Source organism: Actinoplanes sp. NPDC049265, from assembly GCF_043197135.1.
Taxonomy (GTDB): Bacteria; Actinomycetota; Actinomycetes; order Mycobacteriales; family Micromonosporaceae; genus Actinoplanes.
Window position 1 is genome coordinate 114,919 of the sequence record NZ_JBICSP010000012.1, and the last position, 94,538, is coordinate 209,456.

Below are 94,538 nucleotides of genomic sequence, written 5' to 3' on the forward strand. Positions count from 1 at the left end.
CCTGGCCGCGCTGCACGAGGCGTTGCTGGGCGAGCCGATGGCGGCGGCGAAGGTGCGCTTCTCGATCCTCGGGTTCGCCGAGGACGTGCAGGAGCGGCTCAGTCTGGCCGACCTCCGGCGGGAGGGGCAGCTGCCCACCCTCCATCCGCGGGGCTACACGAACTACGGCAAGGCGTTCGCCGCGTTGCGTCAGCGCATCCCCGAGAACGTGGGGGCGCTCAAGGCCGAGGGCTTCCAGGTCCACCGGCCGGCCGTCTTCTTCCTCAGCGACGGCCAGCCCAGTACCGGCGGCTGGGAGCAGGAGTATGCCCAGTTGATCAACCGGGGGGTCGTCGCGGCCGCACCGAACATCATCGCCTGCGGTATCGGCGAGGTCGAGCCGTCCACGATCCTGCACGTGGCCACCGAACAGAACTATGCCTTCGTCGCGATGGAGGGCGTCGACCTCGGTTCGGCCATCGCCGAGTTCTGCACCGCGCTGACCAAGAGCATCGTGGAGTCCGGGCGCTCGCTCGGGTCGGCCCAGCCCGAGCTGGTCGTGCAACAGCCGGAAGGCTTCCGCATGGCGATCGATGTGGTCTGACGTGAGCCTGCCGCGTCATCTGTATCGACTGTTGTTCTGGCCGCTGACCCTGCTGGAGCGCCGCCCACCGGCGTCGGCCGCGGCCCAGCGGCGGCACCAGCCGCAACAACCCGGCCCCCGGGCGCGGGAGACGACCGTCACGGCGAATCCCCCCGTACCGGCGCAGCCGGGCGGAGAACGGCGGAACGGCTCTCCGCCCGAACTCTCCCAGTGGAACAGCCCGGTCGTCGGCGACCCGATCCACCGGTTCGAGCCCCGCCCACCGGCGTCCGTCTCCTACCGCCCGGACATGGTGGTCGACGGCTGGGAGACCGACGACCTCATCGTGCGGGCGGCGTCGATCCGCGGCTACGTCCACCGCTACCGGGGAACGCCGCGCCAGGACGACATGGCGGTCAGCCTGCACCGGGCGAGCGGTGCGGTCGTGTTCGCCGTCGCCGACGGTGTCTCCTCGGCCCGGCACTCGCACATCGGCGCCAGCGCCGCCTGCCGCGCCTCGGTCAACGCGATAGTCGCGCGACTCGACGAGGGCACCGACCGCATCGACTGGCAGGGCCTGGTCGAGCAGGCCGCCTGGCAGGTCATCGCTCAGGCGCGAGCCGTGCTGGGCGACGACACCGACACCGAGACGGCGGAACGGGAGTTCGCCACCACGCTGGTGGCCGGTCTGGTGCGACCGACCGCCGACGGGCCCGAGGCCTCGATGATCCACGTCGGCGACAGCAGTGCCTGGATTCTGCGCGGGGACCGGTACCAGTGTCTGCTGGAGTCCAAGTACGCGCCGGGCGCCGACATCGTCAGCTCGGCCACGACCGCCCTGCCGCGAATGCCACGGGTGACGCCCCGGGCCGGCCTGCTCTCGGCCGGCGAGGTGCTGCTGCTCGGCACGGATGGATTCGGTGATCCCCTCGGCGACGGTGCGGGCGAGGTCGGCCGGCACTTCGCCGACGCGTTACGCCGGCCCGGCGACCCGCTGCGGTTCGCCCGCGACCTCGACTTCTCCCGGGAGAACTTCGACGACGACCGTACGCTGATCGCGCTCTGGCCGCGCTCGCCGCAACCGCCGCGGCGGCCATGACCGGCTCACCGACGATCGACAAGACGCTGTTGCGCGATCTGAGCCTGGTCGGTCACGGCGGCCAGGGCAAGGTCTGGGCCACCGGCTCGATCCGGATCAACGGCGACTGGCCCGGCGTCTACAAGGAGTACACCGACGCGGCCCGGTCCCGGCTGGACACCGCGGTGCTCCGCCGGCTGATCGAACTGGTGCCGGCCCTGCCTCCGGACACCGGCCGCTGGCTGTGCGAGCAGTCCGCCTGGCCGGCGGCGCTGGTCGAGGAGCAGGGCGCGGTACGCGGTTTCCTGATGCGCCGGATCCCGGACACGTTCGAGGTGTCCCTGCCGCGGCGTGACGGCACCGTCAATCGCCGGCCGGCCGGCTTCCAGTTCCTGTTGAACCCGGACGACTACCTGGCCCGGATGGCCGTGCCGATCGACGACCGCAAACGCCTGCTGCTCCTCACCGACCTGGCGCGGACGCTGGCCGAGTTCCACCGGCTCGGTGTGGTCGTGGGTGACCTGTCTCCCAACAACCTCCTGTTCGACCTGGACTCGGAGCCGCCGCGGTGCTTCTTCATCGACTGCGACGCGATGCGGGTGCACGGCGCCTCGGTGCTGCCCCAGGTGGAGACCAACGACTGGGAGGTGCCGGCCGGGGAGGAACTCGCCACCGAGGCGTCGGACGCGTACAAGCTGGGCCTGATGGCGATCCGGTTGTTCGCCCGGGACCAGTCCTGCCGCGACCCGACCGCTCTCGGTGTGGTGTCCGGTAAGGCGGCTGCCCTGGCCGTACGCAGCCAGTCGCGGGATCCGTCCGACCGGCCGGCGCCGGCCGACTGGTTGCCGGTGCTGCTCGCCGCGACTGCGGACACGGTGACTCGGCCGGATCCGGTCGTCCCGCCCCGGTTCCCGGCCGCGGTGATGATCACGGTCGGTCTGATCGTGGCCCTGGTGTGCCTCATCGCCGCTTTCGCCTGACGTGACACCCCGCGTGTGCGATTCCCGCCCGGCCGGCCGTCCTAGCATGAGGCATGGTCCCCGAACGGCCGTTCTGGTTCGCGCTGACCGAGCCTCAGCGCGCCGAGTTGCGCCGGGCCGGAACGCTGCGCGTCTACCCGCACGAGGCGGTGATCGTTCGCGAGCAGGATCGCTCCGACTTCGTCCTGGTGGTGCTCGGCGGTTGCGTCAAGGTCGCCACCCGCGGCCCCCAGGGTCACGAGGTGATCCTGGGCCTGCGTGACGCCGGTGACCTGATCGGCGAGCTGGCCGGCATCGACGGCGGCCCACGCTCGGCCACGCTGTCCGCCCTGACCGAGGTGAAGACCCTGTTCCTGCCGGCGCCCGCGTTCCGGTCGGTGCTGCGGTCGCATCCGGAGGTGGCCGCGCTGGTGCAGCGGACGGTGTCGGGCCGGCTGCGGGAAGCAGACCGCTACCGTACAGCGGCCGGGGTGCAGAGCAGCCCGCAACGTCTGGCCGGTCTGCTGCTCCTGCTCGGTGACCGCTATGGCATGGCCGACGGCTCCGGTGGCCTGGTCATCGAGTTGCCCCTGTCCCAGCAGGACCTGGCCGGCCTGATGCTGGCCTCCCAGCGCACCGTCGGCCGGCTGCTGGAGCAACTGCGCGACCAGGGCGTCGTCGCCACGGCCAGGCGCAGTGTCCGGCTGCTCGACCCGGCGGCCCTGCGCCGGATCGCCGGGTCCTGAGCTCAGACCCGCACGTAGCTGAGCTGTTCGTGGCCGTACTGGGCGGCGATCGGGTTCCACAGCGCGACGAACCGCTTCTTGGCCGCGGTGGCCTGTTTCGACTGGGCGTCGCCACGCGCGCGGTCGACGCCACGCCGCGCGGACGAGCCGCAGTCGGCGCGGGCCATGTTCCGGGCCCAGCCGGCATAGGCCTGGTCCGCCGCCCGGGACCAGTCCAGCGCGGCGGTGAGCTCGGTCTTGAGCTCGGCGCCCCGAGCCAGCTCCCCGGTCGGCAGGGCGCCGGCCCGGTCCCGCAGCGCGGTCCGGCTGGAGGCGGCGTCGTCGAGCGTGGTCGCCGCCTGGGTCAGCCGCCGGCAGTCCATGATGTCCTCGATCGCCGCTATCACCTTCTTCCGGTCGTTACCGGAGTCGGCGAGCAGGTCGGCCATCGATCGGGCCTGTTCGGCCGGGGTGGGGCGGTCGGGCCGCCAGTTCTCGGTGGCGGTGCGCAGCCAGTCGCCGGCCTGCGGGAGGCCGTACGCGAGGACGGCCACCACGACCGCCAGTTTCGCGATGGTGCCGGCCCGGAACCGCCGGCCCGCGCCCACCGGGACGAACGCCGCGGGCGGGCCGGGCGGTTGGACCGGGACGAAGGCGGGCCGCTGAACCCGGGCGGTCCCGGTCGCCTGATTCCAGGGCGGCACTGTTGCCGACCCGGTCGGCTGGTTCCACGGCGGCACTGTTGCCGACCCGGTCGCCCGGTTCCACGACGGAACTGTCACCGACCCGGTCGGCTGGTTCCACGGCGGCACGTTCGGCGACCCGGTCGGCCGGTTCCACGGCGGCACGTTCGCCGCTCGGCCGGGTCTGCTCTGCGCCGGGACCGGGGCGGGAGTCGTTCCGCCCCGCATGGCCATGGCCAGCGTCCGCTTCCACTCGGCCGGATCCGGGCGGCGGCTCGCGTCGCCGCTCAGTCCCCGCTCGGCCAGCCGCCGCAGCGCGGGCGTTACCCGGTCCAGCACGGCCGGGTCGGTCGCGTTCTGCTCGCCGGCGAACATCCGGATGACGAGCAGGGCCAGCTTGTACTCGTCGGTGGTGGTCGTCGCCCGCTGCTCGCCGCCGGGCACCGCCCAGTCGGGCGTCTCCACCTGGTCCAGCACCGAGGCTCCGCGCACGCGCATCGCGTCGCAGTCGATGAAGTAGCAGCGTGGCCGGGCCGCAAAGCTGAAGCACAGGTTCTTCGGAGACAGGTCACCGACCGCGATGTCGTTGCGGTGCAGGAATTCCAGCGTCTCGGCGACGTCGTAGAGGAACTCTAGACGGAACGCGTCGCTGGTCGTGAGCCCGGTCCGGCGGGCGAAGTCGTCACCGTTGAGCAGCAACTGGGTCAGGGCGAGCTTCGTCCTGGTCCCCGTGGGCATGGTCATCGGCACGTAGAACCGCTGGGGCGCCCGCGGCATCAGGAAGCCGGAGACCTTGCCATTCCTGGTCACCACGGTGCCGGGCCAGGCCGTGCGTTCGGTCAGCGACCGCGCGTCGGCCGGCGTCAGGCCGCCCGGGAGCCGCGCCATCGCCGTCAGCGCACCGTCGTCCACTGTGGTCAGCACCGGGGCGCTGTATTCCTTGTAGACCCGCGATCCGTCCACCGACGTCGCGTACACCGTGCCTTGACCGCCCTTGTCGAGGAGGGTCAGGTGACCGAGCGCGCTGACGTCAACGCGGACGGCACCCCCAGGTGCGAACATCTCACTCCGCTCGTCCCGCCCGTTGCCTCGCTCAGGGATATCAACGGCGCGCGACGGGCTGTATGTCATCTGACCCGTTCAACGCCGTGCACCACCGAACCGACATGCTCCGTTCGACCGGAGCTCGCGGCGGACGAAGGAGAGCTAGTGACCGGCCACCACGACTTCGGTACCCATCCGGCGGATCGACTCCACGCCCGCCTCGTCGGCGCTGCTGTCGGTGACCAGCGTGGCCACGTCGGTGACGGCGCAGATGCCGGCCAGGCAGATCCGGCCGATCTTGGAGCCGTCGGCGACCACGATGACCTTGTCGGCGCGGCGGATCATCTGAGCGTTGGTGTTGGCCTCGATCTCGTCGTGGGTGGTCAGGCCGCCGCGGGCGCTGATGCCGTCGACGCCGACCACCGCGACCGCCATGTTCAGGCCGGCCAGGGCCTGGTCGGCGATCGGGCCGACCAGCTCGTAGCTCTGCGTGCGGGACACTCCGCCGGTCATGATCAGCTTGAGACGCGGGCGCAGGGCGAGCTCGGCGGCGATGTTGAGCGCGTTGGTGACCACGGTCAGGTCGACCCGCTCGGCCAGCAGGCGGGCCAGCAGGTGGGTGGTGGTGCCGCCGGTCAGGCCCAGGGTCAGCGGGCCCTTGGGCAGGATCTTGGCCACCGTACGGGCGACCAGTGCCTTCTCCTCGCGGTGCTGCCCGACCCGGTAGCGGACCGGCAGCTCGTACGCCACATCGACGGCGACCGCGCCGCCGTGCGTACGCGAAAGAAGCCGTTGATCCTCGAGAACCTGCAGGTCACGGCGGATGGTGGCGGGCGAGACGCGGAACTCGTCGGCCAGGTGCCCGGCGTCCACCGACCCATGGCTGGCCACCCGCTCCAGGATCGCGGAGACTCGGTCGGCACGGCGCAGGGTGCTCGGCGGCATGGTCCCTCCCAGGTTTGATCAAACGCGCAGTCACATTAGTTCGTTTCCAAGCGATAAACCAGATCTGCTTGCGCGTTCGCAACGAACGTCACGAGAATCCGCCCATGACCGTGATCACTTTCCTCGGCGCGGGCAGCGTGGTGTTCACCCGTGAGCTGCTCGCCGACATCCTTTCCTTCGACGAACTGCGCGGTGTCACACTGGCGCTGCACGATATCGACCCGGAGCGGCTGGAGACCGCCGAAGCGATCGCCCGGCGGACATCCGAGCAGCTCGGCGCCACTCCGAAGATCACCACGAGCCTGGACCGGCGCACCTCGCTGGACGGCGCCGACTTCGTGATCAACGCGATCCAGGTCGGCATGCACGCGGCCACGGTGCGCGACTTCGAGATCCCGGCCAAGTACGGGTTGCGCCAGACGATCGCCGACACGCTCGGCATCGGCGGCATCTTCCGCGCGCTGCGGACCTTCCCCGTGCTCGAAGGGATCGCGCGCGACATCCAGGAGATCTGCCCGGACGCGTGGCTGCTCAACTACACCAACCCGATGGCCATGAACATCGGCTACCTGGCCGCCACCGCTCCGGCGCTGAAGGCGGTCGGGCTGTGCCATTCGGTCTTCTGGACGGTGCACGACCTGGCCAACCTGCTCGGCGTACCGCTGGACGAGATCGACTACACCGGCGCCGGCGTGAACCACCAGGCCTGGCTGCTGCGCTTCGAGCACAAGGGCGAATCGCTCTACCCCAAGCTCGACGAGCTGCTGGAACGCGACCCCTCGCTGCGGCGGCGGGTACGCATGGACATGTATCGGCGGCTGGGCTACTTCCCGACCGAGACCAGCGAGCACTCGTCGGAGTATCTGCCCTGGTACCTGCACCTCGACGACGAGATCGAGCGGTTGCGCATCCCGGTCGGCGACTACCTGCGGATCAGCGCCGGCAACGTGGAGGAGTACCACGCGGTCCGGAAGGCGCTGCGGGCCGGCGAGCCGCTGGACGTGAGCCGGGACGCCACCGAGTACGCCCCGCAGGTCATCCACAGCATGGTCACCGGTCAGCTGCGCCGCATCCACGGCAACGTGGCCAACCACGACCTGATCAGCAACCTGCCCAACGGGTACGCGGTCGAGGTGCCGTGCGTGGTCGACCACCTGGGCGTGCGCCCGGAGCGGGTCGGCGCCCTGCCCCCGCAGTGCGCGGCCGTCAACCGCAGTTTCGTCTCGGTCGGCGAGCTGACCGTGGCCGCCGCCGTCGACGGAGATCCGCGCAAGATCCGTCAGGCGGCGATGGTCGACCCGAACACCGCGGCCACCCTGAGCGTCGACGCGATCTGGGACTTGTGCAACGAGATGGTCACGGCGCATCGTGAACTTCTGGCACCTGAGCTGCGGGTGACACTGTAACGCGCAACACAGGATGCTCGTTTGTTGACGAGATCTTGTTAAGCGATCGCAAACGAGCATAATTCCCGAACATGACTCACACGTCCTCGGAGATTGCCAGCCAGCCCGATGTCTGGGAACAGGCGCTCGGGCTGGCCGGGGAGGCCACCGCGGCCCTGGCCGCGCCCGGCGAACGGATGCTGATCATGGGGTGCGGCACCTCCTGGTTCGTCGCACAGGCCATGGCCGAGCTACGGGAGAGCGCCGGACTCGGCGAGACCGACGCGATCTGCGCGTCCGAGTACGTCCCCCGCCGCCGCTACGACCGGATCGTGGCGGTCACCCGGTCCGGCACCTCGACCGAGGTGCTCGACGCGCTCCGCCAGGCCCCCGCGGACGCGCACAAGGTCGCCATCACCGCCGTCGCCGGAATGCCGGTCGACGGGCTCACCGACACCCGCCTGCTGCTCGACTTCGCCGACGAGACCAGCGTCGTGCAGACCCGGTTCCCGACCACCGTGCTCGCCCTGGCCCGGGCCGCGTTCGGCGAAGACCTCAGCGGGCTGGTCGCCGACGGGCGGGAAGCCCTCGCCGCCGCCCTCCCGGTCGACCCGCAGAACATCGAGCACCTGGTCTTCCTGGGCACCGGCTGGACCGTCGGGCTGGCCCACGAGGCCGCGCTCAAGGTCCGCGAGGCCGCCCAGGCCTACTCCGAGTCCTACCCGGCCGGCGACTTCCGGCACGGACCGGTGGCGGTGGCCGGGCACAACAGCATCGTCTGGTCGTTCGGCGACGTGCCGGCCGGCCTCGACGACGTCGCGCGTGGCGCCGGCGCCACGGCGTACCGCGATCGCCTCGACCCCCTCGCCCAGCTCGTCCTCGCCCAGCGTTTCGCGCTGGCCCTCGCCGCGCACCGCGGCCTCGATCCTGACCGCCCCCGTTTGCTCACCCGGTCGGTCGTCCTGTCGGACGCAGCGGCCTGATGAATTGAGGTAAATGCCGATGACGCCAGCCCTCCGGCGCGGCCGCCTGGTCTTGGGCGGACTGAGCGCGACACTCCTTCTCCTCTCCGCCTGCATGGGCGGCACGACCGACGACGGCAAGGACGACGCGGCGGGGTACGACCCCAACGCGAAAGTCGAGCTGACCTGGTGGACCGGACAGACCACCGAGGCGCAGAAGGTGGCGGAGGGACTGGCCGCCGAATACACGAAGCTGCACCCGAACGTGACCGTCAAGGCGGCACCGGGCGCGCCCACCACCGACGACCTGCTGACCAAGTTGTCGGCCGGCTTCGCCGGAGGGAGCTACCCCGACATCTCGTACGCCTTCGGCAGCTGGGCCGGTGACCTCGGCGCCAGCGGCAAGACGCAGGACCTCACGTCGTACGTCAACGACCCGGCGTTCAACTGGAACGACTTCTCCCCGGCGGCCCGCGAGGTGGCCACGGCCAAGGGCAAGGTCATCGGCCTGCCGGCGCTGGTCGACAACCTGGCCGTCATCTACAACAAGAAGATCTTCGACGACGCCGGCGTGCCCTACCCCAAGGACGACTGGACCTGGGCCGACTTCCGGGAGACGGCCAAGAAACTGACCAACCCGGCCAAGAACCAGTACGGCACCGCGTACTCGGTCTCCGGCAGCGAGGACACCACCTGGCACCTGTGGCCGCTGCTGTGGCAGAACGGCGGCGAGATCCTCGACGGCACCAAGCCCACCTTCAACTCCGACGCCGGTGTGAAGGCCCTGGAGACGCTGCGCCAGATCGCCGTCGACGACAAGTCGATGTACCTGGACCAGACCGACGAGAAGTACGGCCCGCTGTTCAACGGTGGCCGCGTCGGCATGATGATCTCCGGTCCGTGGTCGCTGCTCGAACTCAAGGACGCCAAGTTCGACTACGACGTGGCCCAACTGCCCGGAACCAACGGCGACCACACCACCGTCTCCGGACCCGACCTGTGGGTGCTCTTCGACCATCAGGACGCCAACCGGGCCGGCGCCGCCCGCGACTTCGCCAAATGGCTGACCAGCGCCGAAACCGACGCCAAGTGGAACCTCGCCGTGGGTAACCTGCCCCTGCGGACCAGCGAGAAGGACACCCCGGCCTTCAAGAAGTACACCGCCGACTGGAAGGGCGGGCAGAAGTTCTTCGACAACCTGCAGAACGCCAAGAAGGCCCGGCCCACCGCCGCCGGCTACGAGGTCCTGTCCCGCAACGTCGGCGACGCGATCGCCAAGGTGCTGCAGGGTCAAGCCCAGCCCAAGGAGGCCCTGGACGAGGCGGCGAAGAAGTCCGCCGACGCCGTGGAGGAATGAGATGGCGCTGACCTTCGCCGCAACGCCGCGTTCGGCGGCACCGGCCGGTCACCGGCGGCCCAACGCGGGCCGCCGGGCGCTGTCCCGCCACCTCACCGGCTGGGCGTTCGCCGGGCCGGCCACACTGATCGTCGTCGGGCTGTCGCTGTTCCCCGCGATCTGGGCGTTCTTCATCTCCCGGGCCAAGTGGAACGGCATCGCCCCCGCCACCATGGTCGGCTGGCAGAACTACCAGCGCCTGGCCGGTGACCCCGACATGGCCGCCGCGGCGCGGCACACGCTGCTGCTGACCGCGCTGTTCGTACCCGCCTCGATCATCATCGGCATCCTGGTCGCGGTCGCGCTGAACCAGAAGATCCGGCTGATCGGCTTCTACCGCACCTGCATCTTCGTGCCGTACGTGGCCTCGGCCGCGGCCACCGGCATCCTGGCCGGCTTCGTCTTCAACCCGCAGTTCGGCGCGGCCAACGAGCTGCTGCGGCGGGTAGGCATCCCCGCACAGCAGTTCCTGGAGAGCCCCAACCAGGCGATGTACATCATCTGCATCATCGCGCTGTGGGGCGAGATCGGCTTCACCGCGGTCATCTACCTGGCCGCCCTGCAGGACATCCCCAAGGAACTGGTCGAGGCGGCGCGCACCGACGGCGCCTCGCCGTGGCGGATCTTCGTCCACGTCACGCTGCCCGAGCTGCGGCCGGTCACGGTGTTCACCGCGATCTGGCAGACGATCACCGCGCTGCAGCTGTTCGACCTGATCTACACGACCACCCGCGGCGGCCCGCTCAACAGCACCCAAACGGTTGTCTACTACATCTACGAGCTGGCCTTCCAGACCCAGCGCCTGGGCTACGGCGCCGCCGCCGCATACCTGCTGTTCGCGGTCACGCTGCTGCTCTCCCTGCTGGTCATCTGGTACGGCCGCCGCCGCGGTCAGGAGGCGTTCTGATGCTTCGCCGGCTCCCCTTCAGCCCCTGGCATCTGCTGCTGATGCCGATGGCGCTGATCTTCGTGCTTCCGCTCGTACAAATGGTATTGACGTCCTTCATGTCCACAGCCGAGATCAACCAGTTCCCGCCGAAGCTGCTGCCCACCACCGGCCTGCACCTGGAGGGCTACAAGGGCCTGCTGACCGAGACGCCGGTGCTGCGCTGGCTGGCCAACACCATCCTGGTCTCGGCCATCGCGGTCGGCTCCCACCTGATCCTGTGCTCGCTGGCCGGCTACGGCTTCGCCCGCCTCAAGTTCGCCGGCCGCGGCCTGGCCTTCATGCTGATCCTGGCCACCGTCATGATCCCCATCCAGCTCCTGATGATCCCGACCTACCTGATGTTCGCCCGCGCCGGCATCGTCGACACCCTGGCCGCGGCGTTCGTACCCTGGCTGGCCTCGGCATTCGGCATCTTCCTGATGCGGCAGTTCTTCCTCGGCCTGCCGGTCGAACTGGAGGAGGCGGCCCGCCTCGACGGCGCATCCACCCTGCGCACCTTCATCAGCGTGGTGCTGCCACTGGCCCGCCCCGCGCTGGCCACCCTGGCCGTGTTCACATTGCTGTCCAGCTGGAACGACCTGCTGTGGCCCCTGGTCGCGATCAGCGACGACAGCAAGTTCACCATGCAGGTCGGTCTGGCCAGCTTCCAGGGCACCCGCCGCACCGAATGGGCCCAACTCATGGCCGGCAACGTGATCGCCACGATGCCCCTGATCATCGCCTTCCTGGTGGCCCAGAAGAAGTTCATCGCCACCATGACCTTCACCGGCCTCAAGGGATGATGCGCTCTCAGTTCGCGCGGTCTTGGCTTGTCGGCCTTCCGATCACGTTCACATGCCGGTCGCCGCTGTCCGCTGCCAGACCACACTCAAACGCCGGTCGTAGCTGACTGCTGCCAAAGCGCATTCACCGGTCGTGCTGACCGCTTCCGGATCACCGCCCCGGGCTACCAGGGCCGGTAACGCGCGTTACGGACCTCACGGGTCAGGGGGTGGAGAGGGCGCGGGCGATGGAAGGGCGGGAGGCCAGCCAGGTGGCGGCGCCGATCAGGAAGACGATCAGCTCGGTGGCGGTGAGGGCCCAGATGATGCCGGGGAGGCCGAACCAGAGGTTGCCGGCGATCACGATCGGGATGAACAGGATGCCCTGCGACATCGACATGACGGTGGCGGGGAGGGCTCGGCCGGCGGCCTGGAAGAAGGAGGTGATCAGGCCGGTGAAGCCGTTGGCGATCATGGCGGTGAGCTGAGCGGCGAGGACTGTCACGCCCAGTTTGAGCACGGCGTGGTCGGTGGAGAAGATCGAGAGGATCTGGGTACGGAAGGCGAACACGGTGATCGAGAAGGTCAGGGCGATGGCGCCGACCGTGAGGGCAGAGCCGCGCAGTGCGGCGTACAGGCGGGCGCGGTCGCCTTTGCCGTACGCGTACGACAGCAGCGGCAGCACCCCAAGCGTGACGCCCATGACCAGGAACTCGGGGACCTGGGCGATGCGTACGGCGACGCCCATGGCGGCGAGCGGACCGTCGCCGTACCGGGCGGCGAGGTTGTTGAGGACCAGCGCGGTGACGATCAGGAAGGCGGATTGCAGCAGTTCGCCGACGCCGACGCCGAGGACCGGCTTGACCACGGCCGGCGACAGGGTGAACCAGCGCGGCGCGAGGTCGATGGTGGTGCTGGTGCGCTGCAGCCACCACGCGAAGTAGGCGACCGTGGCGGCGTTGGCGAGGCCGGTGGACAGCGCGGCGCCGGCCACACCCCAGTGCAGCACCAGGATGAACAGCACGTCGAGGACGACGCTGACCACGGTGGAGAGGATCAGCCCGATCATCGCCTGGCGGGCGGCGCCCTCGGCCCGGACGAGCTGTTCGAGGCAGAACGCGGCCGCCATGACGGGTACGAAGGCCAGCATGACGGCGACGTACTGGCTGGTGGCGGTGACCGCGGCGGCGTTGGCACCGAGCACGGTGACCAGGGGGTGGAGCAGGGCCAGGCCGAGGCCGCCGAGGACCGCGCCGGCGATCACCGCGCCCCACACGGAGAAGGACGAGACGCGCCGGATCTCGCGGGCCTGGGCGGGGTCGTTCTCGGAGGCGCCGAGCAGCCGGCCGATGAGCGAGCTGCCGCCGACGCCGAAGACGCCGCCGACGCCCATCACGATGCCGAGCAGCGGGGTGCCGAAGGTGACGGCGGCCAGCAGCGCGGTGTTGTGCTGGGAGCCGATGAATCCGGCGTTGACGACGTTGTAGACGGCGGTGACGATCATCGCGGCGGCCATGGGTACGCAGAGGTGTACCAGGGCGCGGGCGATGGGGGCGGCCGAGAGGTACCAGCGGTTGGGGTCGGCGGATGCGGGGGCGTCGAGGGTGGTGGCGCTCATGTGAGCCTCCTTCGGGCAGGTTGGAGTGCGCGGCGGCAGGGCCGACGCGTTACGGGGTGGGGTGTGGGAAGCGGCGGGAAGCTAGTCGCGCGTGGGTTGCGGCAGCTCCGCGGTGATCTTGGTGAGCAGGCCGTGCAGGGTGGACCGCTCGGTTTCGGTCAGGGGGGCCAGGATGCTCTCGTCGGCCTCGGCCATCGCGGTGTCGAAGCCGGCGACGAGGTCGGCGCCGGCGGGTGTGGTGTAGACGCGTTTGCTGCGCTCGTCGCCGGGCTCGGTGCGGCGCTCGACCAGGCCGCGGCGCTCCAGCCCCTGCAGCAGGCTGGAGACGCTGGCCGCGCTGGTGCGGGTGAGCCGGGCGATGTCGCGCTGGATCGCCCCGGGGTTCTGGGCCAGGTAGCCGAGCGCGAAGCTCTGCTCGAAGCTGAGCTCGCGTGCTCGTACCCAGTCCTCGGCGGCCTTGCGCTGGGCCCAGCCGATCCAGCGGAGCAGTTCGAGCGTGGTGGTGAGCTTCGGGGCGTCCATAGTTAGAACGCTAAAGGTTAGAGCTCTAACTGTCAACCCTCGAACTATCCCCGGGTCAGCGCCAGCACGTCCTCGCGCGTGGCCTGTGCGGCCGTACCCCCGGAAGCGCGGGTGCTCAGCGAACCGGCCGCCACCGCCCAGCGCAGCGCCTCCTCGATGTCGGCACCCCGCAACCGCGCGGCCAGGAAGCCGGCGTTGAAGCTGTCCCCGGCCCCAGTGGTGTCGACCACCTCGACGGCGTGGCCGGGCGTGGTGGCGCTGCTGCCGGTCCACCAGGCGCGGGCACCGTGCTCGCCGTCCTTCATCACCACGGTGGTGTGGCGCAGGCTGGCCGCGGCCTCGTCCAGGCCGGTCCGGCCGGTCACGGCCCGCAGTTCGTTGGCGTTGGGCAGGAAGACGTCGGTGTGCTCGAGGATGGCGTGGATCGAATCCCACTTCTCGGCCGGGTCCCAGTTGGTGTCCAGCGACGTGGTCACGCCGAGGGCCCGGGCCCGGGCGAAGACGGCGGCCAGCCCCGAGGCCAGCCGCGGCTGGAGGTAGAGGCTGGCCACGTGCAGGTGCCGGACGCCGGCCAGATGCTCGTCGGTGATGTCGTCGGGGCGCAGCGACGGGATCGTGCCGGGCAGGGTGAGGATGGCCTTGTCGCCCGGCTCGGACAGGATGACGCTGAGGCCGGTGGGGATCTCGTCGGCCCGCTCGACCTCGCGCAGCTCGACGCCACGGGCGGCGATGGCCTGCCGGGTGACCTCGCCGAAGACGTCGTGGCCGATGGCCGTCAGCAGCCCCGTACGCACACCGAGCCGGGCCAGCCCCGCCGCCGTGATCGCCGCCGACCCGCCGAGCACCAGGTCGGCCGCGGTCAGCAGCTGCTCGGCCTGACCGAACCGGGGGCGCACGTCGCCGCGCAGGATCAGGTCCGGGTTGGCGTCGCCGACGACGAGAACGTCCACACTCGCTCCTACTTTTGTCAAAACGCTCATTCTGAGTTGCACGATTGCCGCATTGCAGCGCCCGCCAGCACGATACGCGCACAAACGGCTGTTGACAGCTGCGCGTTCGATCAGTTGACTCGGTCGCACGATGATCGTCACGGTGACGTTGAACCCGGCGCTCGACCTCACGTACACGGTCGGCGCTCTGACCCCGCACACCACCCATCAGGTGACCGCGGTGGCCGCCCGCCCCGGCGGCAAGGGCCTGAACGTGGCCACCGCCCTGCACGCCCTGGGCGAACCGGTGCTGGCCACCGGCATCCTCGGCGGCACGGTCGGCGCCCAGCTCACCGACCTGCTCCAGGCGTCCGGGCTGCCGGCGTCGTTCCTGGCCGCGCCGATCGAGTCCCGGCGCACGGTGGCGGTCGTGGACGGCCGGGACGCGACCGGCTTCTGGGAGCCGGGCCCACACCTCCCGGCGCCGTCGTGGCCGGCCTTCCTGGACCACTTCCGCACGCTGCTCCCCCAGGCGTCGGTGGTCGCGCTGTGCGGCTCGCTTCCGCCGGGCGCACCCCTCGACGGGTACGCGACCCTGACGCTGATCGCCGCCGAGCACGACGTCCCGGTCATCCTCGACACCAGCGGCCCCGCCCTGCGCGAGGGCCTCTCCGCCCGCCCCCACCTGGTCAAACCCAACGCCGCCGAGGCCACCGAGCTCACCCCGGACCGGTCCGCGGGGTGGCGCGAACGGGCCGATCGCGTCCGTTCGCTCGGCGCCCGGGCCGTCGTGCTGTCCCGTGGCCCCGAGGGACTGCTGGCCGTGACCGGCGACGACAGCTGGGAGGCCGCCCCGCCCGAGGTGGTCGCCGGCAACCCGACCGGCGCCGGTGACGCCTGCGTGGCCGCGCTGGCCCGCGGCGTACGCGACGGCACCCCCTGGCCCGAAACGCTCGCCGACGCCGTCGCCCTGTCCGCGGCCACCGTGGCCGCGCCGACGGCGGGCTCGTTCGACCGCGACACCTATCACCGCCTGCGCGCAGCCGCCGTAGTCACGCCCCACCCGAAGGAGTCCTGATGTTCACCCCGACCGGAGACCTGATCGACCGGGCGCGCGCGACCGGCGGTGCGGCGGGCGCCTTCAACGTGATCATGATCGAGCACGCCGAGGCCATCGTGACCGGGGCCGAGCAGGCCGGCCTCCCGGTAATCCTGCAGATCAGCCAGAACGCGGTGAAGTTCCACCACGGCCGGCTGGCCCCGATCGCCGCCGCCGCGCTCAGCATCGCCGAGGCCGCCGCCGTGCCGGTGGCCCTGCACCTGGACCACGTCGAGGACGACGAGTTGCTGGACCAGGCCGCGGACAACGGCTTCGGGTCGGTGATGTACGACGCGTCCAAGCGCCCGTTCGACGAGAACGTCGCCGCCACCCGGGCCGCGGTGCAACGCTGCCACACCCAGGGGCTGTGGGTGGAGAGCGAGCTGGGCGAGGTCGGCGGCAAGGACGGCGCGCACGCACCGGGGGTACGCACCGATCCGGCCGAGGCGGCGGCGTACGTGGCCGCGACCGGCATCGACGCCCTGGCCGTGGCGGTCGGCTCGTCGCACGCGATGACCACCCGGACCGCGGCCCTGGACCACGAGTTGATCGCCCGGCTGCGCGAGGCCGTCCCGGTGCCGCTGGTGCTGCACGGCTCCTCGGGCGTACCGGACGACGAACTCGCCCGGGCCGTCCACGGCGGCATGGTGAAGATCAACATTGGTACGGCCCTGAACACCGCGTTCACCGGCGCCGTCCGGGCCACCCTGGACGACAAGCCCGAGCTGGTCGATCCGCGCAAGTACATCGCACCGGCCCGGGACGCGATGGCCGCCACCGTGAGCGCGGCCCTGCGCCTGCTGGCCGGCTGACATCACAGAGCACGACCCCACGCCCACAGGCCGGCTGACATCACAGAGCACGACCCCACGCCCACAGGCCGGCTGACATCACAGAGCACGACCCCACGCCCACAGGCCGGCGGCTGACCCAAAGGCTGACATCGAAGGGCGTGCGCGGCGGCTGTACCTTTTCTGATCATGGAAGAGGGTTTCGGATGGGTCGAGGATCCGGCGGTAGCGCCGCACCGGGTGTTGCGTGTCGGGTCCGGCAAGCTCCCCGAGTTCGAGGACGCCGCCCTGGTCGACGTCGACGGCCGGCCGGCGCTGGTGGTGACCCGCCTGGGCGCCGGCAACGCCGAGATCGTCGGGGCGCTCGACCTGGCCACCGGCGAACACCGGCCGGACCACTCGGGCCTGCACTACAGCTCACCACGGACGATGCGGCTGGGCGCCGGCCGACTGCTGGCCACCGGCGGCCCCGGTGACGTCGTCACCGTCCGGGACGCGGCGACCGGTGTGCCGATCCGTACGATCACCGGCCCGGACACCGGCACCTTCGCCTTCGGGACGGTCGACCGGCGGGACGTGCTGTACCTGTACGGCGACGGCCTGACCGTGCTCGACCTGGTCACCGGCGAGACGATCGTCCGGCACAGCGAGCTCGGCGGGGACTACTACTTTCGCGGCTTCCTGGCCGAGCACCGCGACCGGATGCTCATCACCGGCCAGGGCAGCGACGGGACGGTCATCTTCCACGACGCGCTGACCCGCGAACCGGTCGGCGCGCCGTTCCGGACACCCGATGGGCGGCAACCCGACCGGATCACCGCTGTCACGTACGAAGGCCGGCTCATCGTCGCCACCCGCGGGCACAACTGGAGTTCCGACCCGATCGTGCTGTGGGACGCCGAGACGGCCACCGAGGTGCTGACCCCGCCGCCCGCCGACGACGTCGAGTGGTTCAGCCTGGCGCTCGTCGACGGCCGCCCGCTGCTGCTCCTGGGCCGCAAGGCGGCAACGGGCCGCCCGCTCACGTTCTGGGACCCGGTGGCCGGGCGGGAGGTGCTGGCCGGCTTCTTCGAGGGATACGACCAGAGCGTCGAGCACGTGTCGCTCGGGTCGATCGGCGACGGCTTCTTCGCCGTGGTCGCCGGCGACTACCGGGAGGACGGACGGGTCGAGCTGTGGACCGCGACGGCGGACGGCCGGCGGCGTACCGAACTGGCCGCCCGACCGACCCGGGACATCACGCTGGGTACGGTCGATGGGCGCCCCACCGTTGTCCTCGGTGACGAGCACGGCGTTCTCCGGCTGTTCGACGTGGCCACCGCGGGCGAGTTCGACAGCCCGTTCTACGGCGGGCCGATCCGCGACAAGTACGTCACCGGCGGCGTGATCGCCGGCCGGGGCGTCGCCGTGCTGGCCGGCTCGCCCAGCCGGGTCTGGGACCTGGCGGCCGGGCTCCCGGTCGCCCGGCTCGACCGGTTCACGCAGTTCGACCAGGGGTTCGCGGTCGGCGAGCTCGGTCAGCGTCCGGTGATCGTGGTCGTCCAACGGGAGGCCGTGACCATCTGGGACCTGGACGCCGCGGCGGCCGTCGGCGAGATTCCCGGCTCGTTCGAACCGGAGGCCGGCGTCGTCCTGACCGAGATCGCCGGCCGGGCCGCCGTGGTCGCCGTCGCGGGGCTCCCGCCTGTACGAAACAGTTTCGTACAGGCGGGCGCGAACGGGACTGAACACAACAGTTTCGTACAGTCAGGCACGACCGAGGCTCGGGCCGAGACTGAACGAAACAGTTTCGTACACCCAGGCGCGAACGAGACGCCGACCGAAACTGAACGAAACAGTTTCGTACACCCAGGCGCGAACGGAGTACGGGCCTGGGACGCCGCCACCGGTGCTCCGCTCGGCTCGCCGTACCCGCTCGACAGCCGAGGCGAAGCGCTCGTGGCCGGCCGCCTGAACGACCGCACGGTGGTCTACGCCGGGTGCGGCGACGGCACGGTCCGGGTGGTCGACCCGCTCACCGGCCAGGATGCCCTGCCCCCGCTGACCGGCCACAACGAGGCGGTTCGCGTGCTCGCGCTCCGGGACGGCGTGCTGGCCTCGGGCGGCGACGACAACACGGTCCGGGTGTGGGACGCGACGACCGGCTCGGCCGTCGGCGAACCCTTCAACGGCCACGGGTACGAAATTACCTCGGTGCACCTGGCCGAATGGCAGGGTGAGCCGGTCGTGGTCTCCACCGCGCGGGTGGGTGCACCGCGCATGTGGATGCTGTCGGCCGAACCGGTCGACGCCGGGCACACCGGCAGCGTCGACGACCTGGCCGGTGGCCACTGGGGTGGCGTGCCCGCGTTCGCGTCGGCGTCCGCGGACCGGACCGTGCGCCTCTGGGACGCGGCGACCGGCCGGCCGATCGGCGCCCCGCTGGCGGGGCACGAGGCCGAGGTCGTCGCGGTCGCCTTCGCCGGTGACGGCCTGATCACCGGTGACCGCGGTGGCGTGGTGCTGCGCTGGCGGCCGCACCCGGACGGGCCGCGGGCCGAGCCGCTGGGCCGGCTGGCGAGCGGCGTACGCGCGATCGCATCGGCCGAGGTCGACGGGCGTACGGTGGTCGGCGCGGCGGCCGAGGACGGCACGTTTGACATCTGGGACGCGGGCACCGGCGAGCCGTACGCCACAGTGCACGCCAACGGTATCCGCGACGCCGACCTGGGCACCGCCGGCGGCCGGCTGCTGGCGGTGACCGTCGGCCCCAACGAGTGGCCGGAGGGCATCGTCACGGTCTGGGACGTGCGCTCCGGCGAGCCGGTGTACGAGCCGGTTCCGGTGCCCGAGGAGTCCGACGGCTTCGTCACGTTCGGTGTCACCGACGGCCGGCTGGTCGTCGTCCAGGGCATCGACGGCCTGGAGGACGAGGACGAGGGCTACCACCCCGAGGACGCGTCCAATGTGTATGTCTACGACGCCACCACGCGAACCGTGCTGGCCCGGATGGACAACCACTGGCACTTCAACCAGGCGGCCACGGTCGCCGGGCCCTCCGCCGCCCTGATCGCCACCGACGGCGGTGTCATCGTGATGGATCCGCGCACCGGGGAGCAGACGGCCACCTACACCGGCCACGCCGCCGATGTCACCTGCGTGGCCGCCGTCGAGGTGGCCGGCCGAACCGTGGTGGCCTCCGGTGACCTGGGCAACGGCGTGCACATCTGGGACCTGGAGACCCGCGAGCGCCGCGGCTGAACCACCCGGGACAACCCGGCGGTGGGCGCACCGGGCGTGACCGGCGACGGCGGCCGGGCCCGGGCGCTCGGGACTGTGCTGTGGGCGTACCCGTCGGAGGTTTTTGTCAGGCGGCCACGTCGAGCAGGTCGCCGTTGTTCAGGACGTTGCGCAGCGCGGACAGGTCGACGCCCTTGCTCTGGAGGAGTTTGACCAGGTCGGTGGCGCTGCTGGCCTGGCTGGTGACCTCGTCCGAGTCCATGTCGAGCAGGTCGCTGATCTGGTTCAGCTTGGTCTCGTCGGTGATGCCGGTGTTGGCGCCGCGCGGGCCCTGTCCCCCGCCGGGGCCGTGTCCGCCGCCGGGCGGGGGCGGGGGCATGCCCTTGGCCGAGGCGATCTCCTCGGCCGCTCCGGCCTTGTCGGCGGGCAGGCCCGCCTTGATCGCGGCGATCAGGTCGTCGTGCGAGACACCCTGCGCGGTGGCGATGTCGTCCAGGCTCTTGCCGTCGCGTAGCTGGGACTTCAGGTCGTCGCCACTCAGGTTGAGCTTCTCGGCCACCGCGGCCATCGGGTCCTGTCCGCCGTTGTTCCGCGGCGGCGGGGGCATGCGGAAGGTGCTGGTGTTGATCGCGCTGATCGACGTCATGGTGGTTCCTCTCCCTCGGCGGGCCGGTCGTCGGCCCGTACGGGAGTCAGGTCGGCATCTTCGGGGCCGGGGTGCGCCTTTGACAGCACCTTCATAGGAACCCACAGCCGCCCCTCAGGGCCTGAGGAAGCTGAGCAGGACGGGGCCGATGAGGTCGGGGCGTTGGAGGCCGGGCAGGTGGTCGGCGATCACATGGTCGCCGGCGCCGGCCAGGTGGGGCGTGAGCGGTGCCTCGCCACGAGCAGGGCCACGAGCGCGAGCACCTCGGCGTACCGGAAGACGGGCCGGCCCAGCCGCACGCCGGAGGCGTGCAGGAAGGTCAGGAAACCGGCGGCGCCCAGCAGCCAGCGGCTCACAGGGCCGTGTCGTCGAGGTCGAGCAGCAGCGTGTCGCCGGACTCGAGCAGGTCGAGCCATGGGCCGACGCGCGGCAGCTCGTGGTCGAAGAAGTAGCGTGCGGCGAGCCGCTTGCCCTCGTAGAACGCGCCGGTCTGGTCGGCGACGGCGTTGAGCTGGGACAGCCACATCCAGGCGATGACGATGTGGCCGGCCGCGTCCAGGTAGGTCGACGCGTTGGTCAGGGCGTGGCCGGGATCGCCGGATTTCCAGAGCGACGACGTGACCGCGGCGAGGCGATCAGCGGCGGCCCGCAGGCGTGCGCCGTAGGGCGGGGCGGCGGAGGAACAGGTGTCGGAGATCGCCGCGAGCAGGGACGCGAAGCCGTTGCCGCGCAGGACCTTGCGGCCGAGGAGATCGAGGGCCTGGATTCCGTCCGTACCCTCGTGGATGGGGTTGAGACGGTTGTCGCGGTAGAACTGCTCGACCGGGTACTCGCGGCTGTAGCCGTAGCCGCCGTGCACCTGGATGGCGAGGTCGTTGGCGCGCAGGCACCACTGCGACGGCCACGCCTTGGCGATCGGTGTGAGGACGTCGAGCAGGTCGGTGCGGCCGGTGTCGACCAGCTTGGCGGTGTAGAGGATCAGCGCCAGGCCGCCCTCGACGTAGCTCTTCGACGCCAGCAGCATCCGCCGCACGTCGGGGTGGCGCACGATGGGCACGGGCGGTGCGGAGGGGTCCTTCCCGGCGGGTGGCCGGCCTTGGTGCCGTTCCCGCGCGTACGCCAGAGCGTGCAGATAGCCCGTGTAACCGAGGGCCACGGCGCCCGCCCCGACGCCGAGGCGCGCCTCGTTCATCATGTGGAACATCTGCGCCAGGCCCTGACCCTCCTCCCCGACGAGGTGGCCGGTCGCGTCGTCGAAGGCGAGCACCGCGTTGGTCGTACCCCGGAAGCCCATCTTGTGGTTGAGTCCGGCCGGCGTGACGTTGTTGCGCTCGCCCGAGGGGAGGTGCTTGGGCACGACGAACAGCGACAGGCCCTTGACGCCGGCCGGTGCCCCGGCCACCCGGGCCAGGACCAGGTGCACGATCGACTCGGTGAGCTCATGGTCGCCGCCCGAGATCCACATCTTCGACCCGGTGACCGCGTAGGTGCCGTCGTCCCGCCGGGCCGCGCGGGTGGTGACCTCGCCGAGCGACGACCCGGCCTGCGGCTCGGACAGGCACATGGTGCCGGTGTAGCGGCCCTCCAGCATCGGGCGTACGAAGGTGTCGATCTGCGCCGGCGAGCCGTACTCGAGTAGCAGCGCGGCGTTGCCCATGGTCAGCATCGAGTAGGCCGAGGTGGCGATGTTGGCCGCCTGGAACCACGCGAAACACGCCCGCCCCACCACCTGCGGCAGATCCATGCCGCCGACCGAGGCGGGGAACGTGGCCGCCAGCAGGCCGGCGTCGGCGAACGAGCGCATCGCCTTGGCCACCTCGGGGATGACCGTGACCGTGGTGCCGTCGAACGTCGGTTCCTCGAGGTCGTTACGCCGGTTGTGCGGGGCGAACTCGCGGGTCGCGATCTGCTCGGACAGGTCGAGCAGGGCGTCGAAGGTTTCCCGGCTGTGCTCGGCGAACCGCGGGTCGGCGGTCAGCGACTCGACGCCGAGCCATTCGTACAGCAGGAACTCGAGGTCGCGGCGGTTCAGGATGCTCGGCACGTTCTCACCGTAGGCGACTCTTCTGAACCTTGCCCATGGGGTTGCGGGGTAGCTCGCCGACCAGCCGGACCACCCGCGGCCGCTTGTGCGCGGCGAGCCGCCCGGCCACGAAATCGATCAGGGTGCGGGCCTCGACCGGGGATTCGGCGACCACGAACGCGGTGATCTGCTCGCCCAGGTCGTCGTGCGGCGTACCGATCACCGCCGCCTCGCGCACCGCCGGGTGGGCCAGCAGCGCGTCCTCGACCTCGCCGGCGCCGACCCGGTAGCCGCCGGTCTTGATCAGGTCGGTGGAGGCTCGCCCGACGATCCGGTGCCAGCCGTCCGGGCCGATGGTGGCCACGTCGCCGGTCGGGTACCAGCCGCCGGTCAGGTCGGGCGGCACCACGGCGCCGTCGCGCAGGTAGCCGTCGAGCAGCGTCGCCCCGCGGATCTGCAGGTGCCCGATCGTGTTGCCGTCGGCCGGCGCCGGCGCGCCGTGCTCGTCGACCAGCCGCGACTCGACACCGGCGATGGGCGTGCCGACGTGCCCCGCCCGGCGTTCCCCGTCGGCCCGCGCACTGATCGTGATCAGCGTTTCGGTCATCCCGTAGCGTTCCACCGGCGCCTGCCCGGTCAGCTCTTCCAAACCCTCGTACACGGGTACGGGCAGCGCGGCGCTCCCGGAGACGAGCAGGCGGGCGTGGCGGAGCGCCCGGGCCTCGGCGGGCGCGGCGACGATCCGCGACCACACCGTCGGCACGCCGAAGTAGAGGGTGCCGCCCGCCTCGGCGTACCCCCGCGGCGTCGGTTTTCCGGTGTGGACCAGCCGCGATCCGGTGCGCAGGGCGCCGAGCACGCCGAGGACCAAACCGTGCACGTGGTAGAGCGGCAGCCCGTGGACCAGCGTGTCGTCCTCGGTCCATTGCCAGGCCGCGGCCAGCCCGTCCAGGTCGGCGGCGATGGCCGCGCGGGAGACGACCACGCCTTTCGGCGGCCCGGTGGTCCCACTGGTGTAGAGCACGAGGGCGGGCCGGTTCGGGTCGGGCTCGGGCGGCAGGTCACCCCGGGGTGGTGCGTCCGGGACGAGGGTGGCCCCGCTGTCGGTGAGCAGGTGCGCGCGTTCGACGTGGCCGGCGTCGGGCGGGATGGGTACGACGGGTACGCCGGCCAGCAGAGCCCCGGTGATCGCGACGATCGTAGCGGCGGTGGGTGTCGCGTCCACGGCCACGACGTCCCGCCCGGCGATGGCGGCGGCCACGCCCGAGGCCCGCTCCAGCAGCTCATGCCGGGAGAGGGTCGCGTCCGGCGCGACGACCGCGGCCGCCCGGTCGGGCCCGTACAGCGAACTCAGCAGCATCAGAGGGCTTCGGTGATCGGCGTGGGCCCGTTGTTGAAGGCGATGGTCCGTCCTCCGATGATCAGCACTTTCGCCATACCGTCGAACCTAGCCCGAGCAGCAAATCGGGCATCCGCGCCGCGGATGCCCGATTCACCGAATAATGCGAGAAATACCTCAGCGTTCGCCGGTCTCGGCCTCTTCGTCCTCGTCCTCGACCAGTTCCTCGGCGTGCTCGTGGGCGTGCTCCTGCGCCGGGCGCTGGGCCGGCACGAAGCCGTTCGGCGCGGCCGGCTGCTCCTCGACGGCCGCGTGCACCGGCTGCGGCTCCTCGACCGCGGCGTGCGCCGGTGGCGGCGGGGTCAGCGCCTCGAGCTCGCCGTTGACCTGCGGCTGGTCCACCCAGAGGGAGCGGAGCTGGCCCTGCATGAAGTGGGTCAGCCGGGAGCGGTACTCACGGTCGAACGCCTCGAGCGCCTCGATCTGCTGCTGCAGCGACTCGCGGCGGGTGCCGAGGCTGCCCACCACGTCGTCGAAGCGCAGCTGGGCGGCCGCCTTGAGTTCCTCGGCCGCGGCGTGGGCCTCGGACCCGATGGCCGCCGCCTGCTCGCGGGCCTGGGTGAGGATCTTCTCGACGTTCTGCTGTGCTTCCTCGGTGCGGGAGCGGGCGTCGCGAGCCATCTGCTCGGAGGCCTGGCGGGCCTCGAACAGCACCTTGTCGGCCTCGCGGCGCACGTTGTGGGCGTGCACCTGGGCGTCGCGGGCGATCTGCTCGGCCGCCGCCTGGGCGTCCGTGCGGATCTTGTCGGCCTGGTGGTGGGCAGTGGCGACGTGCTCCTCGGCGGTCCGCTGGGCCATGGTGAGCACCTGCAGGGCCTGGTCCGGGAAGCGAGGGTTGGGCGCGACCATGGCGTGCTCCGACGTCTCGGTCTCGGCTGGTGTTCCGAGCATGACTTTGACTCGATCCTTCATCCGGTTGTCGCTCATCGGAGACCTCCGTGCGTGGCGGCTCATGAGCCGTCGAAAGGTGTCATCGAGACCTCCGTCCCGAACCGGTCCGGGCCGGCCCCATCGGCCGCGACCGCGGAAAGATATCAAGTGCGGCAAGCCGCTCGCGAGGGGCCGAACGACCAGGGCATTTCTCCGAGAGGGGGGAAATCGCCCTGCCGGTTCCGTCCGACTCGCCCACGTGGGTCGTCCAGCAGGCCTTCTGCGCATACACCGACAGTTGTTAACGGATTACACATAAGTAAAAGATCAACGGAGAGCGTTGACCCGCACGCACTAAGGCATGATCCTTGCCAATGCGCCACGGGGAGCGCATTCATTCCCGCTGACCGGACGGCGCGACCGCGTACGCCCCCTGAACCACACCGAACCGGAACACCCCGCCGACCCGGCGGACTCGTTGTCCGATGCGCTTGATCCACTGTGGACATGTCTGCATTGATGGTGCAGAGTGTCTCCCGCCATGTGCGGACAGTGACCCGTCGCTGACGGACACCGCGTCCGATCAGACTCGGTAACCGCGTCGCTACCGTGCGATGCCGCGGGAAGCCGCCGCACCGTCGTCCGTCACCCCACAGAGAAGAGGATCTCGTGTCCGCACGAGGACGTCCGGCCACCAGCTCGCCCACCGCTCGTTCCGGCGGGACGATTCGCCGCCGGATCGTCCGCACCCTGGCGCTACCGGTGGCGGCGGTGCTGGGTCTGCTCGGCGTCATCACGGTGATCGAGGTCGACGGCTACCGCAGCGCCGACTCCACGGCCAAGGCCGTCACGCTGGTCCTCTCGGTGCAGGACCTGGTGCAGGAACTGCAGACCGAGCGTGGCCTGACCGCCGGTCTGCTCGGCGGCAACGTCAGCTTCAAGGCCGAGCTGGCGCCGGCCCGGCAGCGGGTGGACGACCGCCGGGCCGCGGTCGAGAAGCTGCTCAGCGACGGCGACGACGTCGAGGAACGCGTCAGCAGCGCGGTGCGCAAGCTGGACGGCCTGGCCGGCGTACGCGCCGGCACCGACACCGGCGCCGCCGGCCGCAACCCCACCTTCGTGTTCTACACCGACCGCATCGCCGACCTGACCAACGTCGACTTCGGCCTGGACGCGTCGACCGACACCGAGCTGCGCCGTGGCGTCGCCGCCCTGACCGCGTTGAGCGACGCCAAGGAGGCCACCGCCCAGGAGCGGGCCTTCCTCAACGGCGTCTTCTCCGCCACCGGCTTCGGCAAGGGCGAGTTCCTGCAGTTCGTCACCATGCGCGCGAACAAGGACGCGGCGCTGGCCAGTTTCGACCGGTACGCCACCGCGACGCAGCTCGCCGCCCGGCAGTACGTGTTCGGCACCGGCGCGGCGCAGACCGCGGCCAGCTTCGAGCAGATCGCCCTGGCCTCCGGGGCCAAGTCCTACCTGCTGGTCAACCCGCAGGCATGGTGGTCGGCCCTGACCACCGTGCTCGACGACATGCTCCGCCTCGAACAGCACGTCGGCTCGGTCATCCGGGCCCGGGCGGCCGAACTGCAGGACCGGGCCACCCAGCGGATGCTGGTGCTGGGCGCGGTCGCGCTGGCCCTGTTCGCCGGCTCGGTCTACCTGGCCGTGGTCGCGTCCCGCTCGATCGCCAAGCCGCTCGCCACCCTGGCCGACGAGGCCAACCGGCTGGCCGGCGAGACGCTGCCGGCCTCGGTGCAGCGCGCCACCGCCGGTGATCCGGGGGCGTCACCACCCGAACTGGTCGTACCGGACGGATCCTCCGACGAGGTCCGGTCGGTCGCCTCGGCGCTCGACCGGGTCCAGGCGACCGCGTTCGCGCTGGCCACCGAACAGGCCTCGCTGCGGCACTCGACCACCGAGTCGCTGGCCAACCTGGGCCGCCGCAACCAGAACCTGCTCCGCCGCCAGCTCGGCTTCATCACCCGCCTCGAGCGGGAGGAGTCCGACCCGGCCGGCCTGGCCAACCTGTTCGAGCTCGACCACCTGGCCACCCGCATGCGCCGGAACGCCGAGAGCCTGCTGGTCCTGGTCGGCGCGGCCAGCCTGCGCCAGTGGTCGGAGCCGCTGCCGATCGCCGACGTCATCCGGGCCGCGGTCTCCGAGGTCGAGGAGTACCGCCGGGTCACGCTGCGCCGGGTCGACGACACGATGATCGCCGGCGCGGTGGTCAGCGGTGTCGCGCACATGCTGGCCGAGCTGGTCGAGAACGGCCTGACCTTCTCACCGCCGGACGCCGACGTGGAGATCCAGGGCCGGCGGATCGGCGACAGCTACCTGATCGCGGTCACCGACCAGGGCATCGGCATGAGCCCGGCCGACATGGAGCTGGCCAACCAGCGCCTGCACGGCGAGGGCGACTTCATCAGTGCCCCGGCCCGGTTCCTGGGCCACTACGTGGTCGGCCGGCTGGGCATCGACATGGGCATCGACGTGCAGCTCTACCCGTCGCCGGTGACCGGTGTGACGGCCCGCATCACCCTGCCGGCGCACCTGCTGGCCGAGGGCGCGCCCGCGGTCACCCAGACCCCGGCGCCGCTGCAGGCCGAGGTGACGACGCCCGCACCGGCGCCGGCCCCGCCCGCCCCGGCGCCACCGCCGGTCACCCAGCAGCAGCGACCGGACCTGGCCGACACCCAGGTCCTGACCCTGCCGGCCGCACCCGAGCCGACCACCGCGACCACACCCGACGGACGGCTGCGGCCGACCGGCGTCGAGTACGTCACCGCCACCGGCACCCCCACGGTGCCGGCGCAGCGGGCGGCCTCGCCGTACGAGTCGGCCAAGGCCTCGTCGTCGCTCGGCCTCGACCTGTACACCTTCACGCCCGCGCCGGAGTCGGCCGAGCGCACGCCCAACGGACTCAAGAAGCGCACCCCACGTGCCAAGAAGTCCGGGAGCACCACCTCACCCACCGCCCCGGCGCCGGCGTCGGCCACGCGCACCGCCGAACGTCCGACCCCGGTTGTCGACTCGCCCGCCGACATCCGGTCCCGGTTGACCGCGTTCCGCAGTGGCGTGGAACGCGGCGCCGGCCCCACTCCCCCTGAAGAAGGTTCCGATGAGCGTTGACACGACTGCGGACCGGCACCAGTTCAACTGGTTGCTGGGCAACTTCGTGCACCAGACCGACGGCGTCCGCGACGCCGTGGCCGTGTCGTCCGACGGACTGCTGATCGCCGCCTCGGACGGACTGGCCCGGGCCGAGGCCGACCACCTCGCCGCGATCGTCTCCAGCCTGGCCAGCGTCTCCCGCAGTGCCTCGCGACGGTACGACTTCGACGGCCTGAAGCTGATCATGATCGAGATGCGCCGGGGCTTCCTGCTGGTGTCGGTCATCTCCGGGGGCAGCTGCCTCGGGGTGGTGGCCGGCGGCGAGAGCGACATCGGCCTGGTCGGGTACGAGATCTCCCGGCTCGCCGAGCGCTTCGGTGACCTGCTCACCCCGGCTCTGATCTCGGAGTCCCGGCAGTACCTGCCGCGATGACGGGCCCCTGGGACCGGCCCTCCGCGGGCCGGCACGAGCGCCCCGACGCCGACGGCGAGGACCAGTTCGTCCGCCCGTTCATGCTGACCGGCGGGCGGACCCGCCCGCTGCAGGACGGCCTGCGGATCGAGACCCTGCTGCACGCGGCGCCCTCGGCGCTGTCGGCGCCACTGCGCTTCGAGTCGAAGCGGATCGTCGAGCTCTGCCAGGCGCCGATGTCGATCGCCGACCTCGCCGTCGCACTGCGCGTACCCCTCGGGGTAGTCCGGGTGATCGTCGCGGACCTCATCACCGAGGGTTACCTGCGCGTCGAGGACCAGCTCGGTGAGCTTCCCATCAGCGTGATCGAAAGGATCAGGGATCGTGTTCGGGCGCTCTAGTGAGCCCACGACGGCGCCGCCCCCGGTGTCCGTCAAGATCGTCATCAGCGGCGGCTTCGGCGTCGGCAAGACCACCTTCGTCGGCGCCATCAGCGAGATCGAGCCGCTGGTCACCGAGGCCGAAATGACCGAGCGTTCGATCGGCGTGGACGACACCTCGCAGGTCAAGGGCAAGAACACCACCACCGTGGCCCTCGACTTCGGCCGCATCACGCTCGACGACGCGCTGCTGCTCTACCTGTTCGGTACGCCCGGCCAGGACCGGTTCGCCTTCCTCTGGGACGACCTGGTGGACGGGGCCCTGGGCGCGATCGTGCTGCTGGACACCCGCCGGATCGAGGACTGCTTCGCGGCCATCGACTATTTCGAGGAGCATGAGATCCCGTTCCTGATCGGCATCAACAACTTCGACCACGCCGAGCGGTTCCACATCGAGGAGGTGCGGGACGCGCTGGGCGTCGACGAGAGCGTGCCGATCGTCGAGTGCGACGCCCGCTACCGCGAGTCGGTCAAGAGCGTGCTGGTCGCGCTGACCGAAGAGGTCCTGGCCAAGCGGCTCCAGCGGCAGCAGGCGGTGACCGCGTGAAGGCCCTGACGAAGGCGGCCGCGCTGATATCCGTACTCGCGGTCGCGGCCTGCGGCAGCACGACCAGCGCGATCACTCCCCCGCCGGGCGTCACCCGCAGCGGCTGCGGCACGGTCAACGTCGCGATCAACCCCTGGGTGGGGTACGAGGCGAACGCCGCCGTGGTCGACTATCTGATGAAGACCGAGCTGGGCTGCAAGGTCGTCGAGAAGGACCTGGCCGAGGCCGACTCGTGGGAGGGCCTGGCCAGCGGGCAGATCGACGTGATTCTGGAAAACTGGGGCCACGACGACCTGAAGAAGAAGTACATCGACGACCGCAAGGTGGCCGTCGAGCAGGGCCTGACCGGCAACAAGGGCGTGCTCGGCTGGTACGTGCCGCCGTGGCTGGTCAAGGAACACCCGGACATCGTCGACTACAAGAACCTCAACAAGTACGCCGAGCAGTTCAAGACGACCAAGACCGGCGACAAGGGCGAGTTCCTGGCCGGCGACCCGTCCTTCGTCACCAACGACGAGGCGCTGGTCAAGAACCTCAAGCTCAACTATCAGGTGGTCTACTCGGGCAGCGAGGACGCGCTGATCGCGGCGTTTCGCAAGGCCGAGAAGAACAAGGAGCCGATGATCGGCTACTTCTACTCGCCGCAGTGGCTGCTGGCCGAGCTCAAGCTGGTGAAGATCAACCTGCCGGTCTACAAGCCCGGCTGCGACACCGACCCGAAGACGGTCAAGTGCGACTACCAGCCGTACGACCTGGACAAGATCGCCCGCAAGGCGTTCGTGGACAGTGGCTCGCCGGCCGCCGACCTGGTGAAGAACTTCCAGTGGACCGACGACGACCAGAACCAGGTCGCCCGGAACATCACCGCCGGCAAGATGTCACGTGACGCGGCGGCCAAGAAGTGGCTCGACGACAACCGCGAGACCTGGCAGAAGTGGCTGCCGGCCAAGTAGCAGCGGTGGGCCAGGGCCTACGCCCTGGCCCGCTCCGCTAGGAGATCGCTTCCTCGACCCAGTCCTTGATGTTGTCCACCCGGGCGGTGGACTCCTTCTCGGTGTGCGGGCAGGACGGCCCATTGCTGACCACGGAGACCAGCTTGGGCGCGCGCCAGCGCTGCTCGATGAAGAACGGGCCGCCCGAGTCGAACGGGCAGGGCGTGGTGTTGTCGGCCGGCGCGACACCGTGCACGCCGATGATGGTGTCCTCGACGGTGAGGACGGCGAGCTGACCGGTACGCAGCTTGGTCTCCTGCACCGGGCTGGCGCTCTGGGTCGAGCCGTAACCGGTGAGCCGGAGCAAGTCACCGACCTCCGGCGGGTTGTCGGAGATGGCGAGCGGCTTGATCCCGCGGACCGGGGAGGCCAGCTTCGCCACCGAGACGTCCGCCGTCGGCGACTGCCGGACCGCGACGACGTCCAGTTTGTAGCCCTTGCCGTCGCCGTTGACGTCGGCCTTGCCGATGGTGGCCACTGTCGAGTCGGCCACCGGGCGCTCCACCCGGACGCCGTTCGCGTCCCGGAAGCAGTGCCCGGCGGTGATGATCCACTGCCGGGAGATCAGGGCGCCGGAGCAGCCGCTGTTGCGCTTGGTGCCGTCCGGCTTCGGGATGCCGGTCATGACCAGCTGCACCGAGAACCGGTACTGTCCCTCCTTCACCAGCTCGCCGTTGGCGATGGCGTTGGCCGTGCCGGTCCCGGCGATGGCGAATACGGCCGCCGCACCGGTGGCTACCACCCCGCTCAGCACCGCCGTTACTGTGCGTCGTCGCACGATGTCGTCCTCCCGTTGAAGATCGAGCGATTGCGCCTCACCATAGACAGGGGTCGCTAGCCGGACCACCCGGGCAGGTCACGCGGTGTGATTCGGGGCCTATCGGGTAGACATGGAGGGTGTCCGTACACCCGCAGCCACCCGGACGCCGGGGGACGGTCGAGCGCCCGTACAGCGCGCTCAATCTACGTCTCGCCCTGGCCGTCTTCGGCCTGGTCACGTCCACGGTCTTCGCGGTCCTGGCCGGCCGCGCCGGCTGGTCCGTGGCCGGCTGGATCCTGGCCGTCATGGCCCTGATCGCCGCGATCGACATCGTGGTCGTCCAGCGCCGCCGCCGGGCCCGCAGAAAAATCCAGGGCGACGGCCACTCCCTCTTCGAGTGACCAGGTGGCAGCGGACGGCCGCCGGCGCACGGAGCGCCGGCGGCCGCCGGGAACTGCCTAGCTATTCGGTTGTCAGGCCTCGAGCCGCCGGTCCATGGCGGCCCGGGTGGAGCAGGCGACCACGGGGTCGAGCTGGAAGTCCGTCGTCTCGACGAAGCCGGCGTTGACCTTCACCGTGAAGACCTCCGGGATGTACCCGTCCTTCGCCACGATGACCTGGTAGGTGCCGCGCTGCAGCCACCAGCCGTACTTGCCCTGGCCGTCCGCCACCAGCGTGTGCGCGGCGGGGCCGTTGAGGCGGATGGTCGCCTTGAGCGGGACCGTGCCGGAGCACGCCGCGCCGGTGACCGTGCCGACGACCTTGCCCCAGGAGGCGGGCGGGGAGACGTTCATCTCCACGTCGATCGACGGGACCGCGTACGGGCTGTCGGTGCGGAAGCCCAGCTGGCCGGTGTAGGCACCAGGCTGGAGCACGCCCGCCTCGGGCGTGGCGGTGAGCGTCACCTTGATCTTGCGGCTCGCGCCGGGGGCCAGCGTGAAGCCCTCGTCCGCGTCGGTCGAGAGCCAGCTGATGTCGCCGCCGCCCTCACAGTCGGCCAGCCCGTCCAGGAACGCCGCGTCGGCCGTTCCGTTGAAGCCACCGGACGAGCCACCCAGGCGGTACGCGCCACACGAAGCGGCGGCCCGGTACTTGGGGGCGGCCATGGCGGGCAGGTTGGTCCACGCCCCGGCCGCCGGGTCGTACGCGAGGGTGGCGTTGGTCAGCGCCGCGCCACTGTTGACCGCGCCGCCGGCGTACACCAGCACCCCACCGGCGGCCGTGGCGGCCGCGCCGAAGTTGTTCTGCGGCAGGTTCGGGCCCGCGGTCCAGCTGTCGCCGGCCGGGTCGTAGACCTGGGTGTCCGCGAAGAACGTGCCACTGTCGGCGTCCGCGCCACCGGCGCAGACGATCTGGCCGCCGACGCCGCCGCAGCCGGTCCAGGAGACCGGGTGCGGGTAGGCCTTGACCTCGCTGAAGGCGCCCGCGGCGGGGTCGAACACCACGGTCTCGACGGACGGTCCGCACTGGCCGTCGACGCAGCCGCCGACCAGGTAGACCTTGTCGTTCACGACCGCGGTGCCGGCGGCAGCGCGAGCCTTCGGGTTGGTCGCGTCCAGGGTGGACCAGCTGCCGGCCGCGATGTCGAACACGTCGACGGTCGGCTCGGGAGCACCGGTGTCACCCCAGCCGCCGAAGACGTACAGCTTGCCGCTGTATTCCGCGACGGACGGCTTGGCCCGGCCGTGCGGCATGGCGGCGAGCGACGCCCAGGTGGACTCGGCCGGGTCGTAGACGTAGATCTTCGTCTCGTTGCCGGTGTCGGTGCCACCACCGATCGAGTAGACCTTGCCACCGGCGGTGACGGCGGCGTTGTCCATGATCGGGGCGGGGACGTTCGGGATCGCGGTCCACGCGTCCGCGGCGGCCGTTCCGGCCTTTGCGGTCGCGTAGGTGCGGCCCTTGTTGGCCACGCTCAGACCCTTGACGGGTACGTTGACCACGGCGGCCGACTCCGCCGACTTCAGCACCTCGAAGCCCTTGGAGCGCTCGTTGGGCGTGACCGTGGCCGGGGCGTTACCGGTGTTCTTGACCGTGACGGTGGTCGACTTGGCCGAGCCGTACACCTGGTGCGACTCGATGTTCGTCGGGGTTACCGTCAGCTTGCCCGCGCCGAGCGCGAAGTCGGCCCGGACCGCACCGTTGGCGGCCACGTTCACCGTCTTCTTGGCCGGCGTGTACGGCGACTTGGTCGCGGTGAAGCCGTGCGACCCGGTGGCCGTGGAGAACAGCCAGTAGAAGCCGTCGGCCAGGTTGGCGTCGTCCGGGGTGACGGCCGAGACGGCCTTCTCCGCGGGGACGTCGTCGCTGGTGACGGTGACGCCGTTGAGCGCCGCGCCGGTGTTGGAGTCGGTGGTGTTGCCGACGACCAGGCCACCCGGGATCGGGGTGCAGGCGCGGTTGACCACGTTGACGTTGTCGATCTCCCACCACCAGGCCCAGGTGCCGAGGTAGCGGAAGCGGACCAGGGCGTCGGCCTTGGCGGCGACCGGGGCCAGCGAGATCTCCTCGACCCGCGGGCCACGGCGGCTTTCCGTGCTGTGGAAGACGTTGGTCCAGGACGCGCCGTTGTCGGCGGACACGTCGATGTCGATCGGGTTACTGCTGCCGACCGACTGGAAGTCGCTGTTGAACCGCAGGTACGGCGCCGGGATGCCGGACAGGTCGAGCGGCTTGGTGATCAGGTCGGTGTCCTGGGTGTTGCCCTGACCGAGGTTGTCGCTGTCGATGATGGCGAAGCCGCCGCTGCCACCGGTCAGGTTGCCGCGCTTGCCGTCGTCGGTGAACGTCCAGCCACCGCTGTCGGTGCGGTTGACGACCTGCCAGCCGTCGGGAGCGCTGGCGCCGGAGAAGTCCTCGGTGACCGCGGGCGCGCCGTAGGCGGCCTGGTAGCCGGCCGCGGTGCAGTCCGGGGCGACCTTGGCGACCAGGTTGCCGGTGACCGGCGTGGTGCCGACGACGACCTCGGCCGTGGCCGGGGTGTAGCCGGGGTAGACCGGCGTGGCCTTCACCGTGTAGGTGGTGTTGGCCGGCAGGTCGACCGAGTACGAGCCGGTGGCCGGGTCGGTGTAGATCGGGGTACCGGGCCGGCCGGCGACCTCGATCTTGGCGTACAGCGGCCAGCCGTGGCCGGAGCCGTCGGTGACCTTGCCGGTGACCTTGACCATCTGGGCCGGCGTCAGGGCGAAGTTGAGCGCCAGGAGCTGGCCCTCCTCGACCGTGACGGTGGTGGTCTCGGCGACGTAGCCGTACTTGCTGGCGGTGACGTCGTGGGTGCCGGCCTCGAGGGTCAGCGAGTACTTGCCCTGGGCGTCGGTGGTGACCGTACGGCCTTCCGAGGTCACCGTGACTCCGGCGATCGGGCGGCCGGTGGCCTTGTCGGTGACGACGCCGTTGGCCTTGGCGACCGGGCCGCGCGGGGCGTCGGTGACCGCCTTGTAGACGTCCAGCTTGCCCTCACCGAAGACGTTGTTGTCGTCGTCGGTGCCGCCGCACTGGCTGTTGGGGGTGTCCACGGCGCTGTCGTCGAGCAGGGCGCGCGTGGCGTCGATGTTCCGCTCCAGGCCGGGCGCGGCCGACCAGAGCAGCGCGACCGAGCCGGCCACGTGCGGGGAGGCCATCGAGGTGCCGTCGTACGAGTCGTAGCCTCCACCGGGCACGCTGGAGCGCACGTTCACGCCCGGCGCGGCGATGTCCGGCTTGGTCGACTGGTCGATCGACGAGGTGCCGCGGCTGGAGAAGTCGGCGATGGTGCCGCTCGAGTCGTAGGCGCCGGCGGCGTACGCGTCGGGGTAGTCACCGGGGTTCGCGGCGGTGTTGCAGGCCGAGCCCGAGTTGCCGTTGGAGAACGCCGGGAAGATGCCCGCCGCGACCCAGGCCTGGACCGCGTCCTGGTACCAGGTGTCGCCGCGGCCGCCGCCCCACGAGTTGTTGACGACGTCGGGGCGCAGGTCCGGGCGGGGGTTCTGACCGTTGAGGTCGGTGGGGGCCAGGATCCACTGCGCGGCCGCCAGCAGCGAGGTGTCCGAGCAGGAGTTCGTCTCGCAGCCCTTGGCCGCGATGAACTTGGCGCCCGGGGCGACACCGATCTGGTTGCTGCCGCCGTCGCTGCCGACCATGGTGCCCATGGTGTGCGTGCCGTGCGAGTTGTTGTCGCAGGGCGCGTCGCCGGAGCAGATGTTGGCCGGGTCGAACCAGTTGTAGTTGTGGTCGTACGACCCGTCGGCCTGCAGGCCGCGGTACTTGTTCTTGAGCGCCGGGTGGGTGTAGTCCACGCCGGTGTCGACGTTGGCGACGACCATGCCCGAGCCGTCGACGCCGTACTCGCTCCACACCTGGGGCGCCTTGATGCTGTTCAGGCCCCACTCGGTGGCCTGGGTGCCCTTGTCGGCGTGGCGCTTGGCCACCGGCTCGATGACCTTGAAGGTGGAGACCGGCTCGATCTTGGCGACGTCGGCCCGGGTGGCGAGCGCGTCGAGCAGCTCGCGGTCGCCGGTGACGTGCAGCGCGTTGCTGATCCAGTACGACTTGAACTTGGCCTTGTGCGCCTGGAGCAGCGCGACCACGCCGCTCTGGGACTCCTTGGCCGTGCTGGTCAGCCGGTCGAAGACGGTGGCGCCCTGGACCTTCTTGTCGGCGATCTTCGCCGCCGACCCGATGTCGGCCCGCTCGCGCAGGTAGACCCAGAAGCTGGCGCTGCCCTTGGCGGCGACGGTGGACAGCACCTCGGCGCTGACCGACGGCTTCGGCGTGGCCGCGGCCGCGGCCGCCGGTGTACTGAGGCCCGCCGCGGTCAGGGCCAGGGCCAGTAGCGCCCCACCCACCGCGGAGGACCGTACGCGTCTCAAGCGCGTACCTGACATGTGTTCCTCCCCCACTCAGCCGGGTCGCGGTGGTGTCCACGCCCCGGCGGCGACGGCGTCCAGGGGTAGTCCTGGCACCGACAGGCACCCCCCGTAACCCGGTGGAAACAATGCGTGGCCAGGGAGTGTCGAGAGCAATGTTGTGCCGATACAACGACAGCGATCAATGGCGCTCCTGCGTCAAGTCGCTGATGCGCCACCGGGCAACCGGTTTGAACTGCGGCGCACCGCGCGCGTCCACCGCGACGAGGGCATATGGACGTACATTCCATTTGTACGCATTCATCCCGACCAGTCCAGCCGGGGGCCGACGTGAGAATCAAGCACCCCACCGCCGTCGCGGTCGTGACCGCGGCCTTGCTCACCGCATTCCTGCCCCAACCGGCCGGGGCCGCGGGCGGAAGCCTGGTCGCCGCCTGGCCGATGAACGAACCGGCCGGCGCCCGGACCATGACCGACAGCACCGGGCACGGCCACCGCGGAACGGTCGGCCACGAGGTGCTCACCGGGACGCGGATCAGCGGCGCCACCGGCTACCGCTTCAGCCGCCTCGAGCCGGACACCCCGCCACCCCACCCCGGGCACATCGTCTCGGTGCCGGACAGCTCGGCCCTGGACCCCGGCACCCGGGACTACGCGGTCACACTGCGGTTCCGGACGACCGGAAAGTTCGGCAACGTCGTGCAAAAGGGGCAGGCCACCGTCGCCGGCGGCAACTACAAGATCCAGATCCCGAACGGCATCGTGCAGTGCTATTACCGCGGGTCGGCCGGGGCGATCCTGATCTCGTCGCCACGCAAGCTCAACGACGGCGGCTGGCACACGGCGCGCTGCGAGCGTACCCAGAAGGGGGTCTATCTCTCGATCGACGGCAAGCTCGCCGCCTCCCGCGGCGGCTGGACCGGCAAGATCGCGAACTCCTGGCCGGTGACCCTCGGCGGCAAGATCGACTGCGACCAGATCGATGTGGGCTGCGACTACTACAACGGGGACCTCGACTGGGTGGAGATCAGCGCGGGCTAGATTGGCGACGATGTCCGCCGCACCCCTGAACCCGCCCCGCCGCTTCGCCGCACTCCGCAACCGGGACGCCCGCCCCTACCTCTTCGGGGCGGCGCTCGCGATGATGGCCGACAACATCGAACACGTCATCACCTACTGGGTGCTCTGGGAGAGGTTCCACTCACCGGCGCTGTCCGGATTCCAGGTGATCAGCCACTGGGTGCCGTTCCTGCTGTTCTCGGTGTATTTCGGCGGGCTCGCCGACCGGTTCGACTGCCGCCGGGTCATCCAGGCCGCGCAGACGCTGTTCATGCTGGTCTCGGCCGGCTGGGGCGTGCTGTTCGTGACCGGCACGCTGCAGGTCTGGTCGGCCTGCCTGCTGCTGGTGCTGCACGGCCTGGCCGGCGCCCTGTGGGGTCCGGCCGAGCAGCTCATGCTGCACGACTTCGTCGGCGACGAGGACCTTCCCTCGGCGGTACGCCTGAACGCCACGTTCCGCAGCCTGGGCGTGCTCTTCGGCCCCGCGGTCGGCTCGGCGCTGCTCCTCGGGCTCGGCCCGACCTGGGGCATCTTCGCCAACATCGCGTTCTACCTCCCGCTGACGGTGTTCCTGTTCCGCACCCGCTTCACCGGCCACACCCGGGACGACGCGCCCCGCCGCCGGATGGGCATCCTCGGCGCGATCCGCACCCTGCGCGACGTCAGCGGCAACCCGACCCTGGTCAGCATGATCATCCTGGGCGGCCTGGGCAGCTTCTTCGTCGGCGCCTCCCTGCAGTCCGCGATGCCGATCTTCGCGCAGGATCTGGGCGCCGGCAGCGCGGGCACGGCCTACGGCGTCCTGCTCTTCGCCAACGGCGCCGGCGGCGTGATCGGCGGCATCCTCCTCGAGGCCACCGGCAAGATCCGCGCCACGGTCGGCGCGGCGGTGGTCAGCACCATGGTGTACGGGCTGAGCACGCTGTTCTTCGCCGTCTCCCCCTCGTACCCCCTCGCCGTCGGTCTGCTCGTGGTCGGCGGCGTCGCCAACCTGGCCTCGATGTCGATCGGCCAGACCGTGGTCCAGCTCCTGGCCCCGCCGGGCGAGCGCGGCCGGGTGATCGGGGTCTACAACATGTCGGCCAACGGGCTGCGGTTCGGCAGCGGCCTGACCGTCGGCCTGCTGGGCGCGGCGATCGGCATCCACTGGTCGCTGACCCTGAGCGCGGCCGCCCTCTGCGTCGGCACCGCACTGGCCGGGTGGGCGGCCTTCACGGGCCGCGAGGGGCCGACCACCCCCACCGCTCAGGGGCCCGTCAGCTGAAGTCCCCGCCCGCGGCCGACGCTGACACGTCGCGCACGCTGGGGGCCGTCCGTACACAACAGAACAGACCAGTCGATCAGGTTCCGGGCTGCGCCAGCCACGGCTCGGGGTCCGGCACCCGCCGCCGCCACCAGCCGTCCGGGCCGCCGTGCTCGGTTTCCCGCGTCAGCCGCCGGAACGCCTCGTCCACCCGCTCCAGCGCGACGGCCAGCTGCGCGGCGACGTCCTCGGGCAGACGGGCCGGCAGAGCGGCCAGCTCATCGCGACCGCTGAGATCGTCCCGGTAGTAGTACTCCTGCGGATACCACCCGTCCGGCGGCCACCCCCGCGCCATCCGGACGGTGAGCGATTCCCACCCGCCGAGCAGATTTTGCGCCTGCCAGATCGGATCACGCGTGTCGACGGTCGCGAGCATCGAGGCCGCCAGCCAGTCCCGGAACCCCTCAGTCACCGGCGTCACCATCCGATGCCACTTGATCACCTCGGGCTGCGCGTCGACCCGGACGCCGGGCAGCTGCGGGACCGGCCGTTCGACCGCATCAATGAGCAACTCCCCTTCGGCGTCGCCGTCGTACACCCGCGCCCGGGTCGGCGGGCCGTACGAATCGGCCAGATAGTGAGCGCTCGGGTTGTGCTCCGAAGCCGGGTAGAGGATCGGCCGCCCCACCGATCCGGCCACCGATCCAGCCAGCTGCGCGATGTCCGGCAGGGTGCTGACGGAGTCGCGAACATAGATGTCGAGCTGCATCGATACGTCGCCGGAGAGCCGCTGAAAGGTGCACAACACCGCCGCGTCCCAATTCCGATCGTCGTCCGTGAGCATTTCGGCGACATCCACCTCCGCATCCGGCACCGAAAAGGCCGCAGAGAGCGCCGCCCGCACCTGTGCCAGATCGACGTCGCCGACCACCAGCAGGTAGAACGTAGTCATTCGCCGTAGGTCCCGTCGTAGATCGCCTTGGCCTTGACGATGGCATCCGGATTATTCAGGAAGCGTGGGTCGTGCTCGAACTCCCGCACCGCGGCGACATCCCCTTGTCTCTTGCCGATCATCTGGAGGGCGGTGTATTCAGTCCCGTTCAGGACAACCAGGCCCGGTCCGGAGACCGGAAAGACAGTTCCGTTCTCGTGGATGCCGTAGGACCGCCCGTTCACCACGTAGGTGTTGCTGTCCCCGTCGAATTTCGCGTTACCGGCAGCGAGCTGCCGCACGTCTTCGCGGACAGCCGATTCGTTACCCCGCAGGATGATCGTGGTCGGGTTCTTGACCTCGCCGGTGCGAGATCCCGAGACCGTGTGGCGGCTGTTCGGTAACCGGATGTCCCGGCCGCGGGCCGGCCCGGGGAGGTCGTCCGGCGCGCGCCACGGAGGCGGGCCCTTCTCCCCTCCGGCGGACGAGCCCTTCTGCCCGCCGGACGGCTCGGGCGACGAGGAGCCCGAAGGGCCTCCTTCGCGGCGCATGAGCTCGTTGATCCGGTCGCCGAGGCGGCGCATGAAGTCGGCCAGTTTGCGGAGGGTGGCGATCAGGCCGCGCAACCAATTGGCGATCTTCGCGCCCCAGGACGCGCACAGGGTGGCGACCTGTTCGGCCACCAGGGGGGCGGCCGTGCCGAGGGTTCCGAGGAGTTCGGCGGCGTAGACGATCAGGCGGGACACCACGGTCGCCACCGCGTCGCGGACCAGCTCGCGGACCGTGGCTATGACCAGGCCGGCGCTCTCGGTGATCAGCGCCATGCCGTCCGAGGCCACGGCCAGGGTCTCCAGGGAGCGGACCTGTCCGGAAGCGTAGGCCCGGTAGGTGTCGCTCGCGGTGCCCGACCACTCCGAGACGTCCCAGGCCACCGACCGGGCCAGGTCGTCGGCCTCGGACTGGAGGCGGGTGGCGGCGTTGCGCCAGGTCTGGGCGTGGGCGGCGATCTCGGCGGGGTCGCCGGCCAGCCAGTCGAGGGCCTCGGACAGGGGCCTGACGTGTTCGATCAGCCACGCTACGCCGTACTGCAGGAGGGCGCCGACCGGGTCGGACACGACGGCCAGGGCGTCCAGGCCGGCGCTGACACCGCCGATCGTGCCGTCGATCCAGGAGCCGCCGCGGACGCCGGAGACGATCGCGTTGATGTCCTCGGCGATCCACACGCCGGCCCAGGGGGACGGGCCGTCGGGCGAGGCGGCGGCCACGAGGGGGTTACCGGCCGCGGTCACGAAACCCATCTTTCACCGTCGATGGCTGAGGGGGGAACGGCGAGGGCGGTTGTCGCGTTCTGATACGACTTTGTGAGCCAGGAAACATTTTGAACCATTTTGAACTACGCCGTACGCCGCGCGTTTGAAACAGCTGGAGACGCGCGGTTGCCGATGGGGGGCCACGACGCCGCCGCTCCAGCGGAGAACAGCGATTCGTGATGACGTCATCGCCTTTCCGCGGCCGCGCCGGGACTTTGGGGACCCGGCGCGGCCTCTCCATATTCGGCCCGGAGCACGAGGGGCGGGGCGCAGATGCGGCCAACAGCGGCGATTCCGGTGGCGGACCCGATGGACGTCGGCGAGGAGCAGCTGTGGCGGGCCACCGTCCGCGCGCTCTTGCTGATGCCCACGGCGGTGGAGCGCGACCTGCGGTTCGCGTCGGGCCTGACCCTTTCCATGTACGCCGCCCTGCTGGTCCTGGCCGACGCACCGGGCGAGCGGATGCGCATGGCCCATCTGGCCGAGGCGGCGGGCATCGCGCGCAGCCGGCTGAGCCGGGTGGTGGACCGCCTCGAGGAGACCGGCTCGGTGTCGCGCGAGTCGTACGAGGGTGACCTGCGCGTCTCCGAGGTGGTGCTGACCGAACGCGGGCGGCGGCGGGTGACCACCGTCCAGACCCGACTGGCCGGCACCGTCCGTAACCGCCTGCTCGCTCCAGTGGCGGACGCCGAGCTCAACCCGGCCACCTTCGCCGGTCTGATGCTGCGTCTCGCGGAGGCGTCCGAACCAACCCGCTGATACATCCGGCCAAAGTCGGCTACCTGACATCCGGGAAGCTGGATCTATCCGCCTAATATGCAGCCGTGCAGGCGGTGCGGTTCTCCCTCCTCGGCCCGGTCCGGGCCTGGCGCGGTGACGTCGAGCTGGAGCTGGGCGCGGCCCGTCAGCCCCGGCTCATCCTCGCGCTGCTGCTGGTCCGGGCCGCGTCCGGAGCCGGCGCCAGCCTGACCGAGCTGGTCGACCTGCTGTGGCCGGCCGACCCGCCGGCCAGCGCCCCGAACGTCGTGCACCGCCACGTCGGCGCCCTGCGCCGTGTCCTCGAGCCCGGCCTGCCCAACCGCGCGACCGGCTCTTACCTGCTGCGCGACGGCGCCGAGTACCGCATCCGGCTGGCCGGGGGGCTCGACCTGCTGCGGTTCAGGGAGCTGACCGCGAAGGCCCGGGCGGCCGACGACGACGAGGCGGTCGACCTGTTCATGCAGGCGGTGCGGCTGTGGCAGGACCGGTGCGGGGGCGAGCTGCGCACCGGCGGCCCGGTCCACCCGGATTTCCTGGCCGTCGACGCGGAGGGTTTCGCCGCGGTCCGCGACGCCGTCGACGCCGCGTTGCGCTGCGACCGGGGCCGGGCCGTCGAGCCGGCCGTACGCTGGTGCGCCGGCCTGGAGCCGCTCGACGAGGCGATGCAGGCCCGCATGGTGCTGATGCTCGCCGCCACCGGGCGGACGACCGAGGCGCTGGCCTGCTTCACCGAGGTACGCCGGAGGCTGGGCGACGAGCTGGGCATCGAACCCGGATCGGAACTGCGCGAGGCGTACGCCGGGCTGCTCCGCCAGGAGGTGACCACGGCGCCGTCGTCGGGGGCGCCGATCCCGTCGCAGCTGCCGCCCGACCATCCGCATTTCGTCGGCCGCCGCGACTACATCGAGCGGGCCATGCGGCTGCTCGCCGACGACCGTCGCGCCGGGCGGCCGAGCCGGGCCCTGGTGATCGACGGGATGCCCGGCGTCGGCAAGACCACGCTGGCCGTACACCTGGCCCATCATCTCGCCCCCTGCTACCCGGACGGCCGCCTCTACGCCGACCTGCGCGGGTTCGCCGCCGACCAGAACGTGATGTCGCCCGGCGAGGCGCTGCGCGGCTTCCTGTGGTCGCTGGGGGTGGCGCCGGGCGCGATCCCGGCCGAGCTGCACGCACAGGCCGGTCTGCTGCGGACCATCCTGGCCGGTCGCAAGGTGTTGATCCTGCTGGACAACTGCCGGGACTGGGAGCAGATCCGGCACCTGCTGCCGGGCGTGGGCGAGAGCCTGGTCATCACCACCAGCCGGCGCTCGATCGACGGGCTGCTGACCACGACCGGGGCCTACCCGCTGCCGCTGGAGCCGCTGCCCGCGGGCGAGGCGCGCGAGCTGCTGGCGCAGCGGCTGGGCGAGGACCGGACGGCGGCCGAACCGGGCGCCATCGAGCAGATCATCGAGCGGTGCGGCCGGTTGCCGCTGGCCCTGGCCCTGGTCGCCACCCGCACGGCGATCAACCCGGAGCTGACCCTGGGTGACATCGCCGCGGCCCTGGACGGCGGGTCGGGCCCGCTGGACGGCTTCGGTGACACGATCATCGACCTCAACGCGATCTTCTCCTGGTCGTACCGCGCGCTCTCGGACCGGGCCGCCGCCCTGTTCCGGCTGCTGCCGCTGCACCCGGATGTCGAGTTCGGGACGGCCGCCACCGCCGCGCTGGCCGGGGTGGCTCCGCACGCCGCCACCACGCTGCTGGCCGAACTGCGGTCGCATCTGCTGGTCCAGTCGGTCGGCGACCGCTGGCGGATTCACGATCTGCTCCGCGCGTACGCCGCCGAACTGGCCGAGGAACACGACAGCCCGGCCGCGCGCCGGACGGCCCACCACCGCCTCCTCGCGTATTTCCACCACACCGCGTACGCGGGTCATCTCGCCCTGCACCCGCAGGTGCCCGCTCCCCCACCGCAGGACCCGCCGGCCGGGGTGACCCCCGGGGTGTTCGCCGACCAGCACGAGGCGATGAGCTGGTTCCTCGCCGAGCAGCACAACGTGCTGGCCACGGTCGAGGCCGCGCAGACCGCCGGCGCGCCCCAGCCGGCCTGGGAGACGGCCCTCACTCTGCAGACGTTCCTGCAGTACACCGGCCAGATCGACGCGTGGGCGGCGGCGGTCGAGGCCGGGCTGGCGGCGGCCGCCGACGATCCGCTCGGGCAGGCGCTGATGCGGCGCAGCCTGGCCGGGGTCTGCTACTTCCGCTCCGACTTCGGCGCCGGTCTGGCCTATCTGGAGCTGGCGCGGGCCGGTTTCGAACGGCTGGGCCGCCGCGAGGAGCAGGCCCACGTCGAGAACAACATGGCGGAGATCCGCTTCGACCAGGAACGCTACGCCGACGCGATCTGGCACGGGCGGCGGGCGCTGGACCTGTTCCGGCTGGCCGGCCACCGGCGCGGGCAGGGCGGCGCGCTGATGGTGATCGCCAAGGCGACGCTGTCGGCCGGGTCGCCGACCGCGGCGCTGGCCATGTTCGGCGAGGCCGGGCGGCTCTACGAGCAGGCCGACGACCTGCACGGCGTCGGCACCGCGCTGGCGTGGAGCGGTGAGGCGTACGGCCGCCTGCACGACGACGACCGCCGGCTGGCCAGCCTCTACCAGGGCGTGGCGGCGTTCCGGCTGGCCGAGTCGCCGATGAACGCCGCCGAGACACTGACCCTGATCGGCGACACGCTGCTGGCCGACGGTCAGCCCGAGAACGCCCGCCGCACCTGGCGGGAGGCGCTGGGCGACATCGACCGCGCCGACCCCGCCCTCGCCCGCCGCATCCTCCAGCGCCTCAGCGCGGGCTGACCCGAGTTCCCGCGTCGCGTCCTGGTCAGCGCCTCAGCGCGGGCTGACCCTGGCCGCGTTCCCGCGTCGCGTCCTGGTCAACGCCTCAGTGCGGGCTGATCTTTACCGCGCTCTCGTCCCACCAGGCCGACGCGCGGAGCGTCGCCAGCAGCCGTTCCTGCTGCTCGGGTCGCTGCCGGTCGATGAACAGCACGCCGTCGAGGTGGTCGTTCTCGTGCTGGACGCACCGCGACACCAACCCCTCGCCGACGATCTGCACCGGGTCGCCGTGCGAACTGAAGCCCTTGGCGATCACGTTCTTGCGCCGCCGCGTGTCGAGGTAGACGCCGGGGATCGACAGGCACCCCTCGGGCCCGTCCTGTTCCTCGTCGTCCGGGAAGTCGAGCACCGGGTTGACCAGGTGGTGGATCTCGCCGTCGGTGATCTTCGGGCTGATCGCGAAGACCCGCAGGCTGACACCGAGCTGCGGCGCCGACAGCCCCGCACCGCCGGAGTTCTCCAGCGTCTCGGTCAGATCGTCGATGAGGGTACGCAGCTCCGCGTCGAAGTCGGTCACCGGCTCGGCCTTGGCTCGCAACACCTCGTCGCCGACGAGCCGGATGGGAATCACGCTCATGAAGCTCACCCTAAGACCTGTCCGGTTGGAGCCGCCCGGCGTCCTGGGGCACATCGAAGACGCCGGGCGGGCCGTCCACCACCCGTGACTTCGGACAGCCGGGCGGCGGGCGCCGCGCCCACCAGCACGAGGCTGGGCCGTATTGGGACGCGGCATTGACTTACAACGTCGGAAACGACTGATCGTTCAGTGCCGTGAGCCGTTTGTCGGGGGTGGCGAACGCGGTGTCATACCGCCGGCGTGTCAAGCATTCCGGTCACTTCCCGACCGATGGCCGTTGAGAGAGGTCAGGGCCGCGTGGACGTGCCCCCGGGCGTCGGACAGGGCCTGGCGGGCACGTTCCGCCGTGGTCCCCGCGATCAGAGTCACCACGGCCACCTTGGCGTCGCCGGCGGCGTCGGTCAGGGCCTGGCGGCAGGAGGGCTCGTCGGCGCCGGTGGCCTCGGCCAGGATGCGGAGCTGGCGGTCGCGCAGCTTGGCGTTGGCGGCCAGCATGTCGGTCATCAGGTTGGAGTACGTGCGGCCGAGGCGGACCATCGTCGCCGTGGAGAAGGCGTTGAGGATGAGCTTCTGGGCGGTGCCGGCCTTCATTCTGGTCGAGCCGGTCAGGACCTCGGGGCCGGTGTCGGGGGCGACGTGCACGTCGGCCAGGGGGGCCAGGGGGGACGCCGGGTTGGCCGAGATGAGCACCGTGGCGGCGCCGGCCGTGCGGGCCGCGATCAGGGCGCCTCGGACGTAGGGCGTACGCCCGCTGGCCGTGACCCCGACGACCAGGTCGCCGGCGACCACGGCCGAGATCACCGCCGCGCCCGCGCTCTCGTCGTCCTCGGCCGCCTCGGACGGGCGGGTCAGGGCGGGCACACCACCGGCGATGTGCGCGACGACCCGGTCGGGGGTGACGCCGAAGGTGGGGATGAGCTCGGCCGCGTCCAGCACCGCGATCCGTCCGGACGTCCCGGCGCCGACGTAGTGGACGCGGTGCTCGGTCGAGAGCGCGCCCACGGCCAGGTCCACGGCGATCGCCAGCTGCGGCAGGACCGCGGCGACGGCCAGCGGCACGGTCCGGTCCTCGGCGTTGATCAGCGCCAGGAGCTCGGCCGTGGGCATCCGGTCGAGGTCCATGCTGTGGGCGTTGCGCAGCTCGGTCCGGGACAGGGAAACAGAAGTCATGGGCGCCTCACGTGCCGGCCACGGACCGCGGCGTACGTGACGTCCAGCGCCGCCCGGGTCTCCCGGAAGGTGCGCTGTGCGACGCCGACGAAGACGCAGTCGATGACGGTGAGTTGCGCGAGCCGGCTGGCCATCGCGCCGGAGCGGAACGTCGTCTCCCGGGCCGCCGTGGTCAGGACCAGGTCCGCGACGCGGGTGATCGGCGACTTCGGGAAGTTGGTGAGGGCGACAGTGCGGGCGCCGTGCCGACCGGCGAGCGTGAACGCCTCGATCGTGTCGACGGTGGTGCCGGTGTGCGAGATGCCGAACGCGACGTCCCGGTCGTCGAGCAGGGCGGCGCTGGTCAGGGCCATATGCATGTCGCTCCAGGCGTACGCGATCCGCCCGATCCGATGCAGTTTCTGCTGGAAGTCGGCGGCCACGAAGGCGCTCGCGCCGACCCCGTAGATGTCGACCCGCCGCGCGCCGGCGACCACGTCGACGACCTGTTCGAGCACGGCGATGTCGATCTGGGTGGCGGTCTCCTCGACGGCCCGGGCGTCGGCGAAGGCGATCTTCTTGACCACCTGCCCGAGGTCGTCGGTCTCGCTGATGTCGCCGCCGATCGGCTCGGTCGCGTCGGCCCGGTCGGCTCGCCCGGCCTCGGCGGCCAGCGTGAGCCGCAACTCGGGGTAACCGCTGAAGCCCATGGCCCGGCAGAACCGGATCACCGTGGTCTCCGACGAGCGGGCCCGCGCAGCGAGGTCGCTGATGGTGAGCCGGGCCGCGGTGGCCGCCTCATCGATGATCACCTGCGCGACCCGCCGCTCGGCCGGCGACAGGGACGGCAGGAGCCCGCGCGCCCGCACCGCGGTGGGTGAGCGGTCGGTCATGTGCGGTGACGCCCTTCGGTCGGTAGGTTCTGAAGTCTATGGACCTCGTGCTGGGTGTCGACGTGGGCGCCACCTCCACCCGCAGCGTGCTGGCGACGACCGACGGGCAGGTGATCGCGCGGGGCCGCGCCGGTGGCGCGAACATCAACAGCAGCGGCGCGAGCCTGGTCGAGACGCTTCAGGCCGTTCTGGAGCCGGCCGCGGGAAAACCGGTCCGGCTGGGCGTTCTCGGCGCGGCCGGCGCGGGTGGCGCCGGGCGACGAGTTTTTGGTACGGGCGCAGTGGAAGCGTGGCGCACGATGGGCCTTCCGGGCGTACCGGTGACGGTCACCGACCTGGAGGTCGCGTTCGCGGCGGGCACCTGGGAGCAGCACGGCACCCTGCTGCTGGCCGGCACCGGCGCGCTGGCCGCCCGCTTCGACGACGGTGTGCTGGTCCAGCGCTGCGACGGCTACGGCTGGCTGCTCGGCGACGAGGGGTCCGCCGTCTGGATCGCCCTGCGGGCCCTGCGCGCCGCCCTGGCCGCCCTGGACGGCCGCGGCCCCGCGACGTCGCTGGTCGAGGCGGCCGGCGTGACCTTCGGCATTCCCCGGGTCAGCGGCACCGAGGACCACGCGCAGGCGATCGTGGCCGACGCCTTCCGCCGCCCGCCGGCCGAGCTGGGCCGGTTGGCGCCGTCGGTGAGCGCCGCGGCCCTCGACGGTGACGCCGTGGCCGTGCAGATCTGTGCCGACGCCGCGTCCAGCCTCCTGCACACCTTCGACTCGGTCGGTCCGGCCGCGCAGGCCGGCTCGGTCGAAGCAGCCGCGCGACCCAGCTCGGCCGGACCAGTCACGCAACCCGGACCAGCCGTGCGGGGCGGCTCGGCCGGACCAACCATGCAGGGCGGCATCGTGCTGGCCGGGTCGGTTCTGCTCGCTCCGGGTCCGGTCGCCGAGGCTGTCCGTCAGGGGCTGCGCCGGCGCACACCGGTCGAGCCGTCGGAGGCCCGTGACGGGGCGGCCGGAGCGGCGGCGATGGCGATCGCACGTCTCACCGGCGCGCTTGTCCCCGAGGCGATCCACGCCCGCCTGACCCGCCAAGATCAGCTCTGAGCCTCGCGCGCGCCGCCCCCTCCCCCACCCCGGCTCTGGGTGGGTCGGAAAGTAGCGGTGGGGTACGACGTTTTTCGGCGAGTGTCCACAGCCCTGGTCCGCGGTCACGAGCCCAGCCGCGAATAGAGCAGATAGCGCCGCCGCCGGGCGTCGAAGGCCCGCAACTCCGGTCCCCACGCGCCGACCACCTCATCCGGCGACGCGCCGGCGTCGATCATCGTGCGCAGCCGGGCCGACCCGGTGAGCAGGTCGATCCAGAAGGGACGGGCGCCTCCATCGTTACGCCACGCGAACGCCGGGAAACGACGGGCGGCCACCAGCATCGTCACGGCCGTACGTATCGGGTCGAAGACGCTCTGGTCGGTGACCTTCACCTCGATGCCCGCGCAGATCTGGCCGGCGAACTTGTTGAAGGTGGGCGTGAAGTAGGCCTCGCGGAACTCGACGCCGGGCAGGCCGTAGGAGGAAGCGAGGTCGCACCAGTGGTAGTCGAAGCCGGGGCCGCCGATCAGCTCGAACGGCCGGGTCGTCCCGCGCCCCTCGGAGAGGGTCGCCACGCCCTCGAACATCCCGGTGCCGGGGTAGACGATCGCGGTGTCGGGGGTCGGCATGTTGGGGCTGGGCAGCACCCAGGGCAGGTCGGTGTCGCCGGCCCGGAGCCGGCCGGTCCAGCCGAGGCAGCCGATCACGTCGAGGCGGACCGGGCGCCCGGCCTCGGCCGGCAGCAGCTCGCCGTTGTAGTAGCGGGCCAGTTCGCCGACGGTCATGCCGTGCTGCTGGACGATCTCCTTGCGCCCGACACCGCTGGTGTAGGCGGGGGTCATCATCGGCCCGTACGCGCGGCCGCCGATCGGGTTGGGCCGGTCGAGGACCACGTAGCGCAGGCCGAGACGGGCGGCCGCGCACATCGAGTCGTAGAGGGTCCAGATGTAGGTGTAGAAGCGGGCGCCGACGTCCTGGATGTCGAAGACGACGGTGCGGACCCCGGCGGCGGTGAACATCTCGGCCCACCGGGCCTGGGTGGCGCCGTACGCGTCGTAGACGGTCAGGCCGGTGCGGGCATCGGTGCCCGTACCCTCGCTGCCGCCCGCCTGGGCCGAACCGCGGAAGCCGTGCTCCGGGCCGAACACGCCCCCGATCAGCACGCCGTCGGCGTGCATGCGGTCGACGAGATGCCGGTATCCGCGGTCGACCCCGGTGGGGTTGGAGATCACGCCGATGCGTTCGCCGCGTACGGCGTCCCACCCGGATGCGGCGAGGCGGTCCATGCCGGTGCGCACCGGGATCCGTGGGATGAGCCCGGGCTTGGCGTGGCCGCCAGGAACAGCGGCCGCGGCCGGCGAGGCACCCGCCGCCACTCCACCGGCCACCCCCGCGCCGGCGGCTGCGAGAAGGCGACGCCGGCCGATGTGGACACTCCACCGCATGGCCGCGACCGTACCCCGGAGCGTCGTTTTCTGGCAATAACCTTCGCCCCACTTGAAGAATCCGAAGGAAAGCACCATTCTATCGACGCATGGAAGGGTGTGGATGATGAGGCGTGCAACCCTGACCGTCTGCCTGATCGCCGCCATGGTTAGCGCGGCGTCCCCCGCTTCGGCGGCCGAGCCCACCGGTCCGCCGTCGGTCACGCCCGCCGACATCGACTTCCGCAACGACGTGCTGCGAACCGGCCGGCCCGGTCAGGTCGGCCTGGTCGCCGATCGGGTGGCGGCGCTGCCGGAGATCGCCCGGTCCTACCTCACGCCCACGCTCGACCATCCGACCTGGCCCGCGTACGCCGGCGCGTCGGTGCTGGCCGCGCACAACGGCGTGGTGGTGTCCCGGTTCGCGGTCGGCGACGCGGTCCGCTACTCGGCGGTCGGCCCGGCCCCGGCCCGGGACGGCGTGGAGCTGCCGCCGGAACAACGCATACCCGCGCGTACCGACACGATCTGGGATCTTGCCTCGATCTCCAAACTCTTCACCACCGTGACGCTGCTGCAGCAGGTCGAGGCCGGTCGCGTGGACCTCGCCGCGCCCGTGGCGACCTACGTGCCCGAGTTCGGCAAGCCGGCGATCACCGTCAAGCATCTGCTCACCCACACCTCCGGACTGCCGGCGTTCCTGCCGTTCTACAGCTCGTACCCCACCCCGGAGACCCGCCTGCGGGCCGCGATCACCACCCCGGTGACCGCCGGATCCACCCCGGGCGGGCAGTACGTCTACTCCGACATCGGCCTGATCGTGCTGGGCGTGCTGGTCGAGCGGATCACCGGCACAGGCCTGGCCCAGGCCGTGAACGACGCGGTGATCGGGCCGCTCGGGCTGACGGACACCGGCTACAACCCGGACGCCGGCAAGAAGCCGCGGATCGCCGCCACCGAGTACGAGCCGTACGTCGGCCGGGGCATGGTCTGGGGCGAGGTGCACGACGAGAACGCCTGGAGCCTGGGCGGGGTCGCCGGGCACGCGGGCCTGTTCTCCACCGTGGACGACATGGCGATCTTCTGTCAGATGCTGCTCAACGGCGGCACCTACGCCGGCCGGCGGATCCTGGCCGAGAGCACCGTGCGGGCGGCGCTGGTCAACTACAACGCCGGCCTCGAGCAGGCGTACCCGGAAAGCGACCGCGGGCTGGGCTTCGAGCTCGACAAGCACTGGTACATGGGCGGCCTTTCGAGTCCGGTGACGTTCGGGCACACCGGGTTCACCGGCACGACGATCACGATCGACCCGCTCGCCCACTCGTTCCTCATCGTGTTCAGCAACCGGGTGCACCCGGACCGGAACTGGGGCAGCAACAACGTGGCCCGGCGGGCGCTGGCCGGCGCGTTCGCCGACGCGCACCCGGTCCGCCCGCCGTCCGGTGGCCGCGCCTGGCGGGCCCTCAACGGTGACCAGACCACGACCACGCTGACCGCTTCCCTCCGCGAGAAAAGCAGAAGCGGAGCCGTGCTCAGCGCCCAGCTCTGGTATGACACCGAGCCCCGCAACGACGTCGTCCGCGTCGAGACGTCGGCCGACGGGGTCACCTGGACTCTGCTGCCGCTGCACCTGAGGGCGCCCGGCGCCGGCAACTTCGACAGCACCGGCACGCTCACCGGCTTCGGCGGCCGGGTCTGGTGGCAGACCATCGCCACCCTGCCGGCCGGCGTCCAGCACGTGCGATTCAGCTACACCACCGATGTCAACTCGCAGGGCCGCGGCGTCTACGTCGACCGTGTGCTCGTCGACGACCACGGCGCGACGCTGTTCCGGGGCGACGGCTTCCGCGCCGACGGATGGGCCCTCACGAATTCCTAGGAGCGACGATATGTCAGGGACGATGAGCCGTCGCGGGCTGCTCGCCGGCGGCGCGGCCGCCGGGGTGGCCGGGGCGCTGGGCGGCTGCGCGATGGGCGGTGGCGACGACGGCGGCAGCGCCACGGCCGAGACCAGCGCGCGGAACCCACTCGGGGTCAAGGCCGACGCACCGCTCGAGGTGGTCATCTTCAACGGCGGCTTCGGCGAGGAGTACGCCAAGGCGCACGAGGCGATGTACAAACAGCGCTACCCCGACGCCCCGATCAAGCACTCGGCCACCCAGCAGATCTCGCAGACGTTGCAGCCGCGGTTCGTCAACGGCGACCCGCCCGACGTCGTCAACAACTCCGGCGGCAATCAGATCGACTTCAACGGCCTGGTCTCGCAGGGCGCCCTGGCCGACCTCGGTGACCTGCTGGAGGCGCCGAGCCTGGACGACCCGGCCAAGAAGGTCAAGGACACGCTGCGGCCCGGGATCGTCGAGCTGGGCTCGTACGACGGAAAGTTCCTGTCCTTGAACTACGCGTACTCGGCCTACGCGATCTGGCAGTCGGACAAGCTGTTCGAGGCCCGCGGCTGGGAGTACCCGAAGACCTGGGACCAGATGATCGCCCTGTGCCGCACGATCAAGGCGGCCGGCATCGCGCCGTGGACCTACACCGGCGTGCACGCGCGCTACATGAGCTGGCCGATCCTGTCCGCCGCGGCCAAGATGGGCGGCGTCGACGTGCTCAAGGCGATCGACAACCTGGAACCGAACGCGTGGAAGCACGACGCGGTCAAAGCCGCCGCGGACGCGTACTCGCAGCTCGCCATCGACGGCTTCCTGCAGGCCGGCGCCGAGGGCATGGACCACATCCAGGCCCAGACCGAGTGGTGCAACGGCAAGGCCGCCTTCATCTCGTGCGGTTCGTGGCTGGAGAACGAGCAAAAGAAGGTCACGCCGCCCGGCTTCCGGATGTCCGCCCACCCCACGCCCCGCCTCACCTCGGCCGACAAACTGCCGTTCGAGGCGTTCCGGGGTACGGGCAGCGAGCCGTTCGTCGTACCGGCCAAGGCCAAGAACCAGCGCGGCGGCCTGGAATACCTGCGGGTCATGCTGTCGAAGAAGGGCGCCGCGGACTTCACCGGCAAGGTCAGCAGCCTGACCGTGGTGACCGGGTCGAACGACGGCATCGCCCTCGGCCCGGGCCTCACCTCGGTCACCAAGATGATCGACACGGCCGGCCCGGCCAACACGTTCAACTGGCTCTACAACTCGTTCTACCGCAAGCTCGAACGGGAACTGGTCAACGCCGCCTGCGCCGACCTGTTCGCCAAGCGGATCACCGCCGCCGAATGGGTCGGCCGGTGCCAGCAGGCGGCCGACTCGATCGCGAAGGACTCGTCGATCAAGAAGTACAAGCGGGCCTGACGTTGCGTGGCCGCCGGCTGTTCATAGCCACGTTCCTCGTCCCGCCGCTGCTGCTCTACGGCGTCTTCGTGGTGTCGCCGTACGCGCAGGCGTTCCAGATCTCGGCCACGAACTGGCGCGGCCTGTCCCCCGACTTCGAGTTCGTCGGCCTGGCCAACTTCCGACGCCTGGCCGTCGACGACGTGTTCTGGAACGCGTTGGGGCACAACGCGATCCTGCTCGTACTGCTGCCCGTGGCGACGATCCTGCTCGGCCTGTTCCTCGCCTCGATGATCAGCGTGGGCGGGCGGGCCGACCGGGCCGGCGTGCACGGCGTACGCGGAGCCGGGTTCTATCGCGTCGTCTACTTCTTCCCGCAGGTGCTGTCGGTGGCCATCGTCGGCGTGCTCTGGAAGGAGATGTTCGCCCCGAACAGCGGCCTGATCAACGGCCTGCTCCGCGCGGCCCGGCTCGGCGGCCTGGCCCAGCCGTGGCTGGGCGATCCGCGGTTCTCGTTCTGGTCCCTGGCCGTCGTGCTGCTGTGGAGCAACGTCGGTTTCTACGTGGTGTTGTTCAGCGCGGCCATGCAGTCGATACCACGGGACATCTACGAGGCGGCGCTGCTCGACGGGGCCGGGCGGGCGGCCACCCTGTTCCGGGTCACGGTTCCGCTGGTCTGGGACAGCATCCAGGTGGCCTGGGTCTACCTGGCCATCCTGGCCATCGACGCGTTCGCGGTGGCACAGATCGTGACGAATGGCGGTCCCGGCTATTCGTCCGACGTGGTCGGATTGCGGCTCTACAAGACAGCGTTCAACGAGTCGCAATTCGGCTACGCCTCGGCCATGGGCGTGGCGATGTTCTTCCTCACGTTGTCGGTCGCCGCGGTGTTCCTGCGCGTCACCCGCCGCGAACGGGTGGAACTGTGACGGAGGCGGTGCCGGCGCCCGCGCGTACCCGAAATCTCTCGCTCTTCTCACACGCGTTCCTGATCGGCTGGGCCCTGCTCACCACCCTGCCCCTGCTGTGGGCCGTGGTCAGTTCGCTGAAGAGCGACAACGAGATCCTGACCGACCCGTGGGGCCTGCCGTCGCGGCCGCGCTGGAACAATTTCGCCCGGGCGTGGAACGACGCGCACATCGGCCAATACTTCCTGAACAGCGCCATCGTCGTGACCGGCGCCCTGATCCTGACCATGCTGCTCGGCGCGATGGCCGCCTACGTGCTGGCCCGCTACCGTTTCCGCGGCTCCCGCGTGGTCTATTACGCCTTCATCGGCGGCATGATGTTCCCGGTCTTCCTGGCCCTGGTGCCGCTGTTCTTCGTGGTCCGCAACCTCGGCATCCTGGGCACGCTGCCCGGCCTGATCCTGGTCTACGCGGCCTATTCCCTGCCGTTCACGGTCTTCTTCCTGACCGCGTTCTTCCGCACGCTGCCGACCACCGTCGCCGAGGCCGCCATGGTCGACGGCTGCGGCCACTTCCGCCTGTTCTTCCAGGTCATGCTCCCGATGGCCCGCCCCGGTCTGGTCAGCGTGGCCATCTTCGACTTCCTGTTCCAGTGGAACCAGTACGTGCTGCCGATCGTCCTCATGCAGGGCGAGGGCGCGGAGAAGCGCTGGGTGCTGGCGCAGGGGCTGACGGCGCTGGCCGTCGACGAGGGCTATCAAGGCGATTACGGGGCGCTGTTCGCCGGGATGACGATCGCGATGTTGCCGGTGCTGATCGGGTACGTGATCTTCCACCGGCAGGTGCAGAGTGGACTCGCGGCCGGCCAGATGCGGTAGTTTCGGGGCGCGCCGGATTTCAGTGCGGCGCGCACCCGGTTCGCGGGCCGGGTCAGGCCGGCTTTTCGATCTCGGCGCGGAGGGCGGAGAGCTTGCCGGCCAGGGCCTCGGGGTTGCCGGGGCTGTCGACCAGCACGCCGTCCGAGTCGGGGTCGGACCAGACGCAGACCGCGGCGGGGCGGCCGTTCCACTTGCCGTCGCCGCACTGGGCCGAGCCGCCGATCGGGCCCGGCTCGACGGCGATCAGGGCGCCGGTGTCGAAGCGGTTGCCGACCTCGGCGCCGAACAGGGCCGCCCGCTCCTCCTGCGCCACCGTCGCGCCGGAGAGCGCCCACACGTACATGATGTTGCGGTCGTCGAGCCCGAACACACCCTCGGCGCGCGCCGTGGACGGGAACAGGTCGGGCGTCGCCGACGGCTTGTTCTTGGCGGTGGTCTTGAGCTTCTCGGTCCCGCCCAGGGTGGCCGGCGTGGCGACCTTCATCGTGGACGCGGCCGTCCCCGGACCCGGGTTGCTGGCCGCGGTGCCGCCGCTGCCCGTGGGTGCCGTCGAGGCGGGGGCCGTCGTCGGCACACCGGTGGGTGCCGCCGCCGAGCTGCTGCCGCCGCCACCGATCAGTCCCGCCGCGTACGCGCCACCGGCCAGAGCCACGGCCACGATCAGCAGGATGACGAGAATCCACAGGAACACGCGACCCCCACCCGAGCGCCGCGGCGGCTCGGCCGGATCCGGCCTGGACAGTGGCCTGGGCCCCAGTCCGAACGAGTCCGACATGAAGTCCCCCTCTTCCTAGCTGTATCTCTCAGTGATCACGCAGGCGAGCGGTGGCTGGTTCAGTACTCACCGGTAAGTAGGCTTATCCAAGCGCATCCGGACCGATTTTGCACCATCGCCATTTGTCGGCTTGTCGATGCGTCGAAAATCGTTTCAGCGCCACTACACCCGAACGTCTAAGCAGCTCAGCACGCATATATGCCGTCCCGCAAGGTATCCACGACCCCCTTGCCCCGGTGACCCAAAGCAACGCGCACAAACGCACAGGGTCGCCAAAGTGACATGGCTAACTGTCACGCCCGACGTGATCTGCACAACCAGTTCCAGATAACCCTGCGTAACCAGTCACGTTGTTACGAGCAATTCACAACCTTGAAAACAAGACCCTTCCCACGCCCCGCAACGTCAAACCCACCCCCCGTAGGCAAAACCACCCAACGCACCCACCCCGTCACTCCCACCCACCGCCCTTCCCCCAGTGGTAGCCCCGCGCGCCACCCGCACCCCAAAACACCGCCCGGTCCTACCTCTGCGCCCACGCACGCACCGGGACCGGCGGCAGCGGCCGCGACGACGCGCCCGGCCGCCTGGCAACCCGCCCGACCACCCAGATGCCCGGCAGTCCGCCACCCGACAGCCGGCCAAGCCCGCCGTCAGCGGGCCTGGGCGCGCGGCCGGCACGCTGATGTGAAGGAAGCGCGCCGGGAACGGGGCGATTCTCAGGCAGGTCGGGTTCGCCGCGGGAGCAGGACGATTGTCAGGCGGGCCGGGTGCGCCACAGGAGCAGGACGAAGTAGGGCGCCCCGATCAGGGCGGTCACCAGCCCGGCGGCCAGCTGCGTCGGCGCCAGCACGGTCCGTCCCAGCGTGTCCGCCACCGACACCAGGACCGCCCCCAGCACCACCGCCACCGGCACCGACCGCGCATGCCGCGACCCGACCAGCGCCCGCGCGGCATGCGGCGCCACCAGCCCGACGAACCCCAGCGCCCCGACCGCGCCGGCCGCGCCGGCCGTGAGGACCGCCGCCAGTGACAGGAACCCGAGCCGGGCCCGGTTCAGCGGCACGCCGAGGATCCGCGGCACGTCCTCGTCGAGCGCCACCAGGTCCAGCGTCCGCGAACCGGCCAGTGTCAACGGCAGCGCCACGGCCAGGACGAGCAGGACGGGGACGTTCGAGGCGAGGGTCCGGCCGTACGTGGATCCGGAAAGCCAGGTCAGCGCCAGGTTGGTGTTCCAGGGCGAAGCCACCAGCACGGTCAGCGTGGTGATCGCGGTGGCGCCGGCGCTGACTCCGATGCCGACCAGCACGATCCGGTCGGAGGCCGGCCCGCGCCCGGCGGCCAGCCGGTAGACCAGGGCGAACGTGCCGAGTGCGGCGAGCGTGGCCACGCCCATGACCGGCCACACACCGACTCCGGGCAGCAGCAGCACCATGGCGACGGCACCGACCGATGCGCCGGGGGTGATGCCGAGCAGGCCGGGCTCGGCCAGCGGGTTGCGGCACACGGCCTGCACGATGGACCCGGCCAGGGCGAGCGCGGCGCCGCCGAGCAATGCCGCCAGGACGCGCGGCCACCGCTGGTCGAGCACGAACGTCACGGCGCGGCCGGATGTCCCGGACAGCCAGTTGGCGACGTCGCCGAGCAGCACCAGCCGGTCGCCGAGCAGCAGCGCGGCCACGAACGCGGCCACCACCAGGACTCCCAGGACGGCACCGGCGAACGCGACCTGTCCCCGCGTACGCACAGTGCCGTGCGCCTGAGCCGGAGTGCCACCGTCGCGCAACCGCCGCGCCAGCCAGACCAGCAGCACCGCACCGGCCAGCGTGGTCAGGACGCCGGTGGGCACCGAGATGGCCCGTTCGGGCGGGAGGATGAGCCGCAGGATGACGTCGGCCGCGACCACGATGACGGCGCCGACGAGGGCGGCGAACGGTACGAGGGCCAGGTGCCGTCCCAGTCCGGGGATTCGTCCGGCGATCAGCCGCGCGATCACCGGCCCGCTGAGCCCGACGAAGCCGATCGGCCCGGCCACTGTCACAGCGGTCGCCGCCAGCAGCACGGCCAGGACGACGGCGATCACCCGGGTACGCCGGACGTCGACGCCCAGCACCCGGGCCGAGTCGTCGCCGAGCCCGAGCACGTCGAGCCGAGGGGTCAGCAGCAGCACGGCCAGCACCGCCGCCACGATCAGCGGCGCGCCCAGGGTGACCTGCCGGGTTCCGGACTGGACGGTGGTGCCGCTGCCCCAGCCGAACAGGCCGGGCGTGTTGGCCTGGAAGAGCATGAGCAGCACGTAGGTGAGCGACTGCAACGCCAGCGCGACGGCCGAGCCGGCCAGCACCAGGCGGGTCGGCCCGGCCGCGCCGCCGCGGGCGACGGCCAGCACGAGTCCGGCGGCGAGCAGCCCGCCGGCCAAGGCGACCAGGCCGCTGACGAAGAACGGCAGCGAGATCCCGAAGGCGGCCACCGCGACGACGGCGGCCCAGGCCCCGGCGTTGACGGCGAGGGTGTCGGGCGCGGCGAGCGGGTTGCGGGCCACCGACTGCAGGACGGCGCCGGCCACGCCGACTCCGACGCCGACCAGGACGGCGGCGGCCAGGCGGGGCAGCCGGCTTTCGATCAGCACGGCGGCGGCCTGGTCGGCCGGGCCGCCGGGCAGTATGGCGTGCAGCAGCCGGCCCAGCCCGAGGCTGGCGGTGCCCTGGGTGAGGTGCACCGCGGCCAGGGCCAGCAGCAGCACGACGGCGCCGATGAAAACCCCGATCATGGGGTACGCCCGGAGTCCACCGCCCCGCGCCGGCCGCTGGTCCGGCGGCGCCTCGATCGTGCCGGTCACGGGTCTACTCGGTGAGCGCGGCGACGAGCGCGTCGACGTAGGCACCGGCCGAGGCGGGGCCGCCGAACATCCAGATGCCGTCGGGGATGCGCTTCACCTTCTGCGTCTTGACGAACTCCAGCCCGGTCCAGATCTTGTTGGACCGCAGGGCCTTGACGTACGCCTCGCCGTCGTCGGCCTTGTTGGCCACGTACACGAAGGTGTTGTCCTTGTTCGTGATCTTGGTCAGGCCTTCGACGTCGGTCTGGGCCAGGCCGTAGTCCTTGTCGCCGCCGGCGGTCCACTGGTTGTTCAGTCCGAGCCGGGCGCCGATGCCGCCGAAGAACGAATTCGGCGTGTACATCCGCAGCGACACGTTGCCGGCGTCGACCCAGCCGTCCGACATGGTGAACGGCGCGCCCGTCCGGCCGGCCTTGGCCAGGGCGTCCTTGCCCGCGGCGACCTTGGCGTCGAAGTCGCTGATCAGCGTGGCCGCCCGCGCCTCGGTGCCGGTGGCCCGGGCCAGGGTGGTGACGGTCTTCTTCATGTAGCCGATCGGGTCCTGGCCGTCCGAGCCGCGCAGCGCGATCACCGGCGCCTGCTTCGCGATCTGGGCCAGCACGTTCGCGGGCACGTCGGTGGTGCTGACGACCAGGTCGGGCTGGAGCGCGACGATGGCGTCGAGGCTGGGTTCGCCGCGCAGGCCGACGTCGGGTGTCTTGGGGTCGATCGGCATGACCGTGTCGTAGGCGTTGTAGCCCTTGACGTCGGCCTGGCCGGCCGGTTTGACGCCCAGCGCGATCAGGTTCTCGGTCAGGCCCCATTCGAGGGAGACCACGGTGGCGGCGGGCTTGTCGAGGTGTACGGGGCCACGCTCGTCGGTGAGATCCACCGGACCGGAGGACGTCGCGGCGGACGGGACGGACGCGTCGGTCGGATCCTCGGTGGTGCCGCAGGCGGCGGCGAGGATCATCGCGGTGAGCGCGGCCGCCGTCGCGGCGAAGGCTCGGCGGGTACGGACCATCGGGGGTTTCCCTTCGGGGTTCAGGTGGTTACCGGCCGCTGGGTGTGGCGACCTATCGGCTGGGTGCGTACGCGCCCGTCGTCGTCGACGTGCACCTCGATGCGCAGGCCGTAGACCTCGGTGAGGAGGGCGGCGGTGAGTACGTCGGCCGGGCGCCCGGCGGCGCGGACCCGGCCGTCGTGGAGCAGGACGACCTGGTCGGCGACCGCGGCGGCCTGGTCGAGGTCGTGCAGCACCACGCCGATCGCCACCCCGTGGTCGTCGGCCAGTTCGCGGACGGTGTCCAGGATCTCGACCTGGTAGCGCAGGTCGAGGAAGGTGGTGGGCTCGTCGAGCAGCACGACACCGGTGTCCTGGGCCAGGCAGGTGGCCAGCCAGACGCGTTGCAGTTCGCCGCCGGACAGTTCGTCGACGGCCCGCTCGGCCATCGGGTGCACGCCGGTCAGCCGCATCGCCCGGTCGACGACCTGGTGGCCGTCGGGGTCGCCGGAGCCGAAGCGGCCGCGGTGGGGGTGCCGCCCGTACCCGACGACGTCGCGGACCCGCACCCCGCCGGGGGTCGGCCGGGACTGGGTGAGCAGGGTGACCCGCCGGGCGAAGTCCTTGGGGCGCAACGCGAGCGCGTCGGTGTCGGGGAGCCGGACGCTGCCGGACCGCGGCTGGTGCAGGCGGGCCAGCGCGCGCAGCAGGGTCGACTTGCCGGAGCCGTTGGGGCCGACGAGCGCCACGACCTGACCGGCGCTCAGCTCGATGCCGGCACCGTGCACGACGGTGCGGCCGTCATAGGCGAGCGTGAGGTCGCTGCCGGTGAGCGCGTTGCCCTTCATAAGGGCAGCCTAACCTAAGAGTCGATGAACCCCATGATCGGTTCCGGCGGGGGTCTGAGGCCACGATGCGTGGGTACGGCGAACCGTTCGCACCGTGGCCCCCGGACGGTCAGCGCACCGAGCGGAGCGCCGTCCGCAGCGCCACCTCGTCCAGCCCGAAGCCGAGCGTGACCGTGCGCCGGGTCGAGACCGCCGCGTACGCGCGCAGCACCGCGCCCGTCCGGTTCCACTCACCGGCCGCCACCGACCAGCCTCCGAGGTTCGTCTCGAAGTCGTCGGCGGCGGTCGTCGTGCCGCCCACGATCACCTTGGTGTCGTCGACGAAGGCCCCACGGCCGCCGGCGCCGCCGTCGCTCACGTAGGTCACCGACAGCTCGACCCGCTTCCCGGCGTACGCGGAAAGGTCGGCGCTGACGGTCCGCCATCCGTTGCTGCTCCCGGTCACCGAGTGCCAGGCGCCGCTGCTGCCGGTGGCGGTGCAGGTCGGCCCGTCCGGCGTCAGGTAGTGCGTGAGGAACGGGTGGACGCCGGTCAGGACGGCGCACTCCTCGGGCACGGTGGTGCCGGAGCCGGTGAACGGCAGCGTCGTCCAGTCGTCGCCGCCGGCGGTGCGGGCCTCGATCACCAGCGCGTCGTAGCCGGGCTCGATGTCGTAGGACACCGCCATGCTGAGCCGCGGGTCCTGCGCGGCGGTGGCGGCACTCAGGTCGACGGTCCGGGTCATCCGGGCGTACGCGTTGTCGCGATGCGCGAGGGCCGCCTGACCCGCCCCGGCGAACGGCGCGAACGGGCCGCGGACCCCTTGATAGACACCCGCCGGGCGGGCGCCGGTGCGGTCCCCGGCCGTGGTGGCGAACATGGTGACCGGGCCGGCCGGGTCGCGGAAGGTGACCGAGGCGCCGTCGAGCACCCCGCCGCCGGTGAACCCGGTCGCCCCGGCCGTGGTGACCGGACTGTCCACGCCGAGCCAGTACTGCGCGAAATCGTCGGCGTTGACCCCGGTGCTGGACACCGGCTCGTGGGCCGCGGCCGCCGGACCCGCCTTGACCAGCTTGCCGCCCTCGTTGAGATAGTCGCGGACGGCCAGCGTGGTGGCCGGGGCGGCGGCCTGACCGGCGACCTCCCAGACGACCGCGTCGAAGTGACTCAGCACGCCGAGGTCGTCGGGCGAGCCCTGAACGGCCACGTCCCACACGGTGGCCTTACCGCCGAGCGCGTCGACGTAGTGCCGGGCCCGGGTCGCGGGCGCGCCCTCGTCGGCCAGCACCAGCACGTCGCCCGTGCGCGGGGCGGCCACCCGGTAGGTGAAGTGCCCGCTGCCGGCTCCGCCACCGGTGAACCACACCTCGACCGCGGCGCCCGGCCGGGCGCCGGTGATCTGGCCGCGGTAGTCGTCGTACCAGAGGTTGTCGGTCCCGCCGTAGACCTGGCCGCCGGCCCACGGCCGCACGGGCGCGGTGCGCTCCTTGCCGCCGTCGATCCGCCAGTGCAGCTTCTTCGCGGTGAGGCTCTTGCGGGCGGTCACCGCGACGGTCTGCGGTCCGGTGCCCGCGTACGAGGTCGTGAACGGGTGCGCGGTGAGCGGGGCGGTGGCGATGCCGACCGAGGACGCCGGGTTCGCCGGGTCGGCCGCCGAGTCCGCCACCGACATCAGGAACGGCAGGTTCTTGGCGAACTCGGCCTGGATCAGCTTCTCGCTGTCCGGGAAGTGGAAGACGCTCGGGCAGTCGGCGACGGTCCACTCGTCGGCCGGATCCGACTGGGCCGCCGTCTGGCAGGTGCTGAGTTCGGTGGCGATCATGGGTACGCCGTTATTGTTGACCGAGTTGCCGAGCGAGTCGCCGTTCGACGTGTAGATGTCGGAGAGGACCTGCGGCCGGAAGCCCGGCACGGCCGAGGTGGCGGGCGTGCCGACCAGGCTGCGGTAGACGCCGTCGTCCGGTGACGGTGTGGCGGTCTGCCAGCCGACGCCGTACATCAGCAACTGCGCGGCGGAGTGCATGTTCACCGCGAACTCGGGCCGGACCCGGCGCTCGAAGGCGTTGAACGCGACGTTCTCCGGCTCGGACGCCGGGCTCGGGCCGCGGTAGATCTCGGTGCCGGGATCGGGCGAGGAACCCTCGTCGTCGTAGCCCCACTGCCAGTCGAAGTTTCGGTTCGTGTCGACGCCATCGCCGACGGCGATCTGACCGTCGCCGTTGTTGTCGCGCATGTTCTTACGCCACAGCCGCGCGCCCGGCCCGTCGCTGAACGTGTAGTCGTAGCCGTCCGGGTTGGCCACCGGCATGAACCACATCTCGGTGCCGTTCACCAGCCCGGTGATCCGCGGATCGGTGCCGTAGCCGTCGACCACGTGGTGCATCAGCCGCCGGGTGACCTCCGGGGTGATCCACTCGCGAGCGTGCTGGGCACCGAAGAAGAAGCTGCCCGGCCGGCTCCCGTCCGGCGTGCGGGCCGCGTTCCTGGTCACCTTGAGCACCAGGATGTCCTGGCCCCGGACGGTCTTGCCGATGGACCGCACCGAGGCGATGCCCGGGTGCGCGGCGGCCACCGCCCGCATCTCCTGGGCGATCCCGCCGCTGCCGCTGTACGGCCGGAACACGCCGTCACCGGCCGGGGCCGCCCTGGCCGCCCGGCGCTCGGTGAGTCGGATGCCCTGCTCGCGCAGCCGACCGGCCTGGGCGCCGGTGAGCACCACCTCGACCCCGGCCGCCCGGCCGCCCTCGGGCCGGTCGATCTCCGTGGTGTCGGCGCCGGCCCGGGCCAGGTCGTCGACCTGCGCCGCGGTGACCTGGGCGTGCCAGACCCGCAGCCGGTCACCGTCGGGCGCGGCCGAGGCGCCGGAGCCCGGAACGGCGACCACCCCGGCGAACGGGATGAGCGCGGCCGCCGCGGCCGCGATCACACGTCTCATGAGTGTCTCCTTTGGAGGAAGGTGATACCTGCACCTTCACCCAACGCGCGGCGTTCAGCGAAACTCATCGATTGCCCGTCCGCACCGCCTTTCCTACCCACGGGCGGTCCGGCCAGACCTGGCGGCCCCGCTGCACGGGGCCGCCGGTTCGCCGTCAGACGCAGCGCTGGAGACGGTTGTCCCAGGCCGAGCCGGCCGGGCAGTCGTTCGGCCCGTCGGCCTGGACCGAGGTGTGGGCCGGGGTGGTGAACGCCCCCAGGATGACGGCGGCGGCCACGACGAGGTTGGCGATGAGGTTACGGCGACGTGCGCGCATGACCTTTCCTTTCAGGAAGGTTGCATGAGTGGGTTGGGCGGCGCGCGCGTGATGCCGGGAATGGCCGTTCCCGACGCGCGCGCCAGCGCGCGCTGACCTCGAGACGAGTTCCGGAGCCACGTCTTGATGTCACAATGACAATAAGGTGCCACAGGGGTTTATGTCAAGGCGACACAATCACCGTTTGGGGCAGTCCTCGGGCGGCACCGCGGCGCACAGCTCGCCGATTCGCTCGCGGGCCAGCACGGCCGCCGTCGCGTCGGCCAGGTCCTCGCACGCGTCGGCCAGCAGCGTCTGCGCCTGGATCTCGAGGCCCGCCGCCCCGCAGGCCTGGAACCGGGCGACCGCCCGCAGCAGCGCCGCCAGCCGGCCCTCGGGCTCGCCGTGCCGCCGCTCGAGCTCGGCCACGGACAGCGCGATCCGGCCCTCCAGCACCACGTCGCCGGTCGCGTGCGCCACCGAGGCGGCCCGGGCCAGCAACTCCCGGGCCCGGCCGGCGTCCCCCTCGGCCAGGGCCAGATCACCGAACCCGTGCTGGGCGTACGCGTGCCCCTGCTCCTGATCGGACGGGAACACCGCGAGCACCTCGCCGAAGGCGGTCCGGGCGTCATCCCGCCGGTCCATCGCCAGCGCCGCCCGGCCGGCCCAGTACCGGGTCTGCGCCACCAGCCGGGGCCGGCCGAGCTCGCGGGCCGTGGCCTCGGCCTGGTCGAACATGTCCAGCGCGGCCTGGTGGTCGCCGCCGTCCAGATGCGTCTGCCCGATGAAGCGCAACGTCTGCAGCACGCCGGCGGTGTCGCCGACCGCGCGGTAGAGCTCCAGGGCATCGGAGAACGTCCGCAGAGGACGGGTCAGCTCGCCGCGCCGACGCAAGGCGTTGCCCAGCGTGCGCAGCGCGATCGCCCGGCCCTGCCGCTCGCCGGCCTCGCTCAGCAGGCGGACCGCCTCCTCGAGCTCGGCCACCCCGGAGACGCCCGGACTGCCGCTGGCCACCAGGGGCGGCTGGCCGAGCATGGCCAGCAGGAAGCCCTCGGCCCGTCGGTCGCCGGCCGCGCGTACCGCGGTCAGGGCCACCTGGTGGGTGACCCGCCAGTCCTCGAAAGCGTCGCCGATCGTGTAGAACTCGTGCGACGAGACGGCCAGATCCCAGCACAGGTCGGCCTGGCCGAGGCGTGCGGCCCGCTCCACCGCGGCCCGGACGTTGCCGCGCTCGCGGGCGAACCAAGCGGCCGGGTCCCGGTCGATCTCGCGGGACACCGCCTCGGGCACCGCCACCGCGGGCAGGTCGCTGTGCACGACCTCGAAGTCGCCGCCGCAGAGCCGCACGTGGGCCCGCCGAACCATGGTCAGCAACATCCGCAGCACACGCAGCTCGGCGGCGGCCCGGTCGGCCTCGGGCAGTTCGTCCTCGGCCCGGCGGCGGGCGTATTCCCGGGTCAGATCGTGGAACCGGTAGTGCTGCCCATCGCCGATCGGCTCGATCATGCTCACGGCGGCCAGCTGGGACAATGCCTCGCGCGCGGTCTCGGACGGCGAGCCGGAAGTGGCGGCCTCAACCGGGCCGGACTCGCCGAAACGGCCCGCTGATGCATGGAGGTGCTCAGAGCGGCTCTGAGCACCTCCATGCATCACCGCCGCGCTGGGCCGGTCGAGCAGGCCCGGCCGGTCGAGCAGGCCCGGCCGGTCGAGCAGGCCCGGCCGGTCGAGCAGGGCCGTCGCGGTCCACTCGGCGAAGGTCGGGCCGGTCAGCGGGCCGAGTAGCAGGAAGAGCCGGCGGACCCGGTCGGACAGCGGGGCCAGGCCCGCGCCCAGGGTCCGGGACAGTGACGTCTCCCCGTACACGAAAGCGGCCGGACCGTGCTCGGCCAGCCGGCGCCGCAGATCGGCCGTGGGCCGGTGGAAGTCCTCGACCCGCAGCGCCGCCGCGATCCGCAGGGCCAGCGGCAGGCCGCCACACATCCGCACGACCTCCTCGACGTCCTGGTCCTGCCCGGCCAGGTCGACCTGGCCGGCGGCCGCGATGGTGCGGAACAGCTCACCGGCCACGGCCGGCTCGAACGGCTCGAGCGGGGCGACGTGGTGCACGCCGCCGGCGACCGAGGGCAGGCGCCGCCGGGCGGTGATCAGCACGACGCAGCCGTCCCCGCCGGGCACGAGATCGCCCACCTGCGCGGCGTCGGCGGCGTCGTCGAGCACGATCAGCACCCGGCGGCCGGACAGCAGCGTCCGGAACAGCGCCGCGCGTTCGTCCCGGGACTCCGGCACCGCGGTCACGCCCAGCGCACGCAAGAACCGGGCCAGTACCTCGCCCGGGTCGGCGGGCCGGTCGCTGGTGCCACGCAGCTCGGCCCAGAGCTGCCCGTCCGGGAACCGGGCGACGGCGTCGTGGGCGGCCCGCAGCGCCAGGGCGGTCTTGCCGATGCCACCCGGACCGGAGATCACCAGCATCGGCCGGGCCGGGCGTCCGAGCTGCCAGGTCACCTCGGCCAGCAGGTCGGTACGCCCGACGAAGTCAGCGGGTGCGGCGGGCAGCTGGCGCGGCACCGGGTCGGGCCGCACGTCCGGCTCGGGCGTCACGCCGAGCTGCGCGGCGACGTCGTCGGGCCGGTCGTTGACCATCGCGTAGTACAGGGCGCGCAGGGTCGCGTCGGGCCGCCCGCCGGTCTCCCGCTCGACCGCCTCGGCGTGCCGGGCGTAGGCGTCGACCGCGTCCTGCCGGTGCCCAGCCCGGTAGAGCGCGAACATCAGCTGCCGGCACAGCCCGCCGTGGGCCGGGTCCTCGGCCACGAACCGCTGCACCTCGTCGACGATCGAGGCCGACCGGCCACGCCGGTTCTCCAGCTCGAACAGCCGGACCGCGTTGCGCTTACGGCGGCTCTGCAGGTTGTCGATGATCTCCTGGAACGGCTCGGGCGGGACGTTGGCCAGCGGGACCGGGCCACGCCACTGGGCCAGGGCCCGGCGCAGATGCTGCACCTCGTCGCCGGTGCGGCGGGCGCCACGGTCGGCGTCGGCCTGCTCGATCAGACGGTGGAAGACCTGCGCGTCCAGGGTGTCGGGTCGTCCCGGTGGGAGCTGGAACAGGTAGCCGTACCGGGGCAGGGTCTTGATCGCGTCGGGGTGGCCGGCCTGGTCGAGCAGCAGCCGCAGCGCCGAGATGGCCTTGTGCAGCTGGGCGACCTTGGTCCCGGGCACACCCCAACCGGCCCGGATCAGGTCGGCCGTCGGCACCCGGCTGCCCGCCCGGACCAGGAGCATGGCCAGCACGCCCCGGTAGTGCCCGCCGGGCAGCGTCACCACCTCGCCCCGGGCGTCGCGGACCTCGACCTCACCGAGCAGCCTGTAGATCATTCGTGCCCCCCTGCCGCCACAGAAACCGCACGATTCGACCGTATGAGATAACCGGGCGGTGACGCCACCATGGCGGTCCGTATTCGACACGTTCGGAAGCCGGGCGGAAGCCCACCGGTAGCTCGCCATGACCGAATCGCTGAAGGTAGCCGACGACAAGCTCCTCGCGAGGTGACAGGTGGACAGCGAGATGGACAGTGAGCGGCGGCCCCTGCGGTCGATCGGTACGAGTGCGTCGGAGATCCATGCCCGGACCGGTCAGCTGCTGGCCGGGCTGGCCGGGGCGCGCGGGGCGCGGCTCATCACCGCGGTGCCGGTGGGCGCGGGTGAGACACCGATCCCGTACGCGTTCTGCGCCGGCCGGTCGATCGTCCTGCTCGACTCGGTGGCGTGGCCGGCCGGCACCTATGCGATCACCCCGGACGGCCGGGTGCTGTGCGACGGCACCTACATCGGACAGTCGATCCGGCAGCTGGTCGGCGCGGTTCACCGGTTGCGCGGGGCGATCTCCGGTGAGCGCCGGGTCGAGGCGGTCGTGGTGGTCCACCCGTGCACGCCGACCGCACCGACCCTGCCCGTGACCGGCCCGCCCGGGCTGAGCTGGGTGACTCCGGCCGACCTGGGGGCACATCTGGGTGCGCGAACGAACCCGGCCAGATTATTGTCAGTCTGACACTAATATGCTTACCCTGAGCATGTCCCCCGTCACTCCGTGCTCATGAGGTGGCCATGATGTCGCACGTACGGCAGCTCGATCTGATCCTGACCATCGGCGTGGCCGTGGTCATCGGCGTCCTCGGCGCCCTCGACGTGGTGGGTCCGGCGGTCACCGGCGGCGCCACCCTGACGACGCTGGGCCTGCTCGCGCTCAACTCGCTGCACGGCCGGTCGGCGGTGCTGTCGCTGACCCGCTCGGTTCGTGAGCTGGGCGACCACGTGGGCGACCGGGCCGGCGCCGACCGGCTGCTGGCCCCGTCGACCTCGGGGCTGGACGTCGACCTGGACGAGGCCCACGACGTCCGGATCGTCGGGGTCACGCTGGCCCGGACCGTCCGCAACCACTACGCGTTACTCCAGGAGCGGCTGGCCGCCGGGGCGAGCGTACGCATCGCCCTGATCGCGCCCAGGCCCGCGACCGTCGCCGAGGCCGCGCGGCGCAGCACCATCCCCGACCACCCGGAGATCTTCGAGCACCGGCTGCGCACCACCCTGGACCTGCTGGAGACGCTCGCGACCGAGACGGCGTCGACACCCGGTCGGCTGGAGGTGCGGCTCCTCGACTTCGTACCGGCCTTCGGGCTGATCGGGATCGACGCCGACGCCACCGGCGGGCGGCTGCGGGTGGAGATCTACTCGCACCGGTGCGGAACGCCCGAGCCGACCCTGCCCCTGCACGCCGGCCGCGACGTGCACTGGTTCCGGCACTTCACCGGCGAGTTCGAGCGGGTCTGGGCGGCCGGCCGCCGGCACGACCGGACCGCCCAGCCGGCCCGCTGATCACCTGCGGCGGTCACTCCCGGCGCTGCCACTCGTGGAAAGTCGCCTGGGCGAGATCCAGCTCCACCGTGACCTGCCGGACCCCGTCGGTGGTGAGCAGGAAGGCCAGCAGGCGGTACTTCGAGTAGCGCCACGGGCCGTTCCGGGCGCGGGCCCGGCTGCTGCCGGCGCGGCCGGCCTCCACCGAGGCGTACGCGCAGACGTCACCCCACCGCAGGTGGTAGGCCCGCAGCGCCAGGTCGACCAGGATCCGCCGATCGCAGTCGAGCCACTGGGCCATCTCCATGTCGGTCGGCCGGTCGTCCAGCCGGTGCCCCCACCGCTGCCACTCGAACCAGTAGGCGTTCAGGCGCACCCGCCGGTCCTCGGTGTCCACCGCGACCCGCCGGTTCTCGGCCCCGATCCGCACACCGGCCTCGGCCGCCAGCCAGCCGGCGACCACCACCGCGAACGCCGCGCCGAGGGTCAGCCGCAGGTCCTGCCGTGCCGCCGCCTGCGCCGCCCACAGCAGGCTCGCCGCCGCCAGGCCGGTGCCGCCCACGCAGACGCCCTTGACCGCCGGCGCGACGGCCCACCGCCGGCACTCGTCGGCCCGGGTTCCGGCCCGCCACTGGCGCCGCAGCTCGCGCACCTGGAAGCGGATCAGCCAGCGCACCTCGTCGGCGCTTACCCGGGCCTCCCGGTAGACCTCGGCCAGCTCGTCGCGCAGCCGGCACATCGGCCGGTAGGCCTCCCGCAGCCAGGCCGCCCGCTCGGCCGGGTCGGGCACGGCCAGGCGGACGTAGCGGCGGTACATCCGGTCCACCCGCCCGGCGAAGCCCCCGGCCGGCGGTCCCGCGTGGGAGGGCCGCGGCGCCCGCCGCCGGGACCGGAACCGCCACTCGGCCCCGTTGACCAGCGCCGCACCGGCCGCGCCGAGGCCGACCGCCACCGCGATCACCGCCGAGGGGTCGTCGCGCTGCAGCCCGAGCCAGCCGAGCACGCACGCCGCGCCGGCCGCGATCACCGTGGTCAGCGCGGCCAGGGCCAGGTGGGCGCGGCTGACCCGGGCCGGGCGCACCGGGCGGGCGCGCGGCGGCGCCGGGTCGGGTTCGAAGAACTTCCACACCCGTTCGGTACGCCGCCCGGCCGTCCGAGCGGCCCGCGCGTCCTCGACCTCCTGGGCCCACAGCTCGTCCTTGAGCGGCCCCTGCACGACCCGTTCCAGGTGCCGGGCGATGCTGGTACGCATGCCCGGGTCGAGCGCGTCCAGCTCGGCCAGCGTGGCCGAGACGGCGGCGGCGTCCGGGGCGTGCGCGGCGGTGGCGTCGACCAGCCGCTCGATCACCGCGATGCCGCGCGACCACCACCGGTCCGGTTTCAGGCCATGGATCAGCTCCCGCGTCGCGGTCAGCTTCAGCCGCTCCTCGGCCGAGAGTTCCCACAGGGTACGCCCGCTGAGGAAGGCCAGCAGCCAGTGGAACCACACGTACGGCTCGGTGCCGATGTGGGCGACGATCTCGGCGAACAGCCGCCGCGCCGTGGTGGCCTGGCCCGACTCGAGGTAGCGCAGGGCGATGGCCAGTTTCTCCCGCGGCGAGGCGTCCGCCGGCACCCGGTAGTAGTCGTGCACGCCACCGTGGACCGTGCCGGTCACCGCACCGGGCCGGCCACCCGGCGTCTCCACCGGTACCTCCCGCGTGGTGGTCACCGCCGCCCTCGTTCCTCGCGGCCCGGGCCGGTGGTGCGACCGGGCCGCGCGTTGTGGTGGAGGACGAACCCGGCGACCGCGCCGTGCGTGCCGCCCTTGGCCCGGTTCCGGATGTCGGGCTTCCGCCGCTCCGCCTCCTCCCCGGCCGGCGATTCCCCCTCGGCCCGCCGACCTTGCTCTGTGATCAGCTCCCCGGCCCGCGCCGCCCGGTCGGTGAGCAGCTCGCCGGCCAGGGCGACGGCGAAGGCGGCGGCGTTGCGGGCGGCGCGCGGCGGCCAGCCCGCACCGTCGGTGCCGCCCCCGGCGCTGTCGGCGCGCTCGCCGATGCCGCGGATCACGCCCACCGGCACCGTGCTCAGGTGCCCGGCCCGGGCCGCGCCGCCGGGCTCGAGTTCGACCGCCAGCGCGTCGTCGTAGTGCGGCCGGAGCCAGCGCAGCGGCACCGCGACCGGGAGGTCCGGCCGGACCTGGCCGGACGCCACCGGCCCGAAGTGGACCAGCGGCGCGCTGCCGTCGGCGACGTCCCGGCGGGCCAGGCGGCGGGCGGTCTGCACCAGGTCGTCGTCGGTCGTGCGGACCCTCGGGCCGTCGGCCGGGACGGCGGCGCGTTCGTACGTGTACACGTGCGTGGCCACCACGATGTCGCCGAGCCGTACGCTCGACCGCAACGCCCGGGCGACGCCGACGAACAGCACCGCCGCCGGGTCGAACACCCGGACCGCCCGCTCGGCCAAAGCGGCCGTCCCGTGCGTACCGTGACCGGTGACCCCCACCACCACCTCGCCGTCACCGGCCGCACCGACCTCGAACCGGGTGCCCGCCGCCGGCGGTGGCTCGCGGATTCCGGACAGCCGATCGCGAACGGCCTTGTACTCCAGCTCCAGCGCGGTGAGTATGACGATCGGTGGACTTACGTTCATGGTCAGCAACCCGCCCCCTGGTCGACCCGGATAATCCCGCCCATCGTCGATGGCCGGTCTACCGGAGTCCTACCGCGGCGCATCCGGCCGTGGACAAGTTTGTGTCAAACGGACGATAAGGACTACGCTCGCCTCATGCCCGGCCGGGAACACGCTTCGCTGCGACTCGCCGTCGACCTCGCGATCCTCACCGTGCGTGAGAACTCGCTGCAGGTTCTGACGATCACCCGCGCCAACGAGCCGTTCCGGGGACGGCCCGCGCTGCCCGGCGGGTTCGTGCGCACCGACGAGGACATCAAGACCGCGGCCGAGCGGGAACTCCGCGAGGAGACCGGCCTCGACAACGTGAGCGCCCATCTGGAACAGCTCTCGGTGTACGGGGAGCCGGCCCGCGATCCGCGCGGGCGCGTGGTCAGCGTGCCGTACCTCGCGATCATGCCCGACCTGCCGGCGCCCCGGGCCGGGTCGGACGCCAGTGCCGCCGCCTGGACGCCGGTCGACAAGGCCCGCGGCACGCTGGCCTTCGACCACGACGAGATCCTCGACGAGGCGGTCGAGCGGGCCCGGGGCCTGCTCGAGTTCACCACCCTGGCCACCGCCTTCTGCGACCCGATCTTCACCATCGGCGATCTGCGCGCGGTCTACGAGGCGGTCTGGGGCGAGGCGCTCGACCCGCGCAACTTCAACCGCAAGGTGGTCAACACCGACGGCTTCGTCGAGGACACCGGCGACAAGCGGGTGCCGCCGGTCGGCCGCCCCGCCACCCTCTACCGTTCGGGTGGCCAGACCGCGCTGAACCCCCCGATCCTGCGCGGCCGGTAGGTATCCGGTAGGCGCGACGACCATCCTCGGTTCGATGACCGCCGGGAGGGTCGACCTGCTCGTCGTCACCGCGTCGCCGGAGGAGCACGACGCCGTGCGCGACGCGGCGACCGGCGTCCGGTGGCGTCCGGAAAGCGTCGACGGCCTCTCCTGCCTGATCGGCGGAGAGGTGGCGCTGGCCCGGCCGGACCAGCCGATCGGTCCTTTCGCCGCCCGGCTCGATCCGCGCTGCGTGGCCATGGCCGGGGTCTGCGCCGGCGACCCGGACCAGACCGTTCCCGGCGACGTGGTGATCGCCGACCGGGTTCACGAGTACGACGAGGGCAAGCAGCGGGCCACCTACCTCGACGGCGACCACGAGCAACACCTCCAGGACGACCGGTGGGCGCAGGCGGCCCGGCGGTTCACCCCCGAGGCATTGCCGTCCTGGGCCGCGGCCGGCGCCCAGGAGGCACGGGACTGGCTGCTGGAACGGCTGGCGCGGGGCGACGATCCGCTCGCCCAGGTGGCCCGCGGGCGCTACTTCCCGCCCGGGACCTGGCGCGGCCGCCTCGACCAGCTGGTGCGCGAGGGCCTGGTCCGGCCCGGCCACCGCGGTCACGAGCTGACCGCGGCGGGCGAGGCGTACGACCGGGAGCGCCGCGCCGCGGACACCGGCCCGCCGCGGCGGCTGCCGTTCGCCGTCCACGTCGGACCGGTCGCCGGCGGCCGCACGGCGCCGGCCGGCCCGGCCATCTGGGAACGCCCGCGCCGCACCGGGGTGAACGGCATCGCCGCCCTGGCGACCGGGGCCGCCGCCGTCGCCGCGGCCGCCCGCGAGCACGGGATACCGCACTGGTTCGTCGTCGCGGGCGTGCTGGACCCGGCCGAACCGGAGCGTTACCGGACGTTCGCGGCCCGGGCGGCGGCCGAGGTGCTGTGGGCGCTGCTGCCCCAACTCGACTCGGCATAAAACTTTACGACCGGTCGGTCGCATTGTAGGTTCGTACCCGTGACTGAAGATCGCCGGCTGCTCCGCGGCGAGCGCACCCGCGCCGCCGTGCTCGACCACACCCTGCGCCTCGCCTCGGTCGAGGGTCTCGACGGCCTGTCCCTGGCCCGGCTGGCCGAGACGCTCGGCATCAGCAAGTCCGGCCTGTTCGCGCACTGGCGCTCCAAAGAGGAGATCCAGCTCGCGGTCATCGACCACGCCCGGCAGGAGTGGATCGCCGAGGTGAGCGCACCCGGGCTGAGGGCACCACGCGGGGTACGCCGCCTGTGGGCCGTACACGAGCGACGGATGGCCTATTACGAGTCCGGCCGGCAGCCCGGCGCCTACTTCTTCGCCAGCGCCTACTTCGAGTACAACGCCCGTGAGAGTGCCGTCGGCCGGCGGCTGATCAGCGAGCTGGACGACTGGATGGCCCTGCTGACCCGGCTGGCCCGCGAGGCGGTCGAGGCCGGCGAGCTCCGCCCCGGCACCGACCCGGCCGGCCTGGCCTACCTGACCGATTCGCTCGGTGTGTACGCCGCCATGCAGGCACCCGTGGTCGGTGCCGCGGCGACCTGCGGGGCGGCCCGCCAGTCGCTGCTCACCCACCTGCGAGCACTCGCCACCGACCCGACGATCCTCCCGGAGCCGACATGACCACCACCATCGCGTACGGTTTCGCCGCACCCGCCCTCGTCCACTTCGACCAGCTGGACCCCATGGGCATGCTGCACAACAGCCAGTACGCCATCCTGGTCGAGCGGGCCCTGGCGGCCTGGTGGGCCGAGCGGGGCGTCTCGTTCGAGAACGGCCGGCCGACCACCCCCGACGCCTTCACCGCGGTCCGCGACTTCGCCATCACCTATCGCCGCCCGGTCCGCGGCACCGGCGAGATCCTGGTCCACTTCTGGGTCGAACGGCTCGGCGAGACCAGCATCGACTACCGGTTCCGGGTGACCTCGGCGGACGGCGAAACCCTGCACGCCGACGGCCGCCGCCTCTCCGTCCACCTGCACCCGATCACCCTGCGGCCGGTGCCGTGGACCGACCAGGGCCGCGAGGTCGCCGCCGCCCTGGTCAAGCCGGAGCCGGCCCACCCCGACCGCCTGACTCATCCCGCTTGGTGATCTTCAGGCCAGGGCGCATCTGTGGATCACCCAAGTGCGAGGCGAGGTTCAGAGTGTGGCTGGCGTCGCCGCGGCGCGCCCTCATCCCGTCGGGCCCTCGGGTCCGGGGTCCCGGCGGGCACATCCGCGCGCTCGATCACAAGTGCTTTGTCGCGCACGCGATTTCCGTTCCGGACTTTCGGCCGGTGGCCGCTCGCCCGGATCGACGATGATTTGTGCCCGGCCGCGGGGCTAGCGTCGATTGATGGTCCTGCTTGGGATCTCGCCGCCTTTCCCGGCGAAGGGATTTTCCATGCCTACGCGCCGAATCGCCGCATCGGGAATGTTGTCCATATTGTTGGTCTCGGGTGTTTCGACGACCAATGTGGCCGCCGCCGATCCCATCCCGACAGACGCCGAAAGTCATTTCACCACCCCGGCCGAAGGTCATGGGGAGGGGCACGAGCACGCGGCCGAGGACCTGGCCGGTACGCCGATGAGCACCATCGAGAAGCGGACCGCGGAGAACGCCGCGCGGATCCGGCGGGCCACCGGCGTCAGTCCCGGCGAGGCGAGCACATTGCCGAAGATCGCCCCCGAACCCGGGCGGTCCGGTGCGTGGAGCGCGGTCATCGGCACGCCCGTGGTGCCGGTTTTCCAAGCCGTACTGCCGAACGGCAAGGTGTTGATCTGGGATTCGGTCGGCGACAACGCGGCCGAATCGTACCCGGTGCACGATTTCACCCGCGCCATGATCTGGAACCCGGCCGACGACACCTATCGCCGGGTCGATCTGCGGGGATCCAACATCTTCTGTTCCGGGTTCGCGCATCTGGCCGACGGCAACATCCTGGTCGCCGGCGGAAACGCGAACGCTCAGCTCGACGGGACGGTCCGGACGTACGTCTTCGACTGGCGGGCCGAGACGTGGACCCGCGGCCGGGACATGGCCTCGCCGCGCTGGTATCCGTCGGTCGCCGAAACCGCCGACGGCGAGCACGTCATCATCGGCGGCGGCCCGGTCACGGCCGAGGTACGCCAGAACGACGGCGCCATCCGCGAACTCGACGGGTTCACCCGGTACGGCGCCCGGCGCTACCCGTTCCTGGCCTCCCGCCCGGACGCGCAACTCGGCTTCCTCGGGCCGACGACCACGGCGTACACGATCAGCACCGCGGGCAGCGGCACGATCACCGCCACCGCCACGCGCGACGCCGTCAACCGTGAGTACGGCAGTTTCGCCACGTACGACATCGGCCGGTCGATAGTGGTCGGCGGCGGCAAGCTGACCGAAGGCGGCCGGGCCGACGTGCCCACGCGTACCTCGGTGATCGTGAACAGCGGCGCCGGCCTGCTGCCCACCACGACCGCCACCGGCCGGCTGTCGGTGCCGCGGCGGCAGCTCAACGCGACGGTGCTGGCCGACGGCTCGGTGCTGGCCACCGGGGGCCTGACCAGCGTGGCGACCAGCACCCTGGTGGACCTCGCGCACCCGGTGACGGCGGCCGAACGCTGGGATCCGGCCACCGGCGCCTGGACCGTGCTGGCCAGCGCGCGGCGGATCCGGCAGTACCACTCGGCGGCGGTGCTGCTGCCGGACGGGCGGGTGCTCACCGGGGGCGGCGGGGTCTGCGATGTGTGCGTGCGGGCCGGCTATCTGGAGAAGAACGTCGAGTACTTCAGCCCGCCGTACCTCTTCCGCCGGGACGGCAGCGGCCGGCCGGCGCCGCGACCGGTCATCTCGGACGGCCCGGACCAGGTGGGCGTCGGCGGCACCTTCACGATCGCGTCGGCGCAGGCGGCCGGCGTCCGGAAGGTGGCGCTGGTCGGGCTGGGCGACGCCACCCACGGCGTCGACCAGGGCCAGCGCTACGTCCCGCTGCGGTTCACCGCGGACGGCACCACGCTGAGCGTCTCCGGTCCGCCCACCGGCGGTGTGGCCCCGCCCGGCTACTACATGCTGTTCATCGTGGACGCGGCCGGAGTGCCGTCGGTGGCCCGGATGGTGCGGGTGGCCAAGGGGCCGAGCCCGTTGCTGAGCCCGGTCCGCAACAGCACCGGGCGGTGCGTCGACGTGCCGGGCGCCACCACCGCGATCAGGATCTATCTGCAGGCGTACAACTGCAACGACACGGGTGCGCAGGCGCTGACCCGGCAGCCCGATGACCGGTCGGTGCGGGTGCTCGGCAACTGTCTGGACGTACCGGCGGGCCAGTTCGTCGCCGGCCGGGCCGTGTGGACCTACCGGTGCAACGGGTCGGCGGCGCAACGGTGGCGGTTCGACCCGGACGGCACGATCCGGCCGGTCGAGCGACCGAACCTGTGCCTGGGCGTCCTGACCACGGCGAACGCGGCGCCGGTGCTGATCCGCGCCTGTTCCGGCAGCCCGCTGCAGCGGTGGATGTATGGGACGCCACGTTGAATCGGATGAAAGCCCGATCGAACGCCTGGTAAACCGGATGGGTGAAGTTCGCCGAGGTCAACGGTGTCGGCACTCAGCCCGGCCGCGGCGGAAAGGCCGCGATTGAGCGACGAGAAGGCCGCCTCAGGACGCTCCGGGGATGTAGTCCTCCAACCGGGCCGGGGTCAGGCCCGCGTCCTTGATCGACTTCAGCACGGCCAGGAAGTCGTCGACGAACGCCGGCCGGAAGTGCATGAGGATGATGTCGCCCGGCTGCACCTTGTGTACGCCCTGGTAGTACACCTTGCCCTTGTTGGTGGCCTCCTTCCAGAAGAAGGCCGCCTTCATGCCGCAGTCGTGCACGGCGCGCAGGGTCGTGGCGTCCTTGGCCCCGAACGGCGGCCGGAACAGTTGCGGGCGCCGCCCGTACCACTGGCCGAGCTTGTCCGCCGAACCGCAGATCTCGCGCTTCTGCGTGGCGTAGGACTTGCCGCGCAGTTGCTGGTGGGTGATCGTGTGCGCCTCGATCGTCGCGCCCGCCTGGACCAGCGGCTTGAAGTAGTTCACATCGGACTTGATCGCGTTGGTCTGCAGGAACAGGCTGACCGGCACGTTGGCCGCGGTGAAGAGCGCGTACGCCTTGGGGTTCTTCTCCCAGCCGTCGTCGATGGTGATGAAGGCGACCTTCTGGGTGGTCGGGATCGCGCTGAGCCAGGCGGCGGAGTCGCCCTTGGCCAGGGTGATGGGTTGGGCGGGGGGTGCCGCGTCGAACTTGGGCACCCGGGCCAGTTCGGCGGCCGTCAACGCCACGGTGCCCGGCGGCAACGGGCCGGTCGGCGGGGTGGACGGCTGGTTCGAGGCCGGGCCGGACGGGGCCGAGCTGGGCATCACCATGCGGTTCGGCCGCACGTTCGCGGGGGTACTGCCGCAGCCCGCGACGAGAGCGACCACTGCCGCGGCCGCCGTCCAGGGCGCGAACCGACGCCGCACTCCATCGAAGATCACATGGGTGAGGATGTCTCTTCCGTGCAACCACGTACGGCGATCGAACGGCGACCACCCGTTCGCAACGCGAGCGCGGCGAGCCCGCCCACCGGCACCACGAGCCAGCAGGACAGCACCCGATAGATCAGGACGGCGGCGGCCGCACCGGCCGCGTCCATGCCGGCGGCGGTGAGCCCGGCGATCAGCGCGGCCTCGACCACGCCGATCCCGCCCGGTGTCAGCGGGACCTGCCGGACGATCTGCACGCTGAGGTAGATACCGGCCAGCGCCGCCGGGTTCACCCCCCGGCCGAGGGCGTAGACGGCGGCGACCAGGCACAACAGGTCGCCGAGCCATTTGACGGTGCCGTACGCGAGGGCGACGACCCAATCCCGCACGCTGATCCGGGCACCGGCCCGCCACGCCTCCCGGGCCGAGGCCACCGCCGAACGCATCAGGCGCGCCACCCGGCCGTCGCCGGCCCGATCCCCCGGCCCCCGCCCGCGCAGGTATCGGCGCCCGGCCACCAGCACGACGACGGTCAGCACGGCCAGGCCGGCCACGGTCAGCAGCGGCCGCCCGCGCACCAGGGTGGTCGACAGGGCCAGGCTGCCGCCGGCGTAGAGAAGGGCGAGGCCGCCGATCGAGGCCAGCCCGGACACCACCACCGAGGCGAGGGCCTGCTCGCGTGTCGCGCCGACCCGCTGGTACGCCCGCACGGTGTACGCCGTGGCCACCACCCCACCGGCCGGCACGGCAATCGCCACCGCCGTGCTGGCCAGCACGATCCCGAAGACGTGGTGGGTCGCGAGTCGCACCCCGAGGCCGCTCAGCAACTGCCGCTGCTGCAGCGCGAAGGCCCCGATCGACGCGGCCTGGAATGCCGCCGCGAGCGCCACCCAGCCGAGGTCGGCCCGCAGCAGCGCGTCCCACACGTCGCCGGGCGAGGGCAGCCGGCCGCGCAGGCCCACCACCGCCAGGACGACCACGACGGCCACGATCAGAAGCGAACGCGTCACCTTCCGATACGAGGTCGCCTGGTCGTTGGTCACGCGGACACGTTACGCGTACCCCGGCCTCATCGTTTGCGCCGGAAGTTCTCCAGGATGCCGGCCAGCAACGTCATCTCGTCGCCCAGGGCCTGCTCACCCTTGGCGGTGATGGACGCCCAGGTGCGGGGCCGGCGCCCTTCGTACCCCTTGGTGATCTCGACCAGTCCCTGCGCGGCCAGGACGTCGAGGTGCCGCCCGAGGTTGCCGTCGGTCAGCCCCAGCGTCCGTTTCAGGTAGGGGAAGTCCGCCCGCCCGGCCTCGTCGAGCACGGTCAGCAGCGCGAGGCGGGTCTTCTGGTGGACGGTGTCGTCGAGGTCCAGGGCGGGGTTGCGCTCGACCTCGGTCACCGGGCGCGACGGGTGGTGATGACGGCGCCGGCCAGCAGACCGGCCGCGGCGAGCAGGTCGAGCGCGTACGCGGCCCCGGCCGCCGCCACGCCGCCGGCCGTCGAGGTGACCAGGGCGAGCACCAGCTGGACGGCACCGGCCAGGGCGAGCGCCTTGGCCACCGTACGCAGAGTCTGGTTGTGCTGCCGGGCCGCCACCGCCCACAGGATCATGGCCGGCCAGAGCAGCGGCCCGAACACCCCGAGGAGGAACGCCGGGAGGAACAGGATGGCCAGCAGCGGGAGGCTGACCAGGTATCCCAGGGCGATCGGCCGGTACGACCGCCGCCCGCCGCCGACGCCGTCCCGGTCGGCGACGCGGTTGGCGTAGGCCCACAGCCCGAACAACGCGACCGCCCCGGCCACCGGCCAGTAGGCGAAGAGCACGGTGTGCCGGGCGGCCGGGCCGGGCGCGGCGATCCACGCGACGGCGTGCAGGACGGCCAGCCCGCCGAGCATCAAGAGCGGTGCGGTCACGGTACGCCGGTCCGCCCGCACCCGGGCCCGCAGTTGATCCAGGCCGGTCGCTGCTACCTGCTCACTCATCGCCACTCCTCGCCTCGACAGATCACTCTGTCATGCAGAGTACTCGCCCCTGTCGAGTCTCTGCTCCGGCGCGACGGGGACGGTGAGCGCGACCGTCGCCTCCCACAGGCGGGTGGCCGTGGCCGCGTTCCCGGCCGCCCGACTGGGACGACGGACGGCCGGGGGCGGCCGGTGAAGCTAGGAAGCCATCCGGTCCGATGTAGGCGTTGCCGGGAACGTCCTGGGCCCGCTGAACGACAGGGCGCGGCTATGCCCCCGAGCAGGCCGCAGTCAGCTTGGCCACGGCCGCCTCGAGCTTCTTCCGGCTCGGCTTGGCCTTGGCCGACTCGTTGTACTTGTCGCTCAGCTCCTGCATCTCCCGCTGAACCTCGTCGGCGGCGGCGCTCACCGCGTCACTCGCCCCGATGGAATGGGCCAGCACCGCGGTCGATCCGGCGGTCCACTGGGCGCTGACCGCGATGTGCCCGGCCGGCGGCCCGATCTTCTCGGCCTTGGCCACCTTGGCCTCGTTGTCCTTGAGGTCCGTCTTGATCGCGGCACAGGCCTCCCGGGTGGCCGCGTCGTCGGCGCTGCTGCTGGGTGCGGCGGCGCTGGTGGTCGCCGGGGCCGGTGCGGGCGGCGGGCTGCCGGCGGCCTCCGGGCCGGACTGCGTGTCGCAGGCCGACATCGCGATCATCACCGCGACGGCGGTGACGCTTCGTACGAGCATGGTCCGGTGCATGTGAATCTCCCCGTGGTCGGTGTGTCCGGCGGCACGCTACCAGCGCCTCGCGCGGATGAACCGGGCGCGGCGGGCCACGTTGGTCGATCGGTGGACGACGGCACGGAGGGACCCGACGTGAGCCAGGACGCGATCGCCCGGATGTGGGCCGACCAGGTGCTGCCCAGCCTGTCCGAGCTGGTCGCGATCCCGGCGGTGTCCGCGCTCTACGACTCCGACGGGACCGGCGGCGGGCAGCTGACGACCGCGGTCGAGCACGTCCGGCGGTGGGCGCTCGGGCTCGGACTCCCCGGCCTGCGGGCCGAGGTCAGCACGGCCCCGGGCCGGGCGCCGGTGCTGTTGATCGACGTGCCGGCCACTCCCGCTGCGGCTGCGGCCGGCACCGCCCTGCTCTATGGCCATCTGGACAAACAGCCCGCGCTCGGCGCCTGGTCGGAGGGGCTCGGGCCGTGGACGCCGGTGCTGCGCGGCGACCGGCTCTACGGGCGCGGCGCGGTCGACGACGGCTATTCCGGCTATGCGGCGCTGACCGCGGTGGCCGCCCTGGCGGCGGAGGGCCGGGCCCACGGCCGGGTCGTGGTCCTGCTGGAGACCGGCGAGGAGTCGGGCAGCACCGATCTGCCGTTCTACCTCGACCGGCTGGGTGCCCGGCTGGGCGACGTGTCGCTGGTCGTCGGCCTCGACTCGGTCGGCGTCGACGCGCGCCGGCTGTGGCTGACCACGAGTCTGCGCGGCGGGCTGCTGTGCACCGTACGGGTCAGCGCCCGCGCCGGCGTCAAGCACTCGGGCATCGCCGGGGGGATCCTGCCCGACCCCGTCCGGATCCTGCGCGCCCTGCTCGACCGGGTCGAGGACAGCCGCACCGGTGAGGTCACGCTGCCCTCGGTCAAGATCGAGATTCCGCGGGTACGCCGTGAGCAGGCGGCGGACCTGGCCGCCGCGTACCCGTTGGCGGCCCGCCTCGGCCTGGCCGACGGCGAACCCGTGGTCCTCGACGACGACGCCGAGCTGATCCTGAACAACACCTGGCGGGCGGCCCTGACCGTGACCGGCGTGACCGGTCTGCCCCCGGCCGAAGCCGCGCCGGCGCTCCAGCAGGGCACCGTCGAGGCACGGCTGGCGTTCCGCCTCCCGCCGACCGCGTCGTCCGCGGACGCCGCCGCCGAGATCACCCGGGCCCTGACCACCGACGTGCCGCACGGCGTCGACGTCGAGGTGACCGACGTGATGCGCCTCGACGGCTGGAACGCGCCCGAGCCCGCACCGTGGATCCTGGAATCGCTGACCGAGACCAGCCACCGGGTGTTCGGCGCCCCGCCCGGGCACGTCGGCGTGGGCGGCGGCATCCCGTTCATCGACATGCTGGCCCGGCGCTTCCCCGCCGCCCAGTTCGTGGTGACCGGCGCCGCGTTCGAGAGCTCCAACATGCACGCCCCGGACGAGTGGCTCGACCTGCCGTACGCCCGCAAGATCACCGAAGCGGTGGCCGACCTGCTCGCCGCGCATGCCTCCCGTCCCGCTCCACAGCGGTAGGTCCGGACGGTATCCGCAGAAACCGCGGCAGCTCGACGGGGTGTGGAAGCTGACGGTCGAGGACCAGTCGTGGGGCTTCCCCGAGGGCGACTACCTGGACAGCTGGAAGCTGACCTCGTAGCCGGCTCAGCCCGCGGTGATGATGAGCTTGCCGCCCCGCGGGGTGCGGTGGCGTTCGAGTTCGGTCAGCGCCGCGATCGCGTCGGGCAGGGCCACGGTCCGGGCGATCGGTACCCGCAGCCGGCCTCGCGCGGCCATGCCGGCCACCTCGCCGAGGTCGTCCGGACTGGGCCGGCCCATCATCACCGAGTAGGGCCCGGGCAGGGCGCTACGCGCGAACTTCGACGCCGAGGGGACGATGTCGAGGATGCGGCCGCCGGGCCTCAGCAGGGTCCGGGCGGTCGCGGCGGACAGCGTGCCGGCAGTGTCGAAGACCAGGTCGAATCGTCCCGCGAGCCGGGCCGGGTCGAAGTCGAACCCGACGACCGGGTCGATGCCGAGTTCGCGGGCCTCGTCCTCGGTGGTGGACCGGCAGCTGCCGCCGACCGAGGCGCCGGAGGCCAGGGCGAGCTGGGCGGCGGCGCGGCCCACGCCACCGAGGCAGCCGTTGATGAAGACGGCCTGCCCGGATCGCAGTTTGCCCCTGTCCCGCAGGGCCTGGACCGCGGTGACCCCGACGACCGGGAGCGCGGCGGCCTGCTCGAAGGACAACTCGGCCGGCTTGATCGCCACAGATTTCTCCGGGGCCAGGACGAGCTCGGCGAACGCGCCCGGCGTCCGGAGGTTCGTGCCGCCCAGCACCGCGTCGCCGGCCCGGAATCGGGTGACGCCCGCGCCGACGGCCACCACGACGCCGGCGAAGTCGTTGCCGACGCCACGCGGGAAGGTGCGGCCGGTCATCAGGCGCATCTCGCCGTTGCGCATCTTCCAGTCCATGGCGTTGGCGGCGGCGGCGCGCATGCGTACCAGGATCTCGCCCCGGCCCGGGTCCGGCGGCTCGAACTCCTCCAGGCGCAGGACTTCGGGACCGCCGTACCGATGGTATTGAACGCGTTTCACTGATTCTCCAGGTCTCGATGCGGCTGAGTATCTTGGCGCTATGCCTCGGTGGGAGCACGGCAGTGCGGAGCGGCTGAAACAGGCCGCCATGGAACTGTTCGCGGAGCAGGGTTTCGAGCCGACCACCGCGGTCCAGATCGCCGAGCGCGCCCGCGTCACCACCCGCACCTTCTTCCGGTATTTCCCGGACAAGGAAGAGGTTCTCTTCGCCGACGCGGATGCGCTCTACCAGGCGCTCGTCGAGGACCTGCGCCGGACCGGCGACGTCGCGGAGCCGCTTCGAGCGGTGACCCGGGCCCTGGCCGGCTTCGACTGGGAGAGCCTCGGTTCGCGGGAAACCCATCTCCAGCGGGACGCGATGATCGCGGCGAACCCGCAGCTGCTGGAGCGGGAACTGGTCAAGCAGCAGCGGGCGGCCGACGGGTTCAGCGACGCGCTCCGCGAGCACGGCGTCGATCCCGGTACGGCCGACCTCGCGGCCGCGGTGGGGATTCAGGTGTTCCGTACGGCCTACCGCCAGTGGCTGGACGGCGACGACACCGACCTGGCCGGTACGACCGGCACCGCGATGTCGTTGCTCACCAGGATCGTGCCGCGCCCTTGATCAACCCAGCAGACGCGCGCGGTGAGCCAGCTCGTCCTCGTCCGGAGGCGCGGTCGGGTAGACATCGGCGTCGAAGAACTGGGCGAACGGCAGGGTGGCCATCGTCTCGGCCGCCTGCTTCTCGTCGTCGGCGATGATCTCGACGAAGGTCGCTCCCCTGGCCGGGGAGATGTAGTGAACGCCGATCTTCCGTTCCGAGCGCAGCACCTCCAGCTGCTTGTGCTCGGCGTCGCGCAGGGCGTTGAACTCCGCGAGGTCCGCGTCGGGGCGGAGCGTCCCGACCACCATGAATGTCGACATGGCCTGTCCTTTCCACGTTGATGTCTCGTCGCGACATCAATGCTACTGATGTCGCGACGTGACGTCAACGTCGCCGGGCTACCCCTTCACGACCGATCGGGATGCCGCGCGCCGGCGATGACCACCGCCAGGCAGTCGCGGAACAGGTCATCCACGGTGCAGCCGGGGCGGAAGTACTCGGCGACCGCGCTGACCACGGTCGGGTGCCGGCCGGCGAAGTCGTCCAGGTCGAAGTCCTTCAGTGCCTCGGCGTCCGGGCGCGGGGCCTGCTCCTCGAGGACGTGGCCGACGGTGAAGCGCTCGACGGTCAGGACGATGACGCGGGCCCGGCGCAACGAGACGCCGCGCGCCACCAGGGTGCTCATGGCCAGTTCGGAGATCGCGGCCATGGTGGCGGAGAGCTGAGCGGCGGAGATGACCCGCGCGCCGTCCGGGTGCGCGAGCAGCGCCCGGCGCAACCGCCCGGCCAGGCCGCTCAGCCACTCGGGCCAGGGCTGATCCGGCTCGGGCGGGGACAGGTCGCCGAACTCCTGGTCGAGTATCGCGTCGGCGAGGGCGGTGACCAGCGCCGCCTTGTTGGGCAGATGCCAGTACAGGGTCGGCGACCGCACACCCAGCCGCGCGGCGAGCTTGCGGGTCGTCACGCCGTCGAGCCCCTCGGCGTCGAGCAGGGCCACGGCCTCGGCCACGATCCGCTGTCGGTCCAGCGCCAATGTCGATACCTCCGGTCCGTACTCTATCAGTGCTAGAGTGCCTCTATCAGTGATAGAGAGAGAAGGGCATCGACATGCGCGACCTGCTGCACCGGGCCACCCATCGCATTCCCGGGGTTCCCCCGCACGCGGGCCGGCCGGGCGGCCACCAGCGCCCGGCCGGCCGGCCCGCCGGCCACCGGTGGAACCACTCCCCCGACCGCCCTCCCCGATTCCTGCCGGGCTGGCAGCGCCGGATCGCCGCGTTCTTCGGCCAGGAGGTGTGAGAGGGCTATAAGCGCGCTTATGCCTGCTTCGGTCAACCTACGAAAAGGCATAAGCGCACTTATGCCCTCTGATGAATCAGGTCGAGGAAGTCGAGATTGCCCATAGCGGATGCATACTGACGCGATGGAGCGGGCGGACGTCGCGAAGGAGCTGGGGCACTTTTTGCGTACTCGTCGCGAACGCCTTGGTCCGGAAATCGAGTCTGGTGTTCGGCGTACCCGGGGCCTTCGTCGCGAAGAGGTTGCGGAGAAGGCCGCGGTGAGTCGCGAGTACTACGCCAAGCTGGAGCAGGGACGCGCGCTTAATCCGTCGTCGGAAGTGCTCGAGGCAGTTGCTGCGGCGCTCCTCCTGTCGGGCGACGAGGTCATGTACGTGCAGGACCTCGTGGCGCGGTTGAGGGGAGGCGGCGTCTCGGAGGGCGCGGACGGTGCCCCCGACAGGGTAGGCGCGCGTTTGGTCGAGGCGATCAGGGACCGGCCCGCGTTCGTCGTCGACCAACGACTGGACATCACCTCGTGGAACGATATGACGTGCGAGCTTCTGGTCGACCTGGAGTCGCTGCCTCCGCACCACCGCAACCTCTCGTGGTTGCTGTTCACTAACCCGGAGGTCAGATCACGATGCGTGGAGTGGGACGAGGCCGCACGGCAGAACGTCGCCCTCCTCAGAGGTGGAGCCGGCCGTCACCCGGACGATCGTCGGATCGCGCACCTGGTCGATGAGCTGTCGGTGCGAAGCAGCTCGTTTGCCCGCCTCTGGGCCTCCCACGACGTGCTGGGCCGGAACTACGGCTCCCGGATCTTCGAGCATCCTCGCGCGGGCCGGTTCGAGGTTCACTATGACGCGCTTCAACTCCCGGGTTCCTACGATCGTCATCTCACGGTCTACTCGGCGCACGACTCCGTCGGTGAGCGGGCGCTGAGTTTGATGAGGTCCATCTGTGACGCCAGGCGACAGGACGAGACCGGGCCGAGCCGCACCCACCGTTGAGCCTCGACCGACCCCACGCCGTTGCCCCGGCAGGGTGTGACTCACCGCCGGATGTCGCCGATGGCCGTGGGTGGCTCTCGCAGGGTGTGGTTGGCATCACCTCGGGGGTTTAGCGTCCGTTTGACGAGCTCAACAGCAGTTGAGTGACTCACTTGGCGGATCCGGTGGATGCCCCGACCTTAGGAGCAGGGTCAATGACTTCTCAGTCGATCAACGCACCACGTGGTTCGTGGTCGTCGCCGTACTCCGAGACGAGAGATACGTCCGAACGGGGTCTGCGGAGGATGAAACGGCAAATTCGCTCGTCACATCAATGATGGGACAGAGCCTCGTTTCGGAGTGTTCGGACGACGGCACGCTCGCGCGGATCGCGGCCGGCGTCTGGGCGTGGACCCAGGGGGACGGCTCGTGGTGGATCAACAATGCGGGTCTTGTCGCGGGAGACGAGGGGGACATCCTCATCGACACTTGTGCGACCGAGATGCGTACTCGTCGGTTCCTTGATCGGGTGAGGGCCGTGCGGCCCGACTCGTCGATTCGGTTCGCCGTGAACACCCATCTCCACGGTGACCACACGTATGGCAACAGTGTGCTGCCCGGGAGCACGAGCATCGTCGGGCACTCGCGGATGAGGGTCGGCCTGGCGGAGGACACCATCATCGCCGGCTGCCCGCCGTTCTGGAGCCCGGTCCCCGACTGGGGCGGCGTGAGTAAGCGGCTTCCCTCGGTCACGTACGACGATCGGTTGGTGCTTCACAGCGGGTCGACGGAGGTGCAGGTCGTGCATCCCGGGTATGCGGCGCACACCCCGGGTGACTCGGTTGTTTTCGTGCCCGCGGTCAACACTCTGTTCACGGGAGACCTGTTGTTCCACGGGGTCACGCCCCTGGTCTTCATGGGCTCAGTTGAGGGTGCTCTTCGCTCCTTGGAGTGGATCGAGGCATTTGACGCGGACGTGGTGGTCCCCGGCCACGGTGCGGTGCTGCATCGGGAGGACGTCGACGCGGTTCTGGAGGCGCATCGCAGGTACTACCGCCTGATTCAGGCTGCGGCCCGTGAAGGAGTCGCAGCCGGAATCTCACCGCTGGAGGCGGCCAGGCGGACCGAGCTCGGCGAGTTCGCGGCGTTCCCTGACGCCGAGAGAGTCGTGCTCAACCTGCACCGCGCCTACGTCGAGATCACGGATTGGACCTTCGATCTGCTTGCGGCATTCGAGGACGCGGTGCTCTACAACGGTGCGCCGCTATCCACCTCTGTTTGATCGACCCATTCGACAGGACACGGCATGCGATTCATGACCTTCTCCGACGGCGGCACCGAGCGGCTTGGTGTCGCCTCTGACGACAAGTTGTATGCCCTCCCGAAGGGTTCGACGTTGCTGGGCCTGCTCCGGGAAGGCCGAGCTGCGCTGCGCCAAGCGGGTGAGGACGCGTTGAGGAAGCGGGGCGAGGCGCTCATTCCCGAGGATCTGGTAGTCCTGGCGCCCATCCCGACGCCACCGACCGTTCGCGACTACATGACCTTCGAGCAGCACGTCGAGGGCGCCATCCGACTGGCCGGTCCTGAGGCCGCAGTGCCGGAGCAGTGGTACGCCGCGCCGATCTTCTACTTCACCAACCCGTACGCGACCCTGGGCCCGTACGACGATGTGCGGCTTCCTCCCGGCGAAACCCTGTTCGACTTCGAGCTCGAGATTGCCGCCGTGGTCGGTGGATCAGGAGGGGACCTCAGCGTCTCTGGCGCCGAGGAGCTCATCGCCGGCTACATGATCCTCAACGACTGGTCGGGTCGCTCCGTGCAGTTCAAGGAGATGACGGTGCGACTGGGGCCGTCGAAGGGCAAGGACTCGGCGACCTCGATGGGTCCCTGGTTCGTCACGCCGGACGAGCTGGAACCCTTCCGGCAGGAAAACTCGTTCGATCTCCGCATGCGTGCCTACGTTAACGACGAGCTTATCGGCGCCGATACATGGTCGAACATGGCGTTCAGCTACGGCCAGATGATCGCCTATGCCTCGCGCGGCACTGAGGTTCGCCCGGGCGACGTCTTCGGGTCCGGCACCGCGGGAAACGGCTGCCTGGCCGAGGCCTGGGGCAACAAGGGGTTCGACGCGCACCCGCCTCTTACCCCCGGCGACGTCGTCACCCTGGAGGTCGAAGAGTTGGGCGTACAACGGTCGAAGATCGTCGACCGGCACGAGCCGGCCCCTGACTTGGAGGTCTATCGGTCGGGAGGATCACCATGGAGTTTCCGCTGACGGTCAGGGACTTCCTCGACCGTGCCGCGACGGTCTATCCGGAGCGCGTGGCGGTGGTCGACGAACCCGACCAGCCCGCGGCATCGCTGGGCACGTTGACGTACAGGGACGTCGACCGGCTCGCCCGTTCCCAGGCCGCCGCGCTCGACGAGATGGGAGTGCCAGCCGGAGCCCGGGTGGCCGTGCTCTCCCAGAACTCGGCGCGGCTGCTTGTCTCCTTCTTCGGCGTTTCCGGCTGGGGTCGTGTGCTGGTGCCGGTGAACTTCCGTCTCGCACGCCCCGAGGTCGACTACGTCCTGGGGCAGTCGGGTGCCGAGGTCGTTTTCGTGGACCCGGAACTCGCGCATCTGGTGGCTCCGGGCCCGCGGGTCCGCACTGTCGTGTTCGGTGACACCGATGACCTCCTGTGGAGCCGTGCGGCCGAGCCACGGCCCTGGCGAGGAGACGAGTCCGCACCGGCAACGATCAACTACACGTCGGGCACCACGTCGAAGCCGAAGGGGGTCGTCCTCACCCACCGCAACTTGTGGCTGAACGCGACCACGTTCGGTTGGCACATCGGACTGGACGACAACGACGTGTACCTGCACACGCTGCCGATGTTCCACGCCAACGGCTGGGGAATGCCGTACGCGGCCAGTGCCGTGGGGGTGAAGCAGGTCGTCCTGCGGAAGGTTGACGGCGCCGAGACCCTCCGACGGATCGACTCGCACGGAGTGACGCTGCTGTGTGGTGCGCCTGCGGTGCTCTCGGCCGTGCTCGATGCCGCGCAGGACTGGGACGGCGTCGTGCCGGGGCACGGTCGGGTGCGAGCCGTCGTCGCCGGAGCGCCACCGCCGACCCGGACGATCGAGCGCATCAGGGACGAGTTGGGCTGGGAGTTCATCCAGATCTACGGGCTCACCGAGACGTCCCCGCTGCTGACCGTGAACCGCATGCGGACGGAATGGCGCGACAAGCCCCGGAAGCAGCAGGCAAGGCTGCTGAGCCGCCAGGGCGTTCCGTCCCTGGGCGTGCGACTGACCACTGACGCGTCGGGGGAGGTGCTCGCGCAGGCCAATCAGTGCATGGCCGGCTACTGGGACATGGATGAGCAGACAGCGGCAGTGCAGGACGGCGGGTGGTTCCACACCGGCGACGGCGGCGTGCTCGAGGACGGCTACCTGACGATCGTCGATCGCAAGAAGGACGTCATCATCTCGGGAGGCGAGAACGTCTCCTCCATTGAGGTCGAGGACGTGCTCTCGTCTCACCCCCGCGTGCGCGAAGTGGCCGTCATCGGCATTCCCGACCAGCGATGGGGAGAACTGGTCACGGCCCTCGTGGTTGCCGACGGGGCCGTCGACGAGGCCGAACTGCTGCGGCACTGCCGTGAGCAACTCGCAGGCTACAAGTGCCCCAAGCGGATCGAGTTCAGAGATCACCTCGAACGAACGCCGACGGGGAAACTCCAGAAGTTCAAGCTGCGGGCGCCCTACTGGGAAGGTCACGGGAGCCAAGTGAACTAGCCAGTCATCGGCCCCCACTCACGGCGAACACCGGTCCCGGGGGGCCATCTGCAGGGAAGAACCACCTTCACCACTATCGAAAGGACGCTATGCGACACCTGGGCAGGACTCTAGTGAAGGGCGGGGCGATCCTCAGCATGGATCGGGCAATCGGCGCACTGCGTCGAGGCGACATTCTCATCGAAGGCCCGCGCATCGTGGACGTCCAGGACGTCATCGACGCGGACGACTGTGACGTGGTCGACGCCTCGGGGATGGTCGTCATGCCTGGGTTGATCGACAGCCACCGTCACCTCTGGTACGCAGGAATCCGCGGTGCCAACATGGATTCGACGCTGGTGGACATCGGTGCCGCTCACTGGGGCCGGCTGGGGCCGGCCTTCACTCCAGAGGACGTCTACGCGTTCACCCGCGCGGGCATCGCGGAGTGCCTCGACAACGGCATCACCACGGTCTTCGACTGGTGCCACGTCATCAATTCGCCAGCCCACGCCGAAGCTGCGGTGAGGGCTCACCAGGACATGAGGATGCGAGCCATCTTCGGCTACGGCGGCTCGATGCTGACCAAGGAACAGGAGATGGCGGGCGAAGGCGTCGCCGGTCAATGGGACCACGCGACCGAACTCGCGCGACGCGGGTTTGGCCAGGACGCCGGCCGGCTGACTCTCGCTCTCGCGCTGCCGGGCCTGGACTACGCGTCGCTGGAGGACACGGTCCGCGACGTGAAGACAGCACGCGAACTCGGTCTCTCCATGAGCTTCCACGTCGGCGGCCCGGAGGGAGCACCGCCGAAGGAATCCATCCGAGGCCTGGCGGAAGCGGGCCTCCTCGGCTCCGACATGAGCTTCGTCCACTGCTGCGACACCACCGTCGAGGAGATCGAGCTCGCGGTGGCCGCGGGAGCGCACCTGATGACCTGCCCGGCCGGCGACGCGGCCCTCGGCATCGGATCGACTCCGACTCCGAGAATGCGCAGACATGGTGTGCGTCCGGTCTTCAGCACCGACTCGGTGCTGGCGACGTCGGGTGACCTGTTCGAGGGAGCGCGAATCGGTCTGCTGCTCGACCGCTACGAGGACGCACTGAAGACGTTCGCGGGGGGAGAGCCGGTCGGGAGCCATGAGTCGCAGGAAGGCCGGATGACAGCTCGCCAAGCACTCGAGGCGATCACGAGCGCGGCCGCGGCGTGCTGCTGGCTCGACGACGAGGTGGGCACCCTCGCTCCCGGTAAGCAGGCTGACATCATCCTGCTTCGCGCGACGGACCTGAACCTCTGGCCGCTGTCCAATCTGGAGTCGGCGCTGCTGGCCGGCGCGCGCGGCAGCAACGTCGACACCGTGTTCGTCGCGGGCGAGGTCGTGAAGCGTGACGGGACGCTCGTCGGCGTCGACGTCGACGCCGTCCGGGACGATCTGATCGTCGCGCGCGACCGGCTATATGCGGCGGCCGGGTTCGACGACATCGATCCAAAGTTGAAGGAGAACGCGTGATGACAGGACAACCACGGATCCTGGACGGCATGTTCGTCGAGCTCGACGTGCCCATCACGATGGACGATGGCACGGTCTTGCGGGCCGACGTGTTCCGGCCGGTCGCAGACGGGCAGTACCCGGTTCTCTTGAGCTATGGGCCGTACGCGAAGGACCTGCACTTCGAGGATGGCTATCCTGACGCGTGGCGCATGATGTGCGAGCAGCACCCCGATGTTCCGGCCGGATCCACCAACAGGTACCAGGCGTGGGAGGTCGCCGACCCTGAGAAGTGGGTGTCTCAGGACTACGTTTGCGTCCGGGTCGACTCGCGAGGCGCGGGACAGTCCCCAGGCGTCGTCGAGTCGTTCTCTCCCCGCGAGGTCAGGGACGCCTACGACTGCGTCGAGTGGGCCGGTGTACAGCCATGGTCGTCCGGCAAGGTCGCGATGAGTGGCATCTCCTACTACGCGATCATGCAGTGGCGGGTCGCTGCGCTGCAGCCTCCGCATCTTGCGGCGATCGTCGTGTGGGAGGGCATGCACGACCTGTACCGCGAGGGCGTGTACCACGGTGGAATACGCAGCACCTTCATCAGTGGTTGGTACCCGAATCAGGTGTCGACCGTCCAGCATGGCTTGGGCGACCGCGCCCCCAGAGGCCGTCTGAAGAGACGGTCCGTGGCGGGTGACGAAACCCTCACGGAGCAAGCGCTGGCCGCGAACAGGACTGACTTCGACCAGGAGGTCGTCCGGCATTCCCACGACGACGAGTTCTTCGCCGACCGTCGAGCCGACCTGAGCAAGGTGACTGTTCCTCTTCTCTCGGGTGCCAACTGGGGAGGTCACGGCCTCCACCTGCGCGGCAACCTGGAGGCATACCTCGGGGCAGCATCCGAGAACAAGTGGCTCGAGCTGCACGGCCTGGAGCACTGGGTGCACTATTACACGGACTACGGACGAAAGCTCCAGCTTCAGTTCCTTGACCACTTCCTCAAGGGGAAGAACAACGGTTGGGACGAGCGCCCTCCAGTCCTCATGAATGTTCGCCACCCGGGCGAGACCTTCGCATTCCGCGAGGAACACGAGTGGCCACTTGCTCGCACGGAGTGGACCGAGCTGTATCTCGACGCCTCGGACCTGACACTTCGACCGGACCCACCCACCACCGACGCGCACGTCACTTACCAGGCCATGAAAGAGGGGGTGTCCTTCACGACCGTGCTGTCCGAAGCGACCGAGATCACCGGTCCGGCCAGTGCCTCCCTACGGATCTCGTCCGAGACGGAGGACGCGGACCTCTTCCTCGTCCTCCAGGTGTTCGATCCTCTGGGCGAGGAAGTCGCGTTCACCGGCGCTGTCCAGACTCACGCGCCCGTCGCACATGGCTGGCTTCGAGCATCGCATCGCAGCCTCGACGCGGAGCGCTCATTGCCTTGGCGTCCTTTCCATCCTCACGACAAGTCCGAGCCGCTGATCCCAGGGCAGCGGTACGACGTGGAAGTCGAGATCTGGCCGACGTCGATCGTGATCCCGCCAGGATTCACCCTGGCCCTGACCGTGCAGGGGCACGACTACGAGCCGCCCGGACATGTCCCCGACACGAGAACGCAGTGGGCCTCCATGCGCGGTGTCGGTCCTTTCAAGCACAACGATCCGAACGACCGTCCCGAGGAGGTCTTCGGCGGCACCGTGACCCTGCACACCGGCGGCGAGAACGCACCGCGCGTCCTCCTGCCCGTCATCCCCGAGAGCAAGGCGTCCTGACACAGGTAGACCAATGTGCCCGGACGAGACACGACGACCATCGTCGGACGATGCGTGCACGCTCACATTCGGGTTGATCATTACCGAGGCGCCGCCGACGGGAGCAACGACGACCTGCAGCACGCCCGCGGACTGCCGCCCGCGTGCGGCGACCACGACTGACAGAGAGAAGATCATGACCGCCGCCGCCACCGAGCGCCTGCTGCGCGAGATCGCCCGAAAGGTGCTGTGGCTGTCGACCTCAATCGTCGACTCCGCCAACCACGGCCGCCCGAACTCCGGCGGCGTCAAGGTCGGCGGGCACCAGGCCTCGAGCGCGTCGATGGTCGACATCATGGTGTCGCTGTGGTTCTCCGAGCTGACCCGTCACGACCGGGTGTCGGTCAAGCCGCACGCGTCGCCGGTCCTGCACGCGATCAACTACCTGATCGGCGACCTCGACGCGAAGTACCTCACGACATTGCGCGCCAAGGACGGCCTGCAGTCCTACCCGAGCCGGCTCAAGGACCCCGACACGGTCGACTTCTCGACCGGCTCGGTCGGCATCGGCGCGACCGCGGCGCTGTGGGCGGCGATGGCGCACCGCTACCTCGCGTCGCATTTCGACACGACACCCCGGGCCGGCCGGTTCGTCAGCCTGCTAGGCGACGCCGAACTCGACGAGGGCGCGATCTGGGAGGCCGTCGCCGACCCTTCGGTGGCTCGCATGGGCGAGCTGCTGTGGATCGTCGACCTCAACCGTCAGTCGCTCGACCGCATCGTTCCGGACGTGCAGGGCCACCGGCTGATGGGCATGTTCGAGGCCGCCGGATGGCAGGTCATGACCCTCAAGTGGGGGCGCACCATCACGGCGCTGTTCGAACAGCCCGGCGGCGACGAACTGTGCGAGCGGCTCGAGGCCATGCCCAACGAGGAGTACCAGCGCATGTTGCGGGTCGACCCGGTCGAGGTGGCCGACCGCATCGTCGGCAGTGGTGGCTCGGACCGGCTCCGCGACCTCGTGACCTCGATCCCCGCCGCCGGGCTCGCGGCCGCCATCCGCGACCTCGGCGGCCACGACATCGGGCTGCTCCTCGACACGTACACCAAGGTCGACCCGACGCGGCCGAGCATCGTGTTCGCCTACACCGTCAAGGGGCGAGGCCTGCCGACCGAGGGCCACCCCAACAACCACTCGGCGCTGCTGTCGGACGTGCAGATGGGTACTCTCGCGGAGGCCGTCGGCGCCGACCGGGCCGACCCCTGGCGCGCATTCGATCCCGGGTCCGCCGCGTACGCACTGTGCGCCGAACGGGGCGCCACCCTCCGGCGCGACCCGGTACCCGAGATCCGTCCCGACGCGATGCCGGCTTCGCTGTCGCGCAGGCACCGCGCGCCCATCTCGACGCAGGCCTCCTTGGGTCGTTTCCTGGCCGGCCTGCCGCGTGAGGCACCCGACGCGGCCCGGCGCGTGGTGACCTGCAGCCCCGACGTCGCGTCGTCGACCAATCTCGGCGGCTGGATCAACAAGACCGGCGTCTGGTCCGCGCACGAGCGCCCCGACTGGTTCGCCGACGACACCGAGCGCGTCCTCAAATGGTCGGAGGGCACCCACGGCCAGCACGTCGAGCTCGGCATCGCCGAGATCAACCTGGTGGGCCTGCTCAGCGAGCTCGGTGCGACCTGGTCACGCTGGGGTGAGCGGCTGGTTCCGATCGCGACGCTCTACGACCCGTTCATCTCGCGGGCCCTCGAGCCGTGGTCGTACGGCATCTATGCCGGCGGCCAGTCGATCATCGTCGGCACGCCGTCTGGTGTGACCCTCGCCCCTGAGGGCGGAGCGCACCAGTCGATCACGACGCCGTCGATCGGGCTCGAGCAACCCGGCTGCGTCGCGTGGGAGCCTGCGTTCGCCCAGGACCTCGAGTGGTGCTTGCTCGATGCGATGAATCACGTCGGCGTCCCCGGCGGCACGTCGGCCTACTTCCGTCTGTCGACGCGGCCCGTCGATCAGGCTCTCGCAGCGCTGCCCGAGGACGAGCTGCTGCTCGAGCGACGGCGCCGGCACTCGATCGCGGGCGGCTACCGGATCACGACGCATGCGCTCGAGGACGAGCAGGTCACTCTCGTCGGCGTCGGCGCCGTAATGCCTGAGGTGCTCGCGGCCGCCGAGACGCTCGCGGCTCATGGGGTCACCGCCGGTGTCGTGTGCCTGACGAGTCCCGACCTGGTGTTCCGCTCGGCGCAGGGCCGCGGCTCCGACATCGCCGCGACCTTGTTTCCCGGCGAGCATCCCGCCCCCCTCGTCACTGTCATGGACGGTCACCCACACACGATGGCGTTCCTGGCCGGCCTGCGCGGCGACCGCAGTCGCAACCTCGGCGTCAGCGAGTTCGGCCAGTCGTCGGACCTGCACGACGCCTACCGCATCCACGGCATCGACACCGCGTCGATCGTCGACACCGCGATGACATTGGCCTGCCGGTGACCACCCGTTAGCGTCATCGAGTCCCCGTTGGTTACAGCGGGAGCGACCCAGACCTTGACGTGCCTGCGAATCCTGACTGTCGAGCCCCTTTTACGGGTTCCGGCAGCGTGCTGGTGAGCCCGCACGATCGTCGAGTCGGCTGCGCGTCCCGGTCGATAACGTCCTCGGCCGCCGCCAGCGCGATGACCTCGCGGCGGATCCTCGCCCAGGTACCGTCCTCAGCCCACTTCCGGAACCGGTCATGGGCGGTCTGGAAAGGCCCGTACACCGGGCCGGCACGTCCGCCCAGGGGGCGGGGGGGGGGGGGGGGGGCCCGGCCGCCCGGGCCGGGCGGGGGGGGGGGGGGGGGGGGGGGGGGGGGGGGGGGGGGGGGGGGCGGGGGCCCGGCGGGGGGGCGCCCCCCCGGCGGGCCGCGCGCCCCCCCCCCCCCCCCGCGCGCCCGCGCCCCCCCCGCCCC

General features: G+C 71.2%; 79 protein-coding genes and 1 pseudogene (1 of these 80 running past the window's edge). 44 read left to right on the forward strand and 36 right to left on the reverse strand.

Features of this window, described 5'->3' with window-relative positions:
- The 4 genes in view from ACGFIO_RS26895 to ACGFIO_RS26910 are tightly spaced (at most 53 nt apart) and all read left to right on the forward strand, a layout consistent with a single transcriptional unit that may run on beyond the window.
- Nucleotides 1–583, forward strand: the 3' portion of a protein-coding gene (locus ACGFIO_RS26895; RefSeq protein ID WP_392829710.1) for a hypothetical protein. Its footprint begins 92 nt before the window's first position; the window shows 583 of its 675 coding nt (coding positions 93–675); its start codon lies off the left edge, out of view; it ends in the stop codon at nucleotides 581–583.
- 1 nt (nucleotide 584) lies between these two features.
- Nucleotides 585–1,661: a protein phosphatase 2C domain-containing protein gene (locus ACGFIO_RS26900; protein WP_392829712.1), complete on the forward strand. Its 1,077-nt coding sequence runs from the start codon at nucleotides 585–587 to the stop codon at nucleotides 1,659–1,661.
- Nucleotides 1,658–2,620: a lipopolysaccharide kinase InaA family protein gene (locus ACGFIO_RS26905; RefSeq protein ID WP_392829713.1), complete on the forward strand. Its 963-nt coding sequence runs from the start codon at nucleotides 1,658–1,660 to the stop codon at nucleotides 2,618–2,620. The genes ACGFIO_RS26900 and ACGFIO_RS26905 overlap by 4 nt, the downstream gene beginning before the upstream one ends.
- 53 nt (nucleotides 2,621–2,673) lie before the next feature.
- The gene (locus ACGFIO_RS26910) at nucleotides 2,674–3,345 is read left to right on the forward strand and encodes a Crp/Fnr family transcriptional regulator (protein ID WP_392829715.1); all 672 of its coding nucleotides are present in this window, start codon (nucleotides 2,674–2,676) and stop codon (nucleotides 3,343–3,345) included.
- A 2-nt stretch (nucleotides 3,346–3,347) separates the two neighbouring features.
- Here ACGFIO_RS26910 and ACGFIO_RS26915 read toward each other — a convergent pair whose 3' ends face one another.
- Together ACGFIO_RS26915 and ACGFIO_RS26920 are read right to left on the reverse strand one after the other, a co-directional pair.
- Nucleotides 3,348–5,069 (reverse strand): hypothetical protein, encoded by a 1,722-nt coding sequence (locus ACGFIO_RS26915; RefSeq protein ID WP_392829717.1) that lies wholly within the window; start codon nucleotides 5,067–5,069, stop codon nucleotides 3,348–3,350.
- Between the two features lie 144 nt (nucleotides 5,070–5,213).
- The gene (locus ACGFIO_RS26920; RefSeq protein ID WP_392829719.1) at nucleotides 5,214–5,996 is read right to left on the reverse strand and encodes a DeoR/GlpR family DNA-binding transcription regulator; all 783 of its coding nucleotides are present in this window, start codon (nucleotides 5,994–5,996) and stop codon (nucleotides 5,214–5,216) included.
- Nucleotides 5,997–6,100: 104 nt separating this feature from the next.
- Here ACGFIO_RS26920 and ACGFIO_RS26925 point away from each other — a divergent pair, with 104 nt between their 5' ends.
- The 5 genes from ACGFIO_RS26925 (at nucleotide 6,101) to ACGFIO_RS26945 (ending at nucleotide 11,470) form a co-directional block, all read left to right on the forward strand.
- Complete coding sequence (locus ACGFIO_RS26925) at nucleotides 6,101–7,402, forward strand: alpha-glucosidase/alpha-galactosidase (protein ID WP_392829720.1); 1,302 nt, start codon at nucleotides 6,101–6,103, stop codon at nucleotides 7,400–7,402.
- 71 nt (nucleotides 7,403–7,473) lie between these two features.
- Complete coding sequence (locus tag ACGFIO_RS26930) at nucleotides 7,474–8,364, forward strand: SIS domain-containing protein (RefSeq protein ID WP_392829721.1); 891 nt, start codon at nucleotides 7,474–7,476, stop codon at nucleotides 8,362–8,364.
- A 19-nt stretch (nucleotides 8,365–8,383) separates the two neighbouring features.
- Nucleotides 8,384–9,700, forward strand: coding sequence for an ABC transporter substrate-binding protein (locus ACGFIO_RS26935; protein WP_392829722.1), 1,317 nt, complete (start codon nucleotides 8,384–8,386; stop codon nucleotides 9,698–9,700).
- Nucleotide 9,701: 1 nt separating this feature from the next.
- Nucleotides 9,702–10,646, forward strand: a complete 945-nt coding sequence (locus ACGFIO_RS26940; RefSeq protein WP_392829724.1) for a carbohydrate ABC transporter permease — start codon at nucleotides 9,702–9,704, stop codon at nucleotides 10,644–10,646.
- Nucleotides 10,646–11,470, forward strand: a complete 825-nt coding sequence (locus ACGFIO_RS26945; protein WP_392829726.1) for a carbohydrate ABC transporter permease — start codon at nucleotides 10,646–10,648, stop codon at nucleotides 11,468–11,470. Before ACGFIO_RS26940 ends, ACGFIO_RS26945 begins: the two co-directional genes overlap by 1 nt.
- A gap of 202 nt (nucleotides 11,471–11,672) precedes the next feature.
- On the opposite strand, the gene ACGFIO_RS26950 is transcribed toward ACGFIO_RS26945, so the two are convergent.
- From ACGFIO_RS26950 to ACGFIO_RS26960, 3 genes are all read right to left on the reverse strand, one after another.
- Nucleotides 11,673–13,067, reverse strand: a complete 1,395-nt coding sequence (locus ACGFIO_RS26950; protein WP_392829728.1) for an MATE family efflux transporter — start codon at nucleotides 13,065–13,067, stop codon at nucleotides 11,673–11,675.
- 81 nt (nucleotides 13,068–13,148) lie between these two features.
- Nucleotides 13,149–13,589, reverse strand: a complete 441-nt coding sequence (locus ACGFIO_RS26955; protein ID WP_392829729.1) for a MarR family winged helix-turn-helix transcriptional regulator — start codon at nucleotides 13,587–13,589, stop codon at nucleotides 13,149–13,151.
- A gap of 44 nt (nucleotides 13,590–13,633) precedes the next feature.
- Entirely contained in the window at nucleotides 13,634–14,539 is a 906-nt protein-coding gene (locus ACGFIO_RS26960) for a carbohydrate kinase family protein (protein ID WP_392829731.1), read from the reverse strand.
- 142 nt (nucleotides 14,540–14,681) lie between these two features.
- On the opposite strand from ACGFIO_RS26960, the gene ACGFIO_RS26965 reads away from it, so the two are divergent.
- From ACGFIO_RS26965 to ACGFIO_RS26975, 3 genes are all read left to right on the forward strand, one after another.
- Nucleotides 14,682–15,596, forward strand: coding sequence for a 1-phosphofructokinase family hexose kinase (locus ACGFIO_RS26965; RefSeq protein ID WP_392829732.1), 915 nt, complete (start codon nucleotides 14,682–14,684; stop codon nucleotides 15,594–15,596).
- Nucleotides 15,596–16,429 (forward strand): ketose-bisphosphate aldolase, encoded by an 834-nt coding sequence (locus ACGFIO_RS26970; protein WP_392829734.1) that lies wholly within the window; start codon nucleotides 15,596–15,598, stop codon nucleotides 16,427–16,429. The genes ACGFIO_RS26965 and ACGFIO_RS26970 overlap by 1 nt, the downstream gene beginning before the upstream one ends.
- Before the next feature lie 168 nt (nucleotides 16,430–16,597).
- Nucleotides 16,598–19,648, forward strand: a complete 3,051-nt coding sequence (locus tag ACGFIO_RS26975; RefSeq protein WP_392829735.1) for a WD40 repeat domain-containing protein — start codon at nucleotides 16,598–16,600, stop codon at nucleotides 19,646–19,648.
- A 106-nt stretch (nucleotides 19,649–19,754) separates the two neighbouring features.
- Here ACGFIO_RS26975 and ACGFIO_RS26980 read toward each other — a convergent pair whose 3' ends face one another.
- The 5 genes from ACGFIO_RS26980 to ACGFIO_RS27000 all read right to left on the reverse strand — a co-directional run bounded on the left by ACGFIO_RS26980 (nucleotide 19,755) and on the right by ACGFIO_RS27000 (nucleotide 24,622).
- Nucleotides 19,755–20,273, reverse strand: coding sequence for a hypothetical protein (locus ACGFIO_RS26980; RefSeq protein WP_392829737.1), 519 nt, complete (start codon nucleotides 20,271–20,273; stop codon nucleotides 19,755–19,757).
- Nucleotides 20,274–20,461: 188 nt separating this feature from the next.
- Nucleotides 20,462–20,629 carry a hypothetical protein gene (locus tag ACGFIO_RS26985; protein ID WP_392829738.1) on the reverse strand — a complete coding sequence of 56 codons (168 nt, stop codon included), beginning with the start codon at nucleotides 20,627–20,629 and terminating at the stop codon, nucleotides 20,462–20,464.
- Nucleotides 20,626–22,317, reverse strand: a complete 1,692-nt coding sequence (locus ACGFIO_RS26990) for an acyl-CoA dehydrogenase (RefSeq protein ID WP_392829740.1) — start codon at nucleotides 22,315–22,317, stop codon at nucleotides 20,626–20,628. Before ACGFIO_RS26990 ends, ACGFIO_RS26985 begins: the two co-directional genes overlap by 4 nt.
- 4 nt (nucleotides 22,318–22,321) lie before the next feature.
- Nucleotides 22,322–23,656 (reverse strand): acyl-CoA synthetase, encoded by a 1,335-nt coding sequence (locus tag ACGFIO_RS26995; RefSeq protein WP_392829742.1) that lies wholly within the window; start codon nucleotides 23,654–23,656, stop codon nucleotides 22,322–22,324.
- 156 nt (nucleotides 23,657–23,812) lie between these two features.
- Nucleotides 23,813–24,622, reverse strand: a complete 810-nt coding sequence (locus ACGFIO_RS27000) for a DivIVA domain-containing protein (RefSeq protein WP_392829744.1) — start codon at nucleotides 24,620–24,622, stop codon at nucleotides 23,813–23,815.
- Nucleotides 24,623–25,234: 612 nt separating this feature from the next.
- Here ACGFIO_RS27000 and ACGFIO_RS27005 point away from each other — a divergent pair.
- Genes ACGFIO_RS27005 through ACGFIO_RS27025 form a run of 5 tightly spaced genes read left to right on the forward strand, consistent with a single transcriptional unit; the run spans nucleotide 25,235 to nucleotide 30,028 of the window.
- Entirely contained in the window at nucleotides 25,235–27,694 is a 2,460-nt protein-coding gene (locus ACGFIO_RS27005) for a nitrate- and nitrite sensing domain-containing protein (RefSeq protein WP_392829746.1), read from the forward strand.
- Nucleotides 27,684–28,109 carry a roadblock/LC7 domain-containing protein gene (locus ACGFIO_RS27010; protein WP_392829748.1) on the forward strand — a complete coding sequence of 142 codons (426 nt, stop codon included), beginning with the start codon at nucleotides 27,684–27,686 and terminating at the stop codon, nucleotides 28,107–28,109. The genes ACGFIO_RS27005 and ACGFIO_RS27010 overlap by 11 nt, the downstream gene beginning before the upstream one ends.
- A complete protein-coding gene (locus ACGFIO_RS27015) occupies nucleotides 28,106–28,489 on the forward strand; it encodes a DUF742 domain-containing protein (RefSeq protein ID WP_392829750.1) in 384 nt (127 codons plus the stop codon). The genes ACGFIO_RS27010 and ACGFIO_RS27015 overlap by 4 nt, the downstream gene beginning before the upstream one ends.
- Nucleotides 28,473–29,075 (forward strand): ATP/GTP-binding protein, encoded by a 603-nt coding sequence (locus ACGFIO_RS27020; protein ID WP_392829751.1) that lies wholly within the window; start codon nucleotides 28,473–28,475, stop codon nucleotides 29,073–29,075. The genes ACGFIO_RS27015 and ACGFIO_RS27020 overlap by 17 nt, the downstream gene beginning before the upstream one ends.
- Nucleotides 29,072–30,028, forward strand: coding sequence for an ABC transporter substrate-binding protein (locus ACGFIO_RS27025; protein WP_392829752.1), 957 nt, complete (start codon nucleotides 29,072–29,074; stop codon nucleotides 30,026–30,028). The genes ACGFIO_RS27020 and ACGFIO_RS27025 overlap by 4 nt, the downstream gene beginning before the upstream one ends.
- A gap of 37 nt (nucleotides 30,029–30,065) precedes the next feature.
- Here ACGFIO_RS27025 and ACGFIO_RS27030 read toward each other — a convergent pair whose 3' ends face one another.
- Nucleotides 30,066–30,845, reverse strand: a complete 780-nt coding sequence (locus ACGFIO_RS27030; protein ID WP_392829754.1) for a S1 family peptidase — start codon at nucleotides 30,843–30,845, stop codon at nucleotides 30,066–30,068.
- Between the two features lie 119 nt (nucleotides 30,846–30,964).
- Between ACGFIO_RS27030 and ACGFIO_RS27035 the strand changes: the two genes are divergently transcribed.
- Nucleotides 30,965–31,228 (forward strand): DUF6343 family protein, encoded by a 264-nt coding sequence (locus tag ACGFIO_RS27035; RefSeq protein WP_392829756.1) that lies wholly within the window; start codon nucleotides 30,965–30,967, stop codon nucleotides 31,226–31,228.
- A 72-nt stretch (nucleotides 31,229–31,300) separates the two neighbouring features.
- Here the strand turns inward: ACGFIO_RS27035 and ACGFIO_RS27040 are convergent, their stop codons facing one another.
- Nucleotides 31,301–35,689, reverse strand: a complete 4,389-nt coding sequence (locus ACGFIO_RS27040; protein ID WP_392829757.1) for a S8 family serine peptidase — start codon at nucleotides 35,687–35,689, stop codon at nucleotides 31,301–31,303.
- Nucleotides 35,690–36,001: 312 nt separating this feature from the next.
- Between ACGFIO_RS27040 and ACGFIO_RS27045 the strand changes: the two genes are divergently transcribed.
- Nucleotides 36,002–36,712, forward strand: coding sequence for a laminin G domain-containing protein (locus ACGFIO_RS27045; protein ID WP_392829759.1), 711 nt, complete (start codon nucleotides 36,002–36,004; stop codon nucleotides 36,710–36,712).
- Between the two features lie 10 nt (nucleotides 36,713–36,722).
- Entirely contained in the window at nucleotides 36,723–37,994 is a 1,272-nt protein-coding gene (locus tag ACGFIO_RS27050; protein WP_392829761.1) for an MFS transporter, read from the forward strand.
- A gap of 76 nt (nucleotides 37,995–38,070) precedes the next feature.
- Here the strand turns inward: ACGFIO_RS27050 and ACGFIO_RS27055 are convergent, their stop codons facing one another.
- Together ACGFIO_RS27055 and ACGFIO_RS27060 are read right to left on the reverse strand one after the other, a co-directional pair.
- On the reverse strand, nucleotides 38,071–38,925 hold the full coding sequence (locus tag ACGFIO_RS27055; RefSeq protein WP_392829762.1) for a hypothetical protein: 855 nt from the start codon (nucleotides 38,923–38,925) through the stop codon (nucleotides 38,071–38,073).
- Nucleotides 38,922–40,193 (reverse strand): WXG100 family type VII secretion target, encoded by a 1,272-nt coding sequence (locus tag ACGFIO_RS27060; RefSeq protein WP_392829764.1) that lies wholly within the window; start codon nucleotides 40,191–40,193, stop codon nucleotides 38,922–38,924. Before ACGFIO_RS27060 ends, ACGFIO_RS27055 begins: the two co-directional genes overlap by 4 nt.
- 318 nt (nucleotides 40,194–40,511) lie before the next feature.
- On the opposite strand from ACGFIO_RS27060, the gene ACGFIO_RS27065 reads away from it, so the two are divergent.
- Nucleotides 40,512–40,973, forward strand: a complete 462-nt coding sequence (locus ACGFIO_RS27065) for a MarR family winged helix-turn-helix transcriptional regulator (RefSeq protein ID WP_392829765.1) — start codon at nucleotides 40,512–40,514, stop codon at nucleotides 40,971–40,973.
- A gap of 65 nt (nucleotides 40,974–41,038) precedes the next feature.
- Complete coding sequence (locus tag ACGFIO_RS27070) at nucleotides 41,039–43,813, forward strand: BTAD domain-containing putative transcriptional regulator (protein WP_392829767.1); 2,775 nt, start codon at nucleotides 41,039–41,041, stop codon at nucleotides 43,811–43,813.
- Between the two features lie 85 nt (nucleotides 43,814–43,898).
- On the opposite strand, the gene def is transcribed toward ACGFIO_RS27070, so the two are convergent.
- The 3 genes from def to ACGFIO_RS27085 all read right to left on the reverse strand — a co-directional run bounded on the left by def (nucleotide 43,899) and on the right by ACGFIO_RS27085 (nucleotide 46,471).
- Nucleotides 43,899–44,429 (reverse strand): peptide deformylase, encoded by a 531-nt coding sequence (def, locus tag ACGFIO_RS27075; protein WP_392829769.1) that lies wholly within the window; start codon nucleotides 44,427–44,429, stop codon nucleotides 43,899–43,901.
- A gap of 243 nt (nucleotides 44,430–44,672) precedes the next feature.
- Complete coding sequence (gene murQ / locus ACGFIO_RS27080; RefSeq protein WP_392829771.1) at nucleotides 44,673–45,599, reverse strand: N-acetylmuramic acid 6-phosphate etherase; 927 nt, start codon at nucleotides 45,597–45,599, stop codon at nucleotides 44,673–44,675.
- Nucleotides 45,596–46,471, reverse strand: coding sequence for a MurR/RpiR family transcriptional regulator (locus tag ACGFIO_RS27085; RefSeq protein WP_392829773.1), 876 nt, complete (start codon nucleotides 46,469–46,471; stop codon nucleotides 45,596–45,598). The genes murQ and ACGFIO_RS27085 overlap by 4 nt, the downstream gene beginning before the upstream one ends.
- A 38-nt stretch (nucleotides 46,472–46,509) precedes the next feature.
- Here ACGFIO_RS27085 and ACGFIO_RS27090 point away from each other — a divergent pair, with 38 nt between their 5' ends.
- A complete protein-coding gene (locus tag ACGFIO_RS27090) occupies nucleotides 46,510–47,565 on the forward strand; it encodes an N-acetylglucosamine kinase (protein ID WP_392829775.1) in 1,056 nt (351 codons plus the stop codon).
- Between the two features lie 104 nt (nucleotides 47,566–47,669).
- On the opposite strand, the gene ACGFIO_RS27095 is transcribed toward ACGFIO_RS27090, so the two are convergent.
- Complete coding sequence (locus ACGFIO_RS27095) at nucleotides 47,670–48,992, reverse strand: exo-beta-N-acetylmuramidase NamZ domain-containing protein (RefSeq protein WP_392829777.1); 1,323 nt, start codon at nucleotides 48,990–48,992, stop codon at nucleotides 47,670–47,672.
- Between the two features lie 106 nt (nucleotides 48,993–49,098).
- Between ACGFIO_RS27095 and ACGFIO_RS27100 the strand changes: the two genes are divergently transcribed.
- Genes ACGFIO_RS27100 through ACGFIO_RS27115 form a run of 4 tightly spaced genes read left to right on the forward strand, consistent with a single transcriptional unit; the run spans nucleotide 49,099 to nucleotide 54,029 of the window.
- Nucleotides 49,099–50,850 (forward strand): serine hydrolase, encoded by a 1,752-nt coding sequence (locus ACGFIO_RS27100; RefSeq protein WP_392829779.1) that lies wholly within the window; start codon nucleotides 49,099–49,101, stop codon nucleotides 50,848–50,850.
- 10 nt (nucleotides 50,851–50,860) lie between these two features.
- Nucleotides 50,861–52,264: an N-acetylglucosamine/diacetylchitobiose ABC transporter substrate-binding protein gene (gene ngcE, locus ACGFIO_RS27105; protein ID WP_392829781.1), complete on the forward strand. Its 1,404-nt coding sequence runs from the start codon at nucleotides 50,861–50,863 to the stop codon at nucleotides 52,262–52,264.
- A 2-nt stretch (nucleotides 52,265–52,266) separates the two neighbouring features.
- On the forward strand, nucleotides 52,267–53,172 hold the full coding sequence (locus ACGFIO_RS27110; RefSeq protein ID WP_392829782.1) for a carbohydrate ABC transporter permease: 906 nt from the start codon (nucleotides 52,267–52,269) through the stop codon (nucleotides 53,170–53,172).
- Complete coding sequence (locus ACGFIO_RS27115) at nucleotides 53,169–54,029, forward strand: carbohydrate ABC transporter permease (protein WP_392829784.1); 861 nt, start codon at nucleotides 53,169–53,171, stop codon at nucleotides 54,027–54,029. The genes ACGFIO_RS27110 and ACGFIO_RS27115 overlap by 4 nt, the downstream gene beginning before the upstream one ends.
- Before the next feature lie 52 nt (nucleotides 54,030–54,081).
- On the opposite strand, the gene ACGFIO_RS27120 is transcribed toward ACGFIO_RS27115, so the two are convergent.
- From ACGFIO_RS27120 to ACGFIO_RS27150, 7 genes are all read right to left on the reverse strand, one after another.
- Nucleotides 54,082–54,720 (reverse strand): hypothetical protein, encoded by a 639-nt coding sequence (locus ACGFIO_RS27120; RefSeq protein ID WP_392829786.1) that lies wholly within the window; start codon nucleotides 54,718–54,720, stop codon nucleotides 54,082–54,084.
- Between the two features lie 841 nt (nucleotides 54,721–55,561).
- Nucleotides 55,562–57,643, reverse strand: a complete 2,082-nt coding sequence (locus tag ACGFIO_RS27125) for an iron ABC transporter permease (protein ID WP_392829787.1) — start codon at nucleotides 57,641–57,643, stop codon at nucleotides 55,562–55,564.
- Nucleotides 57,644–57,647: 4 nt separating this feature from the next.
- Entirely contained in the window at nucleotides 57,648–58,646 is a 999-nt protein-coding gene (locus ACGFIO_RS27130) for an ABC transporter substrate-binding protein (RefSeq protein ID WP_392829789.1), read from the reverse strand.
- A 20-nt stretch (nucleotides 58,647–58,666) separates the two neighbouring features.
- Nucleotides 58,667–59,473 (reverse strand): ABC transporter ATP-binding protein, encoded by an 807-nt coding sequence (locus tag ACGFIO_RS27135; protein WP_392829791.1) that lies wholly within the window; start codon nucleotides 59,471–59,473, stop codon nucleotides 58,667–58,669.
- Between the two features lie 109 nt (nucleotides 59,474–59,582).
- The gene (locus tag ACGFIO_RS27140) at nucleotides 59,583–62,387 is read right to left on the reverse strand and encodes a M14 family zinc carboxypeptidase (protein WP_392829793.1); all 2,805 of its coding nucleotides are present in this window, start codon (nucleotides 62,385–62,387) and stop codon (nucleotides 59,583–59,585) included.
- A gap of 154 nt (nucleotides 62,388–62,541) precedes the next feature.
- Nucleotides 62,542–62,703: a hypothetical protein gene (locus ACGFIO_RS27145; RefSeq protein ID WP_392829795.1), complete on the reverse strand. Its 162-nt coding sequence runs from the start codon at nucleotides 62,701–62,703 to the stop codon at nucleotides 62,542–62,544.
- 177 nt (nucleotides 62,704–62,880) lie between these two features.
- Nucleotides 62,881–66,054 (reverse strand): BTAD domain-containing putative transcriptional regulator, encoded by a 3,174-nt coding sequence (locus ACGFIO_RS27150; RefSeq protein ID WP_392829797.1) that lies wholly within the window; start codon nucleotides 66,052–66,054, stop codon nucleotides 62,881–62,883.
- Nucleotides 66,055–66,232: 178 nt separating this feature from the next.
- Here ACGFIO_RS27150 and ACGFIO_RS27155 point away from each other — a divergent pair, with 178 nt between their 5' ends.
- Nucleotides 66,233–66,727, forward strand: coding sequence for a hypothetical protein (locus ACGFIO_RS27155; RefSeq protein ID WP_392829799.1), 495 nt, complete (start codon nucleotides 66,233–66,235; stop codon nucleotides 66,725–66,727).
- Nucleotides 66,728–66,786: 59 nt separating this feature from the next.
- Nucleotides 66,787–67,551 (forward strand): hypothetical protein, encoded by a 765-nt coding sequence (locus ACGFIO_RS27160; RefSeq protein WP_392829801.1) that lies wholly within the window; start codon nucleotides 66,787–66,789, stop codon nucleotides 67,549–67,551.
- 13 nt (nucleotides 67,552–67,564) lie between these two features.
- Here ACGFIO_RS27160 and ACGFIO_RS27165 read toward each other — a convergent pair whose 3' ends face one another.
- On the reverse strand, nucleotides 67,565–69,241 hold the full coding sequence (locus ACGFIO_RS27165) for a hypothetical protein (protein WP_392829803.1): 1,677 nt from the start codon (nucleotides 69,239–69,241) through the stop codon (nucleotides 67,565–67,567).
- On the reverse strand, nucleotides 69,238–70,161 hold the full coding sequence (locus ACGFIO_RS27170) for a purine phosphorylase (RefSeq protein WP_392829805.1): 924 nt from the start codon (nucleotides 70,159–70,161) through the stop codon (nucleotides 69,238–69,240). Before ACGFIO_RS27170 ends, ACGFIO_RS27165 begins: the two co-directional genes overlap by 4 nt.
- 135 nt (nucleotides 70,162–70,296) lie before the next feature.
- On the opposite strand from ACGFIO_RS27170, the gene ACGFIO_RS27175 reads away from it, so the two are divergent.
- The 5 genes from ACGFIO_RS27175 to ACGFIO_RS27195 all read left to right on the forward strand — a co-directional run bounded on the left by ACGFIO_RS27175 (nucleotide 70,297) and on the right by ACGFIO_RS27195 (nucleotide 75,481).
- Nucleotides 70,297–70,983, forward strand: coding sequence for an NUDIX domain-containing protein (locus tag ACGFIO_RS27175; RefSeq protein WP_392829806.1), 687 nt, complete (start codon nucleotides 70,297–70,299; stop codon nucleotides 70,981–70,983).
- 34 nt (nucleotides 70,984–71,017) lie between these two features.
- Nucleotides 71,018–71,935 carry a hypothetical protein gene (locus ACGFIO_RS27180; protein WP_392829807.1) on the forward strand — a complete coding sequence of 306 codons (918 nt, stop codon included), beginning with the start codon at nucleotides 71,018–71,020 and terminating at the stop codon, nucleotides 71,933–71,935.
- Nucleotides 71,936–71,974: 39 nt separating this feature from the next.
- Entirely contained in the window at nucleotides 71,975–72,610 is a 636-nt protein-coding gene (locus ACGFIO_RS27185; protein ID WP_392829809.1) for a TetR/AcrR family transcriptional regulator, read from the forward strand.
- Nucleotides 72,607–73,080, forward strand: a complete 474-nt coding sequence (locus ACGFIO_RS27190; RefSeq protein ID WP_392829811.1) for an acyl-CoA thioesterase — start codon at nucleotides 72,607–72,609, stop codon at nucleotides 73,078–73,080. Before ACGFIO_RS27185 ends, ACGFIO_RS27190 begins: the two co-directional genes overlap by 4 nt.
- 292 nt (nucleotides 73,081–73,372) lie before the next feature.
- Entirely contained in the window at nucleotides 73,373–75,481 is a 2,109-nt protein-coding gene (locus ACGFIO_RS27195; protein ID WP_392829813.1) for a galactose oxidase-like domain-containing protein, read from the forward strand.
- 123 nt (nucleotides 75,482–75,604) lie between these two features.
- Here the strand turns inward: ACGFIO_RS27195 and ACGFIO_RS27200 are convergent, their stop codons facing one another.
- The 5 genes from ACGFIO_RS27200 to ACGFIO_RS27220 all read right to left on the reverse strand — a co-directional run bounded on the left by ACGFIO_RS27200 (nucleotide 75,605) and on the right by ACGFIO_RS27220 (nucleotide 79,148).
- The gene (locus ACGFIO_RS27200) at nucleotides 75,605–76,465 is read right to left on the reverse strand and encodes a polysaccharide deacetylase family protein (RefSeq protein WP_392829814.1); all 861 of its coding nucleotides are present in this window, start codon (nucleotides 76,463–76,465) and stop codon (nucleotides 75,605–75,607) included.
- A complete protein-coding gene (locus ACGFIO_RS27205; protein WP_392829816.1) occupies nucleotides 76,462–77,496 on the reverse strand; it encodes a YbhN family protein in 1,035 nt (344 codons plus the stop codon). The genes ACGFIO_RS27200 and ACGFIO_RS27205 overlap by 4 nt, the downstream gene beginning before the upstream one ends.
- A 26-nt stretch (nucleotides 77,497–77,522) precedes the next feature.
- On the reverse strand, nucleotides 77,523–77,843 hold the full coding sequence (locus ACGFIO_RS27210) for a transcriptional regulator (protein ID WP_392829818.1): 321 nt from the start codon (nucleotides 77,841–77,843) through the stop codon (nucleotides 77,523–77,525).
- Complete coding sequence (locus tag ACGFIO_RS27215; protein ID WP_392829820.1) at nucleotides 77,840–78,427, reverse strand: hypothetical protein; 588 nt, start codon at nucleotides 78,425–78,427, stop codon at nucleotides 77,840–77,842. Before ACGFIO_RS27215 ends, ACGFIO_RS27210 begins: the two co-directional genes overlap by 4 nt.
- 247 nt (nucleotides 78,428–78,674) lie before the next feature.
- Complete coding sequence (locus ACGFIO_RS27220) at nucleotides 78,675–79,148, reverse strand: hypothetical protein (protein ID WP_392829822.1); 474 nt, start codon at nucleotides 79,146–79,148, stop codon at nucleotides 78,675–78,677.
- Between the two features lie 117 nt (nucleotides 79,149–79,265).
- On the opposite strand from ACGFIO_RS27220, the gene ACGFIO_RS27225 reads away from it, so the two are divergent.
- Nucleotides 79,266–80,681 carry a M20/M25/M40 family metallo-hydrolase gene (locus ACGFIO_RS27225; RefSeq protein WP_392829824.1) on the forward strand — a complete coding sequence of 472 codons (1,416 nt, stop codon included), beginning with the start codon at nucleotides 79,266–79,268 and terminating at the stop codon, nucleotides 80,679–80,681.
- A 126-nt stretch (nucleotides 80,682–80,807) separates the two neighbouring features.
- Here ACGFIO_RS27225 and ACGFIO_RS27230 read toward each other — a convergent pair whose 3' ends face one another.
- Entirely contained in the window at nucleotides 80,808–81,740 is a 933-nt protein-coding gene (locus ACGFIO_RS27230; RefSeq protein WP_392829825.1) for an NADP-dependent oxidoreductase, read from the reverse strand.
- A 40-nt stretch (nucleotides 81,741–81,780) separates the two neighbouring features.
- Here ACGFIO_RS27230 and ACGFIO_RS27235 point away from each other — a divergent pair, with 40 nt between their 5' ends.
- Nucleotides 81,781–82,344 carry a TetR family transcriptional regulator gene (locus tag ACGFIO_RS27235; protein ID WP_392829826.1) on the forward strand — a complete coding sequence of 188 codons (564 nt, stop codon included), beginning with the start codon at nucleotides 81,781–81,783 and terminating at the stop codon, nucleotides 82,342–82,344.
- On the opposite strand, the gene ACGFIO_RS27240 is transcribed toward ACGFIO_RS27235, so the two are convergent.
- Nucleotides 82,345–82,644, reverse strand: coding sequence for a hypothetical protein (locus tag ACGFIO_RS27240; RefSeq protein ID WP_392829828.1), 300 nt, complete (start codon nucleotides 82,642–82,644; stop codon nucleotides 82,345–82,347).
- Nucleotides 82,645–82,730: 86 nt separating this feature from the next.
- Complete coding sequence (locus ACGFIO_RS27245) at nucleotides 82,731–83,357, reverse strand: TetR/AcrR family transcriptional regulator C-terminal domain-containing protein (RefSeq protein ID WP_392829830.1); 627 nt, start codon at nucleotides 83,355–83,357, stop codon at nucleotides 82,731–82,733.
- Between the two features lie 74 nt (nucleotides 83,358–83,431).
- Here ACGFIO_RS27245 and ACGFIO_RS27250 point away from each other — a divergent pair, with 74 nt between their 5' ends.
- The 8 genes from ACGFIO_RS27250 to ACGFIO_RS27285 all read left to right on the forward strand — a co-directional run bounded on the left by ACGFIO_RS27250 (nucleotide 83,432) and on the right by ACGFIO_RS27285 (nucleotide 94,081).
- Nucleotides 83,432–83,623 (forward strand): hypothetical protein, encoded by a 192-nt coding sequence (locus ACGFIO_RS27250; protein ID WP_392829832.1) that lies wholly within the window; start codon nucleotides 83,432–83,434, stop codon nucleotides 83,621–83,623.
- A 124-nt stretch (nucleotides 83,624–83,747) separates the two neighbouring features.
- Nucleotides 83,748–84,614: a helix-turn-helix domain-containing protein gene (locus ACGFIO_RS27255; RefSeq protein ID WP_392829834.1), complete on the forward strand. Its 867-nt coding sequence runs from the start codon at nucleotides 83,748–83,750 to the stop codon at nucleotides 84,612–84,614.
- 229 nt (nucleotides 84,615–84,843) lie between these two features.
- Nucleotides 84,844–85,875: an MBL fold metallo-hydrolase gene (locus tag ACGFIO_RS27260; RefSeq protein ID WP_392829836.1), complete on the forward strand. Its 1,032-nt coding sequence runs from the start codon at nucleotides 84,844–84,846 to the stop codon at nucleotides 85,873–85,875.
- Between the two features lie 24 nt (nucleotides 85,876–85,899).
- Entirely contained in the window at nucleotides 85,900–86,871 is a 972-nt protein-coding gene (locus tag ACGFIO_RS27265; RefSeq protein WP_392829837.1) for a fumarylacetoacetate hydrolase family protein, read from the forward strand.
- The gene (locus ACGFIO_RS27270; protein WP_392829838.1) at nucleotides 86,856–88,379 is read left to right on the forward strand and encodes an AMP-binding protein; all 1,524 of its coding nucleotides are present in this window, start codon (nucleotides 86,856–86,858) and stop codon (nucleotides 88,377–88,379) included. The genes ACGFIO_RS27265 and ACGFIO_RS27270 overlap by 16 nt, the downstream gene beginning before the upstream one ends.
- Nucleotides 88,380–88,468: 89 nt before the next feature.
- The gene (locus tag ACGFIO_RS27275) at nucleotides 88,469–89,869 is read left to right on the forward strand and encodes an amidohydrolase family protein (RefSeq protein WP_392829839.1); all 1,401 of its coding nucleotides are present in this window, start codon (nucleotides 88,469–88,471) and stop codon (nucleotides 89,867–89,869) included.
- A 29-nt stretch (nucleotides 89,870–89,898) separates the two neighbouring features.
- On the forward strand, nucleotides 89,899–91,614 hold the full coding sequence (locus ACGFIO_RS27280; protein WP_392829841.1) for a CocE/NonD family hydrolase: 1,716 nt from the start codon (nucleotides 89,899–89,901) through the stop codon (nucleotides 91,612–91,614).
- A 175-nt stretch (nucleotides 91,615–91,789) separates the two neighbouring features.
- Nucleotides 91,790–94,081: a pyruvate dehydrogenase gene (locus ACGFIO_RS27285; RefSeq protein WP_392829843.1), complete on the forward strand. Its 2,292-nt coding sequence runs from the start codon at nucleotides 91,790–91,792 to the stop codon at nucleotides 94,079–94,081.
- 77 nt (nucleotides 94,082–94,158) lie between these two features.
- Here the strand turns inward: ACGFIO_RS27285 and ACGFIO_RS27290 are convergent.
- Nucleotides 94,159–94,375 (reverse strand): annotated as a pseudogene (locus tag ACGFIO_RS27290) (transposase); the annotation flags it as partial.
- Between the last annotated feature and the right edge of the window lie 163 nt (nucleotides 94,376–94,538).

Coding starts and splice junctions, on each gene's coding strand:
- ACGFIO_RS27220 (WP_392829822.1), bottom strand. CDS start 79,148: ATGCACCGGACCATGCTCGTACGAAGCGTCACCGCCGTCGCGGTGATG.
- ACGFIO_RS27085 (WP_392829773.1), bottom strand. CDS start 46,471: ATGACCGACCGCTCACCCACCGCGGTGCGGGCGCGCGGGCTCCTGCCG.
- ACGFIO_RS26975 (WP_392829735.1), top strand. CDS start 16,598: ATGGAAGAGGGTTTCGGATGGGTCGAGGATCCGGCGGTAGCGCCGCAC.
- ACGFIO_RS26970 (WP_392829734.1), top strand. CDS start 15,596: ATGTTCACCCCGACCGGAGACCTGATCGACCGGGCGCGCGCGACCGGC.
- ACGFIO_RS26980 (WP_392829737.1), bottom strand. CDS start 20,273: ATGACGTCGATCAGCGCGATCAACACCAGCACCTTCCGCATGCCCCCG.
- def (WP_392829769.1), bottom strand. CDS start 44,429: ATGAGCGTGATTCCCATCCGGCTCGTCGGCGACGAGGTGTTGCGAGCC.
- ACGFIO_RS26935 (WP_392829722.1), top strand. CDS start 8,384: ATGACGCCAGCCCTCCGGCGCGGCCGCCTGGTCTTGGGCGGACTGAGC.
- ACGFIO_RS27095 (WP_392829777.1), bottom strand. CDS start 48,992: ATGCGGTGGAGTGTCCACATCGGCCGGCGTCGCCTTCTCGCAGCCGCC.
- ACGFIO_RS27215 (WP_392829820.1), bottom strand. CDS start 78,427: ATGAGTGAGCAGGTAGCAGCGACCGGCCTGGATCAACTGCGGGCCCGG.
- ACGFIO_RS27170 (WP_392829805.1), bottom strand. CDS start 70,161: ATGAACGTAAGTCCACCGATCGTCATACTCACCGCGCTGGAGCTGGAG.
- ACGFIO_RS27135 (WP_392829791.1), bottom strand. CDS start 59,473: ATGAAGGGCAACGCGCTCACCGGCAGCGACCTCACGCTCGCCTATGAC.
- ACGFIO_RS27000 (WP_392829744.1), bottom strand. CDS start 24,622: ATGAGCGACAACCGGATGAAGGATCGAGTCAAAGTCATGCTCGGAACA.
- ACGFIO_RS27010 (WP_392829748.1), top strand. CDS start 27,684: ATGAGCGTTGACACGACTGCGGACCGGCACCAGTTCAACTGGTTGCTG.
- ACGFIO_RS26915 (WP_392829717.1), bottom strand. CDS start 5,069: ATGTTCGCACCTGGGGGTGCCGTCCGCGTTGACGTCAGCGCGCTCGGT.
- ACGFIO_RS27255 (WP_392829834.1), top strand. CDS start 83,748: ATGGAGCGGGCGGACGTCGCGAAGGAGCTGGGGCACTTTTTGCGTACT.
- ACGFIO_RS27150 (WP_392829797.1), bottom strand. CDS start 66,054: ATGATCTACAGGCTGCTCGGTGAGGTCGAGGTCCGCGACGCCCGGGGC.
- ACGFIO_RS26995 (WP_392829742.1), bottom strand. CDS start 23,656: ATGCTGCTGAGTTCGCTGTACGGGCCCGACCGGGCGGCCGCGGTCGTC.
- ACGFIO_RS27285 (WP_392829843.1), top strand. CDS start 91,790: ATGACCGCCGCCGCCACCGAGCGCCTGCTGCGCGAGATCGCCCGAAAG.
- ACGFIO_RS27175 (WP_392829806.1), top strand. CDS start 70,297: ATGCCCGGCCGGGAACACGCTTCGCTGCGACTCGCCGTCGACCTCGCG.
- ACGFIO_RS26910 (WP_392829715.1), top strand. CDS start 2,674: ATGGTCCCCGAACGGCCGTTCTGGTTCGCGCTGACCGAGCCTCAGCGC.
- ACGFIO_RS27055 (WP_392829762.1), bottom strand. CDS start 38,925: ATGACTACGTTCTACCTGCTGGTGGTCGGCGACGTCGATCTGGCACAG.
- ACGFIO_RS26920 (WP_392829719.1), bottom strand. CDS start 5,996: ATGCCGCCGAGCACCCTGCGCCGTGCCGACCGAGTCTCCGCGATCCTG.
- ACGFIO_RS27235 (WP_392829826.1), top strand. CDS start 81,781: ATGCCTCGGTGGGAGCACGGCAGTGCGGAGCGGCTGAAACAGGCCGCC.
- ACGFIO_RS27240 (WP_392829828.1), bottom strand. CDS start 82,644: ATGTCGACATTCATGGTGGTCGGGACGCTCCGCCCCGACGCGGACCTC.
- ACGFIO_RS26925 (WP_392829720.1), top strand. CDS start 6,101: ATGACCGTGATCACTTTCCTCGGCGCGGGCAGCGTGGTGTTCACCCGT.
- ACGFIO_RS27015 (WP_392829750.1), top strand. CDS start 28,106: ATGACGGGCCCCTGGGACCGGCCCTCCGCGGGCCGGCACGAGCGCCCC.
- ACGFIO_RS27090 (WP_392829775.1), top strand. CDS start 46,510: ATGGACCTCGTGCTGGGTGTCGACGTGGGCGCCACCTCCACCCGCAGC.
- ACGFIO_RS27265 (WP_392829837.1), top strand. CDS start 85,900: ATGCGATTCATGACCTTCTCCGACGGCGGCACCGAGCGGCTTGGTGTC.
- ACGFIO_RS26930 (WP_392829721.1), top strand. CDS start 7,474: ATGACTCACACGTCCTCGGAGATTGCCAGCCAGCCCGATGTCTGGGAA.
- ACGFIO_RS27130 (WP_392829789.1), bottom strand. CDS start 58,646: ATGGTCCGTACCCGCCGAGCCTTCGCCGCGACGGCGGCCGCGCTCACC.
- ACGFIO_RS27190 (WP_392829811.1), top strand. CDS start 72,607: ATGACCACCACCATCGCGTACGGTTTCGCCGCACCCGCCCTCGTCCAC.
- ACGFIO_RS27050 (WP_392829761.1), top strand. CDS start 36,723: ATGTCCGCCGCACCCCTGAACCCGCCCCGCCGCTTCGCCGCACTCCGC.
- ACGFIO_RS27160 (WP_392829801.1), top strand. CDS start 66,787: ATGTCGCACGTACGGCAGCTCGATCTGATCCTGACCATCGGCGTGGCC.
- ACGFIO_RS26950 (WP_392829728.1), bottom strand. CDS start 13,067: ATGAGCGCCACCACCCTCGACGCCCCCGCATCCGCCGACCCCAACCGC.
- ACGFIO_RS26945 (WP_392829726.1), top strand. CDS start 10,646: ATGCTTCGCCGGCTCCCCTTCAGCCCCTGGCATCTGCTGCTGATGCCG.
- ACGFIO_RS27270 (WP_392829838.1), top strand. CDS start 86,856: ATGGAGTTTCCGCTGACGGTCAGGGACTTCCTCGACCGTGCCGCGACG.
- ACGFIO_RS27275 (WP_392829839.1), top strand. CDS start 88,469: ATGCGACACCTGGGCAGGACTCTAGTGAAGGGCGGGGCGATCCTCAGC.
- ACGFIO_RS26955 (WP_392829729.1), bottom strand. CDS start 13,589: ATGGACGCCCCGAAGCTCACCACCACGCTCGAACTGCTCCGCTGGATC.
- ACGFIO_RS27250 (WP_392829832.1), top strand. CDS start 83,432: ATGCGCGACCTGCTGCACCGGGCCACCCATCGCATTCCCGGGGTTCCC.
- ACGFIO_RS27100 (WP_392829779.1), top strand. CDS start 49,099: ATGAGGCGTGCAACCCTGACCGTCTGCCTGATCGCCGCCATGGTTAGC.
- ACGFIO_RS27140 (WP_392829793.1), bottom strand. CDS start 62,387: ATGAGACGTGTGATCGCGGCCGCGGCGGCCGCGCTCATCCCGTTCGCC.
- ACGFIO_RS27040 (WP_392829757.1), bottom strand. CDS start 35,689: ATGTCAGGTACGCGCTTGAGACGCGTACGGTCCTCCGCGGTGGGTGGG.
- ACGFIO_RS26940 (WP_392829724.1), top strand. CDS start 9,702: ATGGCGCTGACCTTCGCCGCAACGCCGCGTTCGGCGGCACCGGCCGGT.
- ACGFIO_RS27280 (WP_392829841.1), top strand. CDS start 89,899: ATGTTCGTCGAGCTCGACGTGCCCATCACGATGGACGATGGCACGGTC.
- ACGFIO_RS27145 (WP_392829795.1), bottom strand. CDS start 62,703: ATGCGCGCACGTCGCCGTAACCTCATCGCCAACCTCGTCGTGGCCGCC.
- ACGFIO_RS27180 (WP_392829807.1), top strand. CDS start 71,018: ATGACCGCCGGGAGGGTCGACCTGCTCGTCGTCACCGCGTCGCCGGAG.
- ACGFIO_RS27195 (WP_392829813.1), top strand. CDS start 73,373: ATGCCTACGCGCCGAATCGCCGCATCGGGAATGTTGTCCATATTGTTG.
- ngcE (WP_392829781.1), top strand. CDS start 50,861: ATGTCAGGGACGATGAGCCGTCGCGGGCTGCTCGCCGGCGGCGCGGCC.
- murQ (WP_392829771.1), bottom strand. CDS start 45,599: ATGACTTCTGTTTCCCTGTCCCGGACCGAGCTGCGCAACGCCCACAGC.
- ACGFIO_RS26905 (WP_392829713.1), top strand. CDS start 1,658: ATGACCGGCTCACCGACGATCGACAAGACGCTGTTGCGCGATCTGAGC.